General features: G+C 60.6%; 80 protein-coding genes and 2 pseudogenes. 46 read left to right on the forward strand and 36 right to left on the reverse strand.

The genetic code is table 11. The features are described 5' to 3' along the window. Positions 1-107 precede the first annotated feature (107 nt). From AC07W0_RS21095 to AC07W0_RS21105, 3 genes are read right to left on the reverse strand one after another with little or no spacing between them, the layout of a single operon-like run. The gene (locus tag AC07W0_RS21095) at positions 108-1,013 is read right to left on the reverse strand and encodes a ParB/RepB/Spo0J family partition protein (protein WP_102618210.1); all 906 of its coding nucleotides are present in this window, start codon (positions 1,011-1,013) and stop codon (positions 108-110) included. Further along, positions 1,001-1,930: a ParB/RepB/Spo0J family partition protein gene (locus tag AC07W0_RS21100; protein ID WP_102618209.1), complete on the reverse strand. Its 930-nt coding sequence runs from the start codon at positions 1,928-1,930 to the stop codon at positions 1,001-1,003. The genes AC07W0_RS21095 and AC07W0_RS21100 overlap by 13 nt, the downstream gene beginning before the upstream one ends. Further along, positions 1,927-3,492, reverse strand: a complete 1,566-nt coding sequence (locus AC07W0_RS21105; RefSeq protein ID WP_102618208.1) for a recombinase family protein — start codon at positions 3,490-3,492, stop codon at positions 1,927-1,929. Before AC07W0_RS21105 ends, AC07W0_RS21100 begins: the two co-directional genes overlap by 4 nt. Positions 3,493-3,593: 101 nt before the next feature. Here AC07W0_RS21105 and AC07W0_RS21110 point away from each other — a divergent pair, with 101 nt between their 5' ends. The 3 genes from AC07W0_RS21110 (at position 3,594) to AC07W0_RS21120 (ending at position 6,616) form a co-directional block, all read left to right on the forward strand. Beyond that, complete coding sequence (locus tag AC07W0_RS21110) at positions 3,594-3,953, forward strand: hypothetical protein (protein WP_102618207.1); 360 nt, start codon at positions 3,594-3,596, stop codon at positions 3,951-3,953. 88 nt (positions 3,954-4,041) lie between these two features. Continuing rightward, positions 4,042-5,943 carry a GmrSD restriction endonuclease domain-containing protein gene (locus AC07W0_RS21115; RefSeq protein ID WP_102618206.1) on the forward strand — a complete coding sequence of 634 codons (1,902 nt, stop codon included), beginning with the start codon at positions 4,042-4,044 and terminating at the stop codon, positions 5,941-5,943. A 256-nt stretch (positions 5,944-6,199) separates the two neighbouring features. Next, positions 6,200-6,616 (forward strand): hypothetical protein, encoded by a 417-nt coding sequence (locus tag AC07W0_RS21120; RefSeq protein ID WP_102618205.1) that lies wholly within the window; start codon positions 6,200-6,202, stop codon positions 6,614-6,616. 299 nt (positions 6,617-6,915) lie between these two features. On the opposite strand, the gene norW is transcribed toward AC07W0_RS21120, so the two are convergent. Both norW and norV read right to left on the reverse strand, forming a co-directional pair. After that, positions 6,916-8,049 (reverse strand): NADH:flavorubredoxin reductase NorW, encoded by a 1,134-nt coding sequence (gene norW / locus AC07W0_RS21125; protein WP_102618204.1) that lies wholly within the window; start codon positions 8,047-8,049, stop codon positions 6,916-6,918. Further along, positions 8,046-9,488, reverse strand: a complete 1,443-nt coding sequence (gene norV, locus AC07W0_RS21130) for an anaerobic nitric oxide reductase flavorubredoxin (protein ID WP_102618203.1) — start codon at positions 9,486-9,488, stop codon at positions 8,046-8,048. The genes norW and norV overlap by 4 nt, the downstream gene beginning before the upstream one ends. 160 nt (positions 9,489-9,648) lie before the next feature. Here norV and norR point away from each other — a divergent pair, with 160 nt between their 5' ends. Further along, complete coding sequence (norR, locus tag AC07W0_RS21135) at positions 9,649-11,172, forward strand: nitric oxide reductase transcriptional regulator NorR (RefSeq protein ID WP_079442533.1); 1,524 nt, start codon at positions 9,649-9,651, stop codon at positions 11,170-11,172. An 85-nt stretch (positions 11,173-11,257) separates the two neighbouring features. Here norR and AC07W0_RS21140 read toward each other — a convergent pair whose 3' ends face one another. Further along, positions 11,258-12,460: a cytochrome P450 gene (locus AC07W0_RS21140; protein ID WP_102618202.1), complete on the reverse strand. Its 1,203-nt coding sequence runs from the start codon at positions 12,458-12,460 to the stop codon at positions 11,258-11,260. A gap of 199 nt (positions 12,461-12,659) precedes the next feature. Here AC07W0_RS21140 and AC07W0_RS21145 point away from each other — a divergent pair, with 199 nt between their 5' ends. The 4 genes from AC07W0_RS21145 to AC07W0_RS21160 all read left to right on the forward strand — a co-directional run bounded on the left by AC07W0_RS21145 (position 12,660) and on the right by AC07W0_RS21160 (position 15,873). Continuing rightward, positions 12,660-13,007, forward strand: coding sequence for a hypothetical protein (locus AC07W0_RS21145; RefSeq protein WP_017848951.1), 348 nt, complete (start codon positions 12,660-12,662; stop codon positions 13,005-13,007). 414 nt (positions 13,008-13,421) lie between these two features. After that, entirely contained in the window at positions 13,422-13,772 is a 351-nt protein-coding gene (locus AC07W0_RS21150) for a hypothetical protein (protein ID WP_046381569.1), read from the forward strand. Positions 13,773-14,055: 283 nt separating this feature from the next. After that, positions 14,056-14,829, forward strand: coding sequence for an SDR family oxidoreductase (locus tag AC07W0_RS21155; RefSeq protein ID WP_102618201.1), 774 nt, complete (start codon positions 14,056-14,058; stop codon positions 14,827-14,829). A gap of 114 nt (positions 14,830-14,943) precedes the next feature. Beyond that, a complete protein-coding gene (locus AC07W0_RS21160) occupies positions 14,944-15,873 on the forward strand; it encodes a LysR family transcriptional regulator (RefSeq protein ID WP_017848954.1) in 930 nt (309 codons plus the stop codon). Between the two features lie 32 nt (positions 15,874-15,905). On the opposite strand, the gene AC07W0_RS21165 is transcribed toward AC07W0_RS21160, so the two are convergent. Continuing rightward, positions 15,906-16,628: a response regulator transcription factor gene (locus tag AC07W0_RS21165; protein WP_017848955.1), complete on the reverse strand. Its 723-nt coding sequence runs from the start codon at positions 16,626-16,628 to the stop codon at positions 15,906-15,908. Between the two features lie 437 nt (positions 16,629-17,065). On the opposite strand from AC07W0_RS21165, the gene AC07W0_RS21170 reads away from it, so the two are divergent. Next, positions 17,066-19,339 (forward strand): CHASE2 domain-containing protein, encoded by a 2,274-nt coding sequence (locus tag AC07W0_RS21170; protein WP_102618200.1) that lies wholly within the window; start codon positions 17,066-17,068, stop codon positions 19,337-19,339. Positions 19,340-19,521: 182 nt separating this feature from the next. Here AC07W0_RS21170 and AC07W0_RS21175 read toward each other — a convergent pair whose 3' ends face one another. The 4 genes from AC07W0_RS21175 to glyQ all read right to left on the reverse strand — a co-directional run bounded on the left by AC07W0_RS21175 (position 19,522) and on the right by glyQ (position 23,918). Then, a complete protein-coding gene (locus AC07W0_RS21175) occupies positions 19,522-20,292 on the reverse strand; it encodes a lysophospholipid acyltransferase family protein (RefSeq protein ID WP_017848958.1) in 771 nt (256 codons plus the stop codon). Between the two features lie 82 nt (positions 20,293-20,374). After that, a complete protein-coding gene (gmhB, locus tag AC07W0_RS21180) occupies positions 20,375-20,914 on the reverse strand; it encodes a D-glycero-beta-D-manno-heptose 1,7-bisphosphate 7-phosphatase (RefSeq protein ID WP_169850580.1) in 540 nt (179 codons plus the stop codon). Further along, the gene (gene glyS, locus AC07W0_RS21185; protein WP_017848960.1) at positions 20,914-22,968 is read right to left on the reverse strand and encodes a glycine--tRNA ligase subunit beta; all 2,055 of its coding nucleotides are present in this window, start codon (positions 22,966-22,968) and stop codon (positions 20,914-20,916) included. The genes gmhB and glyS overlap by 1 nt, the downstream gene beginning before the upstream one ends. Then, on the reverse strand, positions 22,965-23,918 hold the full coding sequence (gene glyQ, locus AC07W0_RS21190) for a glycine--tRNA ligase subunit alpha (RefSeq protein WP_003213601.1): 954 nt from the start codon (positions 23,916-23,918) through the stop codon (positions 22,965-22,967). Before glyQ ends, glyS begins: the two co-directional genes overlap by 4 nt. An 81-nt stretch (positions 23,919-23,999) precedes the next feature. Here glyQ and AC07W0_RS21195 point away from each other — a divergent pair, with 81 nt between their 5' ends. Continuing rightward, positions 24,000-24,557 carry a DNA-3-methyladenine glycosylase I gene (locus AC07W0_RS21195; protein ID WP_017848961.1) on the forward strand — a complete coding sequence of 186 codons (558 nt, stop codon included), beginning with the start codon at positions 24,000-24,002 and terminating at the stop codon, positions 24,555-24,557. 40 nt (positions 24,558-24,597) lie between these two features. Continuing rightward, positions 24,598-25,485, forward strand: a complete 888-nt coding sequence (locus tag AC07W0_RS21200) for a lysophospholipid acyltransferase (RefSeq protein WP_017848962.1) — start codon at positions 24,598-24,600, stop codon at positions 25,483-25,485. Positions 25,486-25,607: 122 nt separating this feature from the next. On the opposite strand, the gene AC07W0_RS21205 is transcribed toward AC07W0_RS21200, so the two are convergent. The 5 genes from AC07W0_RS21205 to def form a co-directional block, all read right to left on the reverse strand. Then, on the reverse strand, positions 25,608-25,919 hold the full coding sequence (locus AC07W0_RS21205; protein ID WP_102618199.1) for a hypothetical protein: 312 nt from the start codon (positions 25,917-25,919) through the stop codon (positions 25,608-25,610). A 19-nt stretch (positions 25,920-25,938) separates the two neighbouring features. Beyond that, on the reverse strand, positions 25,939-27,312 hold the full coding sequence (gene trkA, locus AC07W0_RS21210; protein ID WP_017848964.1) for a Trk system potassium transporter TrkA: 1,374 nt from the start codon (positions 27,310-27,312) through the stop codon (positions 25,939-25,941). 22 nt (positions 27,313-27,334) lie between these two features. After that, positions 27,335-28,645: a 16S rRNA (cytosine(967)-C(5))-methyltransferase RsmB gene (gene rsmB, locus AC07W0_RS21215; RefSeq protein ID WP_102618198.1), complete on the reverse strand. Its 1,311-nt coding sequence runs from the start codon at positions 28,643-28,645 to the stop codon at positions 27,335-27,337. Beyond that, the gene (fmt, locus tag AC07W0_RS21220) at positions 28,642-29,595 is read right to left on the reverse strand and encodes a methionyl-tRNA formyltransferase (RefSeq protein WP_102618197.1); all 954 of its coding nucleotides are present in this window, start codon (positions 29,593-29,595) and stop codon (positions 28,642-28,644) included. The genes rsmB and fmt overlap by 4 nt, the downstream gene beginning before the upstream one ends. Before the next feature lie 69 nt (positions 29,596-29,664). Continuing rightward, a complete protein-coding gene (gene def, locus AC07W0_RS21225) occupies positions 29,665-30,171 on the reverse strand; it encodes a peptide deformylase (protein WP_017848967.1) in 507 nt (168 codons plus the stop codon). 135 nt (positions 30,172-30,306) lie between these two features. Between def and AC07W0_RS21230 the strand changes: the two genes are divergently transcribed. The 3 genes from AC07W0_RS21230 to tsaC all read left to right on the forward strand — a co-directional run bounded on the left by AC07W0_RS21230 (position 30,307) and on the right by tsaC (position 32,853). Then, positions 30,307-31,083, forward strand: a complete 777-nt coding sequence (locus tag AC07W0_RS21230; protein ID WP_057004926.1) for a hypothetical protein — start codon at positions 30,307-30,309, stop codon at positions 31,081-31,083. A gap of 63 nt (positions 31,084-31,146) precedes the next feature. Continuing rightward, the gene (dprA, locus tag AC07W0_RS21235) at positions 31,147-32,241 is read left to right on the forward strand and encodes a DNA-processing protein DprA (protein ID WP_102618196.1); all 1,095 of its coding nucleotides are present in this window, start codon (positions 31,147-31,149) and stop codon (positions 32,239-32,241) included. A gap of 54 nt (positions 32,242-32,295) precedes the next feature. Beyond that, positions 32,296-32,853, forward strand: a complete 558-nt coding sequence (gene tsaC, locus AC07W0_RS21240) for an L-threonylcarbamoyladenylate synthase type 1 TsaC (RefSeq protein ID WP_017848970.1) — start codon at positions 32,296-32,298, stop codon at positions 32,851-32,853. 130 nt (positions 32,854-32,983) lie between these two features. On the opposite strand, the gene AC07W0_RS21245 is transcribed toward tsaC, so the two are convergent. Then, complete coding sequence (locus AC07W0_RS21245; RefSeq protein ID WP_017848971.1) at positions 32,984-33,961, reverse strand: NADPH:quinone reductase; 978 nt, start codon at positions 33,959-33,961, stop codon at positions 32,984-32,986. A gap of 160 nt (positions 33,962-34,121) precedes the next feature. Here AC07W0_RS21245 and hemF point away from each other — a divergent pair, with 160 nt between their 5' ends. Continuing rightward, the gene (gene hemF, locus AC07W0_RS21250; RefSeq protein WP_017848972.1) at positions 34,122-35,054 is read left to right on the forward strand and encodes an oxygen-dependent coproporphyrinogen oxidase; all 933 of its coding nucleotides are present in this window, start codon (positions 34,122-34,124) and stop codon (positions 35,052-35,054) included. Continuing rightward, positions 35,054-35,872 (forward strand): shikimate dehydrogenase, encoded by an 819-nt coding sequence (aroE, locus tag AC07W0_RS21255; protein WP_017848973.1) that lies wholly within the window; start codon positions 35,054-35,056, stop codon positions 35,870-35,872. The genes hemF and aroE overlap by 1 nt, the downstream gene beginning before the upstream one ends. Before the next feature lie 52 nt (positions 35,873-35,924). On the opposite strand, the gene AC07W0_RS21260 is transcribed toward aroE, so the two are convergent. From AC07W0_RS21260 to betC, 3 genes are all read right to left on the reverse strand, one after another. Then, the gene (locus tag AC07W0_RS21260; RefSeq protein ID WP_102618195.1) at positions 35,925-37,493 is read right to left on the reverse strand and encodes a SulP family inorganic anion transporter; all 1,569 of its coding nucleotides are present in this window, start codon (positions 37,491-37,493) and stop codon (positions 35,925-35,927) included. 160 nt (positions 37,494-37,653) lie between these two features. Further along, entirely contained in the window at positions 37,654-38,577 is a 924-nt protein-coding gene (choX, locus tag AC07W0_RS21265) for a choline ABC transporter substrate-binding protein (RefSeq protein ID WP_102618194.1), read from the reverse strand. Between the two features lie 15 nt (positions 38,578-38,592). After that, on the reverse strand, positions 38,593-40,107 hold the full coding sequence (betC, locus tag AC07W0_RS21270) for a choline-sulfatase (RefSeq protein WP_102618193.1): 1,515 nt from the start codon (positions 40,105-40,107) through the stop codon (positions 38,593-38,595). Between the two features lie 103 nt (positions 40,108-40,210). Here betC and AC07W0_RS21275 point away from each other — a divergent pair, with 103 nt between their 5' ends. From AC07W0_RS21275 to AC07W0_RS21300, 6 genes and pseudogenes are all read left to right on the forward strand, one after another. After that, positions 40,211-41,161: a choline sulfate utilization transcriptional regulator gene (locus AC07W0_RS21275; RefSeq protein ID WP_017848977.1), complete on the forward strand. Its 951-nt coding sequence runs from the start codon at positions 40,211-40,213 to the stop codon at positions 41,159-41,161. A 3-nt stretch (positions 41,162-41,164) separates the two neighbouring features. Beyond that, a pseudogene (locus AC07W0_RS21280) lies at positions 41,165-41,242 on the forward strand (DOPA 4,5-dioxygenase family protein); the annotation flags it as partial. A 176-nt stretch (positions 41,243-41,418) separates the two neighbouring features. Further along, entirely contained in the window at positions 41,419-42,378 is a 960-nt protein-coding gene (locus tag AC07W0_RS21285) for a 2-dehydro-3-deoxygalactonokinase (RefSeq protein ID WP_102618192.1), read from the forward strand. A 1-nt stretch (position 42,379) separates the two neighbouring features. After that, positions 42,380-43,000: a 2-dehydro-3-deoxy-6-phosphogalactonate aldolase gene (locus tag AC07W0_RS21290; RefSeq protein WP_017848979.1), complete on the forward strand. Its 621-nt coding sequence runs from the start codon at positions 42,380-42,382 to the stop codon at positions 42,998-43,000. A gap of 48 nt (positions 43,001-43,048) precedes the next feature. Further along, positions 43,049-44,197 carry a galactonate dehydratase gene (gene dgoD, locus AC07W0_RS21295; RefSeq protein ID WP_003170741.1) on the forward strand — a complete coding sequence of 383 codons (1,149 nt, stop codon included), beginning with the start codon at positions 43,049-43,051 and terminating at the stop codon, positions 44,195-44,197. A 175-nt stretch (positions 44,198-44,372) separates the two neighbouring features. Further along, positions 44,373-45,677, forward strand: a complete 1,305-nt coding sequence (locus tag AC07W0_RS21300; RefSeq protein WP_046381554.1) for an MFS transporter — start codon at positions 44,373-44,375, stop codon at positions 45,675-45,677. 41 nt (positions 45,678-45,718) lie between these two features. Here the strand turns inward: AC07W0_RS21300 and AC07W0_RS21305 are convergent, their stop codons facing one another. The 4 genes and pseudogenes from AC07W0_RS21305 to trpB form a co-directional block, all read right to left on the reverse strand. Then, positions 45,719-47,377, reverse strand: a complete 1,659-nt coding sequence (locus tag AC07W0_RS21305; RefSeq protein WP_102618191.1) for a BBE domain-containing protein — start codon at positions 47,375-47,377, stop codon at positions 45,719-45,721. 174 nt (positions 47,378-47,551) lie between these two features. Beyond that, positions 47,552-47,671: pseudogene (locus AC07W0_RS21310) on the reverse strand (RcnB family protein); the annotation flags it as partial. Positions 47,672-47,791: 120 nt separating this feature from the next. Further along, positions 47,792-48,601, reverse strand: coding sequence for a tryptophan synthase subunit alpha (trpA, locus tag AC07W0_RS21315; RefSeq protein ID WP_046381551.1), 810 nt, complete (start codon positions 48,599-48,601; stop codon positions 47,792-47,794). Next, positions 48,602-49,828, reverse strand: a complete 1,227-nt coding sequence (gene trpB, locus AC07W0_RS21320; RefSeq protein ID WP_017848984.1) for a tryptophan synthase subunit beta — start codon at positions 49,826-49,828, stop codon at positions 48,602-48,604. A 111-nt stretch (positions 49,829-49,939) separates the two neighbouring features. Between trpB and AC07W0_RS21325 the strand changes: the two genes are divergently transcribed. Then, on the forward strand, positions 49,940-50,836 hold the full coding sequence (locus AC07W0_RS21325) for a LysR family transcriptional regulator (RefSeq protein WP_017848985.1): 897 nt from the start codon (positions 49,940-49,942) through the stop codon (positions 50,834-50,836). Between the two features lie 8 nt (positions 50,837-50,844). On the opposite strand, the gene AC07W0_RS21330 is transcribed toward AC07W0_RS21325, so the two are convergent. Next, positions 50,845-51,171 (reverse strand): ElaB/YgaM/YqjD family protein, encoded by a 327-nt coding sequence (locus AC07W0_RS21330; protein ID WP_102618190.1) that lies wholly within the window; start codon positions 51,169-51,171, stop codon positions 50,845-50,847. 156 nt (positions 51,172-51,327) lie between these two features. Here AC07W0_RS21330 and AC07W0_RS21335 point away from each other — a divergent pair, with 156 nt between their 5' ends. Both AC07W0_RS21335 and AC07W0_RS21340 read left to right on the forward strand, forming a co-directional pair. Next, positions 51,328-51,543, forward strand: coding sequence for a dodecin (locus AC07W0_RS21335; RefSeq protein WP_017848986.1), 216 nt, complete (start codon positions 51,328-51,330; stop codon positions 51,541-51,543). Between the two features lie 116 nt (positions 51,544-51,659). Next, on the forward strand, positions 51,660-51,884 hold the full coding sequence (locus tag AC07W0_RS21340; RefSeq protein ID WP_017848987.1) for a DUF1161 domain-containing protein: 225 nt from the start codon (positions 51,660-51,662) through the stop codon (positions 51,882-51,884). A 61-nt stretch (positions 51,885-51,945) separates the two neighbouring features. On the opposite strand, the gene AC07W0_RS21345 is transcribed toward AC07W0_RS21340, so the two are convergent. Continuing rightward, positions 51,946-52,947, reverse strand: a complete 1,002-nt coding sequence (locus AC07W0_RS21345) for an LLM class flavin-dependent oxidoreductase (RefSeq protein ID WP_017848988.1) — start codon at positions 52,945-52,947, stop codon at positions 51,946-51,948. A 216-nt stretch (positions 52,948-53,163) separates the two neighbouring features. On the opposite strand from AC07W0_RS21345, the gene AC07W0_RS21350 reads away from it, so the two are divergent. Continuing rightward, entirely contained in the window at positions 53,164-53,595 is a 432-nt protein-coding gene (locus tag AC07W0_RS21350) for an OsmC family protein (protein WP_017848989.1), read from the forward strand. Between the two features lie 142 nt (positions 53,596-53,737). After that, positions 53,738-53,977 (forward strand): DUF1161 domain-containing protein, encoded by a 240-nt coding sequence (locus tag AC07W0_RS21355; RefSeq protein ID WP_017848990.1) that lies wholly within the window; start codon positions 53,738-53,740, stop codon positions 53,975-53,977. Here AC07W0_RS21355 and AC07W0_RS21360 read toward each other — a convergent pair whose 3' ends face one another. Next, positions 53,978-54,400 (reverse strand): PA0061/PA0062 family lipoprotein, encoded by a 423-nt coding sequence (locus tag AC07W0_RS21360; protein WP_017848991.1) that lies wholly within the window; start codon positions 54,398-54,400, stop codon positions 53,978-53,980. Positions 54,401-54,510: 110 nt separating this feature from the next. Between AC07W0_RS21360 and AC07W0_RS21365 the strand changes: the two genes are divergently transcribed. Further along, the gene (locus tag AC07W0_RS21365; RefSeq protein ID WP_102618189.1) at positions 54,511-55,554 is read left to right on the forward strand and encodes an aminopeptidase; all 1,044 of its coding nucleotides are present in this window, start codon (positions 54,511-54,513) and stop codon (positions 55,552-55,554) included. An 86-nt stretch (positions 55,555-55,640) separates the two neighbouring features. On the opposite strand, the gene AC07W0_RS21370 is transcribed toward AC07W0_RS21365, so the two are convergent. Continuing rightward, positions 55,641-56,300, reverse strand: a complete 660-nt coding sequence (locus AC07W0_RS21370) for an HAD family hydrolase (protein ID WP_079442550.1) — start codon at positions 56,298-56,300, stop codon at positions 55,641-55,643. Further along, the gene (locus tag AC07W0_RS21375; RefSeq protein WP_017848994.1) at positions 56,297-56,839 is read right to left on the reverse strand and encodes a gamma carbonic anhydrase family protein; all 543 of its coding nucleotides are present in this window, start codon (positions 56,837-56,839) and stop codon (positions 56,297-56,299) included. The genes AC07W0_RS21370 and AC07W0_RS21375 overlap by 4 nt, the downstream gene beginning before the upstream one ends. A gap of 54 nt (positions 56,840-56,893) precedes the next feature. Here AC07W0_RS21375 and prlC point away from each other — a divergent pair, with 54 nt between their 5' ends. Next, positions 56,894-58,993 (forward strand): oligopeptidase A, encoded by a 2,100-nt coding sequence (gene prlC / locus AC07W0_RS21380; protein ID WP_169884429.1) that lies wholly within the window; start codon positions 56,894-56,896, stop codon positions 58,991-58,993. Beyond that, positions 58,990-59,262: a YheV family putative zinc ribbon protein gene (locus AC07W0_RS21385; RefSeq protein WP_017848996.1), complete on the forward strand. Its 273-nt coding sequence runs from the start codon at positions 58,990-58,992 to the stop codon at positions 59,260-59,262. Before prlC ends, AC07W0_RS21385 begins: the two co-directional genes overlap by 4 nt. 7 nt (positions 59,263-59,269) lie before the next feature. Here the strand turns inward: AC07W0_RS21385 and AC07W0_RS21390 are convergent, their stop codons facing one another. Further along, a complete protein-coding gene (locus AC07W0_RS21390) occupies positions 59,270-59,956 on the reverse strand; it encodes a tyrosine-protein phosphatase (protein ID WP_017848997.1) in 687 nt (228 codons plus the stop codon). A 281-nt stretch (positions 59,957-60,237) separates the two neighbouring features. Between AC07W0_RS21390 and AC07W0_RS21395 the strand changes: the two genes are divergently transcribed. From AC07W0_RS21395 to AC07W0_RS21420, 6 genes are all read left to right on the forward strand, one after another. After that, complete coding sequence (locus tag AC07W0_RS21395; protein WP_017848998.1) at positions 60,238-60,990, forward strand: gluconate 2-dehydrogenase subunit 3 family protein; 753 nt, start codon at positions 60,238-60,240, stop codon at positions 60,988-60,990. 2 nt (positions 60,991-60,992) lie between these two features. Next, positions 60,993-62,777, forward strand: a complete 1,785-nt coding sequence (locus tag AC07W0_RS21400) for a GMC family oxidoreductase (protein WP_026140283.1) — start codon at positions 60,993-60,995, stop codon at positions 62,775-62,777. A gap of 12 nt (positions 62,778-62,789) precedes the next feature. Then, entirely contained in the window at positions 62,790-64,100 is a 1,311-nt protein-coding gene (locus AC07W0_RS21405; protein WP_102618188.1) for a c-type cytochrome, read from the forward strand. A gap of 70 nt (positions 64,101-64,170) precedes the next feature. Then, positions 64,171-65,229 carry a PA0069 family radical SAM protein gene (locus tag AC07W0_RS21410; RefSeq protein ID WP_017849001.1) on the forward strand — a complete coding sequence of 353 codons (1,059 nt, stop codon included), beginning with the start codon at positions 64,171-64,173 and terminating at the stop codon, positions 65,227-65,229. Positions 65,230-65,456: 227 nt separating this feature from the next. Next, positions 65,457-66,188 (forward strand): carbonic anhydrase, encoded by a 732-nt coding sequence (locus AC07W0_RS21415; protein WP_017849002.1) that lies wholly within the window; start codon positions 65,457-65,459, stop codon positions 66,186-66,188. An 85-nt stretch (positions 66,189-66,273) separates the two neighbouring features. Next, on the forward strand, positions 66,274-67,821 hold the full coding sequence (locus AC07W0_RS21420; protein WP_079442554.1) for a SulP family inorganic anion transporter: 1,548 nt from the start codon (positions 66,274-66,276) through the stop codon (positions 67,819-67,821). 69 nt (positions 67,822-67,890) lie between these two features. Here AC07W0_RS21420 and AC07W0_RS21425 read toward each other — a convergent pair whose 3' ends face one another. Further along, positions 67,891-68,538, reverse strand: coding sequence for a hypothetical protein (locus AC07W0_RS21425; RefSeq protein ID WP_046381543.1), 648 nt, complete (start codon positions 68,536-68,538; stop codon positions 67,891-67,893). A 368-nt stretch (positions 68,539-68,906) separates the two neighbouring features. Between AC07W0_RS21425 and coxB the strand changes: the two genes are divergently transcribed. The 4 genes from coxB to AC07W0_RS21445 are packed head-to-tail and all read left to right on the forward strand — an operon-like array spanning position 68,907 to position 73,200. After that, the gene (gene coxB / locus AC07W0_RS21430) at positions 68,907-70,034 is read left to right on the forward strand and encodes a cytochrome c oxidase subunit II (RefSeq protein WP_026140284.1); all 1,128 of its coding nucleotides are present in this window, start codon (positions 68,907-68,909) and stop codon (positions 70,032-70,034) included. A 58-nt stretch (positions 70,035-70,092) separates the two neighbouring features. Next, positions 70,093-71,682, forward strand: coding sequence for a cytochrome c oxidase subunit I (gene ctaD / locus AC07W0_RS21435; protein WP_017849006.1), 1,590 nt, complete (start codon positions 70,093-70,095; stop codon positions 71,680-71,682). 43 nt (positions 71,683-71,725) lie between these two features. After that, positions 71,726-72,277 (forward strand): cytochrome c oxidase assembly protein, encoded by a 552-nt coding sequence (locus AC07W0_RS21440; protein ID WP_026140285.1) that lies wholly within the window; start codon positions 71,726-71,728, stop codon positions 72,275-72,277. Positions 72,278-72,312: 35 nt separating this feature from the next. Continuing rightward, a complete protein-coding gene (locus tag AC07W0_RS21445; protein WP_017849008.1) occupies positions 72,313-73,200 on the forward strand; it encodes a cytochrome c oxidase subunit 3 in 888 nt (295 codons plus the stop codon). A gap of 6 nt (positions 73,201-73,206) precedes the next feature. Here AC07W0_RS21445 and AC07W0_RS21450 read toward each other — a convergent pair whose 3' ends face one another. Beyond that, positions 73,207-73,410 carry a twin transmembrane helix small protein gene (locus tag AC07W0_RS21450; RefSeq protein ID WP_017849009.1) on the reverse strand — a complete coding sequence of 68 codons (204 nt, stop codon included), beginning with the start codon at positions 73,408-73,410 and terminating at the stop codon, positions 73,207-73,209. Between the two features lie 32 nt (positions 73,411-73,442). Between AC07W0_RS21450 and AC07W0_RS21455 the strand changes: the two genes are divergently transcribed. From AC07W0_RS21455 to AC07W0_RS21475, 5 genes are read left to right on the forward strand one after another with little or no spacing between them, the layout of a single operon-like run. Then, the gene (locus AC07W0_RS21455) at positions 73,443-74,207 is read left to right on the forward strand and encodes an SURF1 family protein (protein ID WP_102618187.1); all 765 of its coding nucleotides are present in this window, start codon (positions 73,443-73,445) and stop codon (positions 74,205-74,207) included. Next, positions 74,173-74,766 carry a PA_0111/PP_0108 family redox-active disulfide protein gene (locus tag AC07W0_RS21460; RefSeq protein ID WP_026140286.1) on the forward strand — a complete coding sequence of 198 codons (594 nt, stop codon included), beginning with the start codon at positions 74,173-74,175 and terminating at the stop codon, positions 74,764-74,766. Before AC07W0_RS21455 ends, AC07W0_RS21460 begins: the two co-directional genes overlap by 35 nt. Before the next feature lie 10 nt (positions 74,767-74,776). Then, entirely contained in the window at positions 74,777-75,856 is a 1,080-nt protein-coding gene (locus AC07W0_RS21465) for a COX15/CtaA family protein (protein ID WP_102618186.1), read from the forward strand. After that, complete coding sequence (gene cyoE / locus AC07W0_RS21470) at positions 75,844-76,743, forward strand: heme o synthase (protein ID WP_046381540.1); 900 nt, start codon at positions 75,844-75,846, stop codon at positions 76,741-76,743. The genes AC07W0_RS21465 and cyoE overlap by 13 nt, the downstream gene beginning before the upstream one ends. Next, positions 76,740-77,375: an SCO family protein gene (locus AC07W0_RS21475; protein WP_017849014.1), complete on the forward strand. Its 636-nt coding sequence runs from the start codon at positions 76,740-76,742 to the stop codon at positions 77,373-77,375. The genes cyoE and AC07W0_RS21475 overlap by 4 nt, the downstream gene beginning before the upstream one ends. Positions 77,376-77,519: 144 nt before the next feature. On the opposite strand, the gene AC07W0_RS21480 is transcribed toward AC07W0_RS21475, so the two are convergent. The 3 genes from AC07W0_RS21480 to AC07W0_RS21490 are packed head-to-tail and all read right to left on the reverse strand — an operon-like array spanning position 77,520 to position 80,023. After that, the gene (locus AC07W0_RS21480; RefSeq protein ID WP_017849015.1) at positions 77,520-78,290 is read right to left on the reverse strand and encodes a MetQ/NlpA family ABC transporter substrate-binding protein; all 771 of its coding nucleotides are present in this window, start codon (positions 78,288-78,290) and stop codon (positions 77,520-77,522) included. A 51-nt stretch (positions 78,291-78,341) separates the two neighbouring features. Then, positions 78,342-79,016: a methionine ABC transporter permease gene (locus AC07W0_RS21485; protein ID WP_017849016.1), complete on the reverse strand. Its 675-nt coding sequence runs from the start codon at positions 79,014-79,016 to the stop codon at positions 78,342-78,344. Continuing rightward, positions 79,016-80,023, reverse strand: coding sequence for a methionine ABC transporter ATP-binding protein (locus AC07W0_RS21490; protein WP_102618185.1), 1,008 nt, complete (start codon positions 80,021-80,023; stop codon positions 79,016-79,018). The genes AC07W0_RS21485 and AC07W0_RS21490 overlap by 1 nt, the downstream gene beginning before the upstream one ends. A 244-nt stretch (positions 80,024-80,267) precedes the next feature. On the opposite strand from AC07W0_RS21490, the gene katE reads away from it, so the two are divergent. Then, positions 80,268-82,430: a catalase HPII gene (gene katE / locus AC07W0_RS21495; protein WP_256580847.1), complete on the forward strand. Its 2,163-nt coding sequence runs from the start codon at positions 80,268-80,270 to the stop codon at positions 82,428-82,430. A gap of 102 nt (positions 82,431-82,532) precedes the next feature. Here katE and AC07W0_RS21500 read toward each other — a convergent pair. Further along, positions 82,533-83,174, reverse strand: a 642-nt coding sequence (locus AC07W0_RS21500; protein ID WP_102618183.1) for a PA5502 family lipoprotein, incomplete at its 5' end; no start/stop codon positions are given.

An 83,174-nucleotide genomic window follows, 5' to 3' on the forward strand; every position in this document is an offset into this window, starting at 1 on the left:
CTGGGACAGAAATCAGCAATCCGTCCTGGGTCAATTTTCAATCGGCAGGGTGGGTCAGTTTTCAATCAGCGCCAACACGATACTGAAAAAGATCGGTTTTGAAATGGTCATTCCCGTTCGGGCGTTCTGGCGTCGGAACTGACCGCGTCTATGATCGCGCTTAGCTCTTCCAAGAGTTCGCCATGGCAGCGGTTTAAGTAGCTCGATATGTTTTCATTGCGTAGCAGTCGTACGATATAGCCCTTCGCAACCACAAGAATCAGCATCGTTTCCCCCAGCGTCTCTTCAACGACTTTGTAATCGTGGTACAGCTTTTCCATCTCGCGTTCCATCCTTGCGATTTCCTCAACGCTGACCTCGGATGCGAGGTTGGTTTTTTTCTCAATCAACATGTCTGGGCGCGTCGCCGCCAGCACCATCGCTGCATAGGTCTGGGTGAAGCAGTTGGCGGAAACCATCAGTTCTACCGCTTCAATCTGGCGGAAGGGTTTCATTTTTCTAAGCGTACGAAAAACGTCCTGGCTTACCATTTTGACCTTGAGCATTTCCGCTACTTCAGGGGCAATGCCATCAAGCAAGTGCTGGCGCTCATGGATGCGGTCCACGTTGATGCCCAGTACCTTGGCAATCAGGGCTGGGGAAATGCCCTTATGAATAGCGGCGAGGATCATCTTGTGCTCTTGCACAGGCGTTAAGCGGTTGATCTGCCGGTTGTAGGTAAAGCCTTCGTCATCGGTTGATAGCAGGCACAGGGCCTCGCTGGCGCCCAGTGCTTTTAACGCGTACAAGCGAAGATGGCCATCCAGCAACATGAAGGTTGAAGTACCCTCCACGTTATTATGTTGCCGATGCACCGCGAGCGGCTCAATGACCCCCAGCTCCCGAATGGACGTCATGATGGTTAAGTATTTTTTGCTTTGCTCGATCTCCTTATCCAGAGTTCGGGTCGGCAAAATCTGGTCGAGGGGGACAGGGATAATCTGTCTCTCAAAGCCTTGTTTCACCTGGGCCATGAACAGCCCTCACCTTGAATACGATCAGCCAACGACTTAGGCATGTCCGGAATTTTTTCGCTGCGCAGCAGCGTGCAGAAATAATCGTCGGCCAGCAGTCGCCGCATGGCAGTTACCATGATTAGTAGGCGTTGCTCATTGATGTCGGATTTTTTAATCATGACTCTCTGGCGCCTGACCTCGGTTTGGTAGGTCCTCAGGAGTTTTTGCGGCGTCGTCGTTTGGTCGGCGTTTGATCGCCGTTGGCCATAATTTTTCCCCAAGGCCCTTCGTCTGTCGATTAATCGTCTGACCTTGATCAGCTGTTCGCCTTTCAATACACCTGTCTCATAGGCTTTCACCATCGCCACTTGCACCTCGGTATCACTAGATCTGGCGACTTCGGTGGCGATACTGAGTGGTAGCCAGCCTTTCTCCACGGCGGCGATCAGCCGTTCCTCTCCTTGGCGCAAGAGCACAAGAATGGCGTTGATATAAGTCGGATCCAAGCTGGTTTTGACGCTGATTTGTTTGGTGGTGTATCCGCGCTCTGAAAGGATTTGGATGGAGTAAAGTAAGTCCTTATTGGTGTGTTTACGGCGTGCAAGGTTTTCTACAAGACTGATGAGAAATCGGTCTGCCTCACTGGCACTGACGACGACACAGGGGATTTCTCTTTCGCCGAGAGCACAAAAAGCTTCGTATCGCCCTTGCCCGCATACCAATTCGAACAAACCTTTAGGCTCTTGGGCGTTGGAGGGTGTGACGGTAATCGGGCGCTTCAAGCCCAAGCTCGAAATATTTTCGACCAGCTTGGCAAACACCTGCTTATTGCGCGCACGAGGGTTGAGGACTCGAATACGATCCAGACTGATCATTTGGATGATTGCCGCCTCCCCGACATGGTGTGGGCTTCGAGGGTGTTGTGGCATGTTCATGCGGCTTTCCCCACAACAGTGCGACGAGACAGCTGCGCAAGTGCTTCGAGGCTGTCGTAGCGATAGATTTCCAGGTTGGAGGCGTTGGACTCATTCAGACGGATGTTGGACTGTTGAATATCGATTGTCGGCAGTATGTAGTAATCGCGGGCTAACTCTTCCCCTGGTTCCATACGGACGGCAACAGTGATATCTGGCGAGAGGCCAAGGTCGAAGCGAATTTTCCAACGACTTACCCCAGAGCTACCACGCTGACAGCGGCACAGTACAAGAGAAATCAGCAGCTCTTCGTTGACTTGGAGTAGGTCGCTTACGGGATCGATGGCGACTCTTCCTCCTACTTGCTGAATATGCTCCACAGTACGAGCCAGAATTAGTGGGTGCATCAGTCGAAGTTGATGATTGGCGGCAACGTAGTCGTAATCCCGAGAAGGGGTGTAGCCAATCAGCGAGTAGCTCCGTAGAAGGCTGCCAAATCGATATTGATACGCCGTGCTGGAGGGGCAATCGTCAGACTCATTGATAATCAGACCAGACAGATAGCCAGATTTTTCATAGAGCTGTTTGAGTCTCTCCAGCATCTCTGAATCTGGCATGCGATAGCTGCGTGACTGGATGATCTCCCTGGCAGCAGCGAACAATACCGGATCCACTACGGCTGGAAATGCACCGTCTGCTCGAACCCATTGGTCCGGAGGGTTGCGTACGTGTTCATCCTTGAGCTTGAAAGAAGAGCGATTCCAGACATTATTTCCTATGTACTTCTCATTCGTGAGCACTTGGTGGACTGCACCCTTGGTCCATGGCCTGGCCAGGTCGCTTTGGAGTCCGCGATTATTTAGCTGCTCGGCAATCTCCCTTTCGGTATAGCCCGCCTCAACAAATTGCTTATAGATCCACTGAACCGTCGCGACCTCCTCCGATGGCCCTGGGATCAGTTTGACACGATCTGTCTGGATGCTTTTGTGTTGACCTAAAACCAGTTCAGCTTTGGGGGCACCGGCTGCATCCACGAGTTGCCTTCTTAGCCCATAGCCTGCCATCCCCCCTTGTCTGAAGCCCATTTGAATCAGACGTGCCTGCCCTGCAAAAACTTTCACTGATAATTCGCGGCTGTACTCACCGGCCATCATTCGCTTTAGATTCTTGACGACGTTCGAGAGTGGGGATCCGTCATTAGCAAATTGCTCTGCGCAATAGTGAACCGAGACACCGGCCTGTCGGCACCTTACTTCGAAGCTGGCAGCCAAATCCGGATCTTGAAATCTGCCCCAGCGGCTGACGTCGTAGACGAGAATGGTGGAGAAGCTGACTTGGCCGCTTTCAACGTCGGTGAACAATTGAATCAAAGCATCACGCCCTTCTAGGCGAAGACCACTTTTACCGGCGTCGGTGTAAATTTTGACGATTTCGAGGGAGTGCGCTGCCGCATAGAGTTTGATTGTGTCGAGCTGATTTTCAGTTGAATACTGCTGATGTTCTGTGGACATCCGGACGTAAGCCGCTGCCGAGCCTGCGTCGTGGCGTGAGCTTTCTGAGTGAGCACTTTTATGACTGCGCATACGCAATAGCCCCTGCGTGCATCCACACTAGACTTGCGCCGTCGGGGCGCTACTCAAGCAAGCGGTGTGTCTTTCAACCATAGAGGATTAACGGAGGAAAAATGCTTCCTAAAAAGGGCAAAACTTTTCCGACTAGGCAAGATTACGCATCGGGATTGGCGGTGGCTTTGCAAGGTGAGCTGGGCTCGACGCACCAAGCAGTTAAGACACTAATGAGGTGGACAAATGCGAACGAGAGGACTGCCAAAAACTGGCTGAGAGGGACTTGCGGCCCGCGAGGTGAGCATTTGGCTCGTCTTATTCAGCACTCCGATGCCGTCTTGGCAAGCTTTCTGGAAATGTCTCAACGTAACAGCGTTGTAATGTTCGCGACGCTTCCATCGCTGAGGTTGGATTTGATACGGGCGGTGGATGCAATTGATTGTTGCTTGTCTATGTCAGGCGGAGCTGAGCTTAAGTAATACGGATTTGTACTCAAGAAGAGCTATGCGGATACGAGCCAAAAAGGCATGCTGGCTTTCTTACATCAGTTCGCGAAGGATTGCTCCGATGGCGGGTTCAACATTTCAAACCAACCCTATCGACCTGTTCAAGCTCCTGTCCGATAGTCATCAGGGTGTTCTGCAACTTCCAGATTTTCAGAGGAGCTGGGTTTGGGATGAAGACCGTATAAAAAGTCTGATAGCCTCGATCTCGCGGGCTTTTCCTGTAGGTGCTCTTATGACCTTAGATACAGGGGGAGCAGTGGATTTCAAGCCGCGCCTTATTGAGGGCGCGCCCTCCTCGTCAAAATCTATGCCTCCTCAATCACTGCTATTGGACGGGCAGCAGCGTATGACGTCAATGTACCAGGTCACGTTGCGCGGCCAAGTCGTTGAAACAGTGACGCCCAAAAAGAAGAAGGTAAAACGATGGTTTTACATCGATATTCGAAAGGCATTAGACCCATCTGTAGATAGGGAAGACGCGATAGTTGGTCTCCCAGAGGATCGTGTGCTGCGAAGTGCTTTTGGTCGAGAGATAATTTCCGACCTTTCCACTCCGGACAAAGAATATGCAGCGATGATGTTTCCTGTTTCCCAGGTTTTCGATTGGGATCAGTGGCAGGACGGGTTTGATGAATACTGGTCGACTGTCGATGATAAGACGACGCGTAGTGAGTTTCGGGCGTTCAAAAAAGAAATTCTAGAGAACTTCAAATCATACAGAGTACCGGTTATTGCGCTGGATCGGGCTACGAGCAAGGAGGCCGTGTGTGTTGTATTCGAGAAGGTGAATACGGGAGGCAAGCCTCTCGACGCATTTGAGTTGGTAACGGCAATGTATGCCGCTTCGGGTCATGAGCTGCGTAAAGATTGGTATGGAGATGAGCATACCAAAGGGCGTCATCGTCGTTTTACTGAAGCGCTGCGACCAGCGGATGCCGAAAGCGGAATCATCGCAAATGTGGCCAACACCGATTTCCTGCAAGCAATCTCGCTGTTCCATACACGAGATCGCCGCCGACTTGCGGAGCAGCAGGGAAAACAGGGCAAAGACCTACCTGCTGTGACGGGGAATCGCCACGCGTTACTCAACCTACCGCTTGAGGCGTACAAGCAGTACGAGCATCAGGTGGAAGCGGGTTTTATCAAGGCTGCGAAATTTTTACACACGCTTCATATTTATCGTATTTTCGATTTGCCGTACCAATCGCAAATTGTACCTCTAGCGGCGATTCTGGCTGATATCGGAGATGCTTGGGAGCACGACGCTAACCGGGCGAAATTGGTTCAATGGTATTGGAATGGAGTCTTTGGCGAGCTTTATGGTTCTGCCGTCGATACTCGCATCGCGCGAGATTTCACGGAGGTTCCGGCTTGGCTGAAGGGTGGATCTGAACCATCGACCGTAAGCGAAACGATATTTCGGCCTGATCGTTTGAAAAGCATGCGCATGCGTCTTTCTGCCGCTTACAAAGGTGTCAACGCATTGCTGATGAAGGAAGGTGCTCGGGATATCCGGTCAGGTCAGAAGTTCGATCACACGGTATTTTTCGGCGAGTCAGTCGACATCCACCATATCTTTCCTCAGGACTGGTGCAAGAAGCGCAACATTCCACCACAGGTCTACGACTCCATCATTAACAAAACACCTTTGTCATTCCGGACGAACCGGGTCATCGGCGGTGTGGCACCCTCCGTTTACCTACAGAAACTGGAGTTAGGCGATGCTTCCACACCTGGTGTGGATTCGAAAAATCTAGATAGTTACCTCATATCTCACTTTATCGATCCTGACGTACTCAGGAGAGATGCTTTTGAGGAGTTTATGGAGGATAGGCAGCAACGGCTCCTGGCGCTGATTGAGCAAGCCACCTGCAAAACTGCCTACAAAGGTGATGTGCAGGAGGAAGGCGAAGATGTAGAAAACGATGCGGATACCACCGAAGCAGGACTGACGCTGAGATGACACTGCGGATAACTCCGTCACCCGCCCATTCAGGGCTGCTTGCCCACCAATATTGAGTGATTGTCATGCCCGAACAGCTCAGCAAAGCCTACCTGCTGAACGCCGCTAAGGAAGAATTGGAAACCTTGGCGGAGATACCCAAACGTCACATTTTTGGATCAAACAGACGGTAGCGGCTGTTGTCCCGATTTCTGTCGGCGCCGCTTTAGGCTATTGGTTATCTGATGGTGCTGCTACGGGAAACCAGGCAGTTGCAATGAAAGACATCATGACAGGGATCATGACGTTCATTTCTGTGCTCGCTGGTTTCATGGTCACCTTGATGCTGTTCACTGGGAGAAGCGGTGGCTCCAAGTTGCTAACCGTCGATCAAGCACCCCTCTATGTTGAAAAAATTACCTACCTCCTTTTTTCCCAAGCAGTGACCCTGGCGGTCCACATCGCCTGCATCCTTGCTTGCCTAATCTGGCTGATCGTCCAAAGTCACGGTGAGGCGGTAGCTGTCGGGCAATGGCTATTCGTCTTGAGCATTGGATTGCTGATTCTATCAATGTTTAGAACCCTTCTTCTGCCATTCCAGATTTATGAGGTCCACCATTTCGAATTGACCGCGATGGTGGAGGAGAAAAATGAGGAGTTCCGGAGGGCGTTACGCGAGCGACAGGGGCTGTAATCGGTCTCTTGGTTGAGTTGCGATTAATGAACGGAAACGACATTTAATAGTGTTAAAAAACTGCGGGATGACACTAATTGCGGCTCATCTGCGACATTTATAGTGCCCATGCTTCACGAGGAACCCTGGTTCCACCTAGGGTACGAATGACACTTAATATGCCCATCGACATCGGGTGTAGGAACTTACAAAAGCAGCTGAACTTCACACTATGCGCGCTACAAAAAAGGCCAACCCCTGCGGGTTGGCCTTTTTTTGCCCGTATGTCCAGGAACGCGCGAGAGCTCTGCCAATTGGATTCACAGCGAGAGTTGCCGTAGTAGCGTAAAGGCCTGCTTCATTTGGTCTTCACTGACGACGAACGCACGTAACTGCCCTGCCATATCCATGCCTCTGGCTATCAGCCCCTGTGCCTCAAGGCTGATCTGCCATTGCAAGTCCTTGCGGCTGGTTTCTCCGGCCAGGTGCAGCGGCATTTCCGGAGTCTTGACCTTCACCAGCATCGCCGGGAACTTAACTTCCTCATTCCCACCCAGCACATTACGCGCGAGGGTCATGGCGCTTACCTGGATAGGTTGCAGAAACGGCAGTAGCTTGCCCTGGATTTGCGCGCAATCGCCAACGGCGAATATGCGTGGGTCAGAGGTGCACATGCGTTCATCAACTTCAATGCCACGGTCCACTCGTAAGCCAGCCTGTGTGGCTAACGTCGTATCGGGCTTCAACCCAATTGAGGCAACGATCACATCGGCGCTGATGTGTCGGCCGTTGGACAACGTCGCCAACAGGCCATCGTTTCTCTTTTCAATGGATACCAACGCCTGGTTAAACAGCATCTCCACACCCATCTGGCATAACCGGTGCTGCAGGCGGCTGCTCACCTCAACAGGAAGCAACGATGCGAGCAGGCTGCAGGACTTGTCCATCAGCACCACCTGCTTTCCGGCACGATTGATGTCCATGGCCAGTTCACTGCCAATCAAGCCGGCCCCGAGGATCAGTACGCGCTGTGCAGCCCGCAGTGCATGTTGTGCATGACGGTATTCCTGCTGGCTGTTCAGAGTCACCATCCACTCCCGCCCGGGAATCGGCGGAACCATGGCTTGCGCCCCCGTGGCGAGAATCAGTTGGTCGTAGCTGAATGCCTCATTACCGGCGCTAACACGCTGGTTTTCGCGGTCAATCGCAGTGAGCTGGCAGCACGAGTTCAGGGTCAACCGATACATCTCGGCAAACTCTGCCGCAGGCTGGCGAGTCATGTCGTCGGCAGTCTGATTGAGACTGACGACGTGACTCAGGTCGGGCTTGTTGTACTCATCGCAACTGTCTGCAGCGATCAATCGAATGGGCACCGCTGCATCGAGCCGGCGCAAGTTCTTGACCACCTGACGAGCCGCGAAGCCGGAGCCCACAATGACGATTTCCCGGTTCATGTCGCCTCCGAAGGCAGCTCATCGAATACCGATTTACCCATTGAACATTCAGGGCACAGGAAGTAATCAGGCACATCACACCAGGCCGTACCGGCCTGCACATCCTGCATCGGCTCGCCGATCGCGGGGTCGTAAATCCATTGGCAGACACTGCAGCGCATGCGCAGGCCGTTGTCCGCGATGGGGTCTGCCTGGGCAGTTGCGGTGGCTGCAGCGGGTACGACATGTGCAGCCGTCGATGGATGCAGCGCCCATTGCCGAGCGATTTCGCGGCCATGAGCCCGGCAAACCTCAAGCGCGTCACCGTCCGGCCGCCACTTGGCTTTGAGCGCCAATGTGGTTTCAAAACCAGCGTCCATCAAGCGTGTCTGGATACGGTCTACCGCCCCGCCATTCCAGCCGTAACTGCCAAACGCCGAAGCCTTTTTGTCACGAAAACGCAGCCCGGTTATTTCCTCCAGCAGCGCGGCGACTTTCGGCATCATCACGTTGTTCATGGTGGACGAGCCCACCAAAACGCCTTTTGAGCGGAACACGTTGGTCAGAATCTCATTCTTGTCGTGGCGCGCGACGTTGAAAATCTTCACCGCCACACCGGGATCGACTTCGTGAATACCCTGCGCGATGGCATCGGCCATCATGCGGGTGTTGTTCGACATGGTGTCGTAGAACAGGGTGATGCGATCCTCCTGATAGTCCGCCGCCCATTCCAGATAGCGGTGCACGATCTGCGTCGGATTATCCCGCCACACCACGCCATGAGCGGTGGCAATCATATCGACCGGCAGGTTGAAACCGAGGATCTCGGTAATCTTGGCAATGACCAGGCGACTGAATGGGGTGAGGATATTGGCGTAGTAGCGTTGGCACTGTTCGAACAGTTCGTTTTGATCCACTTCATCATTAAACAGGTGTTCGTCGCAGTAATGCTGGCCAAAGGCGTCGTTACTGAACAGAACGGCATCGCCGGTCATGTACGTCATCATGCTGTCCGGCCAATGCAGCATCGGGGTTTCCACGAAAACCAGCTGTTTGCCATTGCCGACATCCAGGGTGTCGCCGGTATGGACGACGTGGAAATTCCATTCGGGATGATGGTGATGACCATTGATCGAGTCCACGCCATTGGCGGTGCAATAGATCGGCGTATTCGGGATCAGCGACATCAACTCTGTCAGCGCTCCTGCATGGTCCTCTTCCGCATGGTTGATGACGATACAGTCCAGCGTGTTCAGGTCGATTTCCATCGCCAGGTTCTGTATGAATTCCCGACTGAACCTGTGATCAACCGTATCAATCAGTACGGTCTTTTCTTCACGGATCAGGTAGCTGTTATAGCTGCTACCTTTGTGGCATTTGTATTCTGTGCCATGAAAGTCCCGCACTTCCCAATCGCGCTGACCGACCCAATGAATGTTGTTTTTGACGTGAATTGACATGACCTACCTCGGTATAGAAATGATGTTCTACACTGAAGATGGCAACCTTCGTGCCATATAATAACTAGTTGATTTAAAAGGAAAAATAAAACAGTGATTGTCAATATGACATTGCCCGACTATTGTCTTTATGACTAATTCATTGTCAAAGTGACAAACCATGAGTCTCTCCGTTGAATCCCTGGCACGCATCGCTATTGAGCTGCAAAGCGGCATTTCCCATCAGGACCGCTTTCAACGTCTGATCAATACCCTGCGCCAATTGCTCGGTTGCGACGCCTCTGCCTTGTTACGTTATGAACAGCGACTGTTCCGTCCGCTGGCGATCGATGGCCTGGCACCGGATGTTCTGGGGCGCCGCTTCAGCCTTGATGCACATCCGCGCCTGGAAGCCATCGCTCGCGCCGGTGACGTGGTGCGCTTTCCGGCAGAGAGTCATTTGCCTGATCCCTATGACGGCCTGATCCCGAGCCGGCAGGACCTCAAAGTACATGCCTGCATCGGGTTACCGTTGTTCGCGGACCAGACACTGATTGGTGCGCTGACGATCGATGGCATGGACCCGGCACAGTTTGATCACTTCAGCGACGAAGAGCTGCGACTGGTGGGCGCCCTCGCTTCTGCTGCCTTGACCAATGCGTTGCTGGTCGAGCAACTGGAAAGTCAGACCATTACGCCTCTCTCCATCAGTCATGTCCCGGCGGGCAAACCCGGCACCGAAATGGTCGGGCTCAGCGAGGTCATGCAACAGTTGAAAAGAGAGATCGAAATGGTGGCAGGTTCCGACCTGAACGTTTTGATCACTGGAGAAACCGGGGTCGGCAAGGAACTGGTCGCCAAGGCGATACATGAAGGTTCATCACGCGCCAGTCACCCTGTGGTCTATCTAAACTGCGCTGCGCTGCCGGAGTCAGTGGCTGAGAGTGAGTTGTTCGGCCATGTCAAAGGTGCCTTCACCGGGGCGATCCATCATCGCACCGGCAAGTTCGAAATGGCCGATAACGGCACACTGTTCCTCGACGAAATCGGTGAACTGTCGCTGAGCCTGCAAGCAAAACTGCTGCGGGTATTGCAATACGGCGACCTGCAACGGGTCGGTGACGATACCGTCTTGCGGGTCAACGTAAGGGTGCTTGCCGCGACCAATCGTGACCTGAAGCAGGAGGTGCTGAACAATCGCTTCCGGGTCGACCTGTTCCACCGTTTAAGCGTGTTCCCTGTGCATGTGCCGCCACTGCGTGAGCGTGGACAGGACATCACATTGCTAGCGGGTTTTTTCTGCGAGCAGAGCCGGGTACGCATGGGATTGCAACGGGTGGCGTTGGCTGCCGGTTGCCTGTCGTTGCTCAAGCAGTACTCGTGGCCAGGAAACGTTCGCGAACTGGAGCATGCTGTTTATCGAGCGACAATCCTTGCTCGTGCGACCCAGCAAAGTGAAGAGCTGCTGCTGGAAGCACAGCATTTCAATCAAGTACCCGAACAGCTGGCGATACTGCCTGTTGCTGTGGATGTTCCTTCCAGCAGCGTTGGCCAATGCCTACGGGATGCGACGGATAGCTTCCAGCGTCAGCTGATTGAAAACACGCTGAAAAATTGCGCAGATAACTGGTCTGCCTGTGCGCGAATGCTCGATATGGATGTGGCCAACCTGCACCGACTGGCGAAGCGGCTCGGTTTGAAATAACACTCGCGGCCGATCAGGGCTCAATGCAGGTCAGTCATGCTGACCCACATGTCGCCCTTGCCGCCAAGCGGTCCAGCATAAAACGCTATCGGATCTCGAGGGGAAGGCCGGCGCCCAACGGTTGGGACGGCGGTTTCTGAATCTGCAGGTGTAGAGAAGAAAACCCACCGGCAGGGAAAAACGCGTTCACTGGTTCTTTATCCGGCGCCAGCGTAATCCGGCTGGTGCGTCCAAGCAGTTCTTCCATCACGATCCGTAGCTCCAGTCTGGCAAGCGGCGCACCGGGGCAGACATGAATGCCGGCGCCATAGAGCAGGTTCAGCTCGGGATCGCGATCGAGGCGCAATTCATCGGGATCTCCAAAGACCGCTTCGTCCCGATTGGCGGACGCCCAGTTGAGGGCAATACGCGAACCCTTCGCCAGCGTGCGCCCACCCAGCGTGACCTCTTTCGTAGTCACCCGACGGTTCATGATCAGTGGTGCATGAATACGCAGTATTTCATCAATGGCGACAGGTAACAGCGCGGGTTGTTCGCGCAATCGCTGCTGCCACCCGAAGTTGGTCGCCAGATAGTGCGCAAGAATGCCGACCGAGGCGGAAATGGTACCGAGTTCGCCGACCGTCCAGTTACGTAGAATGCTGACGATCTCGTCGTCCGTCAGGGGCCTTCCCAAGGACTGGTCGCGTAGCAAGAGGGTCGTGATGTCATGCGACGCAGCAGCGCCAGCGGTACGGCGCACGTCCAGCAGATCCTTGATGTAACCGTCAAACTCAAGGGCCACGGCACTCAGGGCCGCCTCGTCTCTGGACAGCGTGGCCGAGTGATTCTTCAGCGTCCACAGGCGCAGCGGTTCATGAAAATCCGCCGGCCAACCCAGCCAGGCACACTGGATCTGCAACGCAAAGATCTGGGCAAATTCGCCGATCAGTTCTGCACGGCCTTCATCCGGTAATGCCTGCACCAGACGAACCGCTATGTCACGGCACGTCGGCGCAAAGGCATCCATATGCTCCGGGCTGAAATAACGCTCGATGAGGTTCCGGTACGCCGTATGTTCGGGCGGATCCATTCCGTTGGGGACCGCGGGGAAACGCGAGACGGCATTGCTGAAGGTTTCATGATCGTTAAGTACGCGCAGCACATCCGCATGCCTGAATAACGACGTATAGCCATATTGACTGTGTGCGACCGGGCAACGGTGGCGCATGTCGTCATAGGCTGTCGTCTGATCCTTTAATACGGCTTCAGACCTGGGATCCCAATCCGGTAGCGATTTCTTGTCCATCGTTTACTCCATAAACCCGTCCCGCTGAGAACCCGGAAACAAGGAAGCAAGGTTTGTCGGCCTACTTGTACTCGGTCGGGACATGTAGGAAATACCCGCTAGACTGAAACCATGCACGACGTCCCTACGTCGGCATCACTTGGGTGAAGTCTGTACGGGCTTATAGGGAAATCGGCTATTAGCTAGCCAGGGGGTTGTGATGAGTAAGCTTCAGCAGTGGGTAAACTCGCAGGGCAGCACTGCGCTGTGGGTGGTGTTCTGGCTCTATGGGGTGGTGCTCAGCAATGTACTGTTTGGCCTGATTCTGGTCGCCTTCAACAAAGTTGCACCCTCCCTGTTTGGTCTAATGCTGCTGGGTTTTGTGGCCTACACCGCGTGCATGCTCAATGCGGTATGGCGCAATGCGGATAATGTCAGTGACCCCCTCTACGGTCAGATCGCTCGTTTCCTCACGGTGGCCTGGTCGATCAACGCGGTATTGGTTTCGGGCTTTCTCTTCCTGGGCCATCTGAATGCCGTTGCCCTCCCCCTGCCGCTGCCTTTTTGATTCCAGATAACCTGGGCCCTCAATGTGGGGTTTGAACGTTAGAGCCCAGGTCATTGCGCCGTTGCGATTATCGCGCCAATTGATTGTCTGCATAGTTGATCAATATCAATTCCATTATTTCTGTCGATCGCCATCACCGTTTCAACGCTATCTCAAGTGCAACAACTCGATCTTCGCTCATGACGCATAGCGGCTCTGTAGAACGTTGAGCGCTGTTCAACCCCTCCCTTCAACAAATTGCCTCAACCGGCGATAGGAAGTCATATTGACTATTTCTTTGTCATTATGACCTTTTTCAATTTAGGTCATAATGACAGTGTTGTTATTTAACTAGTTGATATTAAACAATAAAATTGTTGGCCCGGTTTGTGTATTAGGTAATGAACTTAACGCAAACCCCAAAGGGACAATCTCATGACTCGTACCATCGCGCTCAGTTTCACCCTGTGTACACTGCTGTCTCCGCTATGCCAGGCAGACCAGATAATCCGTGTAGTCCCCGACACAACCGCCGGCAAGGGGGTCGGCGTTTTGACCGGAATGATGGTTGGCGCGGTAGGCGGCCCGATTGGAGCATTAGTCGGCGCAGCTGGCGGTTTTTTTGCCGGCAGTGCGGTGCAAGGAGGCATTGGCAAGTCTGAAACCGCTTATGAAGTGAAAAACGCGCAAGGCGAGATTAGTACGGTGCGCTCACCCAATGGGCGTTTTGAAGTCGGGCAACAGGTCACGCGTAAAGGTGTGCGACTGGTGGCATCTGAGGAGTAAGAGGCTCCCGTCTGCGTCTTCCCAAGCATTCCAGGCCCTCCGTGGAGTTGCACACATAGATGGTTCGGCTAATCCTCACCGATTAGCTGAACATCACGAAAAGAGCCCGCCAAATCGCGGGCTTTTTTTGCATTCGATCCGGGTTTTTATTACGTGACCTTCCCCACTCCAATCTGCCTGATTGGGGTGTTTTTCTGGATTATTCATCCAGTCATCCACGGTTTATCGCCGCGTTGAAGCGGCCTAATCTCGATTCTCCATCGATTCGTGAAGGAGATTCTCCATGGCAGACCATTCCATTAAAGGCAAAGTCGTTCTCATCGCGGGTGGCGCGAAGAACCTTGGCGGTCTCATCGCCCGTGACATGGCCGCACAGGGTGCCAAGGCTGTTGCGATCCATTACAACAGCGCCGCGTCCAAGGTTGATGCCGATGCCACGGTTGCCGCCGTTCAGGCCAGCGGCGCACAGGCCGTCGCGCTGCAGGGGGATCTGACGACGGCCGGCGCCATCGAGAGGTTGTTCGCCGATGCCATCGCCGCGGTCGGCAAACCCGACATCGCCATCAACACCGTTGGCAAGGTGCTCAAAAAGCCGATGGCCGAGGTGAGTGAAGCCGAATACGACGAGATGAGCGCGGTCAACTCCAAGACCGCTTTCTTCTTCCTCAAGGAGGCGGGCAAGCACCTCAACGACCATGGCAAGATCTGCACGATAGTGACGTCGCTGCTGGGCGCCTTCACGCCGTTCTATGCCGCTTATGCCGGCACCAAGGCGCCGGTCGAACACTACACCCGAGCGGCCTCCAAGGAATTGGGCGCCCGCGGTATTTCGGTGACAGCGGTCGGTCCGGGGCCGATGGATACGCCGTTCTTCTACCCGGCCGAAGGCGCCGACGCGGTGGCCTATCACAAGACCGCCGCCGCGCTCTCGGCGTTCAGCAAAACAGGCCTGACCGACATCGAGGACGTGGTGCCTTTCATTCGCCATCTGGTCAGTGACGGCTGGTGGATCACCGGCCAGACCATTCTCATCAATGGTGGGTACACCACCAAGTAAATCCATTATCCGCAGTGTGATCTTCGTCGCCATCCGCTGCTGGGGCGCCGTACAATCGACGCAGAGCAGGCGCCCCTGGGCAGGCTGACGTCGGGACCATCGGCAGGGCAGATCATGGACAGATTCGACCAGTACCGCGTATTCGCCAAAGTGGCCGAGATGGGCAGCTTCATCAAAGCTGCCAACGCGCTGGAGATGCCACGAGCGTCGGTGTCTGCGGCCATCCAGCAGTTAGAGGCTCAGCTGGGCGTGCGCCTGCTGCATCGCACGACGCGGCAGGTACGGCTGACACCCGATGGGGAGCAATTGCTCAGCCGTGTGCGCCCGGTGTTGTGCAACGTCGAAGACATCGACCAGTTATTCCAGGCCAGCCAGCGGCAAGTCTCCGGCCGGCTGATCATCGATGTGCCCAGCCGCATTGCCCGCCGCGTCATTGCGCCAGCGCTGCCCGGCCTGTTGCGTTGTCATCCCCTGCTTCAATTGATTTTGGGTTCGACCGACCGGGCCATCGATCTGGTGCAGGAAGGTGTGGACTGTGCGGTGCGCGTTGGCGCGCTGCATGACAGCAGTCTTGTGGTGCGGCCGCTGGGTCAGATTGCCTTGATCAATTGTGCGAGCCCGGCCTATCTGCTTGAGCATGGAGAGCCTCAGCAGCCTGCGCAGCTACTCGACGGACATTGGACCATCGGCTATGCGTCGCCGAAGTCGGGCAAGGAACTGCCTTGGGAATACCTGTCCGGCGACGGCAGCGTGCAGCGGTTCGACGTGCCGAGCCGGGTGATCGTGAACAATGCCGAAAGCTATATCGCTTGCTGCCTTGCAGGGTTGGGGTTGATCCAGATCCCGCGCTTTGACGTCCAACACCTGCTGGACTCACGACAACTGGTGGAGGTCATGTCGAGTTACTGTGCCGCTTCGATGCCGGTATCCCTGCTCTACCCGCACCGCCGGCAGCGTTCGCAGCGACTGGATGTGTTCCACGAGTGGTTCGAGGCATTGATGCGGCCGTATTTGGATAGCCGCCACGTCCCTCTGCATCAATAAAGCCAAATGCTCCACGTGGAACATCGGCATTTTTAACCCGCTGAGGCGGCCGCCACACTCTCCAACCGGTAGCCGTATCCATAGATCGTCAACAACTGCCAACCCCGATCCGCGGTTAACCCCAGCTTGTTCCGCAGCCGATAGATATGTGTGTCCAGCGGCCGCGACGAGACCATTTCTTCATGGCTCCAGAACCGCTCATACAGATACTCGCGAGACAACGGCCGCGCCAGGTTGGCGAACAGGCAGCTGGCCAGGCGGTATTCGCGCTCGGTCAGGTTGATCGGTTTGCCCGCGCGGGTGACGGTCAGTTCGGCGTCGTCAAAGGTCAGGTCGTTGAAACTTTGCACTTCAGACGTCGCCGACTTTTGCAGACCGTGGCGGCGCAGGACGGCGTTGACCCGGGCTTTGAGTTCATTCGGGCGAAAGGGTTTACTGACGTAATCGTCGGCGCCGCTGTTCAGGGCGGTGACGATATCGCTCTCGGCATCGCGGCTGGTGAGCATGATCACCGCCGGAGGCGATTCCATGTGTTCACGGGTCCAGCGCAGCAAGGCGATGCCGCTGATGTCGGGCAGCTGCCAGTCGAGGATCAGTAGGTCGAAGGTTTCCCGGCGCAGTTGGCGCAGCAGGTCTTCACCGCGTTCGAAGCAATGCACAGACCAGGGCTGTTCCAGGTTGCTGGGAATCTGTCGCAGTGTCTGTTCCACCCGCTGCAATTCAGCGGGTTCGTCATCCAGTATTGCGACACGCATGGGTGGGTCCTTTCTACTTGGAAATATTTCAGCTGTCGGCCGGTCGAAGAGCGGGCGTCCTTGCTGCGCAGATGCCAGTCATTGAATCTGAAGAATTGTGCTCAGATTCAACGACCCTTTGGATCTCTCGGTACGCTGATATCAAAGGGCCGTTAACGCTTTGAAAAACCATGCGACTCAGGGGGAAAGATACCGACTCCCGCGCGTAAGGAAAAGGATCAGTGCCGCTGGCATTGCATAGCCGTGCGGGTAGCTGATACTGCGCCCCGATGTACGGTATGTTTCAACGAACGCACTCAGGAAAACCCCCGGGGCGATCAAAATGAGCTTCACTGGGTTCAGCACCACACCGCGCACCACCTGGAGGGAGAAACCGGGTCTATGACATCTTCAACTGTCCATTTTCAGCAGCGGTGCGGGTTCCTGGCGGTCGCCCTGTGATGCTGTGGCGCAAGGCCGAAAAACGCCAGCCCACCCAGGCGCAGTTGTTGTTCCATGGTCTGTTTCGGGAGTGGCTGTGGATTGGCCTGGTGTTGCTGCCCTTTACTGCATATTTGTCCTTAAGTGCGGGCCTGGCCTTCAATAACCCGCTGTATGACGACCTGCGCCGCCTGACCCCTCTGCCGGTCGATCCACGCATTTTGCTGGTGACCATCGATGACCAGAGCCTGAAAAAGCTCGGCCAATGGCCATGGCCGCGCAGCCTGCATGCCGACGTCATCAACCGTCTGAGCGCTGCCCAACCCACGGGTATCTTGTTCGATGTGATCTTCAGTGAGCCGCGCAACGCCACGGATGACCAGCGCCTGGCCAATGCCGTGTGCAACGCCGGGAATGTTTTGCTTCCCCTGGAACGCGATGGCGGCGCGAGCCAGCCGGGCGAACAACTGTTGCCGCTGCTCAATTGCGCCAAGGGGCTGGGCCATATCAACGTCGAAGCAGACAGCGACGGTGCCGTCCGCAGCCTGTATCTGCGTGAAGGCCCGCCTGGGAACACCCTGCCGCAGTTGGCATGGCTGGCGTATACGTTGAGTGGGCAAACCGCGCAAATGCCGGGACGCAGCGAACAACCCAACAGTCAGCGCTGGCATCGGGAATATAGAGTTCGCGTCCCGTCCACGTCTGAGCCGCATGGGTTTCCCAGTGTGTCCTACGCCAGCGTATTGCACGGCGAAGTGCCGGCCGAATTGCTGCGCGACCGCCTGATCCTGGTGGGCGCCAGCGCCTATGGGCTGGGGGACCGTTTTGTGACGCCGCTCTCCTCCACTCCGGATACCACCGCCGGTGTGGAAATCCAGGCCAATGTGCTCAACGGCTTGCTGCAGGAGCGCAGCATCGTCGACCTCCCCGGCTGGCTCGCGGCACTGATCGCCACGGCCTGGGTGGCGTTGTTGCTCGGCCTTTTGCTGTACCGCCCACGCTACGCGCTGTGGATGACCTTGGGTTGCATGGCCGGCGCGTTGCTCGGCGCGTGGGCGCTGTTACGCCTTGGCCATTGGTGGTCGCCCGCGGCTTGCCTGATCGGTATGTTGCTCAGCTACCTGATCTGGAACTGGCGCCGCCTGAGCGTGATCCTTGCCTACTTTGGCTGGGAACTGGCGCGCCTGGACAACGAACCCAAGGTGCTGCCCGAACGCCGCCGAGCGCCCGCGAACAAAGGCGATGTGTTGCAAGGGCGCATCTTTGCCCTGGAGCAGGCCGTCAGCCGCACCCGTGACACCCGACGCTTCATGGCCGATGGCCTCGAGTGCCTGCCGGTGGCGACCCTGATCACCGACCCGCGGGGCAACATCCTGTTGGCCAACCGCATTGCCCGTGAAGTATTCGGTAATGACCTGGTCAACCAAAACCTGCTCGAACAGCTCGCCGACCTGGGTTATCCACCCCTGCATAACGGCGTGCGCCCCGCCCTGTCCGCCCTGGAAATCGTCGAGTTCCGGGACATCCACCAACGCAGCCTGCGCATGGAAATCGCACCCTTGCTGCCCGCCGAAGGCGACGTCGCCCTCGGCTGGCTGCTCAGCCTGACCGACTTGAGCAAGGAGCGCGAAGCCCAGCAACACCGCGAAACCATGCTGCGCTTCCTGTCCCACGACCTGCGCGCGCCGCACTCGGCGATCCTCGCATTGCTGGATGTGCATAACGCGGAGTCGCCGGTGTTTGCCCAGATCGAGCAGCAGGTTCGACGCGCCTTGAGCCTCACCGAATCGTTCGTACAACTGGCGAAAGCCGAGGCTGACGGCTACCACTTCCAGCCAAGCCTGTTTGCCATGCTGGTGATGGATGCGTTCGATCAGGTGGCGGTGATTGCGCAGCTCAAGGGCATCCAGTTGATCCACGACCTGGATGAAGCGGATGAAGGCATGGTGTCGGCCGATCAATCCCTGCTCACCCGCGCGTTGTTCAACGTGCTGGAGAACGCGATCAAATACTCGCCGGCCGGCACCACCGTGAGGTTGAGCCACGGCAGCGCGCAAGGTTGGCTGGAGTGTCGCATCAGCGACCAGGGCCCGGGCATTGCGGCAAAGGACTTGCCGGAACTGTTCAGCCAGTACCGCCGCTTCGATTCCGCCCAGGGCAGCGAAGGCCTTGGGTTGGGCCTGACCATGGTCAAGGCCGTTGTGGAGCGGCACGGTGGCCGTATCTGTTGCGAAAGCGTGGTGGGCAAGGGCACCACATTCACCCTGCAGCTGCCCCAGTTGGAAGACTGACAACACGTGCTTTTGCGCTGTGTATAAAAAACCGGTCTCAAGGACCGGTTTTTTTATCCCAAAAAAACTTATGCACGTTTTTAGTATTTTTATGAGATCAGGAAATAACTAATAAAATCATCTTGTTATGAAGAGAAAATGCCATTTTGCCAACAAACCGTACACAGGTTATCCACAGATGATCAGGCCACCGGTGTGTCCACCGCCACCGGCTCCGGCGGCAGCGAACCCATGGCGCGTTGCTGGGCTTCATTCCAGGCGGCGGCGCGGTCATTCAGTGCGGCAATTGCACGCGGCCCTTCACCTTCGGCGTACATCGGTTCCCCGATCACCACGGTGATGGTGCCTGCACGTTTTGCCCAACCGGTTTTTGGCCAGTACTTGCCGGCATTATGTGCAATCGGCAACACAGGCAGGTGGGCGTTGACGGCCAATGCCGTGCCGCCACGTGAGAACTTGCCGACGGTGCCGTAGGGCACACGCGTACCTTCCGGAAAGATCAGCACCCAGACGCCGTCCTTGAGCAGTTCGTCGCCCTTTTTGGCCACGTGTTTGAGCGCCGCCTTGGGGTTGTCGCGGTCGATGGCGATCGGGCGCAGCATCGCCATCGCCCAGCCGAAGAACGGCACATACAGCAGCTCGCGCTTGAGCACTTGGCTCAGGGGCGAGAAGTACGCCGAGAGGAAGAACGTCTCCCACGTGCTCTGGTGGTTCGACAGAATCACGCAGGGCTGATCCGGGACGTTTTCCGCGCCCTTGACCTCGAAGCGGATGTTCAGGAACACCTTGGTCAGCCACAGCGCGCAGCGGCACCAATAGACGTTGATGAAGCGATAGCGCGCCTTGAACGGCAGAAAAGGCGCGATAAAAAAGCTCAGGGTGCACCAGAGAAACGAACTGGTGCCCAACAGCAGGTAAAAGAAGAAGGTTCTGATGGCCTGCAAAATCGACATGGCGGCATTTACCGTTGCGGGACACAGCCCGCCTGTTGAAGGCGCACTCCCGAACAGTCCTTGGTCAGGCAGTCGAGGGCGGCTAGTTGTTGATAAGTTCTGCGGCAACCGCCGCCAGATCGTCAAAAATCAAGGTGCCTACCGGCAGGTTTTTCGCCTGGGTCTTTTCGCCTTTCCCGGTCTTTACCAAAACTGGCTGAGAGTCGACGGCTTTGGCCGCCTCCAGGTCACCGAGGCTATCCCCGACGAACCATAGCCCAGCCAGGGGCACGTTGTAATGTTCTGAAATGGTTTTCAACATGCCAGGCTTGGGTTTGCGGCAATCGCAGCCCTCATCCGGCCCGTGGGGGCAGTACACCACCAGCCCCACCTCACCGCCCTGCTCCGCCACCAACGTGCGCAAGCGCGCGTGCATGGCGTCCAGGGTAGCGATGTCGTAGTAGCCGCGGGCGATGCCGGACTGGTTGGTGGCGACGGCCACCGTCCAACCGGCCTTGCTCAACTGCGCGATGGCCTCGATCGCGCCGGGCAGTGGGATCCATTCCTCCACCGACTTGATGTAAGCGTCGGAGTCGTAATTGATCACCCCGTCCCGATCGAGAATCAGCAGTTTCAACATGATCAGCCCAATACGGAAATGTCAGCGATGTTGATGAACAGACCGCGCAAACGCGCCAGCATGGCGTAGCGGTTTTTCCGCACGCCGGCATCTTCGGCATTGATCATCACCGCTTCGAAGAACGCATCCACCGGCTCGCGCAAGGTGGCCAGGCGCGCCAGTGCTTCGGCGTAGTTGCGTTCGGCGATCAACGGTTTCACCGCATTTTCCGCCTTGGCGATGGCCGAGTTCAGCGAGAACTCCTTGGCATCGGCGAACAGGCCTGGGTCGACATCGGCATTACCGAGGTTGTCGGCCTTGCTCAACAGGTTCGACACGCGCTTGTTCACGGCAGCCAGGGCGTCGGCTTCCGGCAGTTTGCGGAAGGCCTGCACGGCTTGCACGCGTTGGTCGAAGTCCAGCGCCGAACCCGGTTGCAGGGCACGTACCGACAGGTACACCGAAACGTCCACGCCTTCGTCTTCGTAACGCGCACGCAGGCGGTCGAACACGAACTCCAGCACTTGCTCGGCCAGGCCGGTTTGCTTGACCTTGCCGCCGAACTGGCCGACTGCGAACACCACGGCCTGGGTCAGGTCGAGGTCGAGCTTCTTGTCGATCAGGATCCGCAGCACGCCCAGGGCCGCACGGCGCAGGGCATACGGGTCTTTACTGCCGGTGGGCAGCATGCCGATGCCGAAGATCCCGACGAGGGTATCCAGCTTGTCGGCAATGGCCACGGCCGCACCGGTCAGGGTGGTCGGCAACTCGGCGCCAGCACCGCGCGGCATGTACTGCTCGTTCAGGGCCAGGGCGACATCGTCCGGCTCGCCGTCGTTGAGGGCGTAGTAGTAACCGGCAACGCCTTGCATTTCCGGGAACTCGCCGACCATCTCGGTGGCCAGGTCGCACTTGGACAGCAGGCCGGCGCGCGCAGCCCAGGCAGCGTCACCGCCAATGCGCGGGGCAATGTAGGCGGCCAGTTTGGAAACGCGCACAGCCTTGTCGTAGACGCTGCCAAGTTTTTCCTGGAACACCACGTTTTGCAGGCGCAGGTTGAAGTCTTCGAGCTTCTGCTTCTTGTCTTGCTTGAAGAAGAACTCGGCGTCGGTCAGGCGCGGGCGCACGACTTTTTCGTTACCGGCGATGATCTGCTGCGGGTCCTTGCTTTCGATGTTGGCCACGGTGATGAAGCGCGGCAGCAACTTACCGTCCACGTCCAGCAGGCAGAAGTACTTCTGGTTGTCCTGCATCGTGGTGATCAGCGCTTCTTGCGGCACATCGAGGAAGCGTTCTTCGAACGAGCACACCAGCGGCACCGGCCATTCAACCAGGGCGGTCACTTCGTCCAGCAGGCTTGGCGGCACGATGGCGGTGCCTTCCTGCAGGCGGGCCAACTCTTCGGTGCGCTTGCTGATCAGCTCGCGACGCTCGTTGGCGTCGGCCAGCACATAGGCGGCGCGCAGGTCGTTGAGGTAGTTGGCCGGCGCGGTGATACGCACGCTTTGCGGGTGGTGGAAGCGGTGACCACGGGAATCGCGGCCGGCTTTCTGGGCAAGGATGGTGCAATCGATGACCTGGTCACCGAGCAGCATCACCAGCCACTGGGTCGGACGCACGAACTCTTCCTTGCGCGCGCCCCAGCGCATGCGCTTGGGGATCGGCAGGTCGTTCAGGGAGTCTTCGACGATGGTCGGCAACAGGCTGGCGGTCGGCTTGCCTTTGATGACCTGGCTGAAACGCAGTTTCGGGCCGCTCTGGTCGATCTCGCTCAGCTCGACGCCACACTTCTTGGCAAAGCCCAGCGCTGCTTGGGTCGGGTTGCCTTCGGCGTCGAAGGCGGCCTGGCGTGGCGGGCCGTCGAGGTTGATGCTGCGGTCCGGCTGCTGGGTTTCCAGCGCGGTCAGCAACACCGCCAGGCGACGCGGCGCGGCGTAGACTTTTTTCGCCTCGAACTTCAGGCCGGCGCTTTGCAGGCCTTTTTCGATACCGGCCAGGAACGCATCGGCCAGGGTGTTCAGTGCCTTGGGTGGCAGCTCTTCGGTGCCCAGTTCAACCAGAAAATCTTGAGCACTCATTGTGCAGCCTCCAGCTTAGCCAACACTTCATCACGCAGGTCCGGGGTTGCCATCGGGAAGCCCAGCTTGGCGCGAGCCAGCAGGTAGGCTTGGGCGACGGAACGCGCCAGGGTGCGAACACGCAGAATATATTGCTGGCGCGCGGTCACCGAGATGGCGCGGCGGGCGTCCAGCAGGTTGAAGGTATGGGACGCCTTCAACACCATTTCATAGCTCGGCAACGGCAGCGGCTGGTCCAGTTCGATCAGGCGCTTGGCTTCGCTTTCATAGAAGTCGAACAGTTCGAACAGCTTCTCGACGTTGGCGTGTTCGAAGTTATAGGTCGACTGTTCCACTTCGTTCTGGTGGAACACATCGCCGTAGGTCACTTTGCCGAACGGGCCGTCTGCCCACACCAGGTCGTAGACCGAATCCACGCCTTGCAGGTACATGGCCAGGCGCTCGAGACCGTAGGTGATCTCGCCGGTCACCGGGTAGCACTCGATGCCGCCCGCTTGTTGGAAGTAGGTGAACTGCGTGACTTCCATGCCGTTCAGCCAGACTTCCCAGCCCAGGCCCCAGGCGCCCAGGGTCGGCGATTCCCAGTTGTCTTCGACGAAACGGATGTCGTGGACCAACGGGTCGAGGCCGACATGTTTCAGCGAGCCGAGGTACAGCTCCTGGAAGTTGTCCGGGTTCGGCTTCAAGACCACCTGGAACTGGTAGTAATGCTGCAGACGGTTCGGGTTTTCGCCGTAGCGGCCGTCAGTCGGGCGCCGACTGGGCTGCACATAAGCGGCGTTCCAGGTTTCCGGGCCGATGGCCCGCAGGAATGTAGCGGTGTGGAAAGTGCCGGCGCCTACTTCCATATCGTAGGGCTGAAGTACCACACAACCTTGCTCGGCCCAGTACTGCTGGAGGGCGAGGATCAAGTCTTGGAAGGTACGCACGGCTGGCGTAGGCTGGCTCACGAAATTCACCTGTTACTTGGGCTGCGATTTAAAGAGCGGGAGTATACCCGATTCGGCCGCGCCACCATCCCCTGGAGCCTTATGCCACGCTGCTTTTGGTGTTCTGAAGATCCGCTGTACATGGCTTATCACGATCAGGAGTGGGGAACGCCGCTGCGCGATGCGCAGGGTTTGTTCGAGTTACTTTTGCTCGAAGGGTTCCAGGCGGGCCTGTCCTGGATCACCGTTTTACGCAAACGCGAGCATTATCGAAAGGTCTTGTTCGGTTTTGATGCACAGCGCCTGGCGCGGCTGAGCGATGCCGAGATCGAAGCGTTGATGCTCGACCCAGGCATCGTGCGCAATCGTCTGAAGCTCAACGCCACCCGCCGCAACGCCGCGGCCTGGTTGGCGCTGGAGGACCCGGTGGGGCTGCTGTGGTCGTTTGTCGGCGGCGTGCCCAAGGTCAATCACTTCAAGGACCGCAGCGAAGTCCCGGCGATTACCGCCGAAGCCGAGGCCATGAGCCGCGCGCTGAAAAAAGCCGGCTTCACCTTCGTCGGGCCGACCATTTGCTACGCGTTCATGCAGGCCTCGGGCATGGTCATGGACCACACCCAGGACTGCGACCGTTACGCGGACTTGGCCAACGCCGGTTAGAATGCGTGCTTTGCGCACCACACACGATCAGGAGTGACCTGTGGAAAAGTTTAAAGGCGCCTTGCTGGTAGGCGCTCTCCGGTTGTTTGCCCTGCTGCCCTGGCGCGCCGTGCAAGCCGTAGGTTCGGCGATTGGCTGGATCATGTGGAAAACCCCCAACCGCTCCCGCGACACGGTGCGGATCAACCTCTCAAAATGCTTCCCGGACATGGACCCGGCCGAGCGCGAGCGCCTGGTGGGCCGCAGCCTGATGGACATCGGCAAGTCCCTGACCGAAAGCGCCTGCGCCTGGATCTGGCCGGCTCAGCGCTCCATCGACTTGGTGCGCGAAGTCGAAGGCCTGGAAGTCCTCCACGAAGCCCTGGCCTCGGGCAAAGGCGTGGTCGGTATCACCAGCCACCTGGGCAACTGGGAAGTGTTGAACCACTTCTATTGCAGCCAGTGCAAACCGATCATTTTCTACCGCCCGCCGAAGCTCAAGGCGGTGGATGACCTGCTGCGCAAGCAACGCGTGCAACTGGGCAACCGCGTGGCGGCGTCCACCAAGGAAGGCATCCTCAGTGTCATCAAGGAAGTGCGCAAGGGCGGCCAGGTGGGCATTCCGGCCGACCCGGAGCCGGCCGAATCGGCGGGGATCTTCGTGCCGTTCTTCGCCACCCAGGCGCTGACCAGCAAGTTCGTGCCGAACATGCTCGCGGGCCACAAGGCGGTCGGCGTATTCCTGCATGCCCTGCGCCTGCCGGACGGTTCAGGCTACAAAGTGATCCTGGAAGCGGCGCCGGAAGACATGTACAGCACCGACACCGCCACCTCCTGCGCGGCGATGAGCAAGGTGGTGGAGCGTTATGTCGGCGCCTACCCGAGCCAGTACATGTGGAGCATGAAGCGCTTCAAGAAACGCCCGCCGGGTGAGGCGCGGTGGTACTGACTCAAAGGCAACACAAACCAATGTGGGAGGGGGCTTGCCCCCGATAGCAGTGTGTCAGCCAATGCATATTTGACTGAACCTCCGCTATCGGGGGCAAGCCCCCTCCCACATTTGAGTTCCGCTCAAGCCTGGCGGTCGAGTTTTTTCAGGAACACCATCATTTCTTTCTCGGCCTGCTTGTCGCCATGGGCCTGGGCCGCTTCAATGCCCTTCCCCCAGGCCAGTCGCGCGGCAGCCTGATCGCCCAGCCCGACGTGCGCCTTCCCCAGCAACTTCCACGCCGCCGAATACTTCGGATCAAACTCGACACACTTGTGCAGATGCTCGGCGGCCTTGGCGTTGTCCTTCAGGTCCAGATAACCCTTGCCCAGCCCAAAGCGCAGCAGGGCGTTATCCACACCCTTGGCCAGCATTTTCTCCAGGGATTCGAGCATGTCGGTGTACTCCGTTTGATCAGAAAAAGCTCAACCCCACGTGGAACAGCTTCTCCACATCGCGGATATGTTTTTTATCCACCAGGAACAGGATCACATGGTCACCGGTGGCAATTACCGTGTCGTCGTGGGCAATGATCACTTCTTCATCGCGAATGATCGCACCGATGGTGGTGCCCGGCGGCAAGCCGATGTCGCGGATGGCCTTGCCGATCACCTTGCTCGACTTCGAGTCGCCATGGGCGATCGCCTCGATGGCTTCCGCCGCGCCGCGGCGCAGGGAGTGGACGCTGACGATATCGCCACGGCGCACGTGGGTAAGCAAGGTGCCGATAGTCGCCAACTGCGGGCTGATGGCGATGTCGATATCGCCGCCCTGGATCAGGTCGACATACGCCGGGTTATTGATGATGGTCATCACCTTCTTCGCCCCCAGCCGCTTGGCCAGCAGCGATGACATGATGTTGGCTTCGTCATCGTTGGTCAGGGCCAGGAAGATATCGGCGTCGGCGATGTTTTCTTCCATCAACAGGTCGCGGTCCGAGGCGCTGCCTTGCAGGACTACAGTGCTGTCGAGGGTGTCGGACAAATGCCGGCAGCGCGCCGGGCTCATCTCGATGATCTTCACTTGGTAGCGGCTTTCGATGGCCTCGGCCAAGCGTTCGCCGATCTGCCCGCCACCGGCGATGACGATGCGTTTATACGTCTCATCGAGACGGCGCATTTCGCTCATCACGGCACGAATATTGGCTTTGGCGGCGATGAAGAAGACTTCGTCGTCAGCCTCGATCACCGTGTCGCCCTGGGGCAGGATCGGCCGGTCACGCCGGAAAATCGCCGCGACGCGGGTTTCCACATTCGGCATGTGTTCGCGCAGTTGGCGCAGTTGCTGGCCGACCAACGGCCCGCCGTAATAGGCCTTCACTGCGACCAGTTGCGCTTTGCCGTCGGCGAAGTCGATCACCTGCAACGCGCCGGGAATCTCGATCAGGCGCTTGATGTAGTGGGTGACCACCTGCTCCGGGCTGATCAGCACGTCCACCGGGATCGCGTCGTTGTCGAACAGGCCGGCGCGGGTCAGGTACGCGGCTTCACGCACCCGGGCGATCTTGGTCGGGGTGTGGAATAGCGTGTGGGCGACCTGGCACGCGACCATATTGGTCTCGTCGCTGTTGGTCACGGCCACCAGCATATCGGCATCGTCGGCACCCGCCTGACGCAGCACCGTAGGAAACGACGCACGACCCTGCACGGTACGAATGTCCAGGCGGTCGCCCAGGTTGCGCAGGCGCTCGGCATCGGTGTCGACCACGGTGATGTCGTTGGCTTCGCTGGCCAAATGCTCGGCCAGCGTGCCACCGACCTGCCCTGCCCCGAGGATGATGATTTTCATCCGGTTACTCCCTTTGAACCGTTCAGCCGCGTGCGGCGGCGATCTTGATCAGTTTGGCGTAGTAGAAGCCATCGTGTCCGCCTTCCTGTGCCAGCAATTGGCGCCCGTGGGGCTGCTTGATGCCGGCTGCCGTGGCGAGGTCCAGCTCGCGCGCGCCGCTGGTACGGGCGAGGAAGGCTTCGATGACCTCGGTGTTCTCGGTGGGCAAGGTGGAACAAGTGGCGTAGAGCAGGATGCCGCCGACTTCCAGGGTCGGCCACAACGTGTCGAGCAGTTCGCCTTGCAGCACGGCCAGGGCGGCGATGTCGTCGGGTTGGCGGGTCAGCTTGATGTCCGGGTGGCGACGGATCACGCCGGTGGCGGAGCACGGCGCGTCGAGCAGGATGCGCTGGAACGGCTTGCCGTCCCACCAGGTGGCGGTGTCGCGGCCATCGGCGGCGATCAGCTCGGCGCTCAGGCCCAGGCGTGCGAGGTTTTCCCGCACGCGCACCAGGCGCTTGGCTTCCAGGTCGACGGCGACGACGCCGGCGAGGTCTTTTTCGACCTCCAGGATGTGACACGTCTTACCGCCGGGGGCGCAGCAGGCGTCCAGCACGCGCTGGCCTGGGGCCAGGTCGAGCAGGTCGGCCGCCAGTTGCGCGGCTTCATCCTGCACGCTGATCCAGCCCTCGGCGAAGCCCGGCAGGCTGCGCACGTCGGTGGCGGCTTCGAGCACGATGCCATCGGTGCTGTACACGCACGGCGCGGCCGCGATGCCCGCATCGGTCAGCAATTGCAGATAAGCATCGCGGCGGTGATGGCGACGGTTGACCCGCAGGATCATCGGCGGGTGTGCATTGTTGGCCGCGCAGATGGCTTCCCATTGCTCGGGCCAGAAGGCTTTCAGAGATTTTTGCAGCCAGCGCGGGTGAGCGGTACGCACCACCGGGTCATGTTCCAGCTCGGCCAGCAGCGCTTCGCTTTCGCGCTGGGCGCGGCGCAGCACGGCGTTGAGCAGGGCTTTGGCCCAGGGTTTTTTCAGCTTTTCGGCGCAGCCGACGGTTTCACCGATGGCGGCGTGGGCCGGCACGCGGGTGTAGAGCAATTGATAGAGGCCTACCAGCAGCAGCGCTTCCACATCGGCATCGGCCGCCTTGAACGGCTTTTGCAGCAGCTTGGCTGCCAGCGCCGACAGCCGTGGCTGCCAGCGCGCGGTGCCGAAGGCGAGGTCCTGGGTGAAGCCGCGATCACGGTCTTCGACCTTATCCAGCTGGGTCGGCAGCGAACTGTTCAGCGAAGCCTTGCCGTTGAGCACGGCGGCCAGGGCCTTGGCGGCGGCCAGACGCGGGTTCATTGGGCGGCCACCCCGAGAAGCGTGCCTACGGCAAATTTCTCACGACGGCTGTTGAACAAATCGCTGAAACTCAGCGCCTTGCCACCGGGCAATTGCAGACGCGTCAGACACAGCGCCTGTTCACCGCAGGCGACCAGCAGGCCGTCCTTGCTGGCACCGATGATTTCACCGGGGGCGCCCTTGCCGTCGGCCAGGGTGGCAGCCAAAACCTTCAAGGCTTCGCCGTTGAGGGTGCTGTGGCAGATCGGCCACGGGTTGAACGCGCGCACCAGGCGCTCCAGTTCCACGGCCGGGCGGTTCCAGTCGAGGCGTGCTTCGTCCTTGTTCAGTTTGTGCGCGTAGGTCGCCAGGCTGTCGTCCTGCACCTCGCCTTCGAGGGTGCCGGCAGCGAGCCCGGCAATCGCCTGGATCACGGCCGGCGGGCCCATCTCGGCCAAGCGATCGTGCAGGCTGCCGCCGGTGTCTTCGGCGGTGATCGGGGTGCTGACTTTCAACAGCATCGGGCCGGTATCCAGGCCCGCTTCCATACGCATCACGGTCACGCCGCTTTCGCTGTCGCCCGCTTCCACGGCGCGTTGGATCGGTGCCGCACCGCGCCAGCGTGGCAGCAGCGAGGCGTGGCTGTTGATGCAACCCAGGCGCGGGATGTCCAGGACGACTTGGGGCAGGATCAAGCCGTAGGCCACCACCACCAGCAGGTCCGGTTTCAGCGCTGCCAACTCGGCCTGGGCCTCGGCGTTGCGCAGGGTCGGCGGTTGCAGCACGGGAATGTGGTGCTCCAGCGCCAGTTGCTTGACCGGGCTCGGCATCAGTTTTTGCCCGCGACCGGCCGGGCGATCCGGCTGGGTGTACACCGCGACGATGTCATAAGGGCTGGCGAGCAGGGCCTTGAGGTGTTCGGCGGCAAATTCGGGTGTGCCGGCAAAAACAATGCGCAGTGGCTCGGTCATGGGCGTTCTCGGTTAAAAGCAGTCACAAAAGAAAAAGGCTTGCCGCAGCAAGCCTTTGGAAGAAGGGCATCAAGCTTGCTGGCGGTGCTTTTTTTCCAGCTTCTTCTTGATCCGGTCACGTTTGAGCGTGGACAGGTAATCGACAAACAGCTTGCCGTTGAGGTGGTCGCATTCGTGCTGGATACACACCGCCAGCAGGCCTTCGGCAACCTGCTCGAAGGGCTTGCCGTCGCGGTCCAGGGCCCTGATCTTCACGCGTACCGGGCGCTCGACGTTCTCGTAGAACTCCGGCACCGACAGGCAGCCTTCCTGGTATTCGCCCATTTCGTCGGTCAGCGCTTCGAACTCGGGGTTGATGAACACCCGTGGTTCGCTGCGATCTTCGGACAGGTCCATCACCACGACACGCTGATGCACGTTGACCTGGGTCGCGGCGAGGCCGATGCCCGGGGCTTCATACATTGTTTCAAACATGTCATCGACCAACTGACGAACCTTATCGTCCACTACGGCCACCGGTTTGGCGATCGTGCGCAGGCGCGAGTCGGGGAATTCGAGGATGTTCAAAATAGCCATAAGCGTAATTGCTGCACATGTGAGGTAAAGGCAAATCGGCGTAGGGATGGACCCGCACGGCCGGTGTGGAACGCTCGGAAGCCGCGAAGGCTATGGCGTTTCACGCGAACGTACATAATAAAGGAGATTCACCCCATGAGGAAATCGCTACTCGTCTTGCTGCTCTGGGCGCCGTTCGCCCAGGCCCTGCTTCCATCGCCCGGCCCGCGCCTGGATCAACCGACGCAACAGGCCATCCAGCGATTTTTGTTACACAATCGCATCCTCGATTCGCCCCTCGATCTCGATAACGCGCCCTACGTTGTCGCGGCTGAGGCCGGGCGCGTGCTGGGGGCCAATGGCGAGCGCGTGCATGCCCGCGGCGTCCTGGACCCGGCCCAGCCAAGCTATGGGATTTTCCGCCGAGGCAAGGTCTACACCGACCCCAAAACCCAGGAGTTACTGGGTATCCACGCCGACGACATCGGCACCGCGCACTGGGTGATGGCCGGCGACCTGACCACCCTTGCCGTACAACGGGTCACCCAGGAAGTGCGCCCCGGCGACCGCTTGCTGCGTGCCGAACCGCCGGTTGCGCTGGCCAGCCTGGAAGGCCCGCAGGCCGCGCCGTTTATCGAAGGGCGCATCATCGACGTGCCCAAGGGCGTGACGCAGATCGGCGTGCTGGATGCCGTGACCCTGAATAAAGGCCGCCGCGACGGCCTGGTCGACGGCCAACGGCTGAATGTGATCAAGACCGGCGCCACGGTACGCGACGCTCTCAGCGGCGCTCCGGTGAAGCTGGCCGATGAGTACGGCGGCATGCTGCTGGTGTTTCGCACCTACGAAAAACTCAGTTACGGCCTGGTCCTCAATGCCTCGCGGCCACTGGCGGTGATGGACCGTTTCGAGACGGCCCGTCAAACGCAATAAATAGGCTGCTAAATAAGTTACCAACAGAGTTATCCACAGCTTGTTCCGGTCAAGGATGATCAGATGTATCCGATAAACAGCAGTGAAATTTCCCCGGCAGAACTGGAAGCCCGGCTACGCTTGCACAGGCTGCCGGAACTGGGCCCGAAGCGTTTTCGCCGGTTGATCGACGCGTTCGGCTGCGCCTCGAAGGCGCTCAGCGCGCCGGCCAGCGCTTGGCGTTCGCTCGGCTTGCCCGCCGTCAGCGCCGAGGCCCGGCGTAGCCATGAAGTCCGCGAGGGCGCGAGTGTCGCATTGGCCTGGCTGGCGCGTCCGGCCCAGCATTTGCTGATGTGGGACCAGCCTGAGTACCCCGCACTGCTGGCCCAGATCGATGACGCACCGCCGTTGTTATTCGTCGCCGGCGACCCTGCGATCCTGGAAAAACCCCAGTTGGCCATAGTCGGCAGCCGCCGCGCATCGCGCCCCGGCATGGACACCGCCGCCGCCTTTTCCCGCAGCCTGGCGAGTGCCGGTTTCGTCATCACCAGCGGCCTGGCCCTGGGCATTGACGGCGCGGCGCATCAAGCGGCCCTGGAGGTCGGCGGGCAGACCATCGGCGTACTCGGCACCGGCCTGGAAAAGTTTTATCCACAGCGCCACCGACGCCTCGCGGCCGCGATGATTGCCCAGGGCAGCGCGGTGGTTTCCGAGTTTCCGCTGGACGCCGCGCCCCAGGCCGGCAATTTCCCCCGGCGCAACCGCATCATCAGTGGTCTGTCGCTGGGCGTGCTGGTGGTGGAAGCCGGCATCGCCAGCGGTTCGCTGATCACCGCGCGGCTCGCCGCCGAGCAAGGGCGCGAGGTGTATGCGATTCCCGGCTCGATCCATCATCCTGCGGCCAAGGGTTGTCATCAGCTGATCCGCGACGGCGCGGTGTTGGTGGAAACCATCGAGCACATTCTTGAAGGCTTGCGCGGCTGGCAGGCGCTGTCGCGTCCGGTGCCGCTGCCGGCGACTCATCCACTGGTCGCACTGCTGCATGCGGCGCCCCACACCAGCGAAGCCCTGGCGATTGCCAGCGGGCGGCCGTTGTCCCAGGTGCTGGCGAGCCTCACCGAGTTGGAGCTGGAAGGCCAGGTGATCTGCGAAAGCGGGCGTTGGCTCGCGCGCTGCTAGGTTTTGCAGGGAAGATCGGTAAACTGCGCAGAGCTTTAGTCCGGAGAGTGAGTAATGGTCAACAGGTGGCGTGTGCTGGAAGCCGCACGAGAAATTCGCGCAGGCGCGGTGATTGCCTATCCGACCGAGGCGGTCTGGGGCCTGGGCTGTGACCCGTGGAACGAAGCGGCGGTGGACCGGCTGCTGGCGATCAAGAACCGCTCGGTGGATAAGGGCCTGATCCTGGTCGCGGATACTATCCGCCAGTTCGATTTTCTCTTCGAAGACTTCCCGCAGGATTGGATCGACCGCATGGCCAGTACCTGGCCGGGGCCGAACACCTGGCTGGTGCCTCATCAGGACCTGTTGCCGGAATGGGTCACGGGGGAGCACGACACCGTGGCGCTGCGGGTCAGCGACCATCCGCTGGTGCGTGACTTGTGCTCATTGGTCGGGCCATTGATTTCCACCTCGGCCAACCCCCAGGGCCGCCCGGCCGCCCGCACGCGGATTCGCGTCGAGCAGTACTTCCGTGGCCAGGTCGATCTGGTGTTGGGTGGCGCCCTCGGTGGGCGCAAGAACCCGAGCCTGATTCGCGATCTGGTGACGGGTGAGGTTGTGCGGCCGTCCTGAGACCGTGGCGTGGCTATCGCGGGCAAGCCCGGCTCCCACATTCGATCGGTTCCGTCATGACAACACGGTCAAATGTAGGAGCCGGGCTTGCCCGCGATGGCGCCCCTAGCCACGCCAGAAACCCCAAGCCTTACGGCAACAGAATGGTCGACCCGGTCGTGCGCCGCGCCGACAGCTCGGTCTGCGCCTTGGCCGCTTCCGCCAGCGAGAAGCGCTGGTTGATATCGATGCGTACCTTGCCGCTCTGGATCATCGAGAACAGATCATCGGCCATGGCCTGCAAGTCCTTGGGGTTGCTGGCGTAGGTCGCCAGGGTCGGCCGGGTGACGTACAGCGAGCCCTTGGCCGCCAGAATCCCCAGGTTCACCCCGTCCACCGCGCCCGAGGCGTTACCGAAACTCACCACCAACCCCCGGGGCGCCGCGCAGTCCAGCGAGGTCAGCCAGGTGTCCTTGCCGACGCCGTCGTACACCACCGGGCATTTCTTGCCGTCGGTCAATTCCAGCACGCGCTGTGCGACGTTTTCCTTGCTGTAGTCGATGGTTGCCCAGGCGCCGTGGGATTTGGCCACGGCGGCTTTTTCCGGCGAACTGACCGTGCCGATCAGCTTCACGCCCAGGGCCTTGGCCCACTGGCAGGCCAGGGAGCCCACGCCACCGGCTGCGGCGTGGAACAGGATGGTTTCGCCGCCCTTCAACTCATAGGTCTGGCGCAGCAGGTATTGCACGGTCAGGCCCTTGAGCATCGCGCCGGCGGCTTGTTCGAAGCTGATGTCGTCCGGCAGGTGAACCAGGTTGGCTGCGGGCAACACGTGCAGTTCGCTGTAGGCACCCAATGGCCCACTGCCGTAGGCCACGCGGTCGCCGACCTTGAATTGGCTGACCTCGCTGCCCACGGCGTCGACCACACCGGCACCTTCGGCGCCCAGGCCCGACGGCAAGGCCGGCGGCGCGTATAAGCCACTGCGGAAGTAGGTGTCGATGAAGTTCAGGCCAATGGCCGCGTTGCGCACGCGAACTTGCTGTGGGCCAGGTTCTGCTGGCGTGTAGTCCACGTACTCAAGCACCTCAGGGCCACCATGGACGCTGAACTGGATACGTTTGGCCATCTGCACTTCTCCTGGGTTCGAATTCGGGTAGCCCCCTATCGGACTCCTAAGCTTGATCTTCGTCAACTGCGACGGAGTTGAGTGCGGTGGTATCCTGTGCGCCCATTTGCCGCCGACGCCCAATGGCCTCGCGTAGCTTTGCCCGATTCAAGGTGATGCCATGACTACCCGCACCGAGGCTGTTAAAGCCTATCTGCTTGATCTGCAAGACCGTATTTGCAGCGCCCTGGAAACCTTCGAGACGGACACTCGCTTTATCGAAGACGCCTGGACCCGGCCAGCCGGTGGCGGCGGTCGCACCCGTGTGATTGAAAACGGTACGGTGATCGAAAAAGGCGGCGTCAACTTTTCCCACGTGTTTGGCAGCGGCCTGCCGCCGTCCGCCAGCGCGCATCGCCCCGAGCTGGCCGGGCGCGGGTTTGAAGCGCTGGGGGTGTCGCTGGTGATTCACCCGCACAACCCGCATGTACCGACTTCCCACGCCAACGTGCGCTTTTTCATCGCTGAAAAAGAAGGTGAAGAGCCGGTGTGGTGGTTCGGCGGCGGCTTCGACCTCACGCCCTATTACGCCAACGAAGAAGACTGCATCCACTGGCACCGCGTGGCCGAACAGGCCTGTGCGCCGTTCGGCGCCGACGTTTATGCGCGCTACAAGGCCTGGTGCGACACCTACTTCTACATCAAGCATCGCAACGAACCGCGCGGCATCGGCGGCCTGTTCTTCGATGACTTGAACGAGTGGGACTTCGACACCTGCTTCGCCTTCATCCGTGCCATCGGCGATGCGTACATCGACGCCTACCTGCCGATCGTGCAGCGCCGCAAGGCCCAGGCCTATACCGAACAGCAGCGCGAATTCCAGGAATTCCGCCGTGGTCGCTACGTTGAATTCAACCTGGTCTACGACCGTGGCACCTTGTTCGGCCTGCAGTCGGGCGGGCGTACCGAGTCGATCCTGATGTCGCTGCCGCCCCAGGTGCGCTGGAGCTACGACTGGAAAGCCGAGGCCGGCAGCGAAGAAGCGCGCCTCACCGACTACTTCCTGCAAGACCGCGACTGGCTCGGCGTGGCTGCGCCCAAGGCGGCGGTCTGATGGACCGTTATGTGGTGTTCGGCAACCCCATCGGCCACAGCAAGTCGCCGTTGATCCACCGCATGTTCGCCGAGCAGACCGGCGAGCAACTGGACTACAGCGCTCTGCTTGCGCCGCTCGAGGATTTCATCGGGTTTGCCCGTGAGTTTTTTCAACAAGGCCGTGGCGCCAACGTCACGGTGCCGTTCAAGGAAGACGCCTACCGCCTGGCCGACACCCTCACCGCACGCGCCGAGCGCGCCGGGGCGGTGAACACCCTGAGCAAGCTGGCCGATGGCAGCCTGCTGGGCGATAACACCGACGGCGCCGGCCTGGTGCGCGACCTGACGGTGAATGCCGGGCTGCACCTGCAAGGGCAACGCATCCTGTTGCTCGGCGCTGGCGGCGCAGTGCGCGGGGCGTTGGAGCCGTTGCTGGCCGAGCGGCCGGCGTCGCTGATCATCGCCAACCGCACCGTGGAAAAAGCCGAAATGCTCGCCGAGTTGTTCGACGATTTGGGCCCGGTGTCTGCCAGTGGTTTCGACTGGCTGTGTGAGCCGGTGGACGTGATCATCAATGCCACTTCCGCCAGCCTGTCAGGCGATGTACCGCCGATTGCGGGCAGCTTGATCGCGCCGGGCAAAACGTTTTGCTACGACATGATGTATGCCAAGGAACCGACCGCATTCTGCCGCTGGGCCACGGAACACGGCGCGGCGGTGGCGATGGATGGCCTCGGCATGCTGGTGGAGCAGGCGGCGGAAGCGTTCTTCCTGTGGCGCGGCGTGCGTCCGGATTCGGCGCCGGTGTTGGCTGAACTGCGCCGCCAATTGGCTTGAAGCAACTCGAAAGGTGGGAGGAGCAAGCCCCCTCCCACCTGTTTGACCGCATTCAGTCTTCGAAATGGATGGGGCAATTGTCGGCGCCTTCCAGCTTTTTCAACTCCTCGACGACCTGCGGCCTGGCCCGGCGCAAGGTCAAGCTACGGCCCATCGCCCTTAATCGCCGCGCTTCCTGGTGCAGCATCTCCACCCCGGAATAGTCGATAAAGTTGATCTGCTGCGCTTCGATTACCACCCGCTCACTCTGCAGGCTTTGCAGGCGAACCTGCAGGTAATGGCTGGCGCCGAAAAAGATCGAGCCACCGACCCGCAACACCTCTTCCTCGCCGTCGCGCCATTGCTGAACCCGCGGCTGCGAGGTGCGCTTGAGGTAGAAAAACAGCGAGGCCAGCACTCCGGCGTAAATCGCGGTTTGCAGCTCCAGCAGCAACGTGGCGATGCAGGTCAGGCTCATCACCACAAACTCGGCGCGACTGACCCGGAACAACGCGCGAATGCCCCGATGATCCACCAGGCCCCAACTGATCAGCAGGATGCTCGCGGCCATGCTCGGGATCGGTATATGTGCGATCAGCGCAGCACCAAACAGTGCGAACAACGCCACCCACAGGGCGGAAAACACCCCCGCCAGCGGCGAGCAGGCGCCTGCTTCATAGCTGAGGCCGGAGCGCGTGAAGGAACCGGCCGACAGGTAGCCGGAGAAAAATCCGCCGACGATATTGGACAAACCCTGCGCTCGAACTTCCTGGTTGGCGTCGAGCAATTGCTGCGAGCGCGCCGCCAGCGAGCGCGCGATCGACAGGCTGGTCACCAGCCCGAGCATGCCCACCGCCACGGCGCTGGGCAGCAGGCGCAAGAGCATGTCCAGGTCCAGCGGCAACGGGCTGAATGGCGGCAGCTTGCCGATAAACGCACTGACCAGCGCCACCTGCCCGAATATCGCCGGCCACAGCCAGGCGGCCAGGCTGCCCAGCGCCAGCGTGATCAACAGCGTCGGCCAGCGCGGCAGCAGGTACTTGAGCAGCGCGCCCGCCAGCAAGGTGCCGAGCCCCAGGGCGAGTGAGGCGTGGTCCCACTCGCCGCCGTGCTCGATCAGTGCCATCAGACTGTTGATCGCCGTGGCCTGGCTCGGCAAATCCAGGCCCAACAGGTTGGGCAGTTGGCCGAGGGCAATCACCACGGCGGCGCCGAGGGTGAACCCCAGCACCACCGAATGGGAGATGAAATTCACCAGCGCGCCGAAGCGCAGCAGGCCGAGCAACCACTGGAACACTCCGGCGAGGAAGGTCAGCAGCAGGATCAAGGTGATGTAGTCCTGTGAACCCGGCACGGCCAGGGGGCTGACGCTGGCGTAGAGCACGATGGATATCGCTGCCGTGGGGCCGCAGATCAGGTGCCAGGACGAACCCCAGAGGCACGCGATCAGCACCGGGATGATCGCGGCGTACAGGCCGTATTCCGGTGGGAGACCGGCGATGAGCGCGTAGGCAATCGACTGCGGCAAGGCCAGCACTGCGCCGCTGAGGCCGACGATCGCGTCCCGGCCGACGCTGGCGCGGGTTTGGCGCGGCAGCCAACTGAGGAAGGGGAAGAGTGTGTGGCGGTTGGGCCGGGGCATCGCAAACTCGGATTGAAAGGTTTGGCTCAGGGTATCAGTACACACCGGCTTTTTGTGGGAGGGGGCTTGCCCCCGATAGCGGACTGACAGTCAATGATGTAGTGACTGATCCGCCGCTATCGGGAGCAAGCTCCCTCCCACATTTGGATAGTGGTGGGCTTTAGAGCTTGGCTTTTACGGCCGCCAATGCATCCTGGCCGTCCACGGTTTTCACGCCGTCGAGCCACTGCACCAGTACCGCAGGGTTGGCCTTGATCCACGCCTTCGCCGCATCTGCGTTGCTGACCTTGTTGTTGACCACCGCGGCCATGATGCTGTTCTCCATCGCCTGGGTGAAACTCAGGTTGGTCAGCAGTTTTCCTACGTTCGGGCAGGCTTGTGCATAACCCTTGCGCGTCAGGGTATACACGCTGCCGGTGTCGCCGAAGTACTTCTCGCCGCCCTTGAGGTAGTGCATTTTCAACTGCACGTTCATCGGGTGCGGGGTCCAGCCGAGGAAGGTGATGAAGCGCTGTTTCTTCACCGCCCGTGAGACTTCGGCGAGCATCGCCTGTTCGCTGGACTCGATCAGCTTCCATTGGCCCAGGTCGAAGTCGTTCTTCTTGATGATCTCCTGCAGCGAGAGGTTTGCCGGCGCGCCGGAGCCGATGCCGTAGATCTTCTTGTCGAACTTGTCGGCGAATGAGTTGAGGTCGGCAAAGTCATGCACCCCGGCGTCCCACACATAGTCCGGCACAGCCAGGGTGAATTCGGTGCCGTCGAGGTTTTTCGCCAACTGCACCACATCGCCGTTGGCCACGAATTTGTCGTAGAAACCTTGCTGCGCCGGCATCCAGTTACCCAGGAACACATCCACCTGGCCGTCCTTGAGCCCGCCGAAGGTGATCGGCACCGCCAGGGTGTCGACCTTGGGCTTGTAACCCATGCCCGTCAGCAGAAAACCGGCGACGGCATTGGTGGCGGCAATATCACTCCAGCCAGGATCGGCCATCCTCACCGTCTCACAACCGGCGTCCGCGTACACGGTGGCGCTGCTCAACGCCGCCATGCCCATTACGCCCAGCACCACAGTCAATTTTTGCATGGCCTTCCCTCTGTTTTATTGGTTTTGGCAGGGTTGTGGATAACGTGCCTTGCGCTCCAGGTCGTCGAGGTCGATATGGTTGCGCATGTATTGCTGACTGGCGTCCACCAGCGGCTGGTGATCCCAGCTCTTCAGCTTGCCCTGGGTCAGCGCCTGGTAGACCAGGCGGCGACGGCGTTGACTGGCGAGCACCTGCTGGTGGATCGCCGGGATGTCCCATTTGGCCCGCGCCTCAAGCAGAAAGGCGGCAAACAGCGCCCGATGCTGCGGCGATTGGCTGAGTTCTTCCTGTTCGCGCGGGTCGTTGTGTATGTCGAACAGTAGGCAGGGGTCGTCTTCGCTGTAGATGAATTTGTAGGCGCCACGGCGAATCATCATCAGCGGGCTGAGGGTGCCTTCGGCCATGTATTCGCCGAATACTTCGTCGTGCCCGCCCTGCCCTTGCAGGTGCTGGACCAGCGAGCGGCCGTCCATGGGCAAGTGCGGTTCGAGTTCGCCGCCGGCCAGTTCCACCAGGGTCGGCAACAGGTCGGCGGTGGAGACCGCCTGGGTCACACGGCACGCCGCGAACTGCCCCGGCGCGCTGATCAGCAGCGGCACGCGGGCGGCCATTTCGAACCAGTGCATTTTGTACCAGAGGCCGCGCTCGCCGAGCATGTCGCCATGGTCGCCGGAGAAAACGATCAGGGTGTCGTCGGCCAGGCCGGTGTCTTCCAGGGTCTGCAGCAGCTTGCCGACATTGCTGTCGATGTAACTGCAGGCGCCGAAGTAGGCGCGGCGCGCATCGCGGATCTTGTCCACTGGCAGCGGCTTGTCCCACAGGTCGTAGACCTTGAGCAGGCGCTGGGAGTGCGGGTCGAGATCGCCCTGGGCCGGGGTTGTGGGCAACGGGATGTCGCTGTCGTCGTACAGATCCCAGAACGATTTGGGAATGGTGTACGGGTCGTGGGGATGGGTCATCGACACGGTGAGGCAGAACGGCTGGTCGCCGCCCTCGCGAATGTGGTCGAACAGGTACTGCTGGGCCTTGAACACCACCTCTTCGTCGAAATCCAGTTGGTTGGTCCGCACGCACGGCCCGGCTTGCAGCACCGAGGACATGTTGTGGTACCAGGTGGGGCGCACGTCCGGCTCATCCCAGTTCACCGCCCAGCCATAGTCGGCGGGGTAGATGTCGCTGGTCAGGCGCTCTTCGTAACCGTGCAACTGGTCTGGCCCGCAGAAATGCATCTTGCCCGACAGCGCGGTGCGGTAGCCAAGACGACGCAGGTAGTGGGCATACGTCGGCACATCGGCGGGGAAATCTGCCGCGTTGTCGTAGGCGCCGATCTTGCTCGGCAACTGGCCGCTGACCAGGGTAAAGCGCGACGGCGCACACAGCGGGCTGTTGCAGTAGGCGGCGTCGAACACCACGCCTTGTGCGGCGAGGCGACTGAGGTTCGGCAACTTGATCGGGGAAGGTCCGTAGAACGGCAGCATCGGCGCGGCCATTTGATCGGCCATGATGAAAAGAATGTTCTTGCGCTTCATGGGTCTTCGGCATTCCATAGGCGGTGTTTATGCGAATGAGCATGCAGCCCATGGAAAATGGGGTAAAGCCCATGAAAGGCAATGTCTAGGATAAGTACAGCTTATGTATAAAGCCTTCGGCGACGTATCCCTCGATCTGCTCCGGGCGTTCGAAGCGGCGGCGCGCCACCGCAGTTTTACCGCTGCGGCGATGGAGCTGGGCACCACCCAGCCGGCCATCAGCCAGCAGATCAAGCGCCTCGAAGAGCAATTGGCGATCCGCCTGTTTGATCGCATCTACCGTGGCATCGAGCTGACCGACGCCGGCGCGCTGCTGTTCGAACATGTCCAGGGCGGTTTGCAGACCATCAACCAGGGCCTGAGCGCGATCACCCAGCAGGACCAGCACGAAGTGCTGCAAGTGGCCACCGACTTCGCCTTCGCCGCCTACTGGCTGATGCCGCGCCTGCATCGCTTCCATGCGGCCAACCCCCAGGTCGACGTCAGCCTGGTGACCAGCGAGCGCAATCACGCCACGTTGCGCAGCGATATCGACGTGGCGGTGCTGTTTGGCGACGGCCGTTTCAAGCAGGGCGACAGCCTGTGGCTGTTCAATGAGGAAGTGTTCCCGGTGTGCAGTCCGCAATGGCTCAAGGACCAGGCCACGCCGCTGACCGTGCAGACCTTGCCCGACTGCCCCTTGCTGCACCTGCGCCAGGAACACACCAGCCAGTGGTTCGACTGGAGCGGCGTGTTCCGCGAACTGGGCATTACCAGCACGCCGACCCCCGGCCAACTGCGCTTCGATAACTACACCCTGTTGATCCAGGCCGCGATTGCCGGCCAGGGCGTGGCCATCGGCTGGCGCCACTTGGTGGACAACCTGCTGGAACAGAAGTGGCTGTGCCGGCCGATCAGCGACACGGTGATCTCACGCTTCGGCTACTACGTGGTGCAGCCGCAGCGCAAACGGCGGGGGCAGTTGGTCGAGCGGTTCGTCGACTGGCTGGTGGCGGAGCAGGCGCGCAGCGCACAGTCGCTGACCGGGCTGGCCCTGCCGTCGATTGCGGTCTAGGGGGGCGATGACCTGAAGGACCACACCGAGTACGCGATCTGGATGGGTGCGATACGCGAACTGAATCTGTCGGCTTTTTAACCTCTCTTATCAGATAAAGCCTGGCCGTTCCCGCAGTAAAAGGCGGAGTGGTTGTAGGATTTATCTCGATTTATTCCAATATATGGGATTGATATTTATATATTGAGATATCGCCGAGCATAGGTTTATATTTGCCCATCTGCTTTTTTCAGCACCCACTCATTTCAGGTGAAGCGATGCCGGCGCAATTGATCGCGCTCGATTGGGGAACCAGTTCCCTTCGTGCTTATAAACTCGGCCCCGCAGGCGTGGTGCTGGAACAACGTGCGTTGGCGTCGGGGATCATGCACCTGCCCAGCCAGCCCCGGGAGATTGCCGGCGTTTGCTGCAGCGATGGCTTCGAGTTGGCATTCGACGCGGCCTGTGGCGATTGGCTCGACGCGCAACCGGGCTTGCCGGTGATCGCCTGCGGCATGGTCGGCAGCGCCCAGGGCTGGAGCGAAGCGGCCTACCGCAACACCCCGGTCGACGTCGCCAGCCTCGGCCAAGCGTTGCACCGCGTGCGCAGTGTGCGCGGCGTCGATGTGCATATCGTGCCCGGCGTGATCGAGCAGGTCGGCTTGCCCAACGTGATGCGCGGCGAAGAAACCCAGGTACTCGGCGTGCTGCAAGGCCTCGGCACCGAGGTCTTGATCGGCCTGCCCGGCAGCCATTCCAAATGGGTCGAGGTGGTCGATGGCTGTATCACCCATTTCGACACCTTCATGACCGGCGAACTGTTCGCGGTGCTGAGCAAGCACAGCCTGCTCGGGCGCACCCAACAACCCGCCGAACACTTCCAGGCGGCGGCTTTCGACCGCGGCGTGCGCGTGGCGCTGTCGGCAGACGGCCAGCGCGGCGTGCTGTCGACGCTGTTCAGCGCACGCACCCTGGGCTTGACCGGCGAACTCGCCCCGGACCAGCAGCCCGACTACCTCTCCGGCCTGTTGATCGGCCATGAACTCGCCGGCTTGCCCGGTGCCGCCAAACATAAGCCGATCATCCTGGTCGGCGCCGCACCGCTCTGTACACGTTACCAGCGTGCCCTCGGCCTCTGCGGCTTCGCCCACGTCAGCCTGGCGCAAGAGGCCAGCGAACGCGGTCTCTGGCAGTTGGCCCTGGCCGCCGGGCTCATTCAACCAGCAATGGAGGCCTGACATGCTCAAGCAAGCACTCACGCAAAACGGTTTGATCGCGATCCTGCGCGGCGTGCGCCCGGACGAAGCCGAGGCGATTGGCCAGGTGCTGTACCGCGCCGGTTTTCGCGTGATCGAAGTCCCGCTCAATTCGCCGGACCCTTACACCAGCATCCGCACCCTGCGTGACAGCCTGCCCGCCGATTGCCTGATCGGCGCCGGCACGGTGTTGACGCCGGCGCAGGTCGAGCAGGTCAAGGCCGCCGGTGGCCAGGTGATCGTGATGCCCCACAGCGACGCCAAGGTCTTGCGTGCCGCGAAAGCCGCCGGCCTGTACCTGTCGCCAGGTGTAGCCACCCCGACCGAGGCGTTCGCCGCGCTGGCCGAAGGCGCCGACGTATTGAAACTGTTCCCCGCCGAGCAAATGGGCCCGGCGGTGATCAAGGCGTGGCTGGCGGTATTGCCGGCGGGCACGCTGTTGCTGCCGGTCGGCGGCGTGAGCCCGGCCAACATGCAGGTGTATTTCGACGCCGGCGCCAGGGGCTTCGGCCTGGGGTCCGGATTGTTCAAGCCGGGCATGTCCGTGGCCGAGGTGGCGAGCAGTGCCCAGGCGTATGTCGCGGCCTGGAATGCCCTGAACTGATCGCAAGCTTGGCGCCTTGGGCGCTGCATCGACAAGAGAGATAAGAAGATGAAAATCACCAAACTGACTACCTTCATCGTCCCACCGCGCTGGTGCTTCCTCAAAGTGGAGACCGACCAGGGCGTCACCGGCTGGGGCGAACCCGTGGTCGAAGGCCGCGCCCACACGGTGGCGGCTGCGGTCGAGGAACTGTCCGACTACCTGATCGGCAAAGACCCACGCAATATCGAAGACATCTGGACCGTGCTCTATCGCGGCGGTTTCTATCGCGGCGGCGCCGTGCACATGAGCGCGCTGGCCGGCATCGACCAGGCGCTGTGGGACATCAAGGGCAAGGCCCTGGGCGTGTCGGTCAGCGACCTGCTGGGCGGCCAGGTGCGTGACAAGATTCGCGTGTATTCGTGGATCGGCGGCGATCGCCCCGCCGACACCGCCCGCGCCGCCAAAGAGGCCGTGGCCCGTGGCTTCACTGCGGTGAAAATGAACGGCACGGAAGAATTGCAGTTCGTCGACAGCTTCGAAAAAGTCGACCTGGCGCTGGCCAACGTTGCCGCCGTGCGCGATGCCGTCGGCCCCAACGTGGGCATCGGCGTCGACTTCCATGGCCGCGTACACAAGCCCATGGCCAAGGTGCTGATGAAAGAGCTGGACCCCTACAAACTGATGTTCATCGAAGAGCCGGTACTCAGCGAAAACTACGAAGCGCTGAAGGAACTCGCACCGCTGACCAGCACCCCGATTGCCCTGGGCGAGCGCCTGTTCTCGCGCTGGGACTTCAAGCGCGTGCTCAGCGAAGGCTACGTCGACATCATCCAGCCGGACGCTTCCCACGCTGGCGGTATCACCGAAACCCGCAAGATCGCCAACATGGCCGAAGCCTACGACGTGGCCCTGGCGCTGCACTGCCCGCTGGGCCCGATCGCGCTGGCCGCCTGCCTGCAGCTGGACGCGGTCTGCTACAACGCGTTTATCCAGGAGCAAAGCCTGGGCATTCACTACAACGAGAGCAACGACCTGCTCGACTACGTGCGCGACCCGGGCGTGTTCGACTATGACCAGGGCTTCGTGAAGATCCCCAACGGGCCGGGCCTGGGCATCGAGATCAACGAGGAATACGTGATCGAACGCGCGGCCATCGGCCATCGCTGGCGCAACCCGATCTGGCGCCATGCCGACGGCAGTTTTGCCGAGTGGTGATGTCTGCCTGAAAAAATGTGGCAAAAAATGTGGGAGGGGGCTTGCCCCCGATAGCTGAGTGTCAGTCGACATCTTCGGCGGCTGGTTCACCGCTATCGGGGGCAAGCCCCCTCCCACATTTGAGCCGGTTTGGTCAGTAAGTCCGTCCTCAATAAACATAAGAAGAGACAACCCCATGCACCCTGAATCCCTCACCGGGCAGGCTTCTTTAGTCACGCCTAGCAGAAAGCGCTACTTCATCATGGTGCTGCTGTTTATCACCGTGGTGATCAACTACCTCGACCGCAGCAACCTGTCGATCGCGGCCCCGGCCCTGACCAGTGACCTGGGCATCGACCCGGTGCATGTCGGGCTGATTTTCTCGGCGTTCGGCTGGACCTACGCCGCCATGCAAATCCCCGGTGGCTGGCTGGTCGACCGGGTGCCGCCGCGCATCCTCTACACCGTGGCCCTGCTGCTGTGGTCCATCGCCACTGTGATGCTCGGCTTTGCGGCCAGCTTCATCGCGCTGTTTGTCCTGCGCATGGCGGTGGGCGCCCTGGAAGCGCCGGCCTATCCGATCAACAGCCGCGTGGTCACCACATGGTTCCCCGAGCGTGAGCGCGCCACGGCGATTGGCTTCTACACCTCCGGGCAGTTCGTCGGGCTGGCGTTTCTCACCCCGGTGCTGGCCTGGTTGCAGCACCACTATGGCTGGCACATGGTGTTTGTCACCACCGGCGGTGTCGGCATCCTCTGGGCGCTGATCTGGTACGCGGTGTACCGCGAGCCGAAGGACTTCAAAGGCGCCAACGCCGCTGAAATCGAACTGATCCGTGCCGGCGGCGGGCTGGTGGACATGCAGGCGCAAACCACCAAGGCACCGTTCAGTTGGGTCGACCTGGGCATCGTGCTGAGCAAGCGCAAACTCTGGGGCATCTACCTGGGGCAGTTCTGCCTGAACTCCACGCTGTGGTTCTTCCTGACATGGTTCCCGACCTATCTGGTGAAATATCGCGGGATGGACTTCATCAAATCCGGCCTGCTCGCTTCCCTGCCCTTCCTCGCGGCGTTTGTCGGCGTGCTGTGCTCCGGGATTTTTTCCGACTGGTTGATTCGCCGTGGCGCGTCGGTGGGTTTTGCGCGCAAGTTGCCGATCATTGGCGGGCTGTTGATTTCCACCGCGATCATTGGCGCCAACTACGTGGATTCGACGGCCTGGGTGATTGCGTTCCTGGCGGTGGCGTTCTTCGGCAATGGCCTGGCGTCGATCACCTGGTCGCTGGTGTCGACCTTGGCACCCGCTCGCTTGCTCGGCTTGACCGGTGGCGTGTTCAACTTCATCGGCAACCTGGCGGCGATTGCCACGCCGATCGTGATTGGCTTCCTGGCCAGCGGCGATTCGTTCGCACCGGCGATCACCTATATCGCAGTGCTGGCGTTGCTCGGGGCGCTTTCCTACATCTTGTTGGTGGGCAAGGTCGAACGGATCGAGTTGTAAAAAAACGGGCGACCTTGGGGTCGCCCGTTTTTATTTGCGGCTTACGGCACCGACATTTCGTTGTGGAATATATTCAGCGGGTCCCAGCGCTGCTTGGTACGCCGCAGGCGGCTTTCGATGATCAGGTCGGGGAAGAAAACCGTGTACCACTGGGGGTTCTTGGCGTTCGCCGGGTTGCCGCCGAGGTGCGTCATGTCGAGGTCGGGGTAATTGATGTAGCAGCCCTCGAACTCCGCGTTGAGCGGCACGCCTTGATCGTTGGCGAAGGCGTTGAAAAACAGCCCCTGAATCCAATCGGCATGTGCCTTGTCGGTGGCGGCGCTGGCATCGCGCCAATAACACTGCGGTTGCCACTTGAGGAAAGAGCCGCGCTGGGCCGCGGACGATTCGCGCCGCACTGCCGGATCTGGCTGGTTGATGCGCCCGCCGAACGACTGGATCTGTATGAGACTTTGGGTCAACACGTTCGCCGGGTCGGGCCAGGTCAGCGTGGTCCAGATCGCGGATAACACCTGCGGCGTGAAAATGCCTTTCTGATAGGCCGACTTATAGCGGCCGCGCTGGTTGTCGCCGGAGCCGTTGAGGGTTTGCTGGCACGGCAGCCAGTCGAGACGGCGCACGACGGCCTGCGCCGTGCTCAAGGAGTTGATGACACGCCCGGTGGGGTTGCTTCGCGGCAGGTGGATCACGTGAAACGGTGTCACCGATTCGCTGGCGGCAATGCCGATGGCGTCCAGCATCGTCGTGACAAAATCGTCGAAGGGCGCCTGATCGTTCAACTCGCCGTCTTTGTCCACGTAGTGAATGCCCAGCGTGACGTTGCCGGTGTGCTGGTGGCGCATTTCCAGCTTGGTCGCCAGGCCCCAGGTGTCCGGGTCGGCCTGATGTTGGGCGAACCAGGCTTGATAGGCCACCAGCAATCGGTCGAGCGCCGGTTTGGTCAGCATCGCCCAGTCCCATTCCAGTACCAGCCAAAGCACCTCCTTGGGGGCGTCCGGCAGGTCCTTGAAGTAATAACTGGTGATGATCCCGAATTGCCCGCCGCCGGCACCGCAGCACGCGGCAAACAGGTCCAGTTCGTCCGGGTCGGTGCTCTCCCGGCAGACATGACGCGCTGTCAGGCCGTTGCCCTGGGCGTTGGGCACCAGAATATCGACACCGGACAGCCAGTCGCACACCAGGCCGTGTTTGCGCGAGAGCAGGCCGTAGCCGCCACCGCAGATGTGCCCGCCCAGGCCCACCGAATAACACGAACCCCCGGGCAGGGTCTTGTTGGCCAACGTGTACAGTGCGACGTAGGCGTCCCAGTTCTGCCCGCCGGCTTCCAGGCGAAAGCGGTAGCGATAGGGCAAGGTCGGCATCAACTGGGAGTGCAGTTGGCCGTCGGCGTCGTAGTCCAGTTGCTTCATTTGCCCGATATCCAGAATCGCCAATACCTCATTGGGGTTGTCGGGCATCTTGTTGGCGACGAAACCTTCGTAACAGTGGCCGCCGCTGCGCACGGTAATCCGGCCATTGGCAACGGCCAGGGCTTGCGCCGCGGCGTCGATGATGTCCTGGGGGCTGTAACAGAGGTAAATCAGGTTGGCGCCGTTGGGCGAGGATTGGCCCTGCACGTTGCCCAACGGCCAGCGCAGGTTGAAGCCTTTTTGCAAGGTGGCGTGACGGCGGTCCGATTCGGTGATGAGATCAAATGCCATGATGTACTCCATAGAGCCAAGAATGACTTCTGATGCGGCTAACTTAACGACCGGGAGCGCAAGAAATACCGGGGCTTGCTGAGGTGGTTAGACGGCAATAGGCATGAAGTGCGTTAAGGGGGAACGAACGGTTCGCCCCTTAAGCCTAGCGGAAGAAATCGCGGAACCGTGGCGTCAGTTCAACACGCCTTCCAGAATCTCATAGACGATGCCGGTGCCCACTGCGATCAGCACCACGTCCGGGCCCGAACGGCGCCATTCGTAACCCTCGTAGTACGGCAGGCGTGCCAGGGCACACATACAAAAAAAGGGATTGCGAACACGGTTCGAAATCCCTTGGTCTTGTTGTTTAGGCCACGGTGTTGCCGGTTGATTCCTGTGTATCAGGAACTTTACCTAGCGCATACGAGGCGCTTACTTACGTGCGTTACGGACACCTTCCGACAGCGCCGCGCACAGGCTCAGCACGCCGTCGATGGCTTGCTGGTCGTTGCTGGCGTTGGCGATGTGATCGATCAGCGCCGAACCCACCACCACACCATCGGCCAAGCGCGCGATGGCGGCCGCTTGTTCCGGCGTGCGGATACCGAAACCGATGCTGATCGGCAGGTCGGTATGGCGACGCAGGCGGGCCACGGCTTCTTCGACGTGTTCCAGGGTGGCGGCACCGGCACCGGTCACACCGGCTACCGACACGTAGTACACAAAGCCCGAGCTGCCATTGAGCACGGTCGGCAGGCGCACGTCGTCGGTGGTCGGCGTGGTCAGGCGGATAAAGTCGATGCCTGCCGCCTGGGCCGGGTCGCACAGCTCGCCGTTATGTTCGGGCGGCAGGTCGACCACGATCAGGCCGTCGACGCCGGCTTGCTTGGCGTCGGCAATAAAGGCCGGCACGCCGTATTTGTGGATCGGGTTGAAGTAACCCATCAGCACCAGCGGGGTGTCGCTGTTGTCCTTGCGGAACTCGCGCACCATCTGCAGGGTTTTCGCCAGGTTCTGCTTGGCGCTCAGCGCGCGGATGTTGGCCAGTTGAATAGCCGGGCCGTCGGCCATCGGGTCGGTGAAGGGCATGCCCAGCTCGATCACGTCGGCACCGGCGGCGGGCAAGCCCTTGAGGATCGCCAGCGAGGTGTCATAACCGGGGTCGCCGGCGGTGACGAAGGTCACCAGAGCGGCGCGGTTTTGTTGCTTGAGTTGCGCAAAGCGGGTTTGCAGGCGGCTCATTTAGTGTTTCTCCTGCTGGGACTGTTCCATGTGGTGCATCACGGTCTGCATGTCTTTGTCGCCACGGCCGGACAGGTTGACCACCATCAGGTGTTCCTTCGGCAGGGTCGGTGCGCGTTTGAACACTTCGGCCAGGGCGTGGGCGCTTTCCAGTGCAGGAATAATCCCTTCCAGGCGGCAGCATTTGTGAAAGGCATCAAGCGCTTCGTGGTCGGTCACCGAGGTGTACTGGACGCGGCCGATATCGTGCAACCAGGCGTGCTCAGGGCCGATGCCGGGGTAGTCGAGGCCGGCGGAAATCGAGTGGGCGTCGATGATCTGGCCATCGTCGTCCTGCAGCAGGAAGGTGCGGTTGCCGTGCAGTACGCCCGGTACGCCGCCGTTGAGGCTGGCGGCGTGCTTGCCGGTTTCGATGCCAAAGCCCGCGGCTTCCACGCCGATGATCTCGACGCTGCTGTCATCCAGGAACGGGTGAAACAGGCCCATGGCGTTGGACCCTCCGCCGATGCACGCCACCAGGCTGTCCGGCAGACGGCCTTCCTGGGCTTGCAGCTGGGTGCGGGTTTCCTTGCCGATCACGGACTGGAAGTCGCGCACCATCGCAGGATAAGGGTGCGGGCCGGCAACGGTGCCGATCAGGTAGAACGTGTCGTCGACGTTGGTCACCCAGTCGCGCAGGGCTTCGTTCATCGCGTCTTTGAGGGTGCCGGTGCCGGCGACCACCGGGATCACTTCAGCGCCCAGCAGCTTCATGCGAAATACGTTGGCCTGTTGGCGCTCGATGTCAGTGGTGCCCATGTAGATCACGCATTGCAGGCCGAAACGCGCGGCCACGGTGGCGGTGGCCACACCGTGCATGCCGGCGCCGGTCTCGGCGATGATGCGTTTCTTGCCCATGCGCCGCGCCAGCAGGATCTGGCCGATGCAGTTGTTGATCTTGTGCGCGCCGGTGTGGTTCAGCTCTTCGCGCTTGAGGTAAATCTTGGCGCCGCCGCAGAACTCCGTCAGGCGCTCAGCGAAATACAGCGGGCTTGGTCGACCGACGTAGTCGCGTTGGAAGTAGGCTAATTCCTCGTTGAACGCAGGATCAATCTTGGCCGCTTCGTACTCGCGGGCCAGGTCGAGGATCAACGGCATCAGGGTTTCGGCGACGTAGCGGCCGCCGAATGCGCCGAACAGGCCGTTGGCGTCAGGGCCGTTGCGTAGATCGGTCTGGGACTGAGTCATGGGACGCTCCAGGAAAAGAATTCGGGTGGGAAGCAATGACGCTCACTCTACCCCTGACGCTCAGGGCTGAAAACCGATAAGATCGCTGCAACCTGTCAGGAAAACTCACAGATGAGCCGAGACCTCCCGCCCCTTAACGCCCTGCGCGCCTTCGAAGCCACGGCCCGCCTCAACAGTGTGAGCCAGGCGGCTGAGCAGTTGCACGTCACCCATGGCGCCGTGAGCCGCCAACTTAAAGTGCTGGAAGAACATTTGGGGGTCAGCCTGTTCGTCAAGGAAGGGCGCGGCCTCAAACTCACAGATGCCGGCGTGCGTCTGCGCGATGCGAGTGCCGAGGCGTTCGAGCGGTTAAGGGAGGTGTGCGCGCAAATTACCCAAAGCAGCGCCGATGCACCGTTCGTCCTCGGCTGTTCGGGCAGTTTGCTGGCGCGCTGGTTCATTCCGCGCCTGGGCCGCTTGAATGCCGACCTGCCCGATCTGCGCTTGCACCTGTCGGCGGGTGAAGGTGATCTGGACCCGCGCCGCCCCGGCCTGGATGCCCTGCTGTTGTTCGCCGAACCGCCGTGGCCGGCGGATATGCAGGTGTACGAGCTGGCCAGCGAACGCATCGGCCCGGTCATGAGCCCGCGTTTCGCCGGTTACGAACGCCTGCGCGACGCCCCGGCCACGGCGCTGTGCGGCGAAGCGCTGTTGCACACCACGTCTCGCCCGCAGGCCTGGCCCAGCTGGGCGCAGCAACACGGGATCGAACCCGGTGCGTTGAAACTCGGCCAGGGGTTTGAGCATTTGTATTACTTGCTGGAAGCGGCGGTTGCGGGGCTGGGTGTGGCGATCGCGCCGGAGCCGCTGGTGGCGGAGGACGTGCGCGCCGGTCGCCTGGTGGCGCCGTGGGGTTTCACGCAAACCCCGGCGCACCTGGCGTTGTGGCTACCCAAGCGCGCCGCGGACGGGCGCGCTCGGCAATTGGCGCAATGGCTCAAGGCTGAGCTGTCGCGCCAGCCGGTATAGCCGGCAGATCAGTTACCGCGTTTGCACAAAAGGTAAGCCGCCAGCAGGCCCAGCGCGCCAACGGCAACGCCGGCGGTAGTCCATGGGTGTTCTTGTGCATAGTCCCGGGTCGCCACGCCAGTTTCGCGGATTTTGACTTTGCTTTCTTCGTAGGCGTCGCTGATCAGGTGGCGAGAATGCTTGAGCGCGTTCTCGGCATTGCTTTTCAGGGCCTTCAGAGTCTTGCGCGACTCATCGGATGCGTCGTCCTTGAGGCTCTCAAGAGACTTGAGCAGGCTCGAAATCTCGGCTTCCATGCTTTCCAGCGACGCTTTGCGTAAAGAGGTGTTGGCCATGTGGACTCTCCTGAAGTGATTGGGTGGCGTGTGTAGATACCGACTACGGCCGTCTCAGAAAGTGCAGTAAATCTGAACTTTCGAGTAGGAACGGTCGCCAGAAGCAGTATGAGCTTTGACTGCTAGGCTTTATTGACGACCCTCAGGAGAAACGCCATGTCTGATCATCACACTTACAAGAAAGTCGAATTGGTGGGTTCGTCCACCACCAGCATCGAAGAGGCGATCAACAACGCCCTGGCTGAAGCCAGCAAGAGCATCAAGCATTTGGAGTGGTTCGAGGTGACCGAAACCCGTGGCCATATCAAGGACGGCAAGGCTGCGCACTTCCAGGTTACGTTGAAGGTGGGGTTCCGAATTGCCAGTAGTTGATCGAAACCGTTGAACTTGCCGGCTGGCCGATTGCCATAACCTGCGCTACAACCAATGGGGGCCGATGCGACCAGCGTCGGCCACGCTCGTTTCGATCAGCGCAAGGGAAGTGACGGATGAAAAAGTTCTTGTTAGCAGTAGGTTTGTTGAGCATGGCGGGCACCGTGCTGGCGGCGGGCAAGCCGTGTGAAGAGCTGAAAAGCGAAATTGCCGCGAAAATCGACGCCAAGGGTGCTTCGGGTTATTCGTTGGAAGTGGTGGCTAAAGGCGCTGCGGCTGACGGCAAGGTGGTTGGCACCTGCGAAGGCGGCACCAAGGAAATCGTCTACAAGCGCGGTTAATCGTGCGTTGCAGACATAAAAAACCGACGCGCGTGCGTCGGTTTTTTTTCGCCTGCCAGATTTAGCCCTTCATCAACTGCGCGAGCAGCTCGTAGGAATGAATCCGGTCGGCGTGTTCGTACAGGTCGCAGGTAAAGATCAGCTCGTCGGCGCCGGTCTGTTCGACCAGTACTTCCAGTTTGGCGCGGATCTTCGCCGGGCTGCCGACCATCGCCAGGCCGAGGAAGCTGCCCACCGCGTCTTTTTCATGGGGCAGCCACAGGCCGTCCATGCTTTCCACCGGCGGACGCTGCACCAGGCTCTGCCCGCGCATCAGCGCCAGGATGCGTTGGTAGACGGAAGTGGCCAGGTAATCGGCCTGTTCGTCGGTATCCGCCGCGACCAACGGAAGGCCGAGCATTACGTAAGGCTTGTCCAGAACGGCCGAAGGCTTGAAGTGATTGCGGTACACGCGAATCGCCTCATGCATCAAGCGCGGTGCGAAATGCGAGGCAAAGGCGTAGGGCAAGCCGCGCTCCCCCGCCAACTGCGCGCTGAACAGGCTGGACCCGAGCAGCCACACCGGGACGTTGGTGCCGGTGCCGGGAACCGCGATCACCCGCTGGTCGGGCGTGCGCGGGCCGAGGTAGGCCATCAATTCGGCCACGTCTTCGGGGAAGTCGTCGGCGCTGCCGGAGCGCTCACGGCGCAGGGCGCGGGCGGTCATCTGGTCGGAACCGGGCGCACGGCCCAGGCCCAGGTCGATCCGGCCGGGGTACAGGCTTTCCAGGGTGCCGAATTGTTCGGCGATCACCAGCGGTGCATGGTTGGGCAGCATCACGCCGCCGGAGCCGACGCGGATGGTCGAGGTGCCGCCGGCCAGGTAACCGAGCAATACCGAGGTGGCCGAGCTGGCGATGCCGTCCATATTGTGGTGTTCCGCCACCCAGAAGCGGTTGTAGCCAAACTTTTCCACATGCTGGGCCAGGTCCAGGGAATTGCGCAACGACTGCGCGGCGCTGCCGTTGGCCCGCACGGGCACCAGGTCGAGGGTCGAGAACTTCACGTCGGACAGCGATTTCATAAGCCGGCTTCTCCAATAAGGGCGCAGGTTTCTTAGACGAACCAAAACCTGCCGCTTCATATGCATGTTCTATGCAATGAGGGCATATACCCGAGATTCAATAGGTCGTGCGAAATTTCCTACTTTGTTGCTAGGTTTCTCTTACAAGTGAACTTTGCCAAAGCATCTATCCTCAGAACCCTTACTGACGCAAAACCATCGTTTGAGGAGACTGCTATGAGTATCGTTAAAAAAGCATCCGCGCATTGGGAAGGTGATCTGAAGACAGGCCTGGGTTCCATCTCCACGGAAACCGGCGTGCTGCGCGAAGCGCCCTACGGCTTCAAGGCCCGTTTCGAGGGCGGCAAGGGCACCAACCCTGAAGAGTTGATCGGTGCAGCCCACGCTGGCTGTTTCTCCATGGCGTTTTCCATGATTCTCGGCGACGCCGGGCTCAAGGCTGACAGCATCGACACCCAGGCCGAAGTGACCCTGGACCAGGTCGACGGTGGTTTTGCGATCACCGCTGTACACCTGATCCTCAACGCCAAGATTCCCGGCGCGAGCCAGGCGCAGTTCGATGAGCTGAGCAAAAAAGCCAAGGAAGGGTGCCCAGTGTCCAAGGTGCTGAACGCGAAAATCAGCCTGGACGCCACCCTCGTCGACTGACACAGCCTTAGGTGAGAGGGGGCTTGCTCCCTCCCACATTCAGTTGTGCGTTAAATCAGAACTCGTGTTTCCCCGATGTGGTCCTATAGCCTATGCAGCCATAGGCGCACATTCGTGCGCGTGCATTCAGGGAGCTTCACACATGAAACGTTTTGTCTTGGCGATCATCTGCGGTGTATTGGCCACATCGGCTGTGGCCGCGCCCAAAGACTGCGAAGAACTCAGGAAAGAGATCGAAGTGAAGATCCAGGCCAAGGCGATTCCGTCCTACACCCTGGAAATCGTCAGCAAGGAAGAAGCCGACAAGCACGATGTCGCCATGGTCGTAGGCACGTGTGAGAACGGTACCAAGGCAATCATCTACCAGAAGAACAATGACTGATCAGATGCAGTTCACGCTGCGCTCCTGCGCCAATAACTGACGCGCGGCGTTGTACAGCCGGATATTCGGTGTGTAGGACAACGAGCGCCCCTCCAGGCGATAACGCTGGCCTGCCTCGAAGTGGTCGTACTGCAAGGTCATGAAACAGGTCCGGTCCTGGGTCTGCGACAACCCGCCAAAGCTGCCGCCGGTCGGCACTTCGAAATCAAACCGCACCATCAACTCGTGACTGCCCGGCGGGACCTGGAAGAAGCGCCCGTCGTTCAGGTTTTTCCCATCCAGACGTTGGGCCATCACCAGCTTGGCCCCCGGTGTCGGGGTGGCGAAATCGACCCAGGCCTGTTGCGCGTCCATCGGCGGGATGGGTGGTAAAGCACAGGCGCTGAGCAACAGGGCGGCGATGGGAAGCACTAGCTGGCGCATGGCGGGCACTCAACACAAGGAGAGCCTTGAGTATAAACGCGCTACGCCATGGAAAAACGCCGGGCAGTCACGATAGGCTGGCGAGCCAATTACCCAGGAGCAGTCGCGGCATGATCAGGCGTTTTCTTCCAGGGTTGTGGTGGGTGCTGCTCAGCGGTTGTTCCAGCGTCGATTACTACGGCCAATTGGCCAGCGGCCAGTGGCAGTTGCTGCAGGCTCGGGAGCCGGTGGCCAAGGTGATTGCCGACCCGGCGCGGCCGCAACAGTTACGTGAGCACTTGGTGCAATCGCAAAAGGCGCGCACGTTCGCCAGCGAGCAGTTGCACCTGCCTGACAATCAGAGTTACCGGTTGTACGCCGATATTGGCCGGCCTTATGTGGTCTGGAATGTTTTTGCCACGCAGGAATTTTCCTTGTCGGCGCAAAATCACTGCTTTCCCATCGCTGGTTGTGTCGCCTATCGCGGTTATTACAGCCAGGGCGCGGCGCGGGGTGAGGCGGCGTTGCTCAAGCAACAAGGCATGGACGTGTCGATTGGCGGCGTCGAGGCCTATTCCACCTTGGGTTGGTTCAATGACCCGATCATGAGTTCGATGCTGGGCTGGGGCGATGAGCGCCTGGCCACGTTGATTTTTCACGAGCTGGCGCACCAGCGCTTTTACGTGAAGGACGACACCGAGTTCAATGAATCCTTTGCCACCTTCGTCGAGCAGGAAGGCACGCGCCAATGGCGCGCCGCCCGGGGCCTGGCGCCGATTGGCAGCGCGGCGCTGCAGCAGCGTGACCAATTTACCCAGTTGGTCCTCGATACTCGCAAACGTCTGGAAACACTCTACGCCCAGCCCTTGGCGGCCGATGCGATGCGGCGAGCCAAGGCGGCTGAATTCGAGCGTTTGCGCAGCGACTACCGGCGGGTGCGGGACAGTCAGTGGGGCGGCGACACGCGTTATGACGCCTGGATGAACCTGCCGATGAACAATGCGCGGCTTTTACCGTTCGGGCTGTATGACCAGTGGGTGCCGGCGTTTGCGGCGTTGTTCCGGCAGGAAGGTGGGGATTGGCTGAAGTTCTATGCGGCAGTGGAGCGGATGGGCCAACTGCCGGTGGCACAGCGTAAGGCGGCGTTGAGGCAGTTGGAAGGTGTTGGCCGGTAGGGCCTCATCGGGAGCAAGCCCCCTCCCACATTTGGCCTGCGTACACGGATCAAAATGTGGGAGGGAGCTTGCTCCCGATAGCGCGCTCAAGGCCGCTGCAAAAACGCCTGATGCATCTGCGCCAACGTCTCGAAATGCCAGGTCGGCGCTTCGGCACTCAGCTCTTCGAAACTGCCGAACCCATACCCGACCGCCGCCGAATCCAGCCCATTGCTGCGCGCCCCGATCAAGTCATGCTTGCGGTCGCCGATCATCAAGGTGGTGGCCGGGTCCAGGCGTTCTTCGCGCATCAAGTGGGCGATCAGCTCGACCTTGTTGGTGCGCGTGCCGTCCAGTTCGCTGCCGTAGATCACCTTGAAGTGCTTGGCAAAATCGAAATGACGGGCGATCTCGCGGGCAAATTCCCACGGCTTGGAGGTGGCCACGTACAGCTGGCGCCCTTGGCTGTTGAGGGCTTCGAGCAGCGGCATCACCCCGTCGAACACGCGGTTTTCATACAAACCGGTGACTTTGAAGCGTTCACGGTAGAAATTCACCGCTTCCCAGGCCTTGGCTTCGTCGAAGTCGTAGAACTGCATGAAGGCTTGCAGCAACGGGGGGCCGATGAAATGTTCCAGTTGGGTGATGTCCGGCTCGTCGATACCGAGTTTGCCCAGCGCGTACTGGATCGAACGGGTAATGCCCTCGCGCGGGTCGGTCAGGGTGCCGTCCAGATCGAACAGTACGGTTTGATGGTGCAGAGTCATTGATCGAATCCCTCGGCCAGGTGCAGGTCTTTGAGCTTCACGTAGTTCGCTGCGCTGTAGGTGAAAAACGCGCGTTCCTTGTCAGTCAGTTCGCGGATCTGTTTAACCGGGCTGCCGACGTACAAGAAGCCGCTTTCAAGTCTCTTGCCCGGCGGCACCAGGCTGCCGGCGCCGATGATCACGTCGTCTTCGACCACGGCGCCGTCCATCACGATGCTGCCCATGCCGATCAGGATGCGATTACCGACGGTGCAGCCGTGCAGCATGACTTTGTGCGCGATGGTCACGTCGTCGCCGATCAGCAGCGCAAAACCATCGGGATTGAACGGCCCGGCGTGGGTAATGTGCAGCACGCAGCCGTCCTGCACGCTGGTGCGCGCGCCGATGCGGATGCGGTGCATGTCGCCGCGGATCACCGTCAGCGGCCAAACCGAGCTGTCGTCGCCGATTTCGACATCGCCGATCACCACCGCCGAAATATCGACAAAAGCCCCGGCGCCCAGGGTTGGCGTGTGGTTCTGATAGGTGCGAAGGGTCACGATAGCCTCTCTCTCTTCTGCTGATAGCTGCGGTGGACGTTGATTGTAATTAAGATGGCCCCATCTTTGTTCTTACATGTTTCTTCAGCCAAGGTGCCAACCGTGAGCGCGAACAACCCTCTTCTGCAGCCCTACGACCTGCCGCCGTTCTCGGCGATCCGTGCCGAGCACGTTCAGCCGGCCATCGAACAGATCCTCGCCGACAACCGGCTTGCCATCGAAGGCATCCTGCAAAGCCAGGGGAAAAATCCGACGTGGGCCGGCCTGGTCCTCGCCATGGATGAGCTGAATGATCGCCTGGGTGCCGCCTGGAGCCCGGTCAGCCACCTCAATGCCGTGTGCAACAGCGCCGAACTGCGCGAGGCCTACGAGGCATGCCTGCCGGCGTTGAGCGCCTATTCCACCGAGATGGGCCAGAACCGCGAACTGTTCCAGGCCTTCGAAGCCCTGGCCAGCAGCCCGGAAGCCGGCGGTTTCGACGTGGCGCAAAAAACCATCCTGGAACACTCGCTGCGCGATTTCCGCCTGTCGGGTATCGACCTGCCGCCCGAACAGCAAAAACGCTACGCCGAAGTGCAAAGCAAGCTCTCCGAACTGGGCAGCAAGTTCTCCAACCAGTTGCTGGACGCGACCCAGGCCTGGACCAAACACGTCACCGATGAAGCCACCCTCGCCGGCCTGACCGACTCGGCCAAGGCGCAAATGGCCGCCGCAGCCCAGGCCAAAGGCCTCGACGGTTGGCTGATCACCCTGGAATTCCCCAGCTACTACGCGGTGATGACCTACGCCCAGGACCGCGCCCTGCGCGAAGAAATCTACGCAGCCTATTGCACCCGAGCGTCGGACCAAGGCCCGAATGCCGGTCAGAACGATAACGGCCCGGTCATGGAACAGATCCTCGACCTGCGTCAGGAACTCGCCCAACTGCTGGGCTATGCGTCCTTCTCGGAATTGAGCCTGGCCACGAAAATGGCCGACTCCAGCGACCAGGTGCTGAGCTTCCTGCGCGACCTGGCCAAGCGCAGCAAGCCGTTTGCCGCCCAGGACCTGCAGCAGCTCAAAGCCTACGCCGCCGAACAGGGCTGCGCCGACCTGCAAAGCTGGGACAGCGGTTTCTACGGTGAAAAACTGCGTGAGCAGCGCTACAGCGTGTCCCAGGAAGCCCTGCGCGCCTACTTCCCGATCGACAAGGTGCTTGGCGGCTTGTTTGCCATCGTGCAGCGTCTGTATGGCATCGAGATCGCCGAGCAGAAGGGCTTCGACACCTGGCACCCAGACGTGCGCCTGTTCGAAATCAAAGAAAACGGCCAGCACGTCGGGCGCTTCTTCTTCGACCTGTACGCCCGCGCCAACAAGCGTGGCGGCGCCTGGATGGACGGCGCTCGCGACCGTCGCCGCACCATCGACGGCGTGCTGCAAAGCCCGGTGGCCAACCTGGTGTGCAACTTCACCCCGGCCGACAGCGGCAAGCCTGCCCTGCTGACCCACGACGAAGTGACGACGCTGTTCCACGAATTCGGCCACGGCCTGCATCACCTGCTGACCCGTGTCGAGCATGCCGGCGTGTCCGGCATCAACGGCGTGGCCTGGGATGCGGTGGAATTGCCGAGCCAGTTCATGGAGAACTGGTGCTGGGAGCCGGAAGGCCTGGCACTGATCTCCGGCCATTATGAAACCGGCGAGCCGCTGCCTCAGGACCTGCTGGAAAAAATGCTCGCGGCGAAGAACTTCCAGTCCGGCCTGATGATGGTGCGCCAGTTGGAGTTCTCGCTGTTCGACTTTGAATTGCATGCCACCCATGGCGATGGCCGCAGTGTGGCGCAGGTACTTGAAAGCGTGCGCGACGAGGTGTCGGTGATGCGTCCGCCGGCCTATAACCGCTTCCCCAACAGCTTTGCGCATGTCTTTGCCGGTGGTTACGCTGCGGGTTACTACAGCTACAAGTGGGCTGAAGTGCTGTCGGCCGATGCGTTCTCCAAGTTCGAAGAAGACGGCGTGCTCAACGCCGAAACCGGACGTGCTTTCCGCGAGGCGATCCTGGCCCGTGGCGGTTCCCAGGCGCCGATGGTGTTGTTTGTCGATTTCCGCGGGCGTGCGCCGTCGATTGACGCACTCTTGCGCCACAGTGGCCTGAGTGAGGACGCAGCAGCATGAGTGAAGTACCTGTGAGTACCAAAAAGCAATTTATCGCCGGGGCCGTCTGCCCGGCGTGCAGCGAGCCGGACAAGTTGAAGATGTGGACCGAGGACAACGTGCCGCATCGCGAGTGCGTGGCCTGCGGCTATACCGACACGCTGAATGATCAGGGCTTGTCGGTGCCCAAGGAATTGGGCACGCGGGTCAACACCTCGGCGCTCAAAGCGCCGGACCCGACGGTGCAGTCGGTACAGTTTTTTCCTAATCCCAAGCTGAAGAAAGACTGAGACCCTGTCAGGGGGTTGTCAGCGTTAGCGTGCTTTTCAGAGGTTCGACATGGCTGTTGCCGGCCGTGTTGAACCAGCTTTTCACCGAGCACAGGGCAAACGCGCTGGTGCTGCAATCGCCATTGGCCAAGGCTGTGCGCAACTTGTCGATATCGGCCTTCATCATGTAGCGAACGCCGTCCTTGAAGCCCTTGCTGCTGCCGAAGCCGCCCAGGGTCATTTCGTTCAACGCCTCTTCCTTGCTCCAGCCCTGAACCACCACGCGATACATCGCCGCCATCAGGCCGGTGCGGTCTGAGCCATGCTTGCAGTGCATCAGCACTGCACCGTTGGCTTCGGAGTCGCGGATCGCCCTCAGTGCGGCCAGCACGTCAGCGTCATCGACATGATTTGTACGATAAATCAGCTGGATCTGTCGGATATCAGAATTTTTTAGCCAGCTGTCGTCGGACTCCGGCAGAAAGTTGATCACCGTGCCGACCTTGAGTTTTTCCAGCAGGGGCACGGCATTGCTGTCCGGCAGCGCGCTGCGGTAGAGGGTGGGCGTCATCTGGTGCAGGTTGTATTGATTGCCGACCGGCTGCGCCCATTCGGGGGAGCGAAGGGATGTGCTGTCGTCCGCCCAGGTGTGAGCGCTGGTGAACAGTGCCAGGAACGCAAGGCCGAGGGCCGGTAGCCATTGATGATTGAACATGGGCGACGTAACCGATAGGGGGTTGGCGGGTGATGCCAAGAGTCGGCCAGGCGCGGTCAATGGGGTGTGAGGGGCGCGTCAAAGAAATGTGAATCACCGTCGATGGTGCAGTTTTGACGCTGAATCGATTCTCTTTATACTTAGCCTGCTATCATTTGTAACTATTGATTGCCGCTACGTTCTATCTCCTTGGATCGGTGGGGTCCACCTTGCTGCTGCCAAACCACAAGCTGCTCCTAGAAGCGGCTGATAAACCCGTGACCACATGATGAGGTACACCCATGTCTGATCAAGATCAAGACAACCCCCGGCGCGACTTTTTGCGCAAATCCTTGACCTTGATCCCGGTGGTCACGGTTGCCAGCAGCGGCCTTGGCGGTTCGATGCTGATGGCCATGCCCGCACCGGCCAAAGCCAGCCCCGCTCCGCCGCCGGTCAGCGACAAGGCGTATGAGCCGAGCTATTTCAGCGCCGAAGAATGGGCATTCATCAACGCCGCCGTGGCGCGCCTGATCCCCGCCGATGCCCAAGGCCCTGGCGCCCTGGAAGCCGGTGCGGCGGAATACATCGACCGCCAGATGAACACGCCCTACGCCAGTGGCGCGCTGTGGTTCATGCAAGGTCCGTTCAACGCCGACGCCGCGCCGGAAATGGGCTGGCAGAGCAAGTTGGTACCCAAGGTCATCTATCGCCTGGGCATTGCCGCGACGGATGCCTGGTCGAAAGCGTTCAACGGCAAGGCTTTTGCTGCGCAAGACAGCGCTACCCAGGATGACATGCTGCGCCGCCTGGAGGCTGGCGGTAGTGAGGTGAGTGCCCATTTCGACGCGGTGCCGCCGAAGATGTTCTTCAATTTGCTGCTGCAAAACACCAAGGAAGGCTTCTTCTGCGATCCGATCCACGGCGGCAATAAAGGTCTGGTCGGCTGGACCATGATCGGCTTCCCCGGCGCCCGCGCCGACTTCATGGATTGGGTGGAGCGCAACGAGCAATACCCCTTCCCGGCGGTTTCCATTCGCGGCGAGAGGGCATAAACGTGGCGACCATCATGAAAAAAGTGGATGCGGTGATCGTCGGCTTCGGCTGGACTGGCGCGATCATGGCCAAGGAACTGACGGAAGCGGGCCTCAACGTGGTAGCGCTAGAGCGCGGCCCGATGCAGGACACTTACCCGGACGGCAACTATCCCCAGGTCATCGACGAATTGACCTACAGCGTGCGTAAAAAACTCTTCCAGGACATCTCCAAGGAGACGGTAACGATTCGCCATAGCGTGAATGACGTCGCCCTGCCCAACCGTCAGCTCGGCGCCTTTTTGCCGGGCAACGGCGTCGGCGGTGCGGGCCTGCACTGGTCGGGTGTGCATTTTCGCGTCGACCCTATCGAGTTGCGCATGCGCAGCCACTACGAAGAGCGCTACGGCAAACATTTCATTCCCAAGGACATGACTATCCAGGACTTCGGCGTCAGCTATGAAGAGCTGGAGCCGTTTTTCGACTACGCCGAAAAAGTCTTCGGCACCTCCGGCCAGGCCTGGACCGTCAACGGTCAGTTGGTCGGCGAAGGCCGTGGCGGCAACCCGTATGCGCCGGATCGTTCCAACCCGTTCCCGTTGGAGGCGCAGAAGAACACGGTGTCGGCGCAGCTGTTTCAGAAAGCAGCCACGGCAGTCGGTTACAAACCCTACAACCTGCCATCAGCCAATACCTCGGGGCCATACACCAACCCCTATGGCGCGCAGATGGGCCCGTGCAACTTCTGCGGTTTTTGCAGTGGCTACGTGTGCTACATGTACTCCAAGGCGTCGCCGAACGTGAACATCCTGCCAGCGTTGCGCCAGGTGCCGAACTTCGAGCTGCGGCCGAATTCCCACGTACTCAAGGTCAACCTCGACAGCACCAAGAGTAAGGCAACCGGCGTGACCTATATCGACGCCCAGGGGCGGGAATGCGAGCAGCCGGCCGATTTGGTGATTCTCGGCGCGTTCCAGTTCCATAACGTGCGCTTGATGCTGCTGTCGGGGATCGGCAAGCCCTACGACCCGATCAGCGGCGAAGGCGTGGTAGGCAAGAACTTCGCCTACCAGAACATGGCGACCATCAAGGCCTTCTTCGACAAGGACACCCACACCAACAACTTTATCGGTGCTGGCGGCAATGGCGTGGCCATCGATGACTTCAACGCCGACAACTTCGACCACGGGCCCCATGGCTTCGTCGGGGGCTCGCCGATGTGGGTCAACCAGGCCGGCAGTCGGCCGATCGCCGGCACCTCCAACCCACCCGGTACTCCGGCGTGGGGCAGCGCCTGGAAGCGTGCCACCGCTGATTACTACACCCATCAGGTGTCGATGGATGCCCACGGCGCGCATCAATCCTACCGCGGTAACTACCTCGATCTGGACCCGGTGTACCACGATGCCTACGGCCTGCCGCTGCTGCGCATGACCTTCGACTGGCAGGAAAACGACATCAAGATGAACCGCTTCATGGTCGAGAAAATGGGCAAGATCGCCGAAGCGATGAACCCCAAGGCCATTGCCGTGCTGGGCAAGAAGGTCGGTGAGCATTTCAATACCGCGTCCTATCAGACCACCCACCTCAACGGCGGCGCGATCATGGGCACCGACCCGAAAACCAGTGCGTTGAACCGCTACCTGCAGTGCTGGGATGTACACAACGTGTTTGTCCCCGGCGCGTCCGCTTTCCCACAAGGTCTAGGTTACAACCCTACCGGCCTGGTGGCGGCGTTGACCTACTGGTCGGCGCGAGCGATTCGCGAGCAGTACCTGAAAAATCCCGGCCCACTGGTTCAGGCATAAGGAACGATGACCATGAAAGCACGTGTTATCGCCTCCTTTGCGGCGTCCCTGGCGTTGCTCGGCAACTGCTCGGTGAGCGCCGCCGACACCGACCTGATCAAGCAAGGCGAATACCTGGCCCGCGCCGGCGACTGCGTCGCCTGCCACACAGCCAAGGGCGGCAAGCCGTTCGCTGGCGGCCTGCCGATGGAGACCCCCATCGGCGTGATCTATTCCACCAACATCACCCCGGACAAGACCGGCCTGGGCGCCTACAGCTTCGCGGACTTCGACAAGGCCGTGCGCCATGGCGTCGCCAAGAGCGGCAGTACGCTTTACCCAGCGATGCCCTATCCGTCTTACGCCCGCGTCAGTGAAAGCGACATGCAGGCGCTGTATGCGTACTTCATGAAGGGCGTGGAACCGGTCGCCCAGGAAAACCGGGCCAGTGACATTCCCTGGCCCTTGAGCATGCGTTCGCCGTTGGCGGCGTGGCGCTGGATGTTTGCCCCGCCCGTGGCGGATACCCCGGAAGTGGCGGGCGCCGATCCAGTGATCAGCCGTGGCGCTTACTTGGTCGAGGGCCTCGGCCACTGTGGCGCGTGCCATACGCCGCGGGCGCTGACCATGCAGGAAAAAGCCTTGAGTGCGGCCGACGGCAGCGCTTTTTTGTCCGGCAGTGCGCCGCTGGAAGGTTGGATCGCGAAAAGCCTGCGTGGCGACCACAAGGACGGCCTCGGCAGTTGGAGCGAAGAGCAACTGGTGCAATTCCTCAAGACCGGCCGCAGTGATCGCAGCGCGGTGTTCGGCGGCATGAGCGATGTGGTCGTCCACAGCATGCAGTACATGTCCCAGGACGACCTGACCGCGATCGCCCGCTACCTCAAGAGCCTGCCGGCGATGGACCCTCAAAACCCGCCGCACCAGTACGACAAGCAGGTGGCCGAAGCGCTGTGGAACGGCGATGACAGCCGGCCGGGCGCGTCGGTGTATATCGACAACTGCGCCGCCTGCCATCGCACCGACGGTCATGGCTACACGCGGGTGTTCCCGGCGCTGGCGGGCAACCCAGTGGTGCAGACGGCGGATGCCACGTCGCTGATCAACATCGTGTTGAACGGCGGCACATTGCCGGCCACCCACACTGCGCCGTCCACCTTCACCATGCCGGCGTTTGCCTGGCGCCTGTCGGACCAGGAAGTGGCGGATGTCGTCAGCTTCGTGCGCGGTAGTTGGGGTAACAAAGGTGCTGCGGTGAAGGCCAGTGACGTGGCCGACCTGCGCAAGAATGACATGCACACGACGTCAGGCGACGACCTGGGGCAAGTCACGCAACCGCACTGACCGCCAAACGGCACTGGTCATCCAGCTAGCGCCCCTATACTGTATATAAAAACAGTATAGGGGCGTTTTCATGTCTGCACCTCTGCCGCCCCGTGGCCGGGGCACGGCGACCAACCTGCACAATCGTTTCGCGCCCACCGTCAGCGTGGTCGAGGACGACGGCTGGTACCAGGAGGTGCCGCCGACCCAGGGCACCGAAGTGCGTATCGAAACGGCCAAGACCATCATCACGCGCAACAACTCGCCGGACTTGCCGTTCGATCGCTCGATCAATCCTTATCGCGGGTGTGAGCATGGCTGCATCTACTGCTATGCGCGGCCCAGCCATGCCTATTGGGACCTGTCGCCGGGGCTGGATTTCGAAACCAAACTGATCGCCAAGACCAACGCCGCCGATGTGCTCGAACAGCAGCTGTCCAAGCCCGGCTACGTGTGTGCGCCGATCAACCTGGGTTCCAACACCGATCCGTACCAGCCGATCGAGCGCGAGTACAAGATCACCCGGCAAACCCTCGAAGTGCTGCTGCGCTATCGGCACCCGGTGACCATCATCACCAAGGGCTCGCTGATCCTGCGCGATCTCGACCTGCTCACCGAACTGGCGCGCCAGCGGCTGGTGGCGGTGATGATCAGCCTCACCAGCCTCGACGACGAACTCAAGCGCATCCTGGAGCCGCGCACGGCGGCGCCCAAGGCGCGGTTGCGGGCGATCCGGGTGATGCGCGAGGCTGGTATCCCGGTGGGGGTGCTGTGTTCGCCGATGATCCCGATGATCAACGACAGCGAGCTGGAGAGCCTGCTCACCGAAGCCCATGCAGCCGGTGCGCAAAGTGCGGCGTATATGATGCTGCGCCTGCCGCTGGAGGTGGCGCCGCTGTTCGAGGAGTGGCTGGCGGCGCATTACCCGCAGCGCGCGGCCCATGTGATGAGCCTGGTACGCCAGGTGCGGGGTGGGGGCGTGTATGACAGTCGCTTCGGCGTGCGTATGCGCGGAGAGGGGCCGTTTGCCGATCTGCTGGCGCAGCGCTTCAGCAAGGCAATCAAGCGCCTTGGGCTCGACCGTCGGGAAGGCTTCAATCTGGATTGCACGGCGTTCTGCCCACCGGGCAGGCAGATGGCGTTGTTGTAGACTATTGGGCAAATACGCACTGTGATCGTAGAGGTGGTCGCGTTTTGACATCACTGAAACCCGCGATCTAGAGCGGTTGATTCAGTTTGAGTTAAGTTTCGACGGCTACTTTGTTCAGCGAGTGACTGACGAGTTGGCACCCGGCTTTGCGGCGTTCTAAAACTATTCCATCGGCCCGGCGTCGAATTGACCTGAACCCTCCCCTGCATTAATCAAGAGGATGAATCATGAGTGACAAGGATAAACAGCCGTTGGCTGCGTCGGCTTCAGCCGCTCAAGTGGCGGAGTCCGCCGATGCAGCGCTAAAGCACATCGTTGACGGCTTTTTGCATTTCCATCACGACGTCTTCCCTCAGCAAGAAGAACTCTTCAAGAAACTCGCCACGGCCCAGAACCCTCGGGCGATGTTCATCACCTGCGCCGACTCGCGCATCGTGCCCGAGCTGATTACCCAGAGCTCGCCCGGCGACCTGTTCGTGACCCGTAACGTCGGCAACGTGGTGCCCCCCTACGGGCAGATGAACGGCGGTGTTTCCACGGCCATCGAATACGCGGTCCTTGCCCTGGGCGTGCAGCACATCATCGTGTGCGGGCACTCCGACTGCGGCGCGATGCGCGCGGTGCTCAACCCCGCGAGCCTGGAGAAGATGCCGACGGTCAAGGCCTGGCTGCGGCACGCCGAAGTCGCCAAGACCATGGTTCACGACAACTGCGACTGCGCCAATGAAGGCGAGAGCATGAAGATGCTGACCGAAGAAAACGTCATCGCCCAGTTGCAGCATTTGCGCACCCACCCGTCCGTGGCCTCGCGCATGGCCAATGGTCATTTGTTTATCCATGGCTGGATCTACAACATCGAGACCAGTGAAATCCGCGCCTACGATGCGGAAAAGGCGGCGTTTCGACCGCTGAACGGCACCGAGCCAATCCCCTCCGCGACGCCTAAAGCGCGCTTCTAACACACTTCCCTGCCGGGTAGAGCGGTGGCTGCCATGGATGCAGCCAGGCTTTGCCGCGCCCGGCGAATGCCTCGGGAGAGTCATCATGCGTGCTGCTCAATTAAAAGCTGTGTTGCCTCGGGAGCTGCTGGCCTCCGTGGTAGTGTTTCTGGTCGCCCTGCCCTTGTGCATGGGGATCGCGATCGCTTCCGGCATGCCGCCGGCCAAGGGCCTGATCACCGGCATCATCGGGGGCCTGGTGGTGGGCTGGATGGCGGGGTCGCCGTTGCAAGTCAGCGGGCCGGCGGCGGGGTTGGCGGTGTTGGTGTTCGAACTGGTGCGCCAGCACGGCATGCCGATGCTCGGGCCGATCCTGCTGCTGGCCGGCTTGCTGCAACTGCTGGCCGGGCGTTTGCGCCTGGGCTGCTGGTTCCGTGTCACGGCGCCGGCGGTGGTCTACGGCATGCTGGCGGGGATCGGCGTGCTGATTGTGCTGTCGCAGGTCCATGTGATGCTCGACGGTGCGCCCCAGCCATCAGGGCTGGATAACCTGGCGGGCTTCCCGGCCGCGTTGGCAGCGGCGGTGCCTACCCTGGGCGGCGGCCTTGGCTGGCAGGCCGGTTTGCTGGGGCTGTCGACCATGTTGGTGATGTACCTGTGGGATAAGTTCCGCCCGCAACCGCTGCGGTTTGTGCCGGGCGCCTTGTTGGGTGTGGGCCTGGCAACGCTGGCCAGCCTGGTACTGGCGTTGCAGGTCAAGCGCGTGGAGGTGCCGGAAAACCTCGCCGACGCCATCGATTGGCTGCGCCCCAGCGACTTGCTGAACCTGGCCGATCCCCAATTGTTGATCGCCGCGTTCGCCGTGGCGTTTATCGCCAGTGCCGAAACCCTGCTCTCCGCCGCCGCAGTCGACCGCATGCACAGTGGTCAGCGTTCTGACTTCGATAAGGAATTGTCCGCGCAAGGCGTGGGCAACATGCTCTGCGGCCTGGTCGGCGCCTTGCCGATGACGGGTGTGATCGTGCGCAGCTCGGCCAACGTGCAGGCCGGCGCCACCACGCGCTTGTCGGCGATGTTCCATGGCGTGTGGCTGCTGGGGTTCGTGCTGTTGCTGTCGAGCGTGCTGCAAAGCATTCCGGTGGCGAGCCTGGCGGGCGTGCTGGTGTACACCGGGATCAAGCTGGTGGACGTCAAGGCGTTCCGCGCGTTGGGCCGCTACGGGCGGATGCCGATGTTTACCTACGCGGCCACGGCGCTGGCGATCGTCTTTACCGACCTGCTGACCGGCGTGTTGGTGGGTTTCGGGCTGACGTTGCTGAAACTGGCGTTCAAGGCTTCGCGCCTGAAAATCAGCCTGATCGATTTGCCCGGCCACGGTGAAATGGAATTGCGTTTGAGCGGCGCGGCGACTTTTCTGAAAGTGCCGGCATTAACCCGGGTGCTGTCGACGGTGCCGGCGGGAAACACCCTGCATGTACCGCTGAACAACCTCAGTTACATCGACCATTCTTGCCTGGAGTTGCTGGAGGAATGGGGTCGGGCCAATGCGGCCAAGGGCGCGAAGCTGGTGATCGAGGCGCGGGGGTTGAAGCGTCGCTTGGAAGGTCGGGTGCGGACCACGACGAGGATCGGTTCGGCGCCGTTTACCAACTGACGGAACCGGATCAAAAATGCGGGAGGGGGCTTGCCCTCTCCCGCATGTGTTTAGCGTCAGGTCGAAGATTCAGGCCTGCTGATCCAGTTCCAACTCAATGCCCAACTTGCGCGACAGGCACGGCCAGCGCTTCCACGCTGCTTCCGTTGCCAGGCTTTTGAGCTGCTCGCGGTAGGCCTCGACCGATTCCAGCGCAAAGCTGTCTTCGCTGAGCATTTTATCTACTGCATGGTGTACGGCTTCGTCCAACTGGTTGGCAAAGGTTTCACCGATCAGTTGATGGGCAATCAGATTGGCCACGGTGGTGTCCGCTGGAATCAACGGTTGGCCGAAATGCGTGATATACAGGTCATTGACCTCTTCGACCAGGCGATGGGCCAGGTAGGCCTCGTCCAGCAGGCCGTCGAGACCGATATGGCCCGCCAGAATCGCGGGCGGTTGCAGGAAAAACTGCTCGGCAATCTTCAGTACCGGCTTGACCTGGCTTTCGATACCGGCCTCGCGGGCTACGTCGTTGGCGGCGTCCAGCAGGTCTGGGACGAGGTCGACGTAGGCAGTGACAAAGCGTGTCATGACGAGGTTACGATCACCCTCCGCCAGGGTAATGGCCGAATGCAGGTGCGGTAATTGTTTCTCGAGTTGCTGGGCCAGTTGGCCGGTGCTGGCTTCGTGTTGATGGGCAAGGGAAATCTGCTCGCGCAATGCGGCGGTGTTCATGAAAGCTCCAGTGAAGCAGGCGTAGGAAAAGGGAAAGGACAAGGTAGTTCGTTTATACAAGCGTCTAAGACGCATTTGTCATAATTATTTCATGGTTATGCGCCGCTGTTATATCGAATTGCCATCGTTCGTCGGATAAACGATTCCGCCCCCCGGTCTTATGGGCCCCGTCCGTCTGTTTCAGCTCATTTGCCCCTGCACATTGCGGGGTGGCAGGTGCTGTCTATACTCGGTTTTGTACGCGATTAGCTGATGACGCCAGACTGCATAAGCAGGTGAGGCTAAGCGGTTGTAAGCAGTATGGAAGCCGCTCCCTTCGACGCAGGTGCACACCGGCGGGATAACAAGAACGATAAGGGGAACCCGCAATGACGCGACATCCACATGTTTGGATGGGCCTCCTGTTGTGGTCAGTATTCGGTCAGGCGCATGCCGCCTGGACAACGAATATGGCGCCAGGGGCGACAGAAGTCAGTCACGCCGTGTTCGACCTGCACATGACCATTTTCTGGATCTGTGTAGTGATCGGCATTGTCGTATTTGGCGCGATGTTCTGGTCGATGATCCTTCACCGCCGGTCTACGGGCCAGGTGGCCGCCAAGTTCCACGAAAGCACCACCGTGGAAATCCTCTGGACCGTAGTGCCCTTGCTGATCCTGGTGGCCATGGCCATTCCGGCGACCAAGACTCTGATCAACATCTACGACAGCACGGAATCGGACATCGATATCCAGATCACCGGCTATCAGTGGAAGTGGCATTACAAATACCTCGGCCAGGATGTGGAGTTCTTCAGCAACCTGGCCACTCCCGCCGAGCAGATCCACAACAAGGCCACCAAAGGCGAACATTACCTGCTGGAAGTCGACCAGCCGCTGGTGCTGCCGGTGGGCGCCAAGGTGCGTTTTCTGGTGACCGCCGCGGACGTGATCCACTCCTGGTGGGTGCCGGCCTTTGCGGTCAAGCGCGATGCCATCCCCGGTTTCATCAACGAGGCCTGGACCCGTATCGAGAAGCCCGGCATCTACCGGGGCCAGTGCGCCGAGCTGTGCGGCAAGGACCACGGCTTCATGCCCATCGTGGTCGAGGTCAAGTCCAAGGCCGACTACGACACCTGGCTCGGCGAGCGCAAGGCTGAGGCCGCTCAGCTCAAGGAGCTGACCTCCAAGGAGTGGACGCTGGACGAACTGGTCGCCCGTGGCGACAAGGTCTACCACACCAGCTGTGTGGCCTGTCACCAGGCCGAAGGCCAGGGCCTGCCGCCGATGTTCCCGGCACTCAAAGGCTCGCCGATCGCCACCGGAAGCAAGGAAGACCACCTGCACCGCGTCTACTTCGGCAAGCCCGGCACCGCCATGGCCGCCTTCGGCAAGCAACTCTCGGAAGTGGATATCGCCGCGGTGGTGACCTACGAGCGCAACGCCTGGGGCAACAACAAAGGCGACATGGTCACGCCCAAAGACGTGCTGGCTCTGAAACAGGCGGAAAGCAAATGACTCACTTCATTGCGAATGCGCTGAACCGCCCCGCCCACTCGTTTGCAGGAGAACGGCCATGAGCGCTGTGATCGATGACCACGGCCACGCCAGTGACCATGCCCACGGCCCCGCCAAGGGTTTGATGCGCTGGGTGCTGACCACCAACCACAAAGACATCGGCACGATGTACCTGTGGTTCGCCTTCACCATGTTCCTGCTCGGCGGCTCGTTCGCCATGGTGATCCGCGCCGAGCTGTTCCAGCCCGGCCTGCAGATCGTCGAGCCGGCGTTCTTCAATCAGATGACCACCATGCACGGCTTGATCATGGTGTTCGGCGCGGTGATGCCGGCGTTCGTCGGCCTGGCCAACTGGATGATCCCGCTGATGATCGGCGCGCCGGACATGGCCCTGCCGCGCATGAACAACTTCAGCTTCTGGTTGCTGCCGGCGGCGTTCCTGCTACTGGTCTCGACCTTGTTCACCCCGGGCGGCGGGCCGAATTTCGGCTGGACCTTCTACGCCCCGCTCTCCACCACCTACGCCCCGGAAAGCGTGACGTTCTTCATCTTCGCCATCCACCTGATGGGCATCAGTTCGATCATGGGCGCGATCAACGTGGTCGCCACCATTCTCAACCTGCGCGCACCGGGTATGACCCTGATGAAAATGCCGCTGTTCGTGTGGACCTGGCTGATCACCGCTTTCCTGCTGATCGCGGTGATGCCGGTGCTGGCCGGTTGCGTGACGATGATGCTGATGGACATCCACTTCGGCACCAGCTTCTTCAGTGCCGCCGGCGGTGGTGATCCGGTGTTGTTCCAGCATGTGTTCTGGTTCTTCGGCCATCCCGAGGTGTACATCATGATCCTGCCGGCCTTCGGCGCCGTCAGCTCGATCATCCCGACCTTTTCGCGCAAACCGCTGTTTGGCTACACCTCGATGGTCTACGCCACGGCGAGTATCGCGTTCCTGTCGTTCATCGTGTGGGCGCACCACATGTTCGTGGTCGGCATTCCGCTGGTGGGCGAGTTGTTCTTCATGTACGCCACCCTGCTGATCGCCGTCCCGACGGGGGTGAAGGTGTTCAACTGGGTCAGCACCATGTGGCAAGGCTCGCTGACGTTCGAGACGCCGATGCTGTTTGCGGTGGCGTTCGTGATCCTGTTCACCATCGGCGGTTTCTCCGGCTTGATGCTGGCCATCGCGCCGGCAGACTTCCAGTACCACGACACCTACTTCGTGGTGGCGCACTTCCATTACGTACTGGTGCCTGGCGCAATCTTCGGCATCTTCGCCTCGGCTTACTACTGGCTGCCGAAATGGACCGGCCACATGTACGACGAAACCCTGGGCAAGCTGCACTTCTGGCTGTCTTTCGTGGGCATGAACATGGCGTTCTTCCCGATGCACTTCGTCGGGTTGGCCGGCATGCCGCGTCGGGTGCCGGACTACAACCTGCAGTTCGCCGACTTCAACATGGTCTCGTCCATCGGCGCGTTCATGTTCGGTGCCACGCAGATCTTCTTCCTGTTTATCGTGATCAAGTGCATCCGCGGCGGCCCGCCCGCGCCGGCCAAGCCGTGGGACGGCGCTGAAGGCCTGGAGTGGAGCGTGCCCTCGCCCGCGCCGTACCACACCTTCACCACGCCACCGGAGGTCAAATGAACCGGCTTCCACAAATCCCCTCCCACACTGTCGGGTGATCGCCATGGCTGACTCCGTGCCACTCAAGCGCCTGGTCACCCGTCTGTTGATCCTGGTGCTGGCGATGTTCGCTTTCGGCTTTGCCCTGGTGCCGATCTACGACGTGATGTGCAAGGCGTTCGGCATCAACGGCAAGACGGCCGGGCAGTATGAGGGCGAGCAGATCGTCGATCCGTCGCGCCAGGTGCGGGTGCAGTTCCTGTCCACCAATGCCATCGACATGGTCTGGGAGTTCCATTCCAAGGCCGATGAGATCGTGGTCAACCCCGGCGCGGTCAACGAGATGCTCTTCGTGGCCTACAACCCCAGCGACAAGCCGATGACCGCCCAGGCGATCCCGAGCATTTCCCCGGCTGAAGCGGCGATGTACTTCCACAAGACCGAGTGTTTTTGCTTCACCCAGCAAGTGCTGCAACCCGGTGAGCGCATCGAAATGCCGGTGCGCTTCATTGTCGATCGCGACATGCCCAAGGATGTGAAGCATTTGACCCTGGCGTACACGCTGTTTGATATCACTGCGCGCCAACCGCCCGTGGCTGTCCATAGCGGCGGCTAGCTACTGTTTGCCCGCTCAATCAGGAGAGCGAATACATGTCGACTCATGATACGTACTACGTACCAGCGCAAAGCAAATGGCCGATAATTGCCACGGTTGGCCTGCTGATCACCGTGTATGGCCTGGGCGTGTGGTTCAACGACCTGAAGGCTGCGCGCCCGGAATCCCACGGGCCGTGGATCTTTTTCGTCGGTGGCCTGTTACTGGCCTACATGCTGTTCGGCTGGTTCGGCGCGGTGATCAAGGAAAGCCGCGCCGGGTTGTACAGCGCGCAGATGGACCGCTCGTTCCGCTGGGGCATGACCTGGTTCATCTTTTCCGAAGTGATGTTCTTTATCGCGTTCTTCGGTGCGCTGTTTTATGTGCGGCATATGTCGGCGCCGTGGTTGGCGGGCGAAGGCTCCAAAGGCATCGCGCATATGCTGTGGCCGAATTTCGAGTTTGTCTGGCCGCTGCTCAACAACCCCGATCCCACGCTGTTTCCCGCGCCCGAAGGCACCATCAGCCCGTGGGGCCTGCCGTTGGTCAACACCATCCTGCTGGTGAGTTCCAGCGTGACCATCACCATCGCCCACCATGCGCTGCGCAAAGGCCATCGCGGTGCGCTGAAGCTCTGGCTGGCGATCACGGTGCTGCTGGGCCTGGGGTTTCTTGGGTTCCAGGCCGAGGAATACATCCACGCCTACAAAGAGCTGGGCCTGACGTTGGGCTCCGGCGTGTACGGCGCGACCTTCTTCATGCTCACCGGTTTTCACGGGGCCCACGTGACCATCGGCACGATTATTTTGTTCGTGATGCTGATGCGTATCTTGCGCGGGCACTTCAATGCCGAGCACCAGTTCGGTTTCGAGGCGGCCAGTTGGTATTGGCACTTTGTGGATGTGGTCTGGATCGGCCTGTTTTTCTTCGTGTATGTGCTGTGAGGCGCGCTACCAAGGCGCATGTGACACCAGCTGGCCGCTGAAAAAGCCCCAGGCGATCAACGCCACGGTGATCACGGCCAGTACGACACGCACGGTCAAAGCGGTGACGAGGCGGTTGGAGTGGCCCTCGTCCTTGACCAGAAAGAACAAGCCACTGAACAGGCTCGCGACGGTCGCGATGAGCATCAGGGCAATGGCGGCTTTGAGCATGGTCTGGCTCCAGGGCTTATAGGGGAGGGGCGATGAAATCCAGTATAGCCAGTGCCATCCAGCGCTTTCGCCCCGGTATCGCGCCGACGTTGGTGGTGCTCGTGTTGCTGCCGCTGATGGTGGGCCTGGGGTTCTGGCAACTGTCGCGCGGCCATGAAAAACAGCTGATGGTGGACAGCTACGCCGAGCGCCGCGCCGCTGAGCCGGTGGGCAGTGCGCAACTCGACAGCATGGCTGATCCGGCCTTCCGTCGCGTGCATCTGCGCGGCCAATTCGACGGCGAGCACAGTGTGTTGCTCGACAACCGCATGCGTAATGGCAAGGCCGGCGTCGAGCTGCTGCAACCGTTTCACGACCAGGCCAGCGGCCTGTGGCTGCTGCTCAATCGCGGCTGGTTGCCCTGGCCGGATCGGCGCGCGCCGCCCGTCTTCAGCACGCCGGAACAGCCGGTGAATCTTGACGCCTGGGTGTATGTCGCGCCCGGCGAAACCTTCCAGTTGCACGCCGACCCGGCGACCACGCACTGGCCGCGCCTGCTCACCGCGCTGCATCCGGCGACGTTGTGGGCCGAGCTGGGGCGCAGCGGTTTTGCCTACGAACTGCGCGCCGAAGCCGGCCCCGGCACCTACGACACCACCTGGCCCATCGTTGCCATGGGCCCGGAAAAACACCTGGCCTATGCGGTGCAATGGTTCGCCATGGCGTTGGCGCTGCTGAGCCTTTACCTCTACCTCGGATGGCACAACGCAAAGGAGAAGCACCATGGGAGCGGCCATGAATCCACTCAACATGTCTGATGCGCCAGCGACGCCCGACCGGCGCAAAGGCCGCTGGCAGCTGATCCTGATCCTGCTGATGGTGATCGGCCCGATGGCGCTCGCCACCTTTATGTACAAGCTGCAGTTCTGGGTGCCGGACAGTCGCAGTTACCACGGCGAACTGATCGGCAACGGCCAGACCCGCGCCGATATCGGTGTGCAGGCGGACGAACAGCGCTGGCAGTTGCTCGTCACGGCGCCCAGCGCCTGCGCCGCCGAGTGCCGGCAACTGGTGTACCTGGCGCGGCAGCTGCAGATCGGCCTCGGCCGCGATGCGTCCCGGGCCAGTCATGCCCTGGCCAGTGCGCAGCCGGTCGGCGCCGATTACGAGGCCAGGCTCAAGGCCGAATACCCGCAATTGCAACGCTACCCGCTGGACCTGACGACCTTCGGCAAAGCCGCCGCCGCACCGGGCGAGGCGCAACTGTGGATCGTCGATCCCCACGGCAACCTGGTGCTGCGCTACGACACGACGGTCAAGGGCAAGGACTTGCTCAACGACCTGCGCCACCTGCTGAAACTGTCGAACATCGGATAAGGGCATCGTCATGGCCAAACCTGGATTTCGCCTCGCGCTGTTTGCCACCTTGCTGGCGCTGATTGTCGTATTGCTCGGCGCCTATACGCGCCTGACCCACGCCGGCCTGGGTTGCCCGGATTGGCCGGGCTGCTACGGCTTTATCAGCGTGCCGCAAAGCGACGCCCAGTTGGCCCATGCCGAGTTGCATTTCCCGGACACGCCGGTGGAGGCCGACAAAGGCTGGAGCGAGATGGTCCATCGTTACTTTGCCGGCACCCTGGGCCTGCTGATCGTGCTGCTGGCGGCGCGCTCGTGGCAGCATCGGCGTGACCCCGGCCAGCCGGTGAAGTTGCCGCTGTTCCTGTTGGCGGTGGTGTTCGCCCAGGCGGCGTTCGGCATGTGGACGGTGACGCTCAAGCTCTGGCCACAAGTGGTGACCGGGCATCTGTTGGGCGGCTTTGCGACCTTGAGCCTGTTGTTTCTGCTGACCCTGCGCCTGTCCGGCGTGCTGCCCGCGCTGATCGTGCCCAAGCGCCTGCAATATTGGGCCACCGCCGGCCTGGTGCTGGTGATCGGCCAGATCGCACTGGGCGGCTGGGTGAGTTCCAACTACGCGGCGGTGGCCTGTATCGATTTGCCCACCTGCCATGGCCAGTGGTGGCCGGCGGCGGACTTTGCCAATGGCTTCCACCTGACCCAGCACATCGGCCCCAATTACCTCGGCGGCCAGCTCGACAGCGACGCGCGCACGGCCATTCACCTGACCCACCGCATCGGCGCGCTGCTGGTCACCCTGGTATTGCTGGGCCTGGCCTGGCAGCTGCGCGCGGTGGGCATGACCCGGCTCGCGGGCCTGCTGCTGATCGCCCTGGCGGCACAGATCGGCCTGGGCCTGAGCAACGTGTATTTCCACCTGCCGCTGCCGGTGGCGGTCGGTCACAACGCCGGTGGCGCAGCCTTGTTGCTGACCCTGGTACTGGTCAATTACCACGCCCGTACCAGCCTGGTCCGGGTGCGCCGCCAGATGCCGTTCGGCTGGCGCTTCAGCCCGCGTAAACACGTATCGGGCCTTATCACCCTCAAAGGAGAGATGCCATGGCGACCTTGATCGGCGCGCGTCACGGCCAGGCGATCTGGCGTGACTACCTGGAGCTGACCAAGCCGAAAGTGGTGGTGCTGATGCTCATCACCTCGCTGGTGGGCATGTTCCTCGCCACCCGCGCCGGGGTGCCGTGGGCGGTGCTGATCTTCGGCAATCTGGGGATCGCCCTGTGTGCCGGTGGCGCGGCGGTGGTCAACCACGTCGTCGATCGGCGCATCGATACGCTGATGGCGCGCACGCAAAAGCGCCCGATCGCCCAGGGGCGTGTGTCGCCCGGGGCGGCGCTGGCCTTTGCTTTGTTTCTGGCTGTTGCCGGGTTGGCGCTGCTGCTGGCGTTCACCAACCCGCTGGCGGCCTGGCTGACGCTGGCTTCGTTGCTCGGTTATGCGGTGATCTACACCGGCTTTCTCAAGCGCGCGACGCCGCAGAACATCGTCATCGGTGGCCTGGCCGGCGCGGCACCGCCGCTGTTGGGCTGGGTTGCGGTCACCGGGCATGTCAGCGCCGAGCCGCTGCTGCTGGTGCTGATCATCTTCGCCTGGACCCCGCCGCACTTCTGGGCCCTGGCCATTCACCGCAAGGAGGAATACGCCAAGGCCGATATTCCGATGCTGCCGGTCACCCATGGCGAGCACTACACCAAGGTGCATATCCTGCTCTACACCTGCGTCCTGCTGGCGGTGAGCCTGATGCCCTACGTCATCCATATGAGCGGCCTGCTGTACCTCGGATCTGCGCTGGTGTTGGGCGCACGCTTTCTGCAATGGGCCTGGGTGCTGTACCGTGGCGCTCAGCCGCACGCGGCGATCAACACGTTCAAGTACTCTATCTGGTACCTGTTCCTCCTGTTTATCGCCCTGCTCGTAGACCACTACTTATTGTTGAACCTATGACCCGAACTCAAAAAACTGTCTTCATTCTGGTGGCCATTGTCGCGTTGATCATGGGCCTGACCGTCAACAAGGTGCTCTCGGGCAAGGGCCAGGGCGACCCGACCGCCTTGATCGATGCCGGCATCATCCTGCTGCCGCAAAGCCGCCAATTGCCGCCGGTGACCATGACCAACCAGGACGGCCAGCCGGTACTGGTCAACGAGTTGAAGGGCAAGTGGAGCCTGCTGTTCTTCGGCTACACCTTCTGCCCGGACATCTGCCCCACCACCCTCGCCCAACTGCGCCAGATCAAGAGCGAGTTGCCCAAAGAAGCTGTGGATAAGTTGCAGGTGATCCTGGTCAGCGTCGACCCGAACCGCGACACGCCGACTCAGCTCAAGCAATACCTGGGCTATTTCGACCCGCAATTCGAAGGCCTGACCGGCGCGAATGTGGACGATGTGCAGAAGGTGTCGAACGCGGTGAGCATCCCGTTCATTCCGGCGGACACGACCAAGCCGAACTACACGGTCGACCACAGCGGCAACCTCGCGCTGATCGGTCCGGATGGCACCCAGCGTGGGTTCATTCGTGCGCCGCTGAACAACCAGAAGCTGGTGGCGCAGTTGCCAGGGCTGTTGCAGCGCAAATAACAGGCAACACAAAACACAGGTGGGAGGGGGCTTGCTCCCGATGGCGGTGGGTCAGTCAACGTATGCATCGACTGAACTGCCGCTATCGGGGGCAAGCCCCCTCCCACATTGTTTGATCTGCGGTGTGTTGGGGAGCGAGTCGGATCAGAACGCTGGCTTGATCGCGCCTTTGTACTTCTCTTCGATGAACTTCTTCACTTCAGGCGTGTGCAGGGCTGCGACCAGCTTCTTCACGGCGTCCGAGTCTTTGTTGTCTTCGCGGGTCACCAGGATGTTCACGTAAGGCGAGTCGCTGCCTTCGATGACCAGAGCGTCCTTGGACGGGTCCAGTTTGGCTTCCAGCGCGTAGTTGGTGTTGATCAGCGCCAGGTCGACCTGGGTCAGCACGCGCGGCAATGTGGCGGCTTCCAGTTCGCGGAACTTGAGTTTTTTCGGGTTGGCGGTGATGTCCTTGATGGTCGACAGGATGTTGGTCGGGTCCTTCAGGGTGATCAGGTTGTGCTTGGCCAACAGCAACAGCGCGCGGCCGCCGTTGGTGGCGTCGTTCGGGATCACGACGTTGGCGCCGTCAGGCAGGTCGGCCAGGGTCTTGTACTTGCTGGAGTAAGCGCCCAGGGGCTCGAGGTGGACCGCGCCGACGCTCACCAGGTGTGTGCCCTTGGCTTTGTTGAACTCATCCAGGTACGGCTGGTGCTGGAAGAAGTTGGCGTCCAGGCGCTTTTCGGCCACTTGTACGTTGGGCTGCACATAGTCGGTGAAGACTTTGACCTGCAAGTCCACGCCCTCTTTGGCGAGTGCCGGCTTCACGAATTCGAGGATTTCCGCGTGGGGCACCGGCGAGGCGGCAACCGTGATGGTCTCGGCGTGGGCCGAAAACGCGGCGACGGCGGCGAAAGCAACCAGTAGTTTTTTCATCCAGCAAGCTCCTTGTTCGGGCATTTATCGGCGTATAGCCGGCAATAGCCGTTATTTTCGAGAAAAATGCACCACCAGCTTGTCGCCGACGGTTTGCAGAATTTGCACCAGGATCAACAACAGCACCACCGTGACGACCATCACATCGGTCTGGAAGCGCTGGTAGCCGAAACGGATGGCCAGGTCGCCCAGGCCGCCGGCACCGACGACGCCGGCCATGGCGGTGTAGGACACCAGTGTAATCGCCGTCACCGTAATCGCCGCGAAAATGCCGGGGCGGGCCTCAGGCAATAAAGCATGGGTGATGATCTGGCGCGTGCTGGCCCCCATGGACTGGGTGGCTTCGATGATGCCGCGGTCCACTTCACGCAGCGCGGTTTCCACCAGGCGCGCAAAGAACGGCGTTGCGCCCACGACCAGCGGCGGAATCGCACCGGCCACACCCAGCGAAGTGCCGGTGATCAGCACGGTGAACGGGATCATCACGATCAACAGGATGATGAACGGCAGCGAGCGCAGGATGTTCACGCTCAGCGACAGCAACGCGTACAGGCCTTTTTGCTCGAACAGCTGGCGCGGGCTGCACAGAAACAGCAGCACGCCCAAGGGCAAGCCGAGCAGCACGGTGAAGAACAGCGAACCGAACAGCATGGTCATGGTGTCGCCGGTGGCGAGCCAGATTTCGGACCAGTCGATATTGGCGAAGAAACTCATCAGGACTTCCATTAGCGCAGCACCTCCATGTGGACGTCGGCGGCGGTAAAGCGGGCAATGGCCGCTTCCATGTCACCGCCGGTGATGGCGAGGGTCAGTTGCCCGTAGGGGATGTCTTTGATGCGGTCGATGCGCCCGGCGAGGATGCTGTAGTCCACACCCGTTTCGCGGGCGATGTTACCCAGCAGCGGTGCGTAGGTCGCTTCGCCCTGGAACGTCAGGCGCACGATGCGGCCCGGTACGTGGGCGAAGTCATCGCGCTGCTCGCTTTCGTCGACCTGATCGGCTTCCTGGACAAAGCGCTTGGTGGTCGGGTGCTTGGGGTGCAGGAACACGTCGGCCACCGAGCCTTGCTCGACGATCACGCCGGCATCCATCACGGCCACCTGGTCGCATACGCGGCGGATCACGTCCATTTCGTGGGTGATCAGTACGATGGTGAGCTTCAACTCGCGGTTGATCTCGGCCAGCAGTTGCAACACCGAGGCGGTGGTCTGCGGGTCAAGGGCGCTGGTGGCTTCGTCGCACAGCAGGATTTTCGGCTTGGTTGCCAGGGCGCGGGCAATGCCGACGCGCTGCTTCTGGCCGCCGGACAGTTGCGCCGGGTACTTCTTGGCGTGGTCCGACAGGCCGACGCGCGCCAGCAGTTCGGCGACGCGCTGGTCGATGGCCTTGCGCGACAATTCGCCGGCCAGTGTCAGCGGCAGCGCCACGTTGTCGGCGACGGTCTTGGAGGCCAGCAGGTTGAAGTGCTGGAAAATCATCCCGACCTGCTGGCGGAAACGGCGCAGGCCGTTGGCATCCAGGGCCGTGACTTCTTCGCCATCGACGTTGATCTGGCCGCCGCTGGGTTGCTCGAGGCGATTGATCAGGCGCAACAAGGTACTTTTTCCCGCACCGGAGTGGCCAATCAGACCAAACACCTGGCCGTTCTCGACGCGCAGGTTGGTGGGGTGAAGCGCGGGGATTTCCTTACCGGCGACGCGGTAGGTTTTATGGACGTTATGAAACTCGATCACGTAGCGAACCTTGTGGGGCGCATGGAAAAGGGATCAGCGGTTAGCCGGGCGCGCATTTTAGCCTGTCCGTATAGCGGTTCTTAGCATTTATTTCGCATTCAACCAGCGATTTGGCAATAACGCGATCAAAGGTCATAAAAAAGGAACGGTGCAAATTCGTGTCAGTCACTACTTCAGCAACTCGATTTCCCGGGTGCCGTGCCTGGGGTTTTGCTCAAACGAGCCGGGGACCGCTCTGGCCACTTTGAATAAGGAGTTTTGTCTGATGAGTACCAACAAGCCAGCCATCCCGCCGAAGAGTGAACTGGCGGGCACCGATACCCTGGACCGTGGCAACACCAACGCCAAGCTGCAGGCCCTGGAGGCATTCCGTAGCGACGCGACCGGCCAGGCGCTGCGTACCAACCAAGGCGTGAAGATTTCCGATAACCAGAACACCTTGAAAGTCGGTGCCCGCGGCCCCTCGCTGCTGGAAGACTTCATCATGCGTGAAAAAATCACGCATTTTGACCATGAACGTATCCCGGAGCGCATCGTGCATGCGCGCGGTACGGGCGCGCATGGCTATTTTCAGACCTATGAGAACCATTCGGCGCTGAGCAAGGCCGGTTTCCTGCGTAACCCCGAGCATAAAACCCCGGTATTCGTGCGTTTTTCCACCGTGCAGGGCCCACGTGGTTCGGGCGATACGGTGCGCGACGTGCGCGGTTTTGCCGTGAAGTTCTTCACCGAGGAAGGCAACTTCGACCTGGTGGGCAACAACATGCCGGTATTTTTCATTCAGGATGCGATCAAGTTTCCCGACTTTGTGCATGCGGTAAAGCCTGAGCCGCACAATGAAATGCCTACCGGAGGCTCGGCCCACGATACGTTCTGGGATTTTGTCTCGCTGCAGCCGGAATCGGCGCACATGGTGATCTGGGCCATGTCTGACCGGGCTATTCCGAAAAGCCTGCGTGCCATGCAGGGGTTCGGTATTCACACCTTTCGCTTGATCAATACCGAAGGTAAATCGAGCTTCGTGAAATTCCACTGGCATCCAACAGTCGGCACCTGTTCCCTGGTGTGGGACGAAGCGCAAAAGCTTGCCGGTAAAGATACCGATTACCACCGTCGCGACCTGTGGGAAGCGATTGAGGGCGGTGACTACCCTGAGTGGGAGTTGGGTGTACAGATCGTTGCGCAAGAAGATGAGCATAAGTTCGACTTCGACCTGCTCGATCCGACCAAGATTATCCCCGAAGAGTTGGTGCCGATTACGCCGCTGGGCAAGATGGTGCTTAACCGCAACCCCGACAACTTCTTTGCCGAAGTCGAGCAAGTCGCCTTTTGCCCTGGCCATATCGTGCCGGGTATCGACTTCACCAACGACCCGCTACTGCAAGGCCGCCTGTTTTCCTACACGGATACCCAGATCAGCCGACTCGGTGGGCCGAACTTTCATGAGCTGCCGATCAATCGGCCTGTAGTGCCTTTCCATAATGGTCAGCGGGATGCCCAGCATCGCACTGTGATCGATAAGGGCCGGGCTGCGTATGAGCCGAATTCGATCGATGGCGGTTGGCCGAAAGAAACGCCGCCCGCGGCTCAGGAGGGTGGTTTCGAAACCTATTACGAGCGCGTCGATGCCAACAAGGTGCGCGAGCGCAGTGAATCGTTTGGCGATCACTTCTCCCAGGCCACGCTGTTTTTTAACAGCATGAGCCACCATGAGAAAGAGCACATCATTGCGGCCTACAGTTTTGAGTTGGGCAAGGTGGAGCGCGAGGTTATCCGTGCCCGTCAGGTCAATGAGATTCTGGCCAACATCGACCTGGAACTGGCCAGGCGCGTTGCACAGAACCTGGGCCTGCCCGCACCGACCAAAGGCACGGTGCCGCCGCGCAAGGCGTCGGTGAAAGCGTCGCCGGCGTTGAGCCAGGTGAACCTGCTGTCGGGCGATATCAAAACGCGCAAAGTGGCGATTCTGGCGGCCGATGGTGTCGACGGCGCGGCAATTGCCGCATTGAAGAAAGCGCTGCAAGCCGAGGGCGCACACGCCAAGTTGCTCGGGCCGACCTCGGCGCCGGTCACCACGGCCGATGGCAAGCATCTGGCGGTGGATGCGTCGATGGAAGGCCTGCCCTCGATTGCGTTTGATGCGGTGTTCGTGCCTGGCGGTAAGGCGTCGATCAAGGCGTTGAGTGGGGACGGCGTGGCGTTGCACTACCTGCTGGAGGCCTACAAGCACCTGAAGGCGATTGCCGTGGCCAGTGACGCGAAGCCCTTGCTCGACCTGCTCAAGCTCGAGGCGGATGCGGGGTTGATCGTGGGGGCGGATGCCAAGGCGTTCAAGGCGTTCTTTAGAGCGATTGCCCAGCATCGGGTCTGGGAGCGTGAGCCGAAGGCCAAGGCGGTTCCGGCTTAAGCCATCTGCTGGTGGTTAGATCGCCATCGGGGGCAAGCCCCCTCCCACACTTTGAATGTATTCACCGTTCAAAATGTGGGAGGGGGCTTGCCCCCGATGGCTTTATTCCGCCTTGCGCGGAATCAGCACAACCTGCGCCGGAATAGTCTTCAGGATCTGCCGGTGAATCGTCAGGTCGTAGCCCGAATCAATGCGCTTGACCCGTTTGCTCAGCAAGGTCGCCAGCCACGGGTAATCCTGGGTGCGCGGTGCCTGGATGGTCACATCGCACTGGTAATTCACCACGTCGGTGGCGATGGCATCCAGCTGATGGCGCAGCTCTTCGATGTCTGTGAGGTTCAGCGCCACGGTGGTGCTCTGCGCGGCCGGGTCGATGACCTTGGCGGCGGGCTTGGTTTCGGCGGCCTTGAGGGCGGCCTCGGCTTTGTCCAGCTCGGCTTTGCGTGCATGGGTGATGGCGCTGTTGACGCCACCGGTCAACGCCGGAGCCTTGGGCATCAATGCGCGGGCGCGGCTGAGGGCGGTAGCGGCGGCGTTGACATCACCTTTTTGCAACACGATCTGACTGCGTTGCAGGTAGGCTTCGGCCAGTTGACGCTGGTAAGCCTCGAGCGCCGGATCGTTGGGCGACTGGGCTTGCAGCGCGGCCAGTTGGTCTTCGGCGGTGGCCAGCTCGCTGCTGGCCAGGTTTTGCTGCAGTTGCGCGATGGCGACAGCGCGTGCGTCCGGGGCCTCGGGGGGGCG

It is taken from the genome of Pseudomonas sp. GW704-F2 (assembly GCF_059423025.1).

What these genes read in the sequence shown, in the direction of transcription:
- AC07W0_RS21095 (WP_102618210.1), bottom strand. Translation starts at nt 1,013, where the DNA reads ATGGCCCAGGTGAAACAAGGCTTTGAGAGACAGATTATCCCTGTCCCC.
- AC07W0_RS21155 (WP_102618201.1), top strand. Translation starts at nt 14,056, where the DNA reads ATGGCAGACCATTCCATTAAAGGCAAAGTCGTTCTCATCGCGGGTGGC.
- AC07W0_RS21165 (WP_017848955.1), bottom strand. Translation starts at nt 16,628, where the DNA reads ATGCGTGTCGCAATACTGGATGACGAACCCGCTGAATTGCAGCGGGTG.
- norR (WP_079442533.1), top strand. Translation starts at nt 9,649, where the DNA reads ATGAGTCTCTCCGTTGAATCCCTGGCACGCATCGCTATTGAGCTGCAA.
- AC07W0_RS21150 (WP_046381569.1), top strand. Translation starts at nt 13,422, where the DNA reads ATGACTCGTACCATCGCGCTCAGTTTCACCCTGTGTACACTGCTGTCT.
- AC07W0_RS21100 (WP_102618209.1), bottom strand. Translation starts at nt 1,930, where the DNA reads ATGAACATGCCACAACACCCTCGAAGCCCACACCATGTCGGGGAGGCG.
- AC07W0_RS21440 (WP_026140285.1), top strand. Translation starts at nt 71,726, where the DNA reads ATGGCTGACTCCGTGCCACTCAAGCGCCTGGTCACCCGTCTGTTGATC.
- AC07W0_RS21465 (WP_102618186.1), top strand. Translation starts at nt 74,777, where the DNA reads ATGGCCAAACCTGGATTTCGCCTCGCGCTGTTTGCCACCTTGCTGGCG.
- AC07W0_RS21160 (WP_017848954.1), top strand. Translation starts at nt 14,944, where the DNA reads ATGGACAGATTCGACCAGTACCGCGTATTCGCCAAAGTGGCCGAGATG.
- AC07W0_RS21140 (WP_102618202.1), bottom strand. Translation starts at nt 12,460, where the DNA reads ATGGACAAGAAATCGCTACCGGATTGGGATCCCAGGTCTGAAGCCGTA.
- aroE (WP_017848973.1), top strand. Translation starts at nt 35,054, where the DNA reads ATGGACCGTTATGTGGTGTTCGGCAACCCCATCGGCCACAGCAAGTCG.
- trkA (WP_017848964.1), bottom strand. Translation starts at nt 27,312, where the DNA reads ATGAAAATCATCATCCTCGGGGCAGGGCAGGTCGGTGGCACGCTGGCC.
- AC07W0_RS21360 (WP_017848991.1), bottom strand. Translation starts at nt 54,400, where the DNA reads ATGCGCCAGCTAGTGCTTCCCATCGCCGCCCTGTTGCTCAGCGCCTGT.
- AC07W0_RS21425 (WP_046381543.1), bottom strand. Translation starts at nt 68,538, where the DNA reads ATGAACACCGCCGCATTGCGCGAGCAGATTTCCCTTGCCCATCAACAC.
- prlC (WP_169884429.1), top strand. Translation starts at nt 56,894, where the DNA reads ATGGCCCCATCTTTGTTCTTACATGTTTCTTCAGCCAAGGTGCCAACC.
- AC07W0_RS21460 (WP_026140286.1), top strand. Translation starts at nt 74,173, where the DNA reads ATGGGAGCGGCCATGAATCCACTCAACATGTCTGATGCGCCAGCGACG.
- tsaC (WP_017848970.1), top strand. Translation starts at nt 32,296, where the DNA reads ATGGTCAACAGGTGGCGTGTGCTGGAAGCCGCACGAGAAATTCGCGCA.
- def (WP_017848967.1), bottom strand. Translation starts at nt 30,171, where the DNA reads ATGGCTATTTTGAACATCCTCGAATTCCCCGACTCGCGCCTGCGCACG.
- dprA (WP_102618196.1), top strand. Translation starts at nt 31,147, where the DNA reads ATGTATCCGATAAACAGCAGTGAAATTTCCCCGGCAGAACTGGAAGCC.
- AC07W0_RS21415 (WP_017849002.1), top strand. Translation starts at nt 65,457, where the DNA reads ATGAGTGACAAGGATAAACAGCCGTTGGCTGCGTCGGCTTCAGCCGCT.
- AC07W0_RS21410 (WP_017849001.1), top strand. Translation starts at nt 64,171, where the DNA reads ATGTCTGCACCTCTGCCGCCCCGTGGCCGGGGCACGGCGACCAACCTG.
- AC07W0_RS21245 (WP_017848971.1), bottom strand. Translation starts at nt 33,961, where the DNA reads ATGGCCAAACGTATCCAGTTCAGCGTCCATGGTGGCCCTGAGGTGCTT.
- AC07W0_RS21305 (WP_102618191.1), bottom strand. Translation starts at nt 47,377, where the DNA reads ATGGCATTTGATCTCATCACCGAATCGGACCGCCGTCACGCCACCTTG.
- AC07W0_RS21175 (WP_017848958.1), bottom strand. Translation starts at nt 20,292, where the DNA reads ATGTCGATTTTGCAGGCCATCAGAACCTTCTTCTTTTACCTGCTGTTG.
- AC07W0_RS21285 (WP_102618192.1), top strand. Translation starts at nt 41,419, where the DNA reads ATGCCGGCGCAATTGATCGCGCTCGATTGGGGAACCAGTTCCCTTCGT.
- AC07W0_RS21420 (WP_079442554.1), top strand. Translation starts at nt 66,274, where the DNA reads ATGCGTGCTGCTCAATTAAAAGCTGTGTTGCCTCGGGAGCTGCTGGCC.
- AC07W0_RS21390 (WP_017848997.1), bottom strand. Translation starts at nt 59,956, where the DNA reads ATGTTCAATCATCAATGGCTACCGGCCCTCGGCCTTGCGTTCCTGGCA.
- AC07W0_RS21480 (WP_017849015.1), bottom strand. Translation starts at nt 78,290, where the DNA reads ATGAAAAAACTACTGGTTGCTTTCGCCGCCGTCGCCGCGTTTTCGGCC.
- AC07W0_RS21445 (WP_017849008.1), top strand. Translation starts at nt 72,313, where the DNA reads ATGTCGACTCATGATACGTACTACGTACCAGCGCAAAGCAAATGGCCG.
- norV (WP_102618203.1), bottom strand. Translation starts at nt 9,488, where the DNA reads ATGTCAATTCACGTCAAAAACAACATTCATTGGGTCGGTCAGCGCGAT.
- AC07W0_RS21300 (WP_046381554.1), top strand. Translation starts at nt 44,373, where the DNA reads ATGCACCCTGAATCCCTCACCGGGCAGGCTTCTTTAGTCACGCCTAGC.
- fmt (WP_102618197.1), bottom strand. Translation starts at nt 29,595, where the DNA reads ATGACCGAGCCACTGCGCATTGTTTTTGCCGGCACACCCGAATTTGCC.
- AC07W0_RS21405 (WP_102618188.1), top strand. Translation starts at nt 62,790, where the DNA reads ATGAAAGCACGTGTTATCGCCTCCTTTGCGGCGTCCCTGGCGTTGCTC.
- AC07W0_RS21260 (WP_102618195.1), bottom strand. Translation starts at nt 37,493, where the DNA reads ATGCCCCGGCCCAACCGCCACACACTCTTCCCCTTCCTCAGTTGGCTG.
- AC07W0_RS21335 (WP_017848986.1), top strand. Translation starts at nt 51,328, where the DNA reads ATGTCTGATCATCACACTTACAAGAAAGTCGAATTGGTGGGTTCGTCC.
- dgoD (WP_003170741.1), top strand. Translation starts at nt 43,049, where the DNA reads ATGAAAATCACCAAACTGACTACCTTCATCGTCCCACCGCGCTGGTGC.
- AC07W0_RS21195 (WP_017848961.1), top strand. Translation starts at nt 24,000, where the DNA reads ATGCCACGCTGCTTTTGGTGTTCTGAAGATCCGCTGTACATGGCTTAT.
- AC07W0_RS21365 (WP_102618189.1), top strand. Translation starts at nt 54,511, where the DNA reads ATGATCAGGCGTTTTCTTCCAGGGTTGTGGTGGGTGCTGCTCAGCGGT.
- cyoE (WP_046381540.1), top strand. Translation starts at nt 75,844, where the DNA reads ATGGCGACCTTGATCGGCGCGCGTCACGGCCAGGCGATCTGGCGTGAC.
- hemF (WP_017848972.1), top strand. Translation starts at nt 34,122, where the DNA reads ATGACTACCCGCACCGAGGCTGTTAAAGCCTATCTGCTTGATCTGCAA.
- AC07W0_RS21345 (WP_017848988.1), bottom strand. Translation starts at nt 52,947, where the DNA reads ATGAAATCGCTGTCCGACGTGAAGTTCTCGACCCTCGACCTGGTGCCC.
- AC07W0_RS21455 (WP_102618187.1), top strand. Translation starts at nt 73,443, where the DNA reads ATGAAATCCAGTATAGCCAGTGCCATCCAGCGCTTTCGCCCCGGTATC.
- betC (WP_102618193.1), bottom strand. Translation starts at nt 40,107, where the DNA reads ATGAAGCGCAAGAACATTCTTTTCATCATGGCCGATCAAATGGCCGCG.
- AC07W0_RS21230 (WP_057004926.1), top strand. Translation starts at nt 30,307, where the DNA reads ATGAGGAAATCGCTACTCGTCTTGCTGCTCTGGGCGCCGTTCGCCCAG.
- norW (WP_102618204.1), bottom strand. Translation starts at nt 8,049, where the DNA reads ATGAACCGGGAAATCGTCATTGTGGGCTCCGGCTTCGCGGCTCGTCAG.
- trpB (WP_017848984.1), bottom strand. Translation starts at nt 49,828, where the DNA reads ATGACTCAGTCCCAGACCGATCTACGCAACGGCCCTGACGCCAACGGC.
- AC07W0_RS21395 (WP_017848998.1), top strand. Translation starts at nt 60,238, where the DNA reads ATGTCTGATCAAGATCAAGACAACCCCCGGCGCGACTTTTTGCGCAAA.
- AC07W0_RS21370 (WP_079442550.1), bottom strand. Translation starts at nt 56,300, where the DNA reads ATGACTCTGCACCATCAAACCGTACTGTTCGATCTGGACGGCACCCTG.
- AC07W0_RS21290 (WP_017848979.1), top strand. Translation starts at nt 42,380, where the DNA reads ATGCTCAAGCAAGCACTCACGCAAAACGGTTTGATCGCGATCCTGCGC.
- AC07W0_RS21330 (WP_102618190.1), bottom strand. Translation starts at nt 51,171, where the DNA reads ATGGCCAACACCTCTTTACGCAAAGCGTCGCTGGAAAGCATGGAAGCC.
- AC07W0_RS21350 (WP_017848989.1), top strand. Translation starts at nt 53,164, where the DNA reads ATGAGTATCGTTAAAAAAGCATCCGCGCATTGGGAAGGTGATCTGAAG.
- glyS (WP_017848960.1), bottom strand. Translation starts at nt 22,968, where the DNA reads ATGAGTGCTCAAGATTTTCTGGTTGAACTGGGCACCGAAGAGCTGCCA.
- AC07W0_RS21385 (WP_017848996.1), top strand. Translation starts at nt 58,990, where the DNA reads ATGAGTGAAGTACCTGTGAGTACCAAAAAGCAATTTATCGCCGGGGCC.
- AC07W0_RS21475 (WP_017849014.1), top strand. Translation starts at nt 76,740, where the DNA reads ATGACCCGAACTCAAAAAACTGTCTTCATTCTGGTGGCCATTGTCGCG.
- AC07W0_RS21325 (WP_017848985.1), top strand. Translation starts at nt 49,940, where the DNA reads ATGAGCCGAGACCTCCCGCCCCTTAACGCCCTGCGCGCCTTCGAAGCC.
- AC07W0_RS21450 (WP_017849009.1), bottom strand. Translation starts at nt 73,410, where the DNA reads ATGCTCAAAGCCGCCATTGCCCTGATGCTCATCGCGACCGTCGCGAGC.
- AC07W0_RS21355 (WP_017848990.1), top strand. Translation starts at nt 53,738, where the DNA reads ATGAAACGTTTTGTCTTGGCGATCATCTGCGGTGTATTGGCCACATCG.
- AC07W0_RS21115 (WP_102618206.1), top strand. Translation starts at nt 4,042, where the DNA reads ATGGCGGGTTCAACATTTCAAACCAACCCTATCGACCTGTTCAAGCTC.
- AC07W0_RS21275 (WP_017848977.1), top strand. Translation starts at nt 40,211, where the DNA reads ATGTATAAAGCCTTCGGCGACGTATCCCTCGATCTGCTCCGGGCGTTC.
- rsmB (WP_102618198.1), bottom strand. Translation starts at nt 28,645, where the DNA reads ATGAACCCGCGTCTGGCCGCCGCCAAGGCCCTGGCCGCCGTGCTCAAC.
- trpA (WP_046381551.1), bottom strand. Translation starts at nt 48,601, where the DNA reads ATGAGCCGCCTGCAAACCCGCTTTGCGCAACTCAAGCAACAAAACCGC.
- AC07W0_RS21340 (WP_017848987.1), top strand. Translation starts at nt 51,660, where the DNA reads ATGAAAAAGTTCTTGTTAGCAGTAGGTTTGTTGAGCATGGCGGGCACC.
- ctaD (WP_017849006.1), top strand. Translation starts at nt 70,093, where the DNA reads ATGAGCGCTGTGATCGATGACCACGGCCACGCCAGTGACCATGCCCAC.
- AC07W0_RS21120 (WP_102618205.1), top strand. Translation starts at nt 6,200, where the DNA reads ATGAAAGACATCATGACAGGGATCATGACGTTCATTTCTGTGCTCGCT.
- AC07W0_RS21105 (WP_102618208.1), bottom strand. Translation starts at nt 3,492, where the DNA reads ATGCGCAGTCATAAAAGTGCTCACTCAGAAAGCTCACGCCACGACGCA.
- coxB (WP_026140284.1), top strand. Translation starts at nt 68,907, where the DNA reads ATGACGCGACATCCACATGTTTGGATGGGCCTCCTGTTGTGGTCAGTA.
- AC07W0_RS21205 (WP_102618199.1), bottom strand. Translation starts at nt 25,919, where the DNA reads ATGCTCGAATCCCTGGAGAAAATGCTGGCCAAGGGTGTGGATAACGCC.
- AC07W0_RS21485 (WP_017849016.1), bottom strand. Translation starts at nt 79,016, where the DNA reads ATGGAAGTCCTGATGAGTTTCTTCGCCAATATCGACTGGTCCGAAATC.
- AC07W0_RS21110 (WP_102618207.1), top strand. Translation starts at nt 3,594, where the DNA reads ATGCTTCCTAAAAAGGGCAAAACTTTTCCGACTAGGCAAGATTACGCA.
- AC07W0_RS21145 (WP_017848951.1), top strand. Translation starts at nt 12,660, where the DNA reads ATGAGTAAGCTTCAGCAGTGGGTAAACTCGCAGGGCAGCACTGCGCTG.
- choX (WP_102618194.1), bottom strand. Translation starts at nt 38,577, where the DNA reads ATGCAAAAATTGACTGTGGTGCTGGGCGTAATGGGCATGGCGGCGTTG.